Below are 91,723 nucleotides of genomic sequence, written 5' to 3'. Positions count from 1 at the left end.
CGCGGGAGGTTAGGGGTGTGTTTCAACCCAAACACTATCTATAATCCCCTCCAGAAGATCTGGGCTATCAATCCCTTCCGTCTCCTCCGCATCTCGCGGAGGATCCACCTTCCCTTATCTAAGGGAAGGAACCCTTGGTGTCGTCATTGCGAGCGAAGCGCGGCAATCTGCTACTTACAATGAACAATGTTTATATTCAATGTTTAAAAGTTGAAAGTCCTTGTGGAGATTGAGCTTGATCGAAATCGAAGTTGTAAGGTAGTAGTGAGAAGGCAGAACCTTGAATCTAGATCCTAGACTTATTGGCGACAAACAGATTCCCCTCTTGAGAGAGCCTGTCCCGCTTTTTAGCGGGAGGTTAGGGGTGTGTTTCAACCCAAACACTATCTATAATCCCCTCCAGAAGATCTGGGCTATCAATCCCTTCCGTCTCCTCCGCATCTCGCGGAGGATCCACCTTCCATTATCTAAGGGAAGGAACCCTTGGTGTCGTCATTGCGAGCGAAGCGCGGCAATCTGCTACTTACAATGAACAATGTTTATATTCAATGTTTAAAAGTTGAAAGTCCTTGTGGAGATTGAGCTTGATCGAAATCGAAGTTGTAAGGTAGTAGTGAGAAGGCAGAACCTTGAATCTAGATCCTAGACTTATTGGCGACAAACAGATTCCCCTCTTGAGAGAGCCTGTCCCGCTTTTTAGCGGGAGGTTAGGGGTGTGTTTCAACCCAAACACTATCTATAGTCCCCTCCAGAAGACCTGGGCTATCAATCCCTTCCGTCTCCTCCGCATCTCGCGGAGGATCCACCTTGTCCTCCCGTGGAAAACGCGGGACAGGCTTATCTAAGGGAAGGAGCCCTTTGCGGGTTTACCTCCAATAAGGCAGGCTCAGGGTGCAGACATACCATCTTCACAACGCAAGAAGTTCTGTCTAACATTTAACTTCTCGGACAAAATTCAAAAACAATTTTTGGGATTATTACAATTAATTCTTTCCTTGTCCCAACTAACGGAATAATCAACCTCATTTCCAGGTTTGTGTTTGAATATGCCCATGCGTTCCAAAACTATGTGTTAATTTTAAACAATCCAGGAAATAGGTTTGAGGCCTCCTGGCATCCAATCCTATAAATTTGTACCAACAGCATGAAAAAAAGCCAGTGTTTAATCATTTTATTAGGTATACTCTTCCTAGGGAGCTGTGCAGAAAAAGAGAAAAGCAAAGAAACCCAGGACACCTCGAAACCTAACGTGCTGGTGCTTCTAACCGACCAATGGAGGGCTCAGGCTACGGGCTATGCAGGCGATCCCAATGTAGACACTCCTCATCTGGACAGTTTGGCGGCCATAAGTGTCAATTTTAAAAATGCCGTTTCCGGGATGCCCGTATGCTCTCCGTTTAGGGCATCGCTCTTGACTGGGCAACGCCCCTTGACCCATGGGGTATTTATGAATGATGTACAGTTGGATACCAATGCGGTAACCATAGCAAAAGTCTTCAACAAAGAAGGTTATGATACCGGATACATTGGCAAATGGCACTTGGATGGACATGGGAGGCTACAGAATGTGGTTCCTGGCAATAGGAGGCAGGGTTTCCAGTTCTGGAAAGGGAACGAATGTACCCATGATTACAACAAATCCGTCTACTATGACAATGAGGACCCCAAAAGAAAAACATGGGACGGCTATGACACCTTTGAGCAGACCGAGGCTGCCATCGACTATATCAAGGAACGCAAGTCGGTCAAGAATCCGTTTATGATGATCCTTTCCTATGGCACACCACATGCGCCCTATCATACGGCCCCTTTGGAATATAGAAACCGATTTGATCCAGAAAAGATCCAACTTCGTAGAAACGTTCCGGATAGCCTTAAAGAACGGGTAAAAAAGGATTTGGCAGGGTATTATGCCCATATAGCTGCACTGGATGATATGATAGGCAAACTGATAAAAAACCTAAAGGATTCGGGGCAAATGGATAATACGATCATTGTATTCACGGCAGATCATGGGGATCTCCTGGGCTCCCAGGGTGCTTACAAAAAGCAGCAACCCTATGAGGAGTCGGCCAGGGTGCCCATGCTTTATTACCTGCCAGAAAAACTAAATATTGCTGTGGGAGATAGGGATGCTTTAATGAATTCGGAAGATATCATGCCCACCCTCCTAAGTTTGTGTAATATATCCATCCCCAGTACTGTGGAAGGATTGGATTATAGGCCTTATATGGAAGGGAAAGAAAAAATAGGGCATGCTACCTTGTTAACCTGTGTACAGCCCTTTGGGCAATGGAATAAAGTAAAACATGGCGGCAGGGAGTACAGGGCCATTAAGACCCTTCAATATACCTATGCCCGTGATTTGAACGGCCCCTGGTTGCTTTTCGACAATGTAAACGATCCATACCAATTGTTCAATCTGGTAGGTAACGAAGGCTATACTACCTTGCAGGACGAGTTGGAAATACAGCTGTCCCAACGATTGAAAGAAACCGGGGATGAATTTCTTCCTGGAATGGAATATATTAAAAAGTGGGGATATCCCGTAGATGAAACGGGTACGGTTCCTTACACCCATTAAGACGGTAGTGGATCTTTCCCTTGAATATATTAAAAGGAATTGATCACCATTTTTATTTCATGCTTGCCAGGCTCCAACCGAACCGAGCCAAAGGCCGATGCTACTTTTTTTCCGTTGTGCATTAGCTCTTTTCCAGGTGCGGGGGGCATTTCAAATTCGGCAACCATATTCGCAGGAATTTCAATGGTGTACAATTGCAATCTGGGATTGGCGTAGGTATAGCTTGCCTTAATGGTTCCTTTGATGGTAGGGACTTCAATGGTGCTATTCTTTAAATGGCCCATCTGTGGTTTAATGGTGGCAATGCCAAAACCAGGGATTTTGGGTTGGATTCCCCACAGTCCACGCGGAATGGCATTGGCAGGGACCGCCCCCCAAGCATGGTTCCAATCCAGATTATTCTTATACTTTAAATCCCAGGCTTCCAAGGTAATGGTAGAGCCGATGCGGATCATATTGTACCAACTTCTGTCACTGGTATCGGTCAATAGATCCAAGGCATAATCTTCCGCGCCGGCGTTGTAAAGACCATCCATTAAATATTGGGAACCATAAACGCTACAGGCCATTCCCCTCGATTTCACGAACTCCACAACCGATCCTAAATGTTCTTCGGGCACCATATTGAAAGCCAAGGGCATCATATTGGCATGTAAGGAGGCGTGGTCCGTGCCTATCCCATCAATGTAAATCCCCCTTTTGGCATCGAACATTTTTTCATTGAAGGCCTTTTTTGCCTTCAAGGCCCTTAATTTAAAATCCAAAGCCTCTTGTGTTTTGCCCAATACCTGGGCAAATTCGGCCATAATTTTCATGTTCTGATAGTAAAATGCATTCACTACTGTATTGTAATCCTTAAATACATAACCGTCGCGCTCTCCTTTGTTGGTAGGATCCCCGCCCCAGCCTGCTGAGGGCCAATCCACAATATCCCTAAAAGTCTCCTTCATGGTTTTAGGAAATCCAAGATGGGCCATTAACTCCGGGGTCATCTTGGTAGAGGTTATTAGACCATCTTCGTTGGCGAGCTCATAAAGGGTTTTGTATTTTAACTGATCGTAGTATTTCTGTATGAGTTCTGTGTTGCCGGTGTACATATAATCGGCATGGAACATAAGTGCCACATGTTGTTGCCATTCGGTAGGCCATGTGGGATGTTCCATAAAATATTCTATGGTCTGCCTTGCAATCGCATATTCCCGATCGGTGGTATAATGGCTCAATTGATTTAAATAGGCATCGGCCTCGTATGGGATACGCTCCCGGTCCCCATCTACGTATAGCCCGTTAAAAGTAGTGGCCTTAATGGAGTATTTACATAAATCCCAAACCTGATTCAATATATCATTGGAACTGTTGAAGTTACTGGCATTATCCTCCCAATAACTGTGGTGGGCCAATTGCGTGAAATTATCGGCGGTCAAGGGTTCTTGGGCCCCTTCTACTTCCGCATAACGGAATGGCATTAAGACAGGAAAGCCGTCCGGTAACGGTACTGCTTTGCCAGGCAGGGTATTGCGTGTGTCCGGTTTGATTGGAAGTTGATAGTAGGTTTGTTTGGGTGTCACCGCTACCTCAATTTTCTGATACCTAATATGGCTTTTTTTAAAGGGGGTCCTGTTAATGATTTCGCCCTCCAATTGTTCTCCTATGTGGAACGTCAGGGTATGATCGGCTTTGGCGTTGTAGGTAAAATCTATGGTAGCGAAGGCCGCTTTTCCGAAATCGATAAAATAGGTGTCACCTCTTTTCTCAAATTGGGCAGGACTTATTCTATCTATTTGAAAACTGTTAGGTGTCGTTATGCTAGCTTTGGGGCTACCCATGGTAAAAGCCTGGGTTTTGGAATATCTTGAAAGTCGATTGTCCTGGTCCCATATGCGCACTTTCCAATAGTAGGTACTACCACTTTTTAACGGGGTTCCCCCGTGTTCTATTTCCGTTGAGGCATTGGATCTTATTTGTCCACTGTTCCAGACATTCCCTATGTTGTTATTTATATTTTCTTCGGAGGAAGCCACCAATATTTGATAGGCCGATTGCGCTACAGCACCTTCAGGTACTACCCAGCCGTATTCCGGCTTGGGGTCAATAATGCTTACCCCGGCTGTGTTTCTTATCCATTCAATGATCAAATTGGAGGGACCTTGGGAATAATCGTTGGAAAGTTCAAGTATAAGGCTGTTCGTTTTTTTTCGAAACGATTCCAGTGTACTGGCATATTTTGAATCTTTTGCCAGATTGTTGATCTCCTTTGGATCCTCTTTTAAATTATAGAGTTCCTCATAGGATTGATCATTCACGTATCGGAAGTATTTCCAATCTTTGGTCCGTACCCCTTCACTGGGGGGAATGTTTTGAAACTCCCATAGATGTTCTATCAAAATAGTATCCCTCTCAAAATCTGTTTTGGGATTTCTAATGATGGGCATGAGACTTTTGCCCTGCCATCCCTCGGGTTGTTCCAATCCTGCCAAATCTAGAATGGTGGATGGTACATCAATGTTCAAGGCCAGGGCATCGTTGTCTTTTTGTTTTTTTATACGAGGGTCGAACACAATTAGGGGCACCCGTATGGAATTATCATATAGCAGCCATTTACCGGCAAGCTGACGTTCTCCCAGGAAATAACCATTATCGCCCATTAAAATGATTACGGTGTTTTTGTCCAGCCCTTTCTTCCTTAGCTCCTCCCTGATCTTGGCAATCTCACGGTCTATACCCGAAATCATCCTGTAATAGCCTTTTACGCTATGTTGGTATTTTTCGGGAGTATCGTAACGCCATGTCCACCGTAAGCGGTTAAACCCGTCCTGTACAAATTTTGGTTGCGCTTCAAAGTATTTGTTTTCGCCTAGGTCTGGTCCGGGCATATCCATGTTCCGAAGCAATCCATCGGACTCCTGTTGCCAAAAGTATTGGTCCTTGGCAGCGTCATGGGCATGGGGGGCACTGAAACTCAAGGAGAGACAAAATGGGGTGTCGGTATCGGCGTCCGCGATAAAATCTATTGCCTGTTGACCGGTATATCTTGTAAGGTGCACTGTGTCTTTGCCCAAAGTTTTGTAGTAATACCCACGCCTGTCCTTATACTTGTTGTTGCGGTCATAGGACTCATAAGTATCAAACTGCTTGTCAAGATCGTTATACCGTACACCGTACTTGCCATAAAAGCCCGTATTGTAACCATTTTGTTTCAGGATGGTAGGGTAGGAGTCGGCCATATAGGACTCCCGGATGTTTCCTGTCTGAAAATTGAAGTTATGGGTACGTTCATATAGGCCGGTAAGTATACTGGCCCTACTGGCTGCACAGATAGGGGTGGTTACAATGGCATTTTTAAAATAAGTGCCTTCTTGGGCCAATTTATCCATTTCCGGAGTGGAAATAAGTTTGTTTCCGGCATAACCCAGGGCATCAAAACGTTGGTCATCCGTTAAAATAAAGATGATGTTCGGTTTTTCAGCTTGCTGTGCTTGTGTTGTTTTTTGTGCTGATAATGGAAGAGCGCAAACTGAGAGAAGTATTGCAACAATTATTTTTGTTTTCATCAATCCCTGATTTTTGTTACTAAATGATAGCAATAAAGTGCCTATTGTTATTGGATCCACCAATTGTGATTTTACCGTTCCTTCATCTAAAGTGAAAGTAGTTTCCAATGGATAGGAAGTGGTACTCCAGTTTAAAGGTACAAAGTAAAATTGCTTTTGAAACGGACCTTATCAAACATAAGCTTTATATGCCCATAACCTATCCTGTGCTGTCCTGTCCGTAATGAAAATTATTTTTGGTTGGAAGGTGGAGTGGGGCAGAGGAGGTCTTTTGGACGATAAAAAAAAAGGGAAGAAAATTTTAATTTTCTTCCCTTTTCAATTGTTTCATTTTCAAGTTTATAAAAGGATCCAACAATGGTTGGTAAGACCGCGATCTTCTTGAAAAGAAGAAAACTCAAATACTATAAATTCTTCAATCTTATATTTCTATATTCCACCTTCATTGGTGGTCCTACATGCACCTGTACTCCCAAATACCCTGCAGATTTCCTGTTGACTGTATCATCATCGATTACCTCACTCATTAGAATGCCATTGATGTAATGCTGTAGTTTGTTTCCCTTAATGATTAGGTGGGCTTCGTTCCAGTCTTCACTCTTGATTTTTGTTTTTAGTTCGTCGGAATCGCCTAGGGATTCAATAACCTCACGGCTCTGCCAAGCATTATTTGCCACATTGGCACGTAAAGACCCGGGAGCATCGGGGTTTTCTTGTGAAGTGATAATAGCCTTTTCACCACGATAGGCCAAGGTGGCGCGTTTTTTTTCTTCATAGTTCTGCCCGGTATATCTGATCTTCCCATCTATATCGGCCTGGTAGCCCCGTAAGGCATAGGGAATAGTGTCTATTTTTTCACTGCGATAATTGATACCGCTGTTTCCCGCTTCAGCGATACGGAACTCCAATTTTAATTCAAAATCACTGGGCTGACCGTCTTTCCAAATAATAAAGGTATTGTTCTTCAGCAAGGTGGTGGGGGTTACCTCTCCCACAAGATTGCCGTTCTCTACCTTCCAATAGTTGGGGTCCCCTTCCCAGTTATCCAGTGTCTTGCCATCAAAAATCTGTACAAATCCATCTTGATCCGTTGTGGCCACAGCCACCTCCTCTTGCGATTTGTTTTCTTTTTTCTCCTTACAGGACTGTAAGCCAACAATTGCAAACAGCACTAATATATGTGGCTTAAATATTCTTTTCAAATTCATGTTTTATTGTTTTATTGGTTTGTTGTAATAAATGTATAGGCCATCCTTTCCGGCCACAATAATATCTTTCATTCCGTTATTGTCCACATCGGAAACGCTAAAGTAGACTCCGGTCCCCTTTCCTTTGCCATAGGTTCCATAATCAATCAGCTGTTTACTAAAAGTCTCCCCGTTCCACTTGAAATAGTACAGTCCAAGATCATCGTTGGAGCCAGGGTCATGTCCGTTATGGGCACGGTATCGCTTACCGGTTACTAGTTCATTTTCCCCATCTTGGTCAATATCTGCCCATTCCATACTGTGGTACTGCGAATTATAAGGGTCAATGGCATGCTTTATCCATTGGGTTTTTTGTTTCTTGGTCGCGGGTTTTTGTTCGTACCAAAATAGGCCGTAATCATGTCCTTGGCCAACAATAAGGTCCGAAAGGCCATCCTTGTTGACGTCGGTAACTATGATAGGAACACTTGCCTCCACAAAATCAAATTCATGATGCATTTTCCATTCCTCTGCAAAGGTATCCTCGGGTGCTTCCAACCAACCCTTTGCTACTATAATATCGGTGCGTCCGTCGCCGTTTATATCACCAAAACCAAGGCCATGTCCATGTGCACCAAAAATGGGGTGTTTGCTGAATCTTCCTATACCTTTTTTGTTGCCATCCAATTGCAATCTATAAATAACCAAGGAGTCATTGGGAGTATTGGGAATGATTTCCGTGATACCGTCACCATCCAAATCCCAGGAACGGCTACTTTCAATATTACCCGCTTCGCCTATTAAGTGTTCCTGCCAAGCACCCCTACCACCAGGGTTTTGTTTCCAAATCAATTGTTTCCCAAACCAGCCGCCGGTGATGAAGTCCGTAAGGCCATCCCCATTCACATCCAATGGAATAGTGGAAAAATCATCATAATATTCCCCATATCTTTTTGCCGAACCCAAATAATGTTTTGTTCTAAAATCGGGTCCCTTATACCAATAGCCACCTGAAACAATATCGACAAGGTTGTCGTTGTCCACGTCGAACACGCCTACCGTTTCGTAACTTTCTGAAGCAATTTGCTGCTTGATAAATTTTAAGGGTTTTACCTGTGCCATTAGGAAAGCACCCATAAGAAAAAAGACGGCGTTTATGAAAAACGCTGCACCGTTTGTGTTAACCGGAGTTAACATAAACGGTGCAGGTCTTTTTAACCTGAATTGGCCAGTTCCTTTAATTGATAGGGCCATACTTAATTGTTGGCTTCCTTATCCGCATATATGGGATTTTCTGGATTTCCACCAGCAACCAAATAGGCCAATAGGTCCTTAACTTCTTCTTCATTAAGTCTATTGATGGTTCCTGGAGGCATCCAGGAAATGGTAGACAACTTGGTGTCTACCACTTGGTCTTTAGGAATCTCACGGGTTTGATCGGGTGCATAAGGATTTTGCGAGACGATATAATTTTGCTCGGTCTCGTTCATCAATCGTCCAGCAATCGATTTTCCATCCTTCAAGGTGTACACCGTGGTGTTGTATTGGTCCGAAATTACATCGTTCGGTTCAATAATGGCTTTGAGTATGTCCTGAGGTGAAAAACGGGTCCCCAATTGTGTTAGGTCCGGCCCAATATTCTCTCCTTCTCCCTGCATGGAATGACATGTGATGCAGGTGGTAGCTGCAAACATGCTTTTGCCGTACTCGTAATCCCTTCCCTTTAGGCCATCGGCCAATAAGGGTTCTATATCCTCTACTTTCCAATTGTGGCGTGGACCTTTGGGCTGTACGGTTGTAACGGCCAAATCGTTGCCTGAGCTGGATAATAGTTCGGCCCCGGACATTTTATCGTAAAATTCAAACTGGTCCTTAGGTACATGGGTCAGGGCTTTTTTCCTGGCCTTGTCTATAAAACCAATATAGCTTCTACCTGCCTTAAAAGAAAAGGCTTTGTTGAACCATTTGAAATATTTTTCACGAAGTTCTGGAGTCCATCCCTTGTCCACATCCTCGAGTACCAACCCGTAATAGGTGTGTTGGGCAGGAGGCATATTTTTCAGCGTAAGGGCTATATCCATTCCATATTGCGGATTTCTCAAGATCAGATCGGAAGCCTCTGTGGCCGTATTGGCCATGACATCCAAATTTTCCTCTGTTTTGGATTCCAATAACGCCAATGTTTTGCTTGCCACGGTTGGATCGTCCAAGTATGCCAGTGTTTTACTGAGCATTTGGTTCAATACATCCGTTGTTGCCGGATAATGTGGCGAAAGATACTTGATCACCTTGTTCTTAACGGATGATCCCGGAACCCCAAAACGGGATAAAGTTAGTTCAAAAGCACGTAACTGGGCCACCTGTTGTTGAGAGCTTAGCTTGGAGTAATCTACCCCTAAAAGGGCATTGAGCATCTGGTCTTGCTGCGATTTGTTACCGTGTCTGGCCAAGGCGATAATACCTTGCGCCAAGGCAACAGGATCCTTTTCCGAAAGGGCCTTGCCCTGCCATTCCTTAACGGGTTGGTGCTCTACGGCAATACGGGCCGCATATTGTATAAACCGGTCCGCATTGTTTAAATAGGGCCATGCAAAGTCCACCGCGCCACTCTTTGGGCCTGTATGGTATTCTTCCAACTGTCGTCTTATCTTGTTTCCTTCGGTGAGTTCGGATGCCTTGTTGGCAGCTGCTATGTCCTCATTACCGGTATAGTGTACCCTGTAAAGGTCAGAATCCAATCTACGTCCTCCGGTCATGAAATACATGGCACCATCCGGACCTATAACGCCATCGGTCAATGGCAGCGGGATTCCGGATAAAAACTCTTCCCTTTCTCCATCATAGGAAGACCCATTGGCCTTAAGATGAATGGCATAGATAATGCCAAAACTCCAGTCGAAGGCATAAATACTCTTCTGATATTTTTCCGGGAATTTAGCTCCCCTTCCGTAGACCACATTGGTAGGAGATCCCTGCCCAATATTTACAATGGCCGGAAGGTTGTCCGGATATGCCGGGGACCATTTTCCATTCCCCGTTCTCCAACCAAATTCGCTACCGCTGGTAACATGGCAGATACGGGTGGGGCGGTACCAGGGCATGCCCAAATCCCATTCCATATCGGAATCGTAGACAAACATATCCCCTTCATCGTTAAAGTCCAGGTCAAATGGATTCCTGAAACCGGCACTGATCAATTCCCACTGCTTACCTTCCGGGTCAATTTTTGCTATCCAACCCCCTGGGGCACCACGGTCATTGGCATGGCCGCGGGGATCCTTGATCTGGGGAAAGAGATTGTCGTCTTGCCAAACATTGGGCAGGCGATAGTTGTCCATTTCCGGAAGATCGGTATGGTTCCCAGCAATTACGTAAAGGGATTCCCCATCAGGGCTCAGTACTATACTATGAGGACCATGTTCTCCCGCACCGTTCAATGCCTTTAACTGTGTAATCTTGTCATATTGGTCATCGTTGTCCGTATCCTGCAAACGATATAGCCCACTGCTCTTTTCAAATTCGTCATCACCACGATGGTTCACCATGACATATAGACTGTTAAAAGCATAGAGCAATCCTTGGGCATAACCCATTTGGATTATGGAATCGGCCACGGCCTCCCCGGTTTGTATTTTAAGTTTTTCAATCTTTGGTGTTAGTACATCCGATCCAATGGCGGGGAGCTCCAGGCGATATAAGGCACCGTATTGATCGGCAGTGATCAGTCGGTCTTTATTGTCAAAGGCCATGGCCACCCAAGAGCCCTGGTCGTTATCGGCGGGACTGTACAGGTGTTCCGCCTCAAAGCCAGGTTGTAATTTAAGTTTGGCCAATTTTGGGTCGAGCTCTTGGCCACCTGCAGTCTCCATTTTCTTGGTATTTTCACAGGAAACGGTCAAAAGCATTGAAAAAATAAGTGCGGCAAATAGTTTGGTCATTATTGTTGGATTTTAATTTTGTGCCTAATATAATTAGAAATTAGGATTTAACGACGATTCTGAGGCAGGAAGTGCATACCGTTCGGAAATATTTGTGAAGACATTTCCTCTTGGTGCTACCCCTGCAGGATAATAATAATCAACCGGATTGGCCTTTATTTTATTTCCATGGGCGGTTATCACGTCTATGGCGCGACCTGTTCTTACCAAATCGAACCACCTTTTGTTCTCGAAAGCAAGTTCTACCCTGCGTTCATTAAAGATGGCTTCTCCCAAGTCCCCGGAGTAATCCCCTAATCCAGCACGATCACGTACCATTTTTAAATAGGTGTCCGCGCCGGCCTTATTTTGTTCCTCAAGCGATTCGGCCAATAATAGCAATACTTCCGAATAGCGATACACTGGCCAGTTCATACCGTGGTTTCCATTTAAGGCGTGTGGCTCCACATACTTTTTAATGATTGGATAAACACCATTTTCCCAAAAACTTTCGCTGGCGGTAATGTACATGATGGAGGCATCCTTTCTGAAATCCCCATCCTCATAGGCTTCAATGATATCCGGCGTGGGTATATTGTTGCCTTCCCCGTTAAGTGGTTGGGGATTGGAGGTTCCAGTTACCAAACCAACTTCGGCGGCAGTAAGTGGCCTTGGAAGAAAGTTGTATAAAAAACTACCATTCAGTCCGTCCGCACCTTCCCGATATTGGATTTCAAAGACCGACTCCATGTTGTTCTTGTTGTCGCTATTCCCGGAAAAGGCATCTTCATAATTGGGCATAAGCATATATTCTTCACTGTCTACCACTGCTTGTAGCACTGTTTCAGCCTCGCCCCATTGCTTGCGCACCACATAAACATTTCCTAAAAGTGTTTGAGCGGCACCGGAGGTTACCCTACCGGGCTGTTGCTGTGATTTAAGGGGGAGTAGGGGAATGGCCGCTTTGGCATCCTCAATAATCTGTCCATAAAGCTCATCTTCCGAAGCAAGTGGTAAAGCTGCCCCTTCACGGTCTACTACAGGCTCAAGATGCAAAGGTACCCTACCAAACAACTGTGCCAGGTCAAAATAAGAATAGGCCCTCAAAAATAGTGCTTGCCCTTTTACGTTCGCTTTGGCGGCTGCATCAAATTCAGCATCATCTATGGTTGCCAAAATTTGGTTGGCCCGAGCTATAACTTCGTAATAACCAACATAAACATTGTTTACATGGTTGTTGGCAGTAATACCTCCATCGCTTGGTATGGAGTGGTCTGCAATATCCTCTTGGTTATCCGTAGCACCAAAGGCGGTGTTACGTGCAAAATAGGTATTGTCCGAGTGCATTTCGGCCAAATAGGGTTTGGAAGCATTGTTAATGCTACGCAGGGGTACATAGGTTCCATTGATGGCCTGTGTAAAATCCTCTTCCGTCTTAAAGAAAGTAGGTACACTTAACGAATCTTCTGGAAAAATCGTTAATTCCTCGTCACAACTGCTTGCTAGAAAACCTAGCAATACTGCGGTAAAATAGAATATTTTTTTCATTTTTTCATTTTTAAAATTTGTCGAAAGTGAAATATTTTTAGACGTCATAGTTTTCGATTTAGAAGTTTAAATTTAAACCTAAACTAAATATACGTGGAACCGGATATCCTGAAATATCTACCCCTGAGGCAAGGTTTCCACCATCTCCTTCTCCATTGTTCTGCACACTGATCTCAGGGTTGGGCCCACCCCAATACTTGGTAAATATATGCACGTTTTGGATGGAACCATATATGCGGGCAGATTTGAAATACTTGTCCATTTTCGGGATGGTAAACCCTAAGGTAATATTTCGAATATTGAAGTAGGAGGCATCTGCCACAAAGCGGTCATTGATCCAATCCCTTTCTATACCGGTAACATTACCACCGCCTACAGTTGTTCCATAAAAGCCCCTACCGGGATTGTCAACGGATCTAAACCTGTATTTTACGTCTTTTAATAAATTGAATACCCCATCCAAGTTGGTTGTACTGTAGAGATGTCTAACCAACAGTTCATTGCCATAGGATCCAGTACCCACTACGGAAAAATCGAGGTTCCCGTAAGTGATGGTATTGGTAATACCGTAATTGAAATCAGGAAAGGGACTGCCCATAATGGCACGGTCGTCAAAATCCCCTCCATTTGTGATGATTCCATCACCATTAACATCCAATAATTTAATACTACCTACAGTGGAACGTCCAGGTACTTGGGGAGAGTTGTCCAAGTCTTGTTGGTTTAAATATACCCCATCGGATAAATGTCCGTAGAATTGACCAAAAGGTTTTCCTACCTGGGTAATATGCCATCCGCCCGGGCCATAGACCCTGTCAATTCCATCCGCCAAAGCTACTACCTCGTTTCTGTTGAACGATATATTGGCGTTGGTAGTCCATTGAAATTTACCGGTGGTATTAACGGTATTTATGCCAAATTCATGCCCCCAGAACTTTATCTCACCAATGTTATCACTGAAGTTGGTAAAACCGGATTCCCTTGGAACTTGCACATTGTATAGCAAATTGGTGGTGTTCTTGGTATAATAATCATATACGAGGGACACCCTGTCATTAAATAGGCTTAGATCCAATCCAATATCGAACTGTTTGGTGGTTTCCCACCCCAAATTGGAATTGGAGAGCGAGTTTACAGCCGACCCTGGTGCAAAATCATTGCCAAAAACCGCGTTCACAGTGTTGTCTATCAAGGCGTATTGGGTATAGTTACCTATATTGTTGTTCCCGGTAACACCATAACTTGCGCGCAGTTTAAGAAGTGAAATGGATTCCACATTTTCCAGAAAGGCCTCGTCCGAAGCAATCCAACCCGCAGAAACCGATGGAAAGGTACCCCATCTGTTATCGGATCCAAATCTGGACGACCCATCACTACGGATAGAGCCTGTCAATAAATATTTTCCTTTGTAGTTATAGGTAAGCCTGGAAAGAAAGGAGACTAAACTCCATTCCTGTACCTGATCATACGTACCATTTCTATTAATGTTTGCAGCTCCCTGGATATTGGGCAATCTATCATCTGCGAAATCACTGGCCTGGACCCTATTGCGGTCCAATCGATATTTCTGATAGGTAAAACCACCTAGGATGGAGAAAGTATGATCACCTACACTTTTGTTATAATTGACCGTGTTTTCGTTCAACCATGAAAAGGTGGTCTTTTTGTCCCAAACCGCCTCATTGTTGGTAGGAATAGGGCGATTGATGGCATAGGTGGCGTTGGTTGGACTGAAGTATTCATACTGTTCATTGTACAATTCAGCATTTAAACTGGATTTAATACTAAGCCCTTTTATAGGTTCGTATTCAATATAGGCATTGGACAAAAGATTGACCTCCTTGGTTCCGTCCTTAATCCTTTCGGCAGAATTGAGCCAGTTGGCATAGGAAAAGATGTTACCCGTATTTGCCGGAAAGCGATTGAATTCCGTTCTGGTCCCATCCTCATTGTAGATAGGCATAATGGGCCAAGTGTGCAAGGCGTTGAAAAGGAGTCCCGTTCCCCTGCTGCCATCTGTTCTTGGAATATTGTCCAAAATATAATTGGGGGCTATATTTACTCCAATCCGGACCTTATCCGATAGGCTGTAATCCAAATTTGCCCGTAATGAATATCGTTTGTAATCTGAACTTAGGACCACACCTTCCTGATCAAAGAAGCCTAGCACCACAGAGGTTCTCAATTTCTCCTTGTTGGAAGTGATGGTAAGGTTGTAATTGGTCATAGGGGCCGTTCTTAGCATTGCATCGTACCAATCATTGGTCTGGCCCTCATATTGTGAAGGGTTCTGGAAAATATCCGGCACTGGGCTGCCCTGATCTTCATAGTACTCTTTTTTAAATTGGGCGAATTCCACAGCATCCATCATTTCTATCCTTCCCCTATCGGGCACATTTTGCATACCTGTGGAAACATTGAAACTGATACTGGTTTCACCAGGTTTTCCATTTTTGGTAGTAATCAAGACAACACCATTGGCCGCCCTGGACCCATAAAGGGAAGTGGATGCGGCATCCTTTAAAATAGAGATGTCCTGGATTTCATCCGGATTAATATTGTTGATTCCACCAGAAATCGGGAATCCATCAACTACATACAGTGGGTCGCTTCCTCCGGAAACCGATAGTTGCCCACGTATACGAACCGACATGCCCTGCCCGGGTTTACCTGTGCTCTGGTTAATCTGGACCCCAGGAATCCTACCCTGTATTTTTTGGGTAATTTGGGAGACTGGAATATCGGCCAGTTCATCTGCCTGTATGGTAGACACCGAGCCTGTTACCTGTCTTTTAATTTGAGTACCATAGCCCACAACAACTACTTCGTCTAGAGCAGCGGCATCCTCGGCCATGGTTACGTTCAATTGGCTTTTTCCGTTAATAGGAATTTCTTGGGCGGTAAAACCTATGTAAGTGAAGACCAAAGTGCTGTTCGCACTGGGGGCTACAATACTGTAGTTACCATCAAAATCTGTTACGGTCCCTGTGGTGGTACCCTTTACAACCACATTAACTCCAGGCAAGCCCTGTGAATCGTCTGCAGATACTACTGTACCGCTTACCGTTACATTTTGTGCCTGCATTCCGATGCCAAACAGCAGAGTTAATAGGAATAGGAATTTCCGGAAAATCCTGTAAATTCTTTTTTTCATAATCTCGTAGTTTTTAGGTTAGTTAATTGTTAAACCCTCTAAAATTTAACAAAAATTTTGAGGTACTATCAAATTTAAAGGAGCAGTTCAATTTAACTGTCCTGTACTATGCTGCTTTAAGATGATTAATTTTGTAGTCGGCAAATAATATATAAATGTAGGTATATTTTGTACAGAATACATGGTTTTTTCTGACAATGTAGGTGGTATTTATGGGATATGGACTGGTAGAACTGGTGTTGGTGTAGGGGGTTGAAAATCAGTTTCTTCAACTTTTGATCTTGTTACGAAACGGTTACTGTGGGATTGATCCGATCCATAATCCAATTAAAGCTGGTTTGGGAAGGGATCTTAAGGGTGGTATTTTAAGTTGCCGTGGACCCTAAATGGAATTTCTGTCTATAAAATTAAATGGGTTTTTAATCTTTCCCTTTTCCTTGTTCAAAATCATACGGGATGCAGTCTCGCCCATTGCCTTAAAATCTGTGGAAATAACGGTAATGCCGAGCAACTCCTTAAGCGGGGTGTCGTTATAGGAGATTACCCCTATTTCAAGGCCCAAAATAAACTCCTTATCACGGATCTGATTTACCAAACTTACCAGGTCGGTTTCTTCAATGGTAATAAAGAGGTCGCCCTTTTTAAGGACGATGTCATCAAAAATTTCGTTTAGGACTTCGAAATCTATTTTGTGTTCCACGCAAAATTTACGAAAGCCTTGTAAAATTCTTCTGGGATAGGGGTAAACGGCATTTTCTGGATAGACCAGTATCATTTTTCCATATCGCGATATCTTGGCCAACCCCTCCTTTAAGGCATTATAGATGTCATTCTCAAAATCTTGGTATATTTCAATGGTATCCCCTGGAATTTCAAGATTGTTATTGTCCATCAAAATAAGTTTATTCTTGGGGATCCTATTGATGGCCTTAATGGCCTCATCCGTATAATTTATGTGTTTTAGGTCATCCGTCTTAAAATGGGGCATGATGATGTAATAATCATAAGCGTTGATATTTTTCTCTATTAAACTCACAAAAAGGGAGTTGTCGCAATGGTAAATATGTAGGTCGGTATGGGAATTGCCCCCTATGGTATTTATAAACGAATTGTAAATACGCATTTTATAGGCGCTCAACTTATTGATGAGAAAAAGAATGCTGACTTTGGATATGAGTTTAGTCCTAGTGATGTAATATCCTTTTCCCCTAATGGAGGTAATTATCTTACGTTCCTTGAGTATTTGATAGGCTTTTTCAACAGTGTCCCGAGAAAGTATGAACTCTTCGCTCAAGCTATTGATGGAAGGGATTTTGTCGTCGATCTTTAGATTTCCATTGGAAATATTATTGATTATGGAATCTACAATCTGCCTATATTTAGGGATTCTAGAATTGTCATCGATCTTTATGTATTGAAACATATCCATAAAACAGCAAATTTACGGCTAAGATTAACACGTTTAAGGCAAATTTGGTAATTATTGCGCTATAAACTTAATATTATTGGCAAACTTTAGCTCATTTGGTGGGCACAATAATGAAAAACTAAAAAAAAATATCACATGATGCAGTACAGTACAGGATGCAAACAGGAGGACTCTGTAATACTTTAGCGAATATATAATTTATGAAGCTATTAAAAATGAATGATTCCGCAAAGAATTTTAAATATGTTAATTATCTCTGGGAAGAGAGCAAGGTAGAGGCGCTAGGTGATGATCAGGTAGAACTGTTTCTTTACAGGTCGAATATTTTAGGGGCCGATCTTCGAATTACCAATTATGGAGGGGGAAACACCAGTTGTAAGACCATTGAAAAGGATCCATTGACCAATGAAGAGGTAGAAGTAATGTGGATCAAGGGTTCCGGAGGGGATATAGGTACCTTGAACAAGGCAGGTATCGCCGGACTGTATACAGAACGATTGAGAAACCTGAAAAACGTTTATGGAGGGCTTGCGGATGAGGACCGGATGGTAGGGCTGTTTGAACATTGTATCTACGATCTGGAAAGTAAGGCTCCGTCCATAGATACACCTTTGCACGGCCTACTTCCCTTTAAACATATAGATCATTTGCATCCCGATGCTTTAATAGCGGTAGCTGCGGCCAAGGATAGTGAAAAGGTCACCAAAGAGATCTGGGGAGATACCATGGGATGGGTGCCATGGCAAAGGCCAGGATTTGATCTAGGGCTGCAATTGGAAAAATGTTTGAACGACAATCCCGGTATTAGGGGAATTGTTTTGGGCAGTCATGGACTTTTCACCTGGGGGGATACCTCTTATGAATGTTATATGAACAGCTTGGAGGTCATAGAATCGGCCTCTGCGTATATTGCCAAGAAAATAGAAGAGAAGGGCAGCGTTTTTGGAGGACAGAAAGTTAAAAGTCTGCCGCAAAAGGAACGAGCAGAAAAGGCCTCTCAAATAATGCCGCTGCTCCGAGGACTTTGTTCTTCCGAAAATAGGATGATAGGACATTTTACGGACAGTGATGTGGTGTTGGAGTATATCAATAGCAAGGATTTGGCGCGTTTGGCCCCAATGGGCACTTCCTGTCCCGATCACTTTCTAAGAACAAAAATACAGCCCTTGGTATTGGGTCTGGATCCCAAGGAGGATCTGGACGATACCAAAGCTGTATTGAAAAAATTGGAACCGGCCTTTGAGGCCTACAGACAAGAGTATAAAGACTATTATGAAACCTGTAAAAGGGACAATAGTCCGGCAATGCGCGACCCCAACCCAGTGATTATCATCTACCCGGGTATCGGGATGTTCAGTTTTGCAAAGAACAAACAGACCACTAGGGTGGCCAGTGAGTTCTACATCAATGCAATTAACGTAATGAAGGGCGCTGAGGCCATAACGGAGTATACATCTTTGCCCAGACAGGAAGCCTTCGATATTGAATATTGGTTGCTGGAGGAGGCCAAATTACAGCGTATGCCGAAAGAACAGCCATTATCCAGAAAAGTAGCCTTGGTTACCGGAGCAGGTGGTGGTATAGGCAAGGCCATTGCCGATAAATTGGCAATGGAAGGTGCCAATGTGGTATTGACGGACATAGCCGAAGACCGATTGCAAGAGGCCGTAGGCACTTATAGACCGGATACGGCCAGTTATGCCGTTTGCGATGTTACCAAAAGTGAATCTATCCAGGAAGCATATAAGAAAGCATGTTTGGAGTTTGGAGGGGTGGACATAGTGGTACATAGCGCGGGACTTGCCATTTCCAAGCCTTTGGAGGAGACTACCGAAAAGGATTGGGACATTTTACAGAATGTTTTGGTGAAAGGGCAGTTTGAACTTGCCAAACAGGCCGTTGCCATATTGCGCAAACAAGGTTTGGGAGGAGATTTTATTAGTATTGCCAGCAAGAACGGTCTTGTGGCAGGTCCGAACAATGTGGGCTACGGAACCGCCAAGGCGGCACAGCAACATATGGCCCGCTTGTTGGCCGCCGAACTGGCCGCGGATAAGATCCGTGTCAACACCGTGAACCCTGATGGGGTCATCGTGGGCAGTAAGATATGGGAAGGCGATTGGGCCGAAGGAAGGGCCAAGGCCTACGGAATTACAGTGGACGAACTTCCGGCACATTACGCCAAAAGAAATTTATTGAACGAGATTATTTATCCAAAGGATATTGCCAACGGTGTTTTTGCCTGTGTTGCCATTTTGGATAAGACCACGGGCAATATAATAAATGTTGATGGAGGTATGGCCAACGCATTTGTAAGATAATTAGTAAGTTAGTTGAGTTAGTTTTTTAGGGCCTGTCAGGTAATGTACCAATTCCTGACAGGTCTAACTCTAATTGGAAATATTATGGGATTGGATAAAGCAAGAATACAGGAAAGGAACCAAAAGGATTTAAGTGCGCACCGGGAAAAGTTCGATTTTTTGTCGAATGTCCTGGTAAAGGACGGTTGTAATGTACCCGATATCATCAATAAATTGGCCGAATTCCAAGTGGCAATTCCCAGTTGGGCCCTAGGCGCAGGTGGAACCAGATTTGGTAGGTTTTCCTTTCAGGGGGAACCGTCCAGTCTGGAACAAAAAATAGAGGACGTTGGTATTTTGCACGCCCTTACCCGAACGGCCGGTGCCATCTCCCTGCACATTCCCTGGGACATACCACAGGATTATGAAGCCATAAAGCAGTTGGCGGCCTCGCACAATATCGTTTTTGATGCGGTAAACTCCAACACCTTTCAGGATCAAAATAATGCCAAGGAAAGTTATAGGTTCGGTTCGTTGAGCAATAGGGAAAAGGCCATCAGGGACCAGGCGGTCCAGCACAATTTGGAGGTCATCGAAATAGGCAACAGGCTGGGCTCCAATAGTCTTACGGTCTGGTTGGCCGATGGGTCCAATTTTCCGGGACAGAACAATTTTCAGCAGGCATTGCAAAATACCCAGGACAGTCTTAAGCACATCTACGGTGCCTTGCCGGAGGACTGGAAGCTGTTCATTGAATACAAGCCCTATGAGCCAAACTTCTACAGTACGGTAATCCAGGATTGGGGAACTTCGTTTATGTTGGCCAACGAATGTGGGGAAAAGGCGTATACCCTGGTAGATCTGGGGCACCATTTGCCCAATACCAATATTGAACAGATCGTAGCCACCCTGATGATGAAGGGCAAACTGGGCGGATTTCACTTTAATGACAGTAAATACGGGGACGATGATATTACCGTAGGGAGCATAAAACCTTACGCGCTCTTTTTAATTTTTAACGAATTGGTGTACGGGATGGAGAATAACCCCCAAAATCCATACCCGGCATGGATGATCGATGCCAGCCATAACATCAAAGATCCCCTGGAGGATTTGATCCAGTCCCTGGAAGCCATCCAGGAAGCTTATGCCAAGGCGCTTTTAATAGATCAGGCCCAATTGAGGACGGCACAAATGGAGAACGACGTAGTTCGCTGCCAGGAGATCCTTCAGAATGCCTATCGCACGGATGTAAGGCCTTTGTTGCAGGAGGCTAGGCGCAAGGGTGGGGGAGCCCTCTCTCCCTTGGATGCCTATCGTTCGCTTGAGGTCAGGGAAAATTTGATCAGGGTAAGGGGCAGGAACAGCAAAGCTTCGGGATTATAAAACCATCCAATGAAAGAGAAGGTAACGGCAGTATTCGATATAGGCAAGACCAATAAAAAATTCTTTCTATTCGATCAGGATTTTCAGGAAGTGTACAGGGAATATACGCGATTTGAGAATATTTATGATGAGGATGGCTACCCTACAGAAGATCTGGAGCAATTAAAAAAATGGCTGAAGGAGGTGTTTGACAGGATTTTGGAGGCTCAAAAATACGATATAACTTCCATCAACTTTTCAACCTATGGTGCCAGTTTGGTACACTTGGACGAAAATGATGAGGTGCTAACACCACTTTATAATTATACCAAGGAGATTCCTCAGGAAATTATAACCTCATTTTATAATAAATATGGACCCGAACGGGATTTTGCCATAGTTACAGGTTCCCCGGTTTCAGGATTATTGAATTCTGGGATTCAACTGTACTGGCTGAAGTATACAAAACCCGAAATTTTTAAAAGAATAAAATATTCCTTGCACTTGCCCCAATATATAAGTTTTGTCTTTACGGGTATCCCAGTATGTGAATATACCAGCATAGGCTGCCATACGGCATTATGGGATTATACCAAAAAGGATTATCACCATTGGGTCTATAATGAGGGGATAAACAAAATATTGCCACGGATAGTTTCTACCGAGACCAGTATTAATATGAACTATAATGGCAAACGTATTAAGATTGGTGTAGGGATACATGATAGCTCTGCCGCACTACTGCCCTATATCCGCAGTGTAAGAAAAAAGTTCATATTGGTATCCACAGGGACCTGGAGTATAGCCATGAACCCATTTTCGGAAGAAGTGCTGACAGATTCTGATATTGATAAAAAATGCATCAATTATATGAGGATCAACGGTAAGGCGGTCAAGGCTTCAAGCTTGTTCCTTGGCAATGAATATAAGGAACAAGTTAAAAGACTTTCCGAGCATTTTAAGGTTTCCAACGAATACCATAAAACCATTCGGTTCAACCATGACATCTATTTGGAGATTGTCAGGGATTTTGAATATATGTACCGATGGGTTAGTTTTAGTGATGAAAGGATGCCAGAGTCCACTAGAATTCCTTACGACCAGTTTGAACATGCCTATCACCAATTAATGGTGGAGTTGGTGTTGTTACAGGTAGAGAGTATAAAAATGGTGAATGGGAAAGATAACATCGAGAAGTTATATATTGATGGAGGTTTTTCGGATAACGACGTTTATATTCAACTTATATCTCACTATCTAAGAAACATGAAACTAAGTACCACGGATTCCTCCCTGGGATCTGCCCTTGGTGCGGCACTGTGTATATCGGATGTAAGACTGAACTCCAAATTCCTTAAAAAGAATTATGCATTAAAGAAACATGTGCCATTCATTATACAATAATCATGAATACCAAACCATAAAAAAAATGAACGTGCCCAGTTTTAGACCCTAAGCGACCAATAATAATTAAATGTTTAGCTGTACACTATAACCCAAAATAATAACCAACCATTATGAGCCAATTCAACATAGAAGAAGAGATAGAAGATATAGCAGGTGGGGAATTTGAACGTGTACCCGTGCCCACCTCCAAATTAAAAAGCTGGAAGAGTTTTCTTGGGATGTATGCCGGGGAACACGCTGCAGGTACCGAATTTGTAATTGGCCCTTTGTTTTTGACAACGGGGGTAAGTGCCTTTGATCTAATTGTTGGCCTGCTATTAGGGAATTTATTGGCTGTGTTAAGCTGGCGGTTCCTAACGGCGGAAATTGCCGTAAAATATAGATTGACCTTGTATTATCAACTAGAAAAGATCTGCGGAAAAAATTTGGTTACCGGCTATAATTTGGCCAATGGAGTGCTCTTTTGTTTTTTGGCAGGTTCCATGATTACGGTTTCGGCCACGGCGGTGGGGATTCCCTTTAATATGGAAATGCCCAAGCTTACCGATACCATGCCCAACGGCATGACCTGGATTATTATTGTTATTGCCCTTGGAGTAGTAATCTCTTTGATAGCATCCAAAGGCTATGAAACCGTATCCAAAGCGGCGAACTGGATGTCCCCTGTAATAGTGTTGGCCTTTTTGGCCTGTGGCATTGTGGCTCTTAATCAATTGGGGGTAGGCAGTCTATCGGAATTTTGGAATATATGGGGCGAAGGTTCGGAACCTTTTCCCGGACAGATCAAATATACCTTCTGGCATGTTGTTATTTGGTCCTGGTTTGCCAATGCGGCCATGCACGTAGGAATGTCCGATTTATCGGTATTCCGATTTGCCAAAAAGGCAAGTAGTGGATGGACCACGGCAGCGGGAATGTATGTAGGACATTATATGGCCTGGATAGCGGCAGCACTGTTGTATGCCGTTTATTTAAAATCACCGGAAGCCCAAGGACTTCTTTCAAACGGGGAGGCACCCACGGTAGCCCCGGGACCTTTGGCGTACAATGCCATAGGTATCTTTGGAATAATTGCCGTGGTTTTGGCCGGGTGGACCACTGCCAACCCAACAATATATAGGGCAGGATTGGCCTTTCAGGCCATAGTACCCAAATTATCCACTTTTTGGGTTACCATAATTGCCGGGACCTTGGCCACAGTAGCTGGTCTATTTCCGGCCTTTGCCATGAAATTACTTGGCTTTGTAGCCCTATATGGTTTTATTTTGGCGCCTTTCGGTGCTATAATAGTGTTCGAACATTTTTTCCATAAGCAGGCGGGTATCGTTAAGAATTACGCCGAGGTGGCAAATTTAAAATTTAATAAGGCGGTGTTTTTCGCATGGGCCATCAGCTTTGGATTGTTCTATTTCATATCCGTTCAATTCGATGTATTCCTATCCTTTGTTACCTTGCCGGCCTGGCTCCTTTGTGGTGTGCTGTTTTTGGTATTTAGCAAAAGGATTCAAAAGAGTTCAAAATAGGTTATAGGGGAGTCCCAATAACTTGGAGTGTGGTCTTTGTTATAAGGAAACGCATGTAATCCCCCTGATAAAGGGCATTAGCTAGCCATTGGATTTATTGACTATAACAATTTTAAAGGCCAAACTAATCGGTTCCGGGACACTTGGTGTAGGTAGGCCATATACAAAAACACCCTTGGTTAAGTGTGCTATTTGGCACACTTAACCAAGGGTTCTACTATGGTTTCTTAATTATTTCCGAAGCTCCCGATAGTTTTAATTTATTGATAACGGGACTTCCCTTATATCTTAATTTACTGGCACCTGATGCGTCGATATCGATGGTTTCGGTTACCGAAAGATAGGCATCACTTGCTCCGGATAATCGGATGTCCAATGCCTTGGACACTAGGTCGTAATTCTTAAGTGTGCTGGCCCCAGATAGGGAAGCCTCCAATTTGTCAACTTGCCCAAAAATGTCTATATGTGCGGCCCCCCCTGCTTCCAGTTCCAAATGCTCCAAATCCAACTCCCCGGTAAATTCGGAAGCTCCCGTAAGTTCAATGGAGACGTCGGACGCTACCAATTCAGAATCCAGGATTACTTTGGAAGCACCTGATAATTCAAAATCTGTAATCCTTTTGGTAATAATGTATGCATTCAAGGTTGGATTTCCCCTTATACTTGTGTGGTTCTTCACCTTAATGCGCAGGGTGCCTCCAACCATTTCAACTATGATCTTATCATGTAGATTTTCATTGGCCTCAATTTCTATCTTTTCTTCCGTATCTGAAAATTGGACATAGGTGCGAAACGCATCCGAGACATCCAAAGCGGAATACCCCGTTAAATTTACCTCCCTAGTGGTAATATCTCCCCTTACCCTAATAATTTCATGGTCACAGGATGAAATAAGACAGCATAATAAAATAAGACTTATGTAAAAAGATTTTGTTTTCATTTACTCAAGATTTTATGATTGATGTTTTAAAGACAACGGAACTGTCAAAAGGTTGCATTTTTTTAAATATTTATTTCTTCCATCCCAATGGAATTCCGAACTATAGTTATGCTCTAAATAGAAAAATATTGGAACAATTGTTCCAGTGGGCCATTCATTGGTTAAAACTATCCACTTCTTGTTGATGCTGTTCCTTACTTTGGAATCAATTTTACCAATATGGGGAGGTGACCATATAAAAAAAATCAAGGCAATGCGTTAACATTGCCTTGAAAGTAATTTTAAGATAACCGGTCAAAAAACAAATTGTTCTTTGGCAGATGTGCCCATTAAGGCTTGTTGTCCCATGTGGTGCCTTTACTGAACCAATCTGACTGGCCAATTGCTTTCACATTCGGGTTCTTTTCAATTTCATCCAGTGGATAAGGGAATCTTCTTGGAAAGGTTACGGTATTATATACATTTTCAATCATATAGTCAAAGTCAAATTCTGGATACCCGGTCCTGATAAAATCGAAATAGGATTCGTTGGTCCTAAAAACGTTGGAAATGTATTTTTGTTCTATAATTAACTTCTGGGCATCTTCTTCATTGGTTGGCATAGTCAAGGAAGGTTGAGCTAGAAAGGTAGCAATATCTACTTCGCTTACCCCTACATAGGTCATTTCGGCACTGGCGCCATTTTTCATGGCAGTCTCTGCCAAAGCCCATTCCCCTTTTAAGGCATATGCCTCGGCTTTAAGAAATTGTGTCTCCGAATATAGCATGATATAATCTGGATAGGATTTGGACAGATAGGTAAATTTATAATGACTGGGGGTTTTGCCGGTCTCCACTGGGGGTCCTGCCCTATGCCCTACAAAACCAGTGGGGTCCTCCTCGGAGAAAGTGAACATAATCTCTCTTCTTGGGTCGTTATAGAAGTTCATTTTATCTATCAGAAAGTTTCCTGGGGTTAAGCCAAATCCCCCAGAATAGGCCCTGTTCATATAATCATTTATAATATTGGCATTTGCCAGGTCATCCAAATGTTGCCAAGCTACAATATCATCATTTGAAGTCATACCGTTCTCTAGATAGGACAATACCATATCTGCCTGTGCTGTTTTGGTAGTATTGGGTGAATAAGCAAGTCGCATTGCTTGTCGTGCCATTAAGGAATAGGCAAACTTGGACCATTTGGAAATATCGCCCTGTAGCATATAATCGTCAGTGCCTGGTGATTTTTCCCCGGCACTGCCTTGGAATAGACCAATAGCTTCATTCAAAAGGCCATTGGCATGGGCATATAACTCTTCTTGTGACGCCAAGGTTGGTTGAAGTTCCTCCAAGCCCAATAGTGCATCGTCAAGGGGGGCCATGTCATAGACATCTGCAATATAGAACCAATGGGATGCTGCAATAACACCTGCAATTCCCTGATAATGGTTATTGCCATTTTCCTTGGCTTTGTCGTAAAGTTGCATAGCGTGCTTTAGGGAACCTGCGTATGAATTCCACACTTCATTGCCAAAACCTGGGCCAATGTTCATATCGGCCGAAGTAGATCCTTCAATGGCATGCCAAGATAACCATGAGGGAAATCCGCTCCAAGTTTCAAATTTGGCATTCATAGTCGTAAACCATTCGGCCTCAACGCCTATAAGCATGATATCTTCAGTAATTGCGGGCCCATCTGTAATACTGTTCGGGTCAATATCCACATCTATCCAGTTATCACAGCTTGTTGTAAAGAGTGCGGAGACAAATATTAAAATAAGACATTTGTATAAACTTTTCATGTTATGTGTTTTTAGAATTTAGCAGTCAATGTAAGTGAATAGGTTTTAGTGGTTGGAAGACTATACCCCAGATATCCATTGCCATTATTAATGCCATCAGTATTTATTTCAGGATCGGCACCCTCAAAGTCGTCGTTGAATTTTCTCCATAGGTTTCTGCCGGAAAAGGCAACCTCCAGCCCCTGTAAAAAGGTTTTTGAAAGAAATTCATGGGGTATTTTATAGGACAGTTGTACCTCCCTTAATTTAATATAGTCCTTAGGCATTATGTTCTCTTCCATAACCCCTTGGGTCACTGTTTGATAATAGAGGTCATACCTGGTGGGTTGTGCCGTTTCATTGGTTATCACCACCTGTTGGTTTGCAAAATCGTAGTGTCCCATAACCCCGTCAAATGTGGTCATATTATTGGCGGGTCTATTTTCTTGATGCTTGGCCATGCCATAATAGGTAAGGTAATGATCGTTAAGATTAAACAGATAGCCACCCTTGCTTACATCAAGTTGGGCGGTCAATGCAAAATTTTTGTATTTGACGGTATTCCTTAAACTACCCATCCAATCTGGAGATGTTTTACCAAAAACCTTGTTTTGGGTATTGTCGGCCATTGGTCGGCCGAATCCAGTACCAGCAGTATCATCTAGTACCAATCTACCTTGGTCATCACGTAAAAAACCGGTGCCATAAAGAACGGGATAGGGTTGTCCTACAATGGCCGTTCCATAGGAGCCTAGATCAATAGGTTCGTCGTTGGTACCAAGTTTGTCTACCATGGAATCGTCCGTGGACCAGTTTATGCTAATATCCCATGAAAAATTTTCTGTTGAAACAGGCGTTCCATATACTCCTACTTCAAACCCCTTATGGGTGATACCTCCAATGTTCACATCACCATAGGTATATCCTGTAGAAGGAAGAAATTGTTCACTGAGAATCTGATTCTCGCTCCAGTTGTGATAATAGGAGAAATCGAGACCTAATCTGTCCATAAAAAATTTCAGCTCGGCCCCGAGTTCAACCTCACTTTTAAACTCATTGCTTAGTCCCTCATTCGGAATTTTATTGGTTGACAGATAGCTTCTTTGTCCGTTAAATGGCCATGTTACCCCATTTACGGTACCACCTCCACTGCCTGCTTCGGCCAATACCGTATTTCTTGCATACGCAGATGCAGGAGATCCCACTTTGGCATAACTAGCCCTAATTTTACCAAATGAGAGTGTATTATTTTTGGGCAGTAACTCGCTAAAGACAAAACCTAAGCTATGACTGGGGTAAAAGAAGCTGTTGGCCACACTGGAGGCCCAATCATTTCTTCCAGTTACCGTGTAATATAAATATCTTTTAAACCCAATCATCACCTGACCGAACAAAGAATAGGATCTATAAGTGTTTTTAAAATCAAAGGCTTCATAACTACTTACATTGGTGCTGTTATAGATTCCCGGAATGATCAAGCCGTTACCATCATATTCCGCTCCCCTCCATTTGTTTTCAACTATATTATGTCCTACCAGTGCATTTAGGCTGAAATCGCCAAAATTGTCGTCATAGGTAAGGGTTTCTGTGGATTCCAAATCCCTATTAAAATGCTCCCAGGAACTATAGCTACCTTCAACCGACGAATAACCACCTTTGTTCGAGGATGATTCGTTGCGGGCACTTGTTGTACTTATTCCCGTTACGGATCTAAACTTTAATTTTGGAATAATTTCGTATTCGATCGTGATCGTGGATGCAAAGCGATCCCTGATATTGTTCTCGCCAGAATTATCAAGAACCCACAGATACGGATCTCGAGATCCACCCCGATATGAACGCAACTTACCGGTTTCATCATATATTGGATATGGATTCCAAGTATTGGGGCCGGCCAGTACGGTATTCATAAACGATGAATTGTCACTACTCTCCGCCAAGCGATTGGCATTCTGCTTGGAATACATGATATTGGACGATATGGTCAGTTTAGGGGTAAACCTAAAGGAAGTATTGGCATTTAACGTATTTCGCTTAAAATCTAGTGGGTCAAGAATCCCATTATTGCTTAGATTGCCATAACTTACAAAATATGATGCATCCGCGGTTCCTCCCGAAACACTTAAATTGGTCTCATTGGTAATACCGGTTTTGAATACGTCCCATCGGTCATAATATTGGGCTTCTGGGGTTTCCGCTATTTTTGGACCCCAGCTTGTAGAGGTAAATGAAGTTACCCCATCTATGTAGGTCCAATCACCGGCACCTGCGTCCCAATACCCTTGTGACCATTTTTTTTGTAATGGAATCTCATGTATTTCATCAAAACTGGTGGAATTGGAAAGGGTAATTACCGGTTTGGAGTTGAACGATCCCGACTTTAAAGTAATAAGGATAACTCCGTTGGCGGCTTGGCTGCCATAAAGTGCGGAGGCCGCTGCACCTTTAAGTACGCTTAAGTTTTCTATGGCATTGGGGTCGATGTCGGCCAATCCGGAAGATCCGCTTCCATTGGCAGCATCAAAAGGTACGCCATTGACCACAATTAGTGGCTGGTTACTGCCGGTAATGGATGAACCGCCACGTATAACAATTCTGGTACCACTGCCAGGTTGGCTAGAGGTACTGGATATATTTACTCCCGGAACTTTTCCGCTTAAGGAGTTTACAAAGTTGTTGGTGGCTTTTACCGCGGCAATCTCTTCGGCATCAACTTGGGCAGTAGCATAACCTAGGGCCCTTTTGTCACTCTTGATTCCTAAAGCGGTTACTACGACCTCGTCCAACTCCGATACATCTTCCTGTAACACTATGGAGATCTCGGTCTGATTGCCCACTGCTACTTCTTGGGTGGCAAATCCGAGGTAGGAAAATACCAAAACATCCCCAGAAGAAGCCCGCAAGGTAAAGTTTCCATCAAAATCCGCAGAGGTTCCTGTAGTAGTGCCTTTAATGATAATACTGACTCCGGGAATGGGTTGGTCCAAATTGTCGGTTACCGTACCTGTAATCTGCTTGTCCTGGGCAATAACGTTATTAATTACAAAGAGCAGGCCTGCCCAGAAAAGGAGTCTTTGTGTAAATGTCTTTCTTTTCAGTTTTGTATTCATGGTCATTACGGTTTGATTAAATTATTACAGGTGTTTCCTTTTCACCTGTTACCAAGACCAAGTTAATTATAAAGTGAACTATTCCTAAGGGAATTTACTTAACACAGTAAAATATGCAAATAATTTGTTAAAATACAATCATAATTATGTATGTATAGCGGAATTTCATTAAAGAATCTCCATTTTAAAACACTTTAAATGTCGTCATATTCCCAATTAACGATTTTTAATCAAAAAGGAAAGTTAGGATTATATGGAGTCAGGACCTTATAACCATTGACCTATAAGTTGAGTTGATGATTTCTTGGCGATGTAGGAAAAAAGATTTATCAGGGTTGGACCAATTCGTTAAAAATAGTTTGCCAACTGGTGCAGCTGTGAAATTCCAAAGGGTCCATTACATTTTTTTTATGGAATTATGTTAATATACGCTAGATATTGGGTAACATTATTTAGTGCTTTCTATTCAATTTTTTTTACTTTAGGGTAAACTTATTATATATGAAAGTGTTTCCATATCAAATTCTTAGGTCAAAGGATGAGAATATTTTTGTTAAGATAGATAGGGGTGATATTTTTTATGATAAGCTACATCAACACGAGGAAATACAGATTGCCCAGATTGTCAAGGGAGAAGGGCAACTGTTGATGTCGGAGACAGTTAGCTCTTATCGCCCAGGAGATATATTTGTTATAGGCGGGAATAGTCCCCATCTTTTTCAGAGTTTGGAACGGCAGGAGGATTCTTCCCACATGATTTCGGTGTTTTTTACCAAAAAGAGTTTTGGGGATAATTTTTTCAATATTTCCCAACTCCAACAAATTGGGAACTTTTTTGAAAAATCCAAAGCGGGTTTCAAACTAAAAAGGAGGACGCCCACTGTTGACAAAATAATGCAACGAATGCCTGAGGTAGATAAATTTTCGCAGTTTCTACTTTTTCTAAAACTTTTAAAGATATTAAGTAGTTCCGAGTCCGAGTTGCTAACGGATTATGAGTATGGTCAAAATATCTCAACCAATGACAGTAATCGTTTAAAGGTGATAATCGATTATGTTATGGACAATTTTCACAATGATATTACCCTTGAAAAAATCGCTGATCTGGCTTGTATAACCCCTAATGCCTTCTGTCATTTTTTTAAACAGCGGACCGACAAGACATTTTTTCAATTTTTGATCGAAATAAGAATAGAGCATGCCTGTCACTTAATCATTAAGGACCATGATCTGACCATGGCGGATATATCTGCAAGGTCGGGCTTTAAATCAATTTCAAATTTCAACCGTAAATTCAAGGAATTAAAAGGAATGACCCCTTCTCAATACTACCGGAAGAAGAATAGGACCATGGCTGGATCATATTAAAACCTCAATATCCACTGGACTCCCATAGTGGCCACATATGGCTGGGGCAAAGAGCCAATAGTATGTGGGTATTTTGACCTCCCTTCCTTTCCAACATTATTTGAAGTCTGTAGAGAATTTCCATTTAGTTTTATATCCCTTGGAAACAGGGAGATCTAAAAGTAGATTTCGCAACATTTCTATGGGCATTTTGTTTTCGTGCATTACCCGGTCATGGAATTCCTTTTCGGTCCACCCCTTAGCCAGTATTTCGTTCCTAAGGGCGTAAAACTGAAGTCCCCCCATCATATAGGCCAATTGGTATAGGGGTGGATAGGTGGAAGTAAATGATCTGCGTACCTCGGCCTCGGCATTGGCATATTCATGCCCTACCTCGTTGACCAGCATGTCTATACATTGTTGGGGCGTCATTTCCTCCATATGAAATTTTAAGGAAAAAATGATACGGGCACATCGATGTATCCTCCAAAATAGTGTTCCCATTTTTTGTTCCGGGGTCTGGGGGAACTCCTTGTTCCATAGTATAATTTCCCAATATAATGCCCATCCCTCGGACCAAAATGGCGTACCAAAGGCACCTCTATAATTCTTATATCTAGAATTCATGAAGAATTGCAGGTTATGGCCCGGTAGAAGTTCATGTTGTACGGTGGAAAAGGAGAAATTGGGATTGTTGCCGCGCATACTCATCAACTTTTCTTCTTGTGGCATTCCTTGGGTAGGATAGGAAATAATAATATCCCTGCCCCCTAAAAAAAAGGGACTGATCTTTTGTCGCTCTGGGGACATCATTTTCATTCCCCAATTTTCCTTGGCCATTTCAGGAAGGGTAATAAGGTCGCGCTCCTCTATAAACGCGATGGACTTATCATAAAGTTCCATAATGGCTTCCGGTTGTTTTCCAGCTGGCACATAGGTGTTTTTAACATGCTCCAAAGCGGCTTTCCAATCCTTGCCATAGCCCAATTCCTCGGAAGCTTTGATCATTTCGGCCTTGCACCAGTCAAATTGTCTTTGGGCCGTTTTAAGAAGGTCGTCCGGGGTATAGGGGATAAACTCTAATTTGAGGTTCTCTATTAGGGCTTCTTTGCCAATTGGTTGCCCAATAATACCACTGCCATCGTCCTTTATACTATTGTTGGAATAGTTTTGCCTTAAAAATTCCTCATAGGTGTCCAGCTTTTCCTCTAGGCTAGCGTAGGGCACCTTCATCCACCAGGTAAATTCCGGGTCATATTCATTATAAAAGAAATAAGCCTCCTTTAATCCCTCACGGAGCGATGCAATACTCTTCGCAGCTTTTTCGGCCTGTTTCCAATCTATAAAGGGACTTTCTTTTAATGCAGTTATTTTTTTGTCTATATTCTTTTCCGCCTGGTTAAAAACATCCGCCAGTTTATTCGATTCCGGTTGTTTGCCCCGTCTTCTTTCCTTTATAAAAGTATAGAGGTCGTCAGCGAAATGGGTTACATGGGCTATTTCCTTAAACGCATTGTAATCCAATGAAAGTAAGTAGCTTTCCTTGGCTATCAAGTTTTTTAAAAGGACATAATCTATTTTTCCCTGTTGGGAAAGTGCCTTGAAATCAACCTCTTCAATTTTTTTGTCCCAATCTTTGTAAAAGGCAGTGAACCTTGTATAAAACTCCTGGGACTCCTCCATGCCATAGGTTCTTTTTAAAGTATAGGTGTCTGCCCTGAAAGTATTGATTAAATCGATAAGTTCGCTAGCGCTGGCCGAGGCAGCTCCACAAAACAGAAACACTAATAAAATCCACTTTTTTTTCATTTCTTATGGGTTAAATTGAGGGCCACGGCCCGGTTGAAACTCTTTTTCTTCTTTAAAATAAAATCACTTACCAAGTTTTGGTTACTATGCCAATGGATATGTTTATGTTATCCATTTATTTTTTTATGCATTTGATAATTATTTAAACTCTGTTGAAAATTTCCAGTTGGTTTTATAATTTTCGTATACTGGAATTTCCAATAGCAGGTTTCGAAGTAATTCTACAGGTATCCTACCTTCCTGCATTACCCTATCGTGGAATTCTTTTTCGGTCCATCCCTTGGCCAATATTTCATTCCTTAATGCATAAAATTGCAGTCCGCCCATCATATAGGCCAATTGGTACAACGGTGGGTATCTGGTAGTGAACGATCTTCTTACCTCGGCCTCCGCATTTGCATATTCATGTCCTACCTCATTGACCAATAAATCTATACATTCTTGAGGCGTTAATTCTCCCAAGTGGTATTTAAGGGAGAATATGATACGCGCACATCGATGTATTCTCCAAAAAAGGGAGCCTATTTTTTGCTCGGGGGTTTGCGGAAACCCTTTGTTCCAAAGTATAATTTCCCAGTACAAAGCCCAACCCTCTACCCAAAATGGGGTGCTAAAGGCATTGCGGTAGTTCTTCTGCCGGGTGGTCATGAAAAACTGTAGATTATGCCCGGGCAATAGCTCATGCTGTACGGTGGGAAAGGAAAAATTGGGGTTGTTGCCCCTCATACTCATTAACTTGTCATCATGGGACATGCCTTCGGTGGGATAGGAAATACTAATCTCCGTACCTCCGGTAAAAAAGGGATTTACTTTTTGCCGCTCTGGGGTCATCATAATCATGCCCCAGTTTTCCTTGGCCATTTCCGGTAAGGTTATGAGGTTTCTGTCTTCAATAAATTTTATGGATTTATTGTATAATTCCATTATGGCCTCAGGTTGTTTCCCAGGGGGTACATAGGTGTTTTTTACATGTTCCAAAGCAGCTTTCCAATCCTTGCCATATCCCAACTCTTCGGAAGCTTTTATCATTTCGGCCTTACACCATTCGAATTGTTTTTCGGCTGTTTTTATCAGTTGCTCTGGCGTATAGGGAATGAATTCCAGTTTAAGGTTTTCTATCAAGGCATCCTTGCCTATTGGTTGTCCAATGATACCGCTACCGTCATCTTTTACACTGTTTTCCGAGTAATTTTGGCGTAAAAATTCCTCATAACTGATTAATTTTTCTTCGAGCTTGGCATAGGGCATTTTCATCCACCAAGTAAATTCAGGGTCATAGTCATAGTAAAAGCTATACGCTTCTTTTAGTCCTTTTCGTAGTGATGCAATACTCTTGGCAGCCTTTTCTGCCTGCATCCAGCCTTTAAAAGGAATTTTCTTTAAAGTGGACATCTTATTGTCTATCGTTTTTCCAGCCAAGGTAAAAACATCTGCCAGTTCATTGGATATGGGCCGTTTTCCCCTCCTTCTCTCCTTTATAAATTTATAAAGGCCGTCTGCAAAATCCGTTACATGGGCTATTTCCTTAAACGCATTGTAATCCAAAGAAAACAAGTAACTATCCTTCTTTATTAGGTTTTTTATAAGTACGTAATCAATTTTACCCTGTGGGGAAAGGGCTTGGAAGTCGATACCTTCAACTTTCCCTTTCCAGTCTTTGTAGAAGGTGGTAAACCGTGAATAATATTCTTGGGACTCCTCCATGCTGTAGGTCCTTTGCAAAGCTCTGGTATCTGCCTTGTAAGTATTTACCAAATCGATAAGTTCACTGGCCCTGGTTTGGGATATTCCGCCAAATAGCATTATTAGAAAGATAACCTTGATTTTCATTTTAATTAGTTGTTTAGTTAATATTAAGGCCAATCGCGAGCCTTTTGGAAATTATGTGTTTATTATTTAGTATCGAACGACCTAACCGATAGGAATGTTGAAAAGGCAACATTTCCCTGTTCCTTGGTAACTTTTTATAGGCAATTATAGCTAATAATTGTAAATCTCAATTGTCCTTGATGGTAAAATTGACATTTAGCGCCCATAGATCAATTATACTCTTAAAACTTCCCAGTAATCCTGCTGCCTAAAAATACCACCTTCCCATCTTCCCCGATATTTCCAATTTCCCTTTTATAAAGAAGACAATGTTATATTACATTGGTTGGCACTATAAAAATTGATAAACAAGTAGGGAAATAATCTAATTGGAATTTCCTTTTGAATCCTGTCTAAAAGAATCGTTGTGCAAGGTTTTTAAGTTTACAGCAACCAGAATTACAGTACTATGTAGACAAAATTAACTCCGATGGCTTAAAAGTTGTTAGTGGATTTTCATGAATATTGGTACTATTTTACGCTATGTTAAGCAGTTTTGTGTAGAGGAACCATTGAATTTAGTAGTTTTAAAAATAGGAATTTTTTTGGGTATTCTAAATACTGTAGGATTGAATGGTATTTTGTACAATACCATAAACGTGGGTTTGGAGTTAGCCCCCGTTATTACCGGTTAGGTTATTATAGATTGGTTAAGGCCTGATTTTCCGTGGGTAAAATGAACCAAGGGTTATGGTTTGGTAAGGGTTGTCTGCCGTGGCTCGGTCATAACCATAGTTGGAATATATGGACCGGTTGGTATGGTTTAGGGAAAACGAAGGGAAGTGTTATCCAGCTATCTCCCACTTAATAATAATAGGTTGCTGACAACAAATTAACCTTCCGGATTGGAGGACATTGCAAAATATTGAAAAGTGTATAGGAGCCAAACTGCTACTGTATTGGAATCGTTCCAATAAAGAAAGGCAATTGGCTCTATCCATATCCAACAAAAGTGTATTGTGGATATAGCGGCAAAAGTGTTAATTAATTTTTTTTATGGCAGGATCCAAAAAAAGTGAACAAAGATTTTCAACCCGTTGGGGGTTCTTATTAAGTGCCTTGGGAATAGCTATCGGAACGGGCAACATCTGGCGCTTTCCCAGAATAGTGGCCCAGAATGGAAGTGATGAAGGAGGAGGGGCCTTTATCTTGGTCTGGGTGTTATTTCTTTTTCTATGGAGTGTTCCGTTGATTATTGGGGAATACGCCGTAGGCATAAATAGTAGGAAGGGGGTAATTGGATCGGTAATGGTTACCGCGGGCAAGAAATTTGCTTGGATAGGATCTTTTATGACCTTTGTGGCGACGGCCATAACTTTTTTTTATTCGGTAATTGTGGGTTGGTGCGTATTTTATTTTATTCACACCCTCTTTAATGAATTACCAACTTCTACTGAAATTGCCCTTTCCACTTGGGAAAACTATCAAACAGGGGGGTGGCCATTGGTCTCCCATGCCGTGGTAATGTTTTTGGGCGGTCTCGCTATTTGGAAAGGGGTTAAGGGCATTGAAAAAATCAATAAATTGCTGATACCTATATTGTTGGTAATTATCTTGGTAGCCCTCATCCGGGCCCTTACCCTTGAGGGTTCTATGAAAGGCATCAGCTACCTGTTCACTATTGATTGGAAACAGTTAAGTGACCCCAATATTTGGGTGGCAGCACTGACCCAAAATGCTTGGGATACAGGTGCTGGTTGGGGAATGTTCATTACTTATGGTGCTTATATGCAAATGCGTTTCGGAATTGTGAAAAATGCCTTGATTACCGGATTAGGGAATAATGTTATTTCATTGGTATCCGGGATAATGATTTTTGGGACTTGTTTTGCCATTATGGGTTCCCAAATGGGCAGTTCGGACGGTGAAATTTTGGAGGTTATGAAAAATAGTGGTCCAGCATCAACGGGTCTAACATTTATTTGGATACCCCAACTTTTTGAGAAAATTCTTTTTGGAAAACCGCTGACCATTCTATTTTTTTTAGGTCTGTCCTTGGCGGGTTTTTCATCCCTTATTTCCCAGTTGGAACTTACGGTACGTACCTTTATAGATGGAGGGATGAAGAGGTCTACCGCCATATTGTTACTGGTTGCCATTAGTTATCTTTTTGGAATTCCTTCGGCCATGAACCTAAATGTACTCACCAATCAAGATTTTGTCTGGGGGTTGGCATTGCTTTTATCCGGCGGGCTTTTTGCTTTTGTGCTCCTCAGGTTCAAAGCCTCAAGGATTAGAAGTGAAATATTGGATAGGAATCCCTTGGATATCAAGCCAGGGAGACCATGGGACTTTGTTGTTACTTATTTTATACCTGCTGCTTCAATTTTACTTCTTTCCTGGTGGTTGATCAGTGATGGGATGAACGAGAATTGGTATGATCCATTTGGTCAGTCGAGCCTGGCAACTTCACTCTTTCAGTGGGGAATTGTAATAACCGTCCTGGTCGTCATGAATAAATGGATAGCCCGAAAGACGGATGAAAATTCATAACCTTGAGAAAATACCAACGGATGAAAAGACACTTTTACCTCGCTATCAGTTTGCTGCTTTCTTTTGCACCAATAATAGGAAATAGTCAACAACCTGCTTCACCTTTGGAAGCATCGTATGTGCAGCATAGGAAACTTCGGGAAAACAAAACCTTGGGATTGCAATGGGAGCGTCTTGGACCTGTACTTAATTCTGCAAGAGTGGAATCCGTACAGTTAGACCCCACCCATCCAGGAACCATGTATGTGGCATTTGGATCAGGCAACCTTTGGAAGACCACCGATAATGGACTTACTTGGCGGACACTTTTTGATGATCAACCGGTTTTGGGAATAGGGGATATAGCGCTTGCACCTTCCAATCCTGATATTCTCTATGTGGGAACGGGGGAGAGCTTAAAGAAAGCTAGGAATTTTACGATGCCCGGGAACGGTGTTTATAAGTCTGTAGATGGTGGGAATACTTGGAAACATTGCGGTCTGGACGACTCATGGCATATAGGGGAGATAGCTGTGCATCCTACAAATCCCGATATTGTAGTGGTGGCCGTATTGGGACATTTCTGGTCGACTAACGAGAATAGGGGTATTTATAGAACCATGGATGGTGGCGATACTTGGGAGCATGTACTATACGTAGATGGGAAAACGGGAGCAAATGATATAGTTATTTCCTCCTCGGACCCCAATGTAATGTATGCTTCCATGTGGGAGAATAATCCAGGTATTTCAGGCAAAAAGAGCGCCATATATGTGAGTACGAATGGAGGTGGGACCTGGGATAAATCTTCCAATGGCTTTCCGCAAGGACCTCATGTTGGGAGAATAGGGGTTGCGGTATCCTACACCAACCCCTTAAAGGCATATGCTTTGGTGGATAACAAGGGGCAAAAAGAAACGGCTGAAATATATAAAACCTTGGATGGGGGAAAAAATTGGGTGCGGACCCACACGGAAGATTTAATGATCAATTCTGTAGTGGGCTGGTATTTTCAGGATATCTATGTAAACCCAAAGAACGATGAAGAGATTTTTGGTCTTGGTGTGCGAATGGCCCATAGTAGTAATGGAGGCCAGGATTTTAGTTTAATTGGAGGCGATGTGTACCACCTATTTCCAAGTGATGCGGATCGGCTTCATCTGGATCAGTGCGAGCTTTGGATCAACCCAGAATTTCCGGATCACATGGTGGTTGGTAATGATGGTGGTCTCTATGTTACTTACAACAAAGGGAAATCATGGATGCACCACAACAATATTCCTGCAGGGGAATTTTACGATATTGCTGTGGACAACCAAAATCCGTATTTGATCTATGGCGGCACACAGGACGATGCCACGGTATATGGCCCCGCAGCGGAGTGGGATCCAAAATATGCGGATCAGTGGAAATACCTTTGGGTGGATGCCTGGAGTGGAGGCGATGGCTGCATTACCCAAGTAGATCCAGAAGACCCCAATACGGTATATTTCAGTTCGCAGAACGGGGCTGCTAGAAGAAAGGATATGCAGAAGGACCGATCCATATCCATTAAACCCAAATTGCCCAAAGAACATAATGGGACCTTACAATATAATTTTGTGACTCCGTATGTCATTTCCCATTTTGATTCCAAAACACTCTATCATGCAGGAAATTATGTCTTTAAGACTACAAACAGAGGTGATGATTGGCAGCTTGTTAGTAGCGATCTGAGTAAATCTTCCAATCCTGCAAAAGCGTCTTTTTCTGCTGGAGCTTTTGCCGAGTCCCCAATAAAACCGGGAAATTTGTACGTAGGTACGGATAAAGGTGCTTTTTGGGCTACCAATAATGATGGCGCTACATGGAAGGAATTTTCAAAAGGTCTGCCCAATGGGTATATACGAAGTATTGTTCCTTCAAAATACGATGACTCCAGAATCTATATTACTTTGGCAGGGATAAATTATGACGACCATTCCAATCATATTTATGTAACAGAAAACGGAGGTAAAGTGTGGCGTAAATTGCAGGCAAATCTACCGGACGAAACAGCATACGTTATCTATGAAGACCCCCAATTTGAAAATGTAATTTACGCCGGGCTCTTACGTGGGGTGTATATTTCCTCGGATAGGGGCGCCTCTTGGTCCTTATTGGGAGAAAATATGCCGATTGTTGCCATTGCAGATTTGGAGATCGAAGAAAACACAAGGGATCTGGTGGTGGCAACCCATGGCAGGGGTATTTATAAAACAAACCTGAAGCCACTGCATGAGGCATTGGAGTTGGGGCTCCCCTTGAAAAAGAACTATCTATTCGCCACTCCTTCCGTAAAAAGGCCATGGGTAAACGATACCCATAAGGATATTGACTACAATTCCATCAATAAGGTGCCCATTACATTTTGGACAACAAAAAGCCAGGACGCAATCATTAAAATTTACAACCAAGGGGGAGAATTGGTCTGGGAACATACCTTGGACGCAAAGCAGGGCATGAACCAATTTAGGTGGAACCTTATCACCAAGAGCCAAAGTAGCCCTTTGCCATATTTTATCCATTATGATAAATTCATGGAGAAAGGGACTTACAAAATAGTGTTGGAAATTAATGGAGAGAATTTGATAGGAACCTTAAATGTAGAGGAAGGAATAAAACCGCGGAATTAATCAACGGGATTAATTGACAAATATTAAATAAACAAAACCCTATATGATATGTTCGGATTAAATAGAATAAAAAATACCCTAAAGGTAGTCTTGGTTAGTTTGATGATATCAATGACAGCCAGTGCCCAAACCCAATCAACACCAGAATTTAGGGAAAAAGCCTGGCAAGATCACGTTCAGCTAAAAATGAAATCTCCATACACCAATTTGGAATGGAAAACCGTTGGTCCTGAATTTATGGGAGGTAGAATAGAAACGATTGCGGGCCACCCGGATAGGCCCAATACCCTCTATGTGGGCGCTGGGTCTGGAAACCTTTGGAAAACAGAAAATAACGGAACAACCTGGAAACCCATTTTTGATGACTATTCCACAGCGGCAATGGGTTGTATTGCCATAGCTCCTTCGAACCCTGATATTCTGTGGTTGGGGACAGGGGAAGTTTTAATGGCTCGGAGTTCTTTTGCCGGAACAGGTGCATTTAAATCATTGGACGCGGGAAAAACATGGGAACATATGGGTCTTTTGGGTACCAACCACATTGCGCGTATTGTAATAGATCCAGAGGACCCCAATATAGTTTACGCCGCGGCAATAGGGCGGAATTATGGTCCCAATGAGGAACGGGGAGTATATAAAACCGTGGATGGGGGTGCTACATGGGAGAAGGTACTATATATATCAGAAAATGTAGGCGTGGCCGAAATAGTAATGGATCCTTCAGATAATAAGACCCTCTTGGCAGTGGCCTGGGAAAGGGATAGGAAGCCATGGAACAACAAAGTTTCGGGTGCGGGAAGTGGAATTTATAAAACAATTGATGGTGGTAAAAATTGGAAAAAGATTACGGCCGGACTACCTGTTGGCGAGAAGGTAGGACGCTTCGGGCTTTCTTTTTCCACCTCAAATCCTGATATTGTTTATGCCGTACTGGATAACCGCAACCCCAAGCCGGACGATGCCAGTGACACTCGGAAAAATAATCATAGGCCCCAACTAATTCGCGGGGAACTATATAAAAGCCATGATAAGGGGGAAACTTGGATAAAAACGCATGAGGGTAGCATTCCAACGGGTATTGGCGATGATTTCTGTCTCATTCGCGTGGCGCCCGACAATGAAAACGATGTCTATATTTTAGGGCAAAAATTAATGCGCACCGTGGATGGTGGCAAAACCTTTCTGCCTACGGGTGAAACTATTGTCCATTTACTTTCCCATGAAATCAGGGGCATGCATTTGGATATGCACGACATGTGGATCGACCCGATCAATCCTGATAAAATAGTGTTGGGTAATGATGGGGGAGTATATATATCCTATGATAGGGGCGATAGCTGGCTGCACCATAACAATTTTCCAATTGGAGAGTTTTATGCCGTTACCGTAGATAATGCGGTCCCCTATAATATTTACGGGGGCACCCAGGACAATGCTGCCCTTATAGGTCCAGGAACGCATAATGTTGGGGATAGACTTACCAAATTTGGAGTGGAAGATCCATGGAAACATGTGTATTTAGATAGATGGGGCGGGGGAGATAGTTATTTTACGGAAGTGGACCGTTTGGATCCAAATATTATATATTATGAACATCAGTTTGGTGAATTAAAGAAAAAGAATATGACTACTGGGGAGACCTTGAGTATAAAACCTAAGGAATCTTCCGGCGAACCTCCCTTAAGAAGAAATTGGATGACCCCATTTGCAATTTCACACCATAATGCACGTACTATGTACTACGCGGCCCAGAAATTATTTCGATCAAAGGATAATGGGAACAGCTGGGAGACCATGAGTCCTGACCTAACCACAGATCCGGGTCCTGAAAAACAGGGCAATGTTCCCTATGGAACTATTACATCCATTTCAGAATCGGTATTGGATGCAGGGCTTATTTATGCCGGTACCGATGATGGCAATGTTCAGGTGACCAGGGATGGGGGTAAGAGTTGGAAACTGGTGAACAAAGGTTTGCCCAAAAAGTGGGTTTCGCGTGTACGGGCCTCACAACATAGCGAGCAAACCGTTTATGTAACCTTAACGGGGTACAGGGAGGATGATTTTGATAAATATATATACAAGTCTACCAATTATGGCAAGAATTGGCGATCAATTTCAGGTAATTTACCTGCCGAACCCATCAATGTGGTAACTGAAGACCCAAGAAACCCCAATATCCTATATGTAGGTACGGATCTGGGGGCATATGTAACTACAGATGGAGGGGAAAATTGGCATATATTGGCAACAGGATTGCCTACAGTGGCAGTCCATGACCTGGTTGTACAGGAAAGGGAATTGGACTTGGTGGCAGGTACTCATGGGCGCAGTATATTTGTTTTGGATATTGAGGAAATCAAAGGTTTAATTAAAGATTGATAAGGACTATATGAAGGCTTATGGTATAGGAGGTTCAAGTATGGAAGAGGAATTGGCTGCTATGACGCCAAGGGCCCAAATGGCTTTGCCCATACAGATAGAAGAATACAATGCCCGTATATTGAAGGCATGTCAATTAATGGAGCAAAACTGCGTTAAGGTCATGTACTTGCATGCGGGGACCAATTTATTGTATTTTACGGGGATGCGATGGAATTCCAGTGAACGCATGGTTGGGGCCTTGTTGTTTGCAGATGGATCTTTGGAATATATTGCCCCTGAATTTGAAAAAGGGACCCTATTGGATTTTATGATCGTTGATGGTCATATTAATTGTTGGCAGGAACATGAAAACCCTTATAAATTATTTTCATCTGTAATAGCAGAAAAAGGTATCGATGAAGGTCAGGTCTTTTTGGACGAGTCAACTCCTTTTTTTATATCAAATGGGATACAGAAGGCCAATTCAAACCTTGGTTTAATTGATGCAAAACCAATTACAGCCGGTTGTCGGATGATAAAATCCCAAGCGGAATTAGATCTTATACAACAGGCCATGGATATCACTATGGAGGTACAAAGGGCAACTGCTAGGATTTTAAGAATAGGAATTAGTGCCAACGAGGTAACCAATTTTATTAATGAAGCGCATATTCGATACGGTATTCCCTCGGGATCCTATTTCTGCATTGTATTATTTGGAAAGGATTCTTCCTTTCCCCATGGTGTTAAAGCTCCCAAAAATTTAGAGGCGGGGGAAGTGGTTCTGATCGATACGGGTTGCATGTTGCACGATTATATTTCCGATATAACACGGACTTATGTGTTTGGGGAACCAACTAGTTTACAAGGCCGTATTTGGAACATAGAAAAGGAGGCCCAACAAGCGGCTTTTAAAGCGGCGAAGTTAGGGGCCTCATGTGCCTCCGTGGATATGGCGGCCAGAGCGGTCATAGAGGCACATGGTCTGGGGCCGGATTACGGACTTCCGGGGCTTCCCCATAGAACAGGTCATGGCATTGGATTGGATATACATGAATGGCCGTACATCGTAAAAAATGATAACACTCCCTTAAAACCAGGAATGTGCTTTAGTATTGAGCCTATGATTTGTGTTCCTGACAATTTTGGTATTCGCCACGAGGACCATATTTATATGACCGAAGAAGGGCCAAAATGGTTTACGGAACCCATTCATTCCATTTCCGATCCTTTTAAGGTCCTAAAGCAATAAGCACGGGTTTTGTATACCCAAAGTGTATCTTTGATCTTGTGGGAATATTCATAAAATGCCCATTATTTTAGATACATTGAATTGAAATCAACTATTTAAATGTTTTAAAACTATAATTAAATGAAAAATAAAAAGGAAGTCAGGGCATTTTTAAAAGTAATGTTTATAGGCTTGTTCTTCAGCTGTAATGTCATTGCCCAGAACAGAATAACCGAATTGAATACCTATTGGAATGTGGTAAAGGAAAAAGTGGAAGCCGGGGATGTTTTGGGATATGGGACAACATTCCATGAAGATGGGATTTTGGTTTCGGATAGGGGAGAGGTGTGTTATCCTTTAAAGGAGGCATTGCATAAATGGAAGGAGGGACTGGAAAAAACCAAAAAAGGCCTAACCAAGGTGAAATTGGATTTTCGATTTTCAGAACGGACAGGCGACAGTACCACTGCTTTTGAAAGAGGTATATTTAGGCATGAATTATTGGACGAGAATGGCGAACGTGTGGTAAGGTTTATCCATTTCGATGCACTTTTGACCAAAAAGAAAGGAAAATGGCAGTTAATGCTCGAGCACCAAAAATTACCCGCAACTAAGGAAGAATGGCTGGGCATGGGGAAAATGTGACCTTAATCCCAATAATTGGCCCACAATCAAGTTCAGATTCTTTCACCACTCATGTACGTTATAATCCGTGATTCTTTTTAATACTTATATTATAAGTTAGTTGCAATAGGGGTAATATCCACTGTTTGGGTCGTTAGGCGGGTGATTTGTATTAAACTAGCAAACATCTGGTATTTACTATTTAAATTGGATACATTTTTTTAAAAAGTTTTAAGGGAAAACCATTTATGAAAGGTATTTTAATATCTTTGGTTTAGTTAATATCCAAAGAATGAAAAAAGAATATGCAAAAATGGATGCGGCCTCTTTGCATCTTGCCAATAAAAAAGTTGTTTTAAAACTTATTAAGCATAACAGTCAAATTAGTCGCTCTGCCCTGGCCAAAGAGTCTGGGTTGACTCCTCCATCCATAACTCGTATAGTGGATGAATTGATAAATGTAGACGGTTTGGTTGAAAGTCTAGGAGTGGGCAATTCCAGTGGAGGAAGGCCCCCCTTGATCGTAAAATTCAAAAACGACAATAATTATATCATAGGGATAGATTTGGGTGCCACCTATATCAGGGGGTGCATGGTGGATTTAAATGCAAATTTCGTATCCGAGATCCAAGTTCCTACAGAATTGGAAAAGGGTTTTGCGAGTATTGTAGACAAGGTGGTCAAATTGATTCATAAGCTTCAAAGTAGGAAGGAAGCCGAGGCTACTATCTGGGGAGTTGGTATTGGTGTGGCCGGTTTGGTCAATAGTGAAACTGGAATTATTGAATCTTCCCCCGATTTTGGTTGGACGAATATAGATTTAAGGAAAGAGCTGGGCAAACATTTGGATCTTCCATTTTTTTATGATAATTCCACTCGATTGATGGCATTGGGCGAGTTGAAGATGGGAGTAAAGGAAAATCAGAAAAATTTTGCAGTAATAAATATTGGATACGGTATTGCTTCAGGGCTTGTGGTTGAAGGAAATCTTTTAAAAGGGTTTTCTGGATTTGCGGGAGAGTTTGGGCATATTCCTGTAGATACGGATAGTGATGTTCAGTGTAAATGTGGTATGTATGGTTGTCTTGAGGCATTGGCTTCGGGTCATAGGATAGCCTCGTTGGGCAAGCAGGTCTTGGCCGGGAACAGGTCGGAAATGTTGAAGGAACTTTGTATGGGGAATGAAGATCTTATTACGGCCGAGTTAGTGGCTAGGGCAGCTAAAAAAGGAGATCCGGCATCTATGAAGATTTATGAGGATGTGGCCGAGTATCTGTGCAAGGGAATTGGGACTATCGCTAATTTATTAAATCCGGAAACCGTTTACATAGGTGGGGGAATTTCACTAAACGGGGATCTGCTCTTTGACTTGATTGATCAAAAAAGGGACAAGTATTTGTTGGCAGGTAATGCAAGGGTAAATATTCAGCCTTCCACCTTTGGGGATCAAGCAACTTCAATTGGTGCGGTTTCCGTGGTTTTGAATAAAATTTTAAACTTGGAGTTGTCGAGTAATATGATCTAAAACAGGCGTGTATCCAATACATGGAAACAATCTTTCTCCTTATTCTTCCAAAGGAATATAAATAATCAAAAAAATTAAATGGGAAAATTAAAAAATATTCTTTTAGTGCCTGTATTTGTTATGGCACTATTTAGTTGTAAGGAAGCCGTTAAAAGTAAGGTGTCAAAAGTAGACGGACCCAAGAAACCCAATGTTATACTTATAATGACAGATGATCAGGGTTATGGGGATCTGGCAAGTCTTGGAAGTCCCTATGTAAAAACACCCAATTTGAATAAATTCTATAATGAAAGTGTGCGGTTTACCGATTTTCATGTAGACCCTTCCTGTTCCCCTACAAGGTCTGCCTTGCTCACGGGTAATTATTCTGCCAGGGCGGGGGTGTGGCATACTATAGGGGGTAGGTCTTTGTTAAAGGAAGGTATGGTAACCATGGCCGATGTATTCAGTGACAATGGGTATAAGACCGCTGTCTTTGGAAAATGGCACCTAGGTGAGAATTATCCCTTTAGGCCAAATGACCGAGGCTTTCAGGAAGCTGTGGTACATGGAGGGGGCGGAATAGGCCAATCCCCGGATTATTGGGGCAATGACTATTATGACGATACCTATAAGCACAATGGTAAATTTCAAAAATATAAGGGTTATTGTAATACGGTTTGGTTTAATGAGGCCATAGATTACATTGAGAAAAATAAGGATGAGCCATTTTTTTGTTATATCCCTACCAATTTACCGCATGCCCCATTATATGTAGATGAGAAATATGTTGAGCCGTTTAAGGGTAAAGTTCCGGAGCGTTTGGCAAAATACTACGGGATGGTGGAAAAAATAGATGAAGATGTTGCAACCTTATTTCGCAAAGTGAAGGAATTGGCCTTGGAGGAAAATACCATCATCATTTTTATGACGGATAATGGACCGTGTCCGTGGTTTGGAGGTGTTGAAATGGATTTTGAAACCGGTTATGTGGAGGAAGGGTATACTGCCGGTATGCGAGGAGCCAAAATATGGGGTTATGAGAATGCACATAGAGTTCCATTTTTTATTCGATGGCCCAATGGAGGGATACAAGGCGGAAAAGACATAGATGCCCTGTCGGCACACATAGATGTGTTGCCTACACTAATAGAGTTATGTGATTTAAAAGGAGCAGATAGTTTAAAGATGGATGGCAGAAGCCTAATGCCACTTTTAAACGGTAAGTTGAATCAGTGGGATGACGATAGAACGGTAATTGTGCACAACCAACGTGTAGAATATCCTGTAAAAGATAAGGAATATCAGGTGATTACCAAAGATTGGAGGTTGGTAAACAGGGAAGAAAAGGAATTGTACAATATTAAGAATGATGGAGGGCAAAGGGTCAATGTGGTGGAAGAAAACCCCGAGGTGGTTGAAGAGCTTTATAAAAGGTATGAGGACTGGTGGCAGGATGTTTCCGTAGGTTTTGGTGAATATGCAAAAATGTACGTAGGGTCTGAACATGAAAATCCGGTTACCCTTTATTCACATGATGCGCATACAAGGAATGGGGAAAAGATATGGACGGTTAAGGTGGCTCGTGACGGTAGGTATGAGGTAGAGGTGAATAGGTGGCCCAAGGAGTCGGGCAAAAAAATAAAGGAGAACGGCAAGGGTGAAATGGAGGATGCCATAGGGACAGCTTTCTTGAAAGTTGGTAATATTGAGCAAACGGTGCAACTGGATGGAAAAATGACATCTGCCAAGTTCGTGGTGGATCTTAAAGCGGGAGTTACCTGTTTTCAGTCGTCTTTTAGATTCAAGGGCAGTGACAAGGTAGGTGGAGCTGGTTTTGTCTATGTGGATTATATGGGGGCTGGGGACGCCCAAAAGATTAGTGAATATGTGCCCTCTGTTCCAGATGACCTTTTAAGAAAAGGATATGAGCAGAAAGTAGTGCTTTTTGATTAAAATGTTTGTTTAAGTTGATTGGTTTTATTTTAGTAAGATGGGAAAATTTATAACTGTTGTTTCTGTAGTTCTATTATTGGTGCTTGTATCATCCTGTAAAGAGGGGGAACAGAAACAGGCAATAATTGCAAAGAAAAGGCCAAATATTATTTTTATTCTTACCGATGATCAACGGTGGGATGCGCTTGGGTTTGCTGGGAATCCAATAATAAAGACCCCCAATATGGATAATTTGGCCAGTGAGGGACTCTATTTTAAAAATGCCTTTGTAACCACGCCAATATGTGCAGCAAGCAGAGCCACCATTCTTACGGGACTATACGAAAGAACCCATGATTTTAATTTTGGAAAACCCAAATTGAACAATGCCTATATGTTTGATAGTTACCCTTATCTACTTAAAAAAGCGGGTTATAGAACCGGTCTTATAGGTAAGTTTGGTGTAAAGGTCAACGAAGGTATAGAGGATTCTATTTTTGATACTAGTATTAAGACTTTTTGGCCATATCTGAAAATGGTAGATGGGAAGGAGAAGCATCTGGCTGATATCAACGGTGATCACGCAATCGATTTTATTAAAAGTGATAAGGATACTCCTTTTTGTCTTTCCTTGTCCTTTTGGTCGCCACATGCCGATGACGGTGCGGAAGAACAATATTTCTGGCCGAAATATTCCGATAGTTTATATGCAAACAATGAAATTCCTACCCCTGGAACTGCAGACCCTGCTTTTTTTGAGGCCTTACCAGAATTTATGAAACATTCCATGAATCGCAAGAGATGGTATTGGCGCTATGATACCCCTGAGAAGTTTCAGAAAATGGTCAAGGGCTATTACAGGATGATCAGTACGGTAGATAGTGTAATAGGTAGGATAAGGGCCGCGCTGGAAGAGGAAGGTTTGGCCGATAATACTGTTATAGTCTTTATGGGCGATAACGGTTACTATTTGGGTGAACGTGGCTTTGCGGGAAAGTGGTTGATGCACGAACAGTCGCTTCGCGTACCTCTTATGATCTACGACCCAAGGCAGGCAGAATCCGAAAGGGGGAAAACGTTTGAGGAGATGGTCTTGAATTTGGATATCGCTCCAACCCTCTTGGATTTGGCAGGCGTGGAAATCCCAAAAACATATCAGGGAGAAAGTCTTAGGGCTTTTTACGATGGCGATTCTGAAAATTGGCGAACCTCGGCCTTTTTTGAGCATCAAAGGGAAGGGGAGACCTTGTTGCCCAAGACGGAATGTTTTAGAGATGATACCTGGAAGTTTATTAGGTATGAGGCCAACCCTGAATTTATTGAGCTCTATAATCTTAAAGAGGATGTAAATGAGGTGAACAATTTGGCCTATGAGGATAAGTATAAAGACATGGTAAGGCTCTACTCCAAGAAATGTGATTCCGCTGTAGCTAAATTGATGAAACAGCGTAAAGTGGATTAAAGAGCGGATAAAGTCCATTCGATATAATTCCAATATTTTTGTTATTTGGTTCAAAAAATTAAAATTCCGACAATTTAGGTTGTCCGGGATTTTTTTTGGTTACATATGACCCTTGGGTTCTAATGTGGGCAACCTACAGACATTTGATGCCTCTTGCTTGGGTGTCAAAAAGGAAATAAAATGATCAATGTTTATGAAACATCTCCCTAGTGTATAGTTGGAACGCCAATTCCGTTCTACGGGCGGGAAAACCCTCCCTGGTGTTAAAACTTTTTAAAGATTATATAATAATATATTCTTAATTCTGCTTTTAGCGTGAATTTCATCCATATTATTATGTTTTTATAATAGGAACATCTGGTTCAGTTCTTTATTTTTGTGGCTCATAATTGTACTATTTATCTGTTATTTGTATTTTTTAGTTTAAATAGTACATAAATAGGTTAATTTTTAGTTCAATAATGCAAATTTCAACTATTAATTTTGTGAGATGTATTATTTGACATTAGTATTAAAAGTAAGTTTAATAACTTTTTGTGAATATTGATGATTTATATGAGCGTCATTTTTCTACTGGTCCCAGGGAATGTTTAGGAAGGATATTGATTGAAAATTAAATTTGAGGTTTGCTGGATATGAAAAATTTATATGCGTTGGTTTGTTTTGCCTTTTTATCCTTTCTTCAGGGTTTTTCCCAGAAGGGGGAGGTGGCCAATGGAAAATGGACCGAGTCACAAATTGACGCGTTTATAGAAAAGTCGGAATTGATCCCTATTCAAATAACTGGCGATAAGGATAATCGGATTAATATTGTTATAGTAAACCAGTGGACTTCTAGGAATGAGGAACCTTATAATTCACCTGATATGAGGGGTGAATTTGTAAAGGATATAGAGGAGTCTTTGGTTGCTGCACTTACTTATGGGGACGAAAGGGCTCAAACGGCCTATTCCCACTACAAGGATTTTTTTAATGTTTATGGCCTTTGGATGCCCGATACTCCCGAATGGAAAAAGGGAATTGATCTGGAGGCGATGGATGCCATTCGTGACAGGTTGTTCTTGCCATGGGCGAACGAACACAGGGGTTGGGTAACCTTTCTTATAATGCCCAATAGGGAAAATGGTGGGGGCGGTGCAGCCCGAAATCTTGAGAAGAGGGTGGGCAACGCGGTAATAGCAGGAAACGGTATTGGGAAAATGTTGCATGAAATTTCCCATACCTGTATGAGTATAGGGGATGAATATACTACGGCCGCAACAGGTACCAGTGCTTTTCCTACATATTCCGCCGATCTGGAATATGAAAGGGATAAGATCAAATGGAGGAAATGGATTGAGCCTACCACACCGTTACCAACGCCATATGAGGCGGAATATCTTGATAAAATAGGGGCCTTTGAAGGAAATCAGTACCACTTGGTCGATTATTATAGATCTACCGCCCAGGGCTGTATAATGGGAGCCGGGGTGTTTGATAATACGGAAGAAATGTGCCCAGTGTGCAACCAAAGGGTTTCCATGAGGGTTTATGACCTGGTTGATATTATAAAAAGCAGTGCCCCAGAAAATAAATCGATTGAAATAAATGGAAGTAAAAAGATTCGTTTCGCAGTAGATCATATTGTTCCTGAACCCAATACCCAGGTGGTAAGATGGTTTCTAAATGGTAAGATGATCGCAACTGGTGTTGATGAACTTGAAGTTGAATTTGGCGATATTGCAGAATATGAGCTAATCTGTTCCATTACGGATGAAACGCCAAATATTAGGCCCGATCCACCTTTTGCGCAATTCCCTAAGGTTGAGGTAAAATGGAATGTCTCAAATACGGCCCCAACTTCGCAGGCCTCGCCATTACTGGTCAATTCAGGCACTGTGCAGGGAAACAAAAAATCTTGTTTGTTTACCCTTGTGCCTGGGATTTCGGGAGGAATGCCGCCTTATATTTATCAATGGTCTACGGGAAGCACTGCGGACACTTTGAAAGATGTAGGGGTGGGAATTTATGATGTAGTTGTAACCGATAGCCAATACAGGACTCAAAAAACCCGTTTTTCCATTTATGAAAGTGGATTGGGGAATACAAAATCCAGTAAAAAATCCAAGAAAAGCAAAAAAAACAATTCCATAATTGTTGTTGATGCCGATATAAAAGCTGCTGAAGTTGATAGGGATAATGGATCTGTAGTTTTGAGTTTTAGTGGAGGTCAGCCTCCTTATTCCGTACAATGGTTGAATGCGGAATATGAATATGGGAATAATTTAATTTATGAGCCTGGGAATGCCGACATTCAACTTCCTGATTTCGAAATAAAAAAACTTTTTAGTGCGAGTGACAATTCATATCTGGATTGTAAAGGTGGTGAGGGATTTGTTTCATGGGATGTAGAGGTGGCCAATAGTGGTTTTTATCCTATTGACGTAGTCTATGGTGGTATTGATATGAAGGGATCGGATGCCCTGATTTCCATCAATGGGAAAACAGAAGACAAAACCATCCACTTTAACCAGACAAGACCATTGTACACAGGATGGGATGTGGCTACTTTAAAGGTGTACCTCAAGGAAGGCGTAAATAAGGTGGCAATTATTTCCAATGGGCAATCAATTCCCAATATCGATTACTTAAGGGTGCCCTCAAGTGTTAGGTCCAAATCCAAGGTACAGCGGGAAAGAATCAATCTTGCTCCTGGTGAGCATGGCTATGTGGTTACCGATAGCAATGAAAATACTGTTCAGGGGACCGTAACCGTGCCCGAAGTATATCCTTTTGAAATAGGTAAAATAGAATTGGAGAATAAGGACGGGGCCGTGGCAGTAGTGGATCCTCTTTCGGGATATACTTACAAATGGTACTCTAAGGACGCCACCGGTAAAAAAGGTGAAACCTATGAAAGCCCTTTGGCTATAGGTACTTCCTTTGTTCCAAGTGCGGTGGGTAATTATTATGTGGCTGCACAAAATATTCTTTCCCGTGCAGAGAGCCGTAATAGGGTCGGTTTTGCAGTGGGTAATTTGGCCGAGAAAAGACCTATTGCCATTGACCCATCGGAGTTGGGGTACGAAAGTATTAAAATGTGGTTCGATGCCAGCGATATTGATGGCAATGGGAAAGAGGATAATTTTGTTACACCACGTGGCCCCGTTCCAAATTGGAAGGATAGGTCTACTAGAAGAAACTCCAATGAGTTGTTCATGAAATACGAACCAAATCAATTAAGTGGAAAAGGTGTGGCCGCCTTTGATCATGTGTGGGTGTCCTTCATGCAAAAGGAGGTTAAGGATTATCAAACCATTATAATGGTGTATAAGGAAAGTAGTATGTCCTTTCCGGGAACAAGTCTCTTTAGGGGGGCTAATGGTTTGTTGGGAAAAAGCAAGAACCCCGTGAAATCTATTTTTGATAAGGACAATATAGATCCAAAGACCAAAAATGGAAAGGTTTACTTGAACGGTAAGCAGATAGACCCCTTTAATACGCCAAATCCAATGGATTTTTCCATTCTTATTGTGCAATTGGAATCCAAATCGGATTCTGGCCTTTCAAGAACGGAAGGACTTTGGGAGGGCTCCATAGCAGAAATGATTTTTATAGATAGGGAACTGCAGGAATGGGAAAGAAAGGGCGTGGAGGAATACCTGAGAAGGAAATGGTTTTCCACTGTGGATGTGGAATTTTAACAACTTGTCAATAATTACGTAGCAATTTATATAACACTTAAATTTTTTAAATGTCCAACAAAAAAACACCTTTTGCCTTATTTCATATTTGTTTAATTCTTATTGGATTGATTGTGATTGTCGGTCTGTCTTCCTGTAAGGATGAAAAGGTAACCGTAGCGAATAAAAAGCCGAATATTATTTACATTATGACAGATGATCATGGCTATCAGGCCATGAGTGCTTATAACGGAGGATTAAATGAAACTCCCAATATTGATAGGATTGCGAACGAAGGTGTGATGTTCACCAGGAGTTTTGTGACCAATTCCATATGTTCCCCGAGTAGGGCGGTTATGCTTACCGGTAAATTTTCGCATTTAAACGGACAGCAGATCAATAGCCAAAAATTTGATGGAAGTCAGATGACATTTCCCAAGCTGTTGCAAGGGGAGGGTTATCAGACCGCTATGATCGGAAAATGGCATTTGGGAAGTGATCCTACGGGATTCGATTATTGGAATATTTTACCAGGACAGGGGGATTATTATAACCCGGATTTTAATGAAATGGGTAAAAAATCCAGGGTAGAAGGCTATGTAACCAGACTTATTACCAAGTTTAGTCTGGATTGGTTAAAAAATAGGGATCAGGAAAAGCCCTTTGCAATGTTGATGCATCATAAAGCTCCGCATAGATGTTGGATGCCAGATACTACTTATTTGGAGAAATACAACGATGTTAAGTTTCCCCTTCCCGATAATTTTTACGACGATTATGATAATAGGACGGCCGCAGCAAGCCAGAAGATGCACATAAAGGACTTCTGTCCTGTAAACGATCTTAAAATGTATGATAAGGAAGGAGAAATAGACGGACCACTGCGTAAATATTTTGAAGTTCAGATCAATCGTATGAACCCGGAACAGCGTGCGGCCTGGGATAAGGCATATGATAAGGAGATTGAATATTTTAAACAAGCCAACCTCAGTGGAAAGGAATTGATGGAATGGAGGTATCAAAGATATCTTGAAGATTATCTAAGATGTATTGCTTCTGTCGACGACAGTGTTGGTGAGATTTTGGATTATTTGGAAGAAAATGGTTTGGCAGAGAACACCTTGGTAGTTTATACTTCCGATCAAGGGTTTTATTTGGGGGAGCACGGCTGGTTCGACAAAAGATTTATGTACGAGGAGTCTTTTCGCACCCCTTTGTTGATGAAATTGCCATCTAGGTTTAAAAAGGGAACAGTAGATCAATTGGTGCAAAATATAGATTATGCACCTACATTTTTAGAATTGGCAGGAGTGGAAGTGCCAGAGGAAATGCAAGGGGAATCTATGTTGCCAATTTTGGAAGGTAAGGTGGTGCCCAAATGGAGGGAAGCATTGTACTATCACTATTACGAATACCCTGGCCCGCATTCCGTGAAAAGACATTACGGGGTGAGGACAGATAGGTATAAGTTGATTCACTTTTATAATAATATAGATCAATGGGAGCTATATGATCTAAAGGAGGATCCCACCGAGATGCGCAATTTGTACGGAGAAGAAGGGTATGCTGATATAACCAAGGAGCTTCATGCCAAATTGGAGGGGCTACGGGAGCAGTATAAGGACACTGTTGCTTTGGAGACAAATTAATATGATCCTAGAGGGGAAGGCCAATACCTTGATTCCCATAAGTAATTATATAAAAATGAATATAAAAGATTTCCCAATACTAAAGCTGCTGTTTTTCTTTACGGCAATGGGCTGTGTGGGCCAAATAGATACAACAAGGCCAGTAAAGTTATTTATACTCGGCGGCCAGTCCAATATGGACGGGACCGGTAAGTTGGAAGAGCTCCCCGAGGACTATATTGTACACCCGGAAAATAGTGTAACCTGGGATAACAAAAAGAAAATGTGGGTACCTTTGGGTACCGATTCCTTTGCCGAAAGGAGGAAGTTTAAGTTCGGACCCGAAATTGCATTTTCCCATGAACTTGCCAAAAAATATCCGAAACATACCATAGCCGTAGTAAAGACATCGGGAGGTGGTACCAAACTTTGGAAACATTGGCTTCCGGGGCAGCCCATGTACGTTCGATTTCTTCAAAATATGGAAAACGCCCTAGAGGATTTAAAGGGGCGGGGAATTTCTTATGAAATATGTGGCATGCTCTGGATGCAAGGGGAATCCGATGCAGAGTTTTTGGAATGGGCAAATGCTTATGAAGAGAACCTTAAAACCCTTTATAAGGACGTAAGGTTGCAAACGGCTAAAAATGACTTGCCCATTGTTATGGGGCGGATTTCCATAGGTCTCTTAAGAAAGACACCGTGGAATTTTGATTATACCAAAGTGGTCCAAGCAGCTCAAGACAGGGTAGCGGCAGCGGATAGAAATGTGCGTATCATCAATACCGATAAATTGGAAACATTGAAGGACAATACCCATTTTAATTCAGAGTCCAATATTTGGTTGGGTAAAAAAATGGGAAAGCGAATGTTGGCTTTGATTAAGAATAATAGGGGCAAGGCCAATCCATAAACCCCATCCTAAATAAAGGGCAATGGCAATGGAGTTTGCTTTGCGAATTACTTCGGCTTTGGCCAATCCCGCTTAAAAATACATTTATAGTCCATCAAGTATCGTTGGGGTGCTTAAAATTATTGTTCCAGTTGCAAAGTCCATTCCGCGGCACCTGGTTGCTGTAGCATCCATTTGCTGCCATTCCAAGCATAAAAAACAACTTAGGAAATAGTGGTTTCTGTAAATCAAAAAAATCCTTCTTTAATAACTGTTATTCAATAGTTGATGTAATTAGGGAATATATAACTCATTGCCTGTATTTTTTATTTCTTTATAATATATCATTAAAATTAATCTAAAAGAGGTGAAAACTATACGGGTTTAGAGTTTTTTCTTTCATGTATTAATCTTCTTAATCTCATTGTTATCGGTAGTTTTTAAAATAAATTAACTTTAATTTAACTAAACCAGCACAGTACAGGATACACTTCGAATGTGGTTTATATATTTTTGGCCTCATAGCTATAGCTCTATTTGTTCTTTTCTTTTTAAAATTATATTAATAACAACTATAACGTTAATTATGGATAGTAAAGTTCAATGAGTGAATTACCAACATTAACTCTAACAATTATTAAAATGAAAGTAAAACAGAAATTCAAAAGCAAAACTAGATTTTGCAATGCAGTGCTTTTATTCCTTTTAAGTACGATGGGAATAATGGCCCAAACGGTAACTGGAACGGTAACCAGTAGTGATGGACCCTTGCCTGGTGCAAGTGTTATTCAAAAAGGAACCACCAATGGCGCAATTGCCGATTTTGACGGAGTGTATGAAATTACCCTGACAGCTGGGGAAAAAACATTGGTTTTTTCGTATCTGGGTTACCAATCTTTGGAAGTAGCCGTAGGCAATAGAACAGAGGTCGATGGGTTTTTGCAGGAAGATGCACAGGCACTTGATGAGGCCGTTGTAGTGGGTTACGGAGTACAGAAGAAGGAAAATTTAACGGGATCCGTTTCAATTGTAGGGGAAGAAGTGTTTGACAATCGCCCAGTGGCCAATGCACAACAAGCTTTGCAGGGTGCTTCCCCAGGCTTGCAAATTTCTACTTCCAGTGCTACAGGTGAGCCGGGAGCTACAATGAATATGAGCATTAGGGGGTTAACATCCCTGGAAGGAGGGAACGCTCCTTTGGTCTTAGTGGATAATATCCCCATGGGAATCAATGATATCGACCCCAGTGATATCGCATCCATTTCTATATTGAAAGATGTAGCGGCTTCTGCCATCTACGGAGCAAGGGCAGCTTTTGGTGTTATTTTGATAACTACCAAAAGTGGAAAGAAAAACGGTGGCGTCAATATTTCTTATTCCACGAATTATGCGGTTACTTCCCCTATGAACATGCCTCAAAACGCAGATGCATTGTCTTTTGCCCATACCATGAACCAAGCGAGCGAAAATGCTGGAGGAAGCCCATATTATGATGCTACTAGATTGGAATATATTGCACAAAATTTAGCCAGTCCGGGCAGTGCCCCTGAAGTAGTGGAGACGGCCAATGGTTTGGCTTGGGATCTAGGTGTAGACGGATTAAATGCTTCCGCAGCTACCGATTGGGAATCACTGCTCATTAAAAAAACGAGTTCCCGAATAAAACACAACCTTAGTGTTTCGGGAGGAAGTGAGAATACATCCTACTATTTGTCCGGTGGATATTATGATGAAGAAGGTTTATTAAAAGTGGGTAAGGATTATTTTACACGTTATAATATTGATGCAAAGATTAGTACAAAAGCCACTCCTTGGATGGATATCTCCCTTCTGACCAAATACAAATACGAAGAACAGGAATATCCAGCGCACCCTACCTCGGGATCAGGGAGGTCATTCGTTACATTGTTGATGACAAGGCTTAAACCGACCAAGCCTGCATTTTATCCAGGAACGGATGTTTGGACTGGTAGAATAGGGGAGCAGGTCCTGCAAAAGACAATGGAGAAAAATAGGCAGTTGATCATTTCTCCTAGGGTAACCCTTGAACCCATAAAAGGCTGGGTTACCAACATAGAATATTATTACCGTACCAATGACAACAGTGATGAGTCTGCATTTCCAACAGTACCCAGTGCTGTACCGGATGGGTCGGGCGGATCTATAATAACGTCCTCCAACCAGGAAAGTACCCGCTACTATTCCTCTTTGGTGACCAATACTTATTTATCGCCAAATATCTATTCTGCCTATACCAAAAGCTTTGGGAATCATAATTTTCATGTAATGGCAGGGTATCAACAGGAAAAGTATAGTTATTCCAATTTATATGCGCGATCAGCTTATTTGTTAACAGATGCCATTCCTTCCATCAATACCTCAGTAGGAGAAAAGACCATTAGCGATGGCAAGGGACATTGGACTACCCAAGGTGTTTTTGGACGGTTCAATTATAATTATGCAGAAAAGTACTTGTTTGAGATGAATGTGAGAAGAGATGGCTCATCAAGGTTCGATTCAGATAATAGGTGGGGTACCTTCCCTTCTTTCTCAGGTGGTTGGGTGTTTTCCAAGGAGAACTTCTATCCTTTGAAAGATCAAATTGAATTCTTGAAATTTAGGGGGTCCTATGGATCCATTGGAAACCAAAATGTTGCCAATTATTTATACGTTCCATCCTTACCGATCAGTCAATCTTCATGGTTATTTGGAGGAGAACAATTGTGGACCGTAGGGATACCCAATCTTTCCAGTGTTAATTTAACATGGGAGAAAGTGAATACGGTCGATTTTGGGTTGGACTTAAGAACCCTTAATAATAGACTTGGTCTTACTTTTGACTGGTATCAATCCAAGATAGACAATCTTGTAGGGCCAGGGGAATCTGTGCCGGATGTTTTAGGAACTAGTGTGCCAAAAATAAACAGTGGTGAAGTAACCACTACTGGATGGGAACTTGAACTTTCCTGGAGAAATACCTCCAATGATTTTTCCTATGGTGTAAGAGGTGTTTTGTCCGATTATAAAAGTGAAATCACAAAGTATAACAACCCTACGAAAATATTGAATAATTATTACGAAGGGATGCAACTCAATGAGATATGGGGAATGGAAACAGCAGGACTTTTTCAAACTGCCGATGAGGTAGCCAACTGGGAGAACGACCAATCATTTATATACTCTGGAGCCTGGTTTCCCGGTGATGTAAAGTACATGGATCTAAATGGTGATAATGTTATCGATATAGGTGACAATACCAAAGACGACTCTGGTGATAGAAAAGTAATCGGGAACAGTACGCCACGTTTTCAATTTGGTTTAAGTGCCGATGCTTCCTGGAAAGGCTTTGATGCTTCTTTTGTTCTACAGGGTGTAGCTAAGAGGGATTTGGACCTTAGGGGACTCGGAACCTTCAGGGGACCGGCCAATGGACCCCTTCATGCCAATGTTTATACGGAGCATTTGGATTATTTTAGGGCAGAGGACACCACAAACCCGTTGGGACCAAATACGGATGGCTATTTTCCAAACTCCTATAACCAATTCACGGGACAAAACAATAAGAACTACCTTTATCCAACTACAAGGTATTTGCAAAACGGGGCCTACCTGCGCCTAAAGAATGTTCAGGTGGGGTATACAATTCCAAAGGACATAACCAGCAAGGCCAAAATATCCAGTGCCAGAATTTATCTCTCTGGTGAAAACCTTTTGACCTTTACAGATTTAATGATCTATGACCCTGAAGCCTTTGATGGGAGGGACGGACGTATCGGTGACCAATATCCTATAAGTAAGATGGTTTCATTAGGATTAAACATTAACTTCTAAAAATAAAACAATGAAAAGGATAATATATATAATCACAATATTGATTACGGGAATATCTTTAAATTCCTGTGAAAGCGATTTGTTGGAAAAAACACCGCTAGACCAGATTTCCGATGCGGATTTCTGGAAAACCGAAGGAGATTTACAACTTTATCTAAACCAACTTTATTCCAATTTACCAGGTTGGCCCAGTGCAGGTGCATCACCTTCACTTGATGTTGGAACAGACATTATTGCCCAATCCAGTACTTGGTTTGGAGCATCGAACGCTAGCAGATTGGATGGGACAATTTCTGTACCTGCCTCAGGTGGGGGATGGAGTTGGGCGAATGTCCGTAGGGTGAACTATTTTCTTGAAAATGCACCACGTGCGGAAACAGGAAATTTGATAGACCATTATGTTGGTGAGGGACACTTTTTTAGAGCATGGTTTTATTTTGAACTGTTCAAGGACTTTGGAGACCTTCCTATAATAACCGAGGTGTTGGATTTGGAAGACGAAGCTATATTATATGGTGCTCGTAGTCCTAGAACCGAAGTGGCCAATTTTATCCTTGATGAACTTGATTTGGCAATTTCTAAAATGAAATATGCGGATGAAGTGGGACCATCCCGAATAAATAAGGACATTGCCGCCCAATTTAAGGCAAGGGTAGCCTTGTATGAAGGTACCTGGGAGAAATATCATCAGGGGACCGATTTTGCAGGAAGCACAGATGGTTCAGGATTTTTACAAATAGCTGCTGATGCTGCTAAGACCGTAATGGATGCAGATAATTATTCAATCTCTACCGGAGATGTGGATAAAGCCTATTATGATCTATTCGTTCAGACAGATTATAGTGGTAACCCAGAAGTTATGCTATATAAGCATTATGATTATTTAACCTATAATATCCAGAATTCCTTATGGAACCAACCTAATTTGTCAGGTATGACCAGGGAGATGACCAAGTATTACCTTGCTTCTGATGGTGATCCCATTGCTGTGAGCAATGACTTTGTAGGTGATGCTACCTTGGACGTGATCCAGGTAAACCGTGACCCGAGGTTGGCACAATCGGTAATGGCACCAGGGGATTTGGACATTGTAGCATTGAATGGGGATGAGACGCTATTTTCTGTACCTGATATGACCCGTAACCCTACAGGCTATTCCATAGAAAAATGGAGATCCAAGGAAATAGTCCAGAATAATGAAAGAACCCGCGATATTGGCTACATATTGTTCAGATATGCCGAGGCACTTCTAATTTATGCAGAGGCCAAAGCAGAACTGGGAACTATAACCCAATCCGATCTTGATTTAACCATCAATCAATTGAGGGATCGGGTAGGTATGCCACATCTAGTATTAAATGCCATTACCCCGGATCCTGAATGGCCAGATTATGGATATACATTGCCAGATTATATTCAAGAGGTAAGAAGGGAACGTGTGGTTGAGATGTTTGGAGAAGGAAACAGATTGGATGACCTAATGCGTTGGAGGGCACACAATTTATTTGTTGGCACTAGACCTTTAGGGACCACTTATACGGCTGAAATTGAGGCAAAATATCCAAATTTAACGGTGGATGGTGACGGGTTCCTGGATCCTTATGTCAATTTCTTAAATGGAGGGGCTTATGGTTTCGATCCCAATCGGGATTACTTATTGCCTTTGCCTATTGATGAACTAACATTGAATGAGAGTTTGACCCAGAATCCTAACTGGTAAAACGCGTGATATTGGATTAGTGTTTAAAAAGCTGGCTACATCACTGTGCCAGCTTTTTTTTAAGGATAAGTTGTATGGCCGATCCGTATTTATTGTTCAATAAACAGGACCGAAAAAGTAATTTTCTGAAATAAGGCATATATTAATTCTTTTAAACTTGAAAATATGACAAAGATGGGATTGTTGTTACTCACCTTAAGTTTTATAGTTGGGCCTATGGTATCCATGGCACAAGAACGGCCAAATATCATTATTATTTATGCCGATGATATGGGATATGGAGACCTTCATGTCCAAAATCCCGATTCAAAAATACCAACCCCAAACTTAGATCAATTGGCCTCTGAAGGCATGCGCTTCACAGATGCCCATAGCTCTTCCGGGATATGTTCCCCCAGTAGGTTCGCACTTCTTACAGGTACCTATCATTGGAGAAGGCAATTCGGAATTGTAGGTGCTTTTGGGAAGCCTTTTTTTGATGAAAGTGATGTAACCTTGCCACAGATTCTTAAAAATAATGGGTATAAAACCGCCTGTATTGGAAAATGGCATTTGGGATGGAATTGGAAATTTAAAAATGAACCCTCTGGTGAAGTGATGCAATGGGGAAGAATGCGAAAATTTTATCGACCCGCGGATGTGGACTGGAACCAACCTATTAGCGGAGGGCCTTTGGACAGGGGATTTGATTATTATTTTGGTGATGGGACCATAAATTTTCCTCCATATGCCTGGATGGAAAATGACCGCTTTATACAATTACCCGAAAGCGTTATGGATGTACACAATGTGGGCTTTGATATAGAGGAGGGGGAATGGGAATTTAGACCTGGCCCCAAGGTGGAAGGTTGGAACCCTTATGAGGTTTTGCCCACGCTTACCAAAAAGACGGTGGAATGGATAGGAAAACAGGATGGCAAGGAACCTTTCTTTTTATATTTCGCCCTTCCTGCTCCACATGCCCCAATAATTCCAAATGACGAATTTAAGGGTAAGTCTGCAGCGGGACCTTATGGGGATTTTGTTTATCAAACGGATTGGGTGGCCGGGCAGGTCTTAAAAGCATTGAAAGAAAAAGGATTGGAAGAGAATACCATAGTTATTTTTAGTGCTGATAACGGACCGGAACATTACGCCTTTGACAGGGCCGAAAAATATGGACATTTCAGTATGGGCGAATTTCGAGGTCTAAAACGGGATGTCTGGGAAGGGGGCCACCATGTTCCCTTTATTGTTAAATGGCCAAACCGCATTAAAGAAGGGTCTATTTCCAAGGAAGTAATATCCCAAGTAGATATCATGGCAACATTGGCATACATTACCAACTCCAGTTTACCAACTAATGCAGCACCGGACAGTTATAATTTAACGGCATTATTAAAAGGCAACTCATATAGTTCCCCCATACGGGAAGCTACCGTACATAATACCAACGAGAAAATTTGGGCACTGAGACAGGGAAAATGGCTTTATATGGATGGTTCCTCTGGAGAGCATTCCAAAATGCCGGATAGTTTTAAGGAACTTAGAGGGTATAAGGATTTCGAATCGGCCGGATTACTATTTGATATGGAAATTGATCCAGAACAGAAAAATAACCTCTATAATCAATATCCGGATATTATCAAGGGCATGCAGGACATTTTGAAAAGGTATCAACAGCAAGGGTATTCCATTAAGCGTCCAACTAAATAGGTAATAGGTATTTGGAAGCCTGTTTTTTATAAAAGTGACGTCAAATAATGTACCGAAGTTTTGATGAAAAACTAGACGATAAGATGACTCTTGTAATAAGACATTAATAAATTTTTTTAAACATAGAAATATGACCAAGATTAAAATACTATTATTAGCCTTAAGTTGTATGGTTGGCACTGTTAGGACAATGGCTCAAGAACTACCTAACATTATCATTATTTATGCCGATGATCTTGGGTACGGGGACCTTTCCTGTTACAATGCCGAATCGGCTTATAAGACCCCGCGTTTGGATAAAATGGCCAAGGAAGGGATAATGTTTACGGATGCCCATAGTCCGTCCACCATCTGTTCACCCTCACGTTACGGACTTTTGTCCGGGCAACAGATCTATCGTTCCACAGGAGGCGGAGGGCCAGCTTTTGAAGGTCCAGGCGGTCCCAGTTTCTTAAGACCCGGGACCCTTACTATTGCACAAATGCTTCAAAAAAAAGGATACCGGACCGGAGTGTTCGGGAAATGGCATGTAGGCTTGAGTTGGTTCGATAAAGATAATAAGCGACTTGGTGGTGGGTTTGAAAATTCATTGCTTATCGATTATGAAAAAAGTACTCCCCTTATTGATGGTCCCAATGCAAGGGGATTTGATGAGTCGTTCATTACTCCCAATTGCCCTACTACGGATCCTTTGTACGTATATATAGAGAACGGTATGGTACCCGTAGCTGCCAGTGAAAGACATAAAAGTGACAACCTACCAAACCTTGGGGGTAAATGGCGCTGGGACAACGATGAGGGTTGGATGGCACCGGGCTACAATTTCATGGAGGCAGATCTCCTGTTCTATGAAAAGACACAAAATTTTATCAAGGAACATCGAAAAAAGACTCCGGACGTCCCATTTTTTACCATCCTATCTACCCAAATTGCCCATGCGCCGGTACTTCCGGCTCCGGAGTTTAATGGTCTTACCAATGCCGGACCCCGTGGCGATTTTGTCTATGAACTGGATGTTATAGTTGGTCGTGTGTTGGATTTGGTGGAAGAGTTGGGAATAGATGACAATACCCTGATAATGTTTAGCTCGGACAATGGTGCGGAGATCGTACATGTAGATTGGATGCGTGAGGATTACGGACATGATGCCTCCGGTGGTTGGAGAGGAATGAAGCGCGATGCCTGGGAAGGCGGTCACCGCGTTCCCTTCATCGCACGCTGGCCTGGCAAGATTCCCAAAGGATTGGTAAGTGAACAAATGACCAATATCACCGACGTTTTTGCTACGGTCGCTTCCGTTGTTGGGTACCAACTCAATGAGGAAGATGCCACCGACAGTTTTGATATGTTACCTGCCATGTTGGGGATGCAGAAGGATGGTGAGCCGATCAGGCCCCATTTGTTGACCCAGAGTTTCCGAGGGGAATTTCAAATCCGTCAAGGAAACTGGAAATACCTGGACCACAGGGGATCAGGGGGTAACCAATATGAAAAGGGATTTATGAAAAAATATGCCCTACCAGAAACGGCAGGGGATGCACCAGGGCAATTGTACAACCTGTCCGAGGATCCGGGAGAGACTACAAATCTATATTATGCCAACGAAGAGAAACGAAAGGAACTTCAGGAACTGCTAAAACATTTAAAACTTAGTGGACGAAGTGCCCCTAAAAATAGACAACCTATAGGTATTGAGAAGCTAAAGGGACTTGGTGGACAAACAAAAAAATAGCATAGCAGTATTTCAATCCATTAAATTACTTAAAGCATAAATGAATAGAATAATGAAAAAGAACAGGACTAATGGCAACTATATCAAAAGACAGATTTTAAATGGGTTGGTCTTGTTAATTTTTGGCGCCAACTATTTTTATGCCCAAGTAGTACAGGTTTCGGGGGAGGCCGAGAAAATTTCCATGAACGGCTATCTTATGGTAGGGATCAACAAGGTTCCGGAGACCTATAATGCGGGTTTCTCCACCTATGTAGCGGCATGGCCCTTGTTGAAGGACTATCCAGGAAATAGTTTTCAAACTGGGCTTTTTGGAACATGGATGCATCCGAGTTATGACATACCAAAACCGGATAGGAAGTTGTACAATGACATAGAAGGTGGATTGGGGTGGTGGCGAGACACGCGCTTTGCCACCGAAACCCCCAAGTTTATTATGGGCGGGGTCGCGTTGAATTTCAGTGAATGGGCCAATGGCCCAGGTGCAGGAAAAGGAAGGGACTGGGAGCAACCAAAGGGCAAGTACGGAATAGCTCAACTAAGTCCGTGGGTATTGTGGCCTCCGGACGGACTAAATCTGGAACAAGGTACCTGCGGGGAATTATTCGGCTACGGTTATCTGACGCTACCACTTATCAATGCAAAACCTTCCACTGCGGGAAAAAGTGTTCCCACCGGGGACAACTCATGGACCTTGTTTTTAAATACGGGGAACTTTAAGGGTCCTGTGGCCTTTTTTACACCTTATTTTTTCGCTAAACCTATTGTAGAGGAACCGGAATTGGCCGGAATGTTTTTGGATACTCGGCCCGCAAAGCCAAATAAACCTGTGCAAATGGAAACCCAACATATTCCTAGCGTACAGTACACGGATAGCAATGGGGAGGTCTACGCCAGGTCGGCACCGACCTCTTTTCCCAGTGGGCCAATTGGCGAATCGGTGCTTATTCATCAAATGACAGCATACAAAAAGAGCGCACTTTGGGACGGAGTAAAATCATGGTTGGAAAACAACGGTCCAGCAGTAAGTGGTGCCATTGATCCACAAGGGGCCATAGTACATACGTTTAAGGGAAAGGCAGGTTCTAGTTGGAAATTGTATTCCAAAGAGGTGCCAAAAGATCAGAGATGGCCCATCGATTGGAACTCTATGGCCACCCCAGTGGCCTTTGATTCAATTACCTTTGGATATAGTTGGAACGATCAATTGGTAAAGAAGACCAGCACTAAGGATGGGCAGTTGATGACGCTTCCGGAATACTATCAGCTTAAGAAAAAGGAGGGAGATACGCCACATTGGGAGGCAGTGCAAGCCGAAGATGTTCCTTCCGAATCCGGACTTCATAAGGTTAGTTTTGTTTCTACGGATAAACCCATGAAACCTTATATAACCCCTGTAGATGAGGAAAGCAGTTGGAAAAAACCAGGATCGGTTGCCGGACCTTTTAAAACCAAAATTGGGGATGGCAGTACAGTAACCTATTATTGGTACAAATTTGTTGATCAGCCTGCATTGCTGAACGCCGATTTATCGGTTGCCGAACGGGAGGAGCTACAGCGGCGAGTTGAGAAATTGCATAGGAATTGGACAAAGGAACAAGAATATCTCCCAGCGCCCAGGATAGGAAAGCTGGCCAATATTGACGCGGCCCTGATAGTAACCCCTCCAGCTGGGTTGGAGGTGGGCTATGTACCCATTGTCACAAAACAAGGATGGGAAGAATGATAGATCAACAGTGTGGATCATTGTGGAGAACCTTTTGGGGGTTGTTGTCAAAATAAAATCGGGGCAGGAAAGACAATACCTATAAAATGGGTGGATGGTGCACTAAGGTTTAATATGTGCCTTAGATTTCTTGAAATAATTGGATTGCAATAACCCAGAGGTAGTCCAAGGAAGTTAAAATTGTATATATCCCTAAAATAAGGAATTTGGAAAATTGATATTTATGGAAACATCGCTTATGAATAATAAAGGTAGAATAGTAATATGTTTGATAATTTGCATTGGTGTCCTATCATCCTGCAAAAATAAGAACCCTAAAGAAACGGTTTCCACCAAGGGCAAGAAACCAAATATAGTCTTCGTGCTCGCCGATCAATGGAGGGCCCAGGCCACAGGTTATAACGGAGACCCCAACCTTATAGGCAAGACGCCCAATCTGGACCAATTGGCGGCCAAGGGCGTAAACTTTAAAAATGCCATTTCGGTTACACCGGTCTGTACCCCTTTTAGGGCAGCGTTTTTAACTGGACAGTATCCTACTACTACTGGAATGATCTTTAATGACCTTCACCTACCGGAGGAGTCGGTAACGCTAGCGGAACTTTTTAAAGACTCAGGTTATAATACGGGCTATATAGGTAAATGGCATCTAGATGGCATGGGAAGATTTGACTATACTCCCCCTGAAAGAAGACAAGGTTTTGATTATTGGAAGGCCTTGGAATGTTCCCATGACTACAATAACCTTATATACTATGAAGGCAACGATAGTATAAAGAAAAAATGGGAAGGTTATGGACCATACGCCGAGACTCGGGATGCTATCTCATATATCCAGGAAAATGCAGGGAAGGACAACCCTTTTCTTATGGTTCTCGCTTGGGGGGCTCCACATTTTCCACATGGAAGTGCTCCCAAAGAATTTCAAGAGCAGTTCAATGAAGGGGATATAATCCTCAGGGATAATGTTGCAGAAGATATGAGGGAAACAGCCAAAAAGGAAGCAGTGGGATATTATGCCCATATCCTGGCCTTGGACAAGTGCATTGGCGATTTGGAAAAAGCGATTGAGGAGGCGGGAATTTCCGAAAACACCATCATTGTCTTTACCTCCGACCATGGCGAAATGCTAGGTTCGCATGGTGTTCGACCCAAACAAAAGCAAGTGCCATGGGCAGAATCGGTTAGGATACCTTTTCTTCTAAAATATCCGGCCCGTTTTGGTAATAAGAAGATTGAAGTAGAGGCCCCTATCAACGTTCCTGACATTCTTCCAACACTTTTGTCGCTAGCAGACTTGCCAGTGCCAGGATTTGTTGATGGTGAGAATATGGCCGATGCCATCGAGAACCCCGAGCTTAAAAAGGATAAGGCAACTCTTGTTATGAACGTTTCCCCCTTTGCGGGAAAGTCGGATGAGTACAGGGGTGTTTATACGAGCAGATATGCCTATGTTAAAACCCTTGAAGGGCCATTGTTCCTGTTCGATAATAAAAAGGATACGCTCCAATTGGACAACCTTGTTCATAACCCGGAATATAAACAACTACAAGAGGAAATGGAAGTGGTTCTTCAAAATGAATTAAGTAAAATAGGGGACGAATTCAGGCCAAGGCAGTATTATATTGATAAGTGGAATTATAAATTAAATTCTGCAGGATATATCGATTATGGCAAAGATGCGAAACCCCAAGGACCAAAATTGAACAAATAGAGGAGCCCTTGGAGGCATTATTGCGAACCTGCCCAGCCGATAGGCGGGTGTGGCGCGGCAATCTGCTTCTTAAAGTGTACAATCAATAATTAACAATAAATAGTTTAAAGTTAAAAGTTTATTGTTCAAGTTTGCCGAGCCAGTTATTTCGAACGATAGAGAGAAACCGTAGGTTTACGAATACCATTAAAATAATGATGCTATGAGCTAAATCATACAGGTAGCTGCAGCCTTGTATTTGTGAATTCTCTCGCAATAGTTAACGGGGGTTTCAAAATAGGACTCAGTCGAAGAGACTGCCATAGTCGGTAGACCCAGTCGAGAGGTTTTAGATTATTAAATTCAAGTGAAGAACTCTCGGGTCCGCCATTTAATCAGCATTATCTAATTTATTTTGGTCATTACCACATAAAAGGGTTTAATATATCCACCATTTTTGCCCGTTATTATAGGTACAAGTTTGGTTGCACCTTTTTGAAGCGCTATATTTTTTATGTCTATAATACCATCTACCAACTCGTTGGAGTTTCGTTTTATTTCCAACTCCCCAACAGTTAACGTTAAAGCGATCTGGGAAAATCGATTGTGGCCCAGATTTATTTGTATATCGTAATTTCCGGCCTCTGTGGCTTCTATTTCCCATCCGGCTATATCTTGGCCCACTGTTTCGTTTTTCTCAAACACAGCATCGTTTAAATTCAACACAGAAGGGTTTTCATGTACTGTGCCTACAATTGCGGGCTGGGCTTTTATGAAGTTGGGGGAATTGGTCATCTCATCAAACCAAGTGTCCATTTCATTTTTTAATTCTTGGGCTTTTAAAGTGTTGGTGCCAACTATGTTGTTCCGTTCATAAGGGTCATCCTGAATGTTGAAAAGTTCAAACTGCTCTATTCCTTCTGTTTCTCCAGTATTTCCAACTAGTTTGTAATGATCTTTTCTAATGGAGATGTTATCATATCGTTCCGGTCCGCCCCTTACCCAACTTCGTACCAGGGTACGATTATCCAAACTGGAATTTTCATTGGACAATAACGGCACAAGACTTTTTCCGTCTATAACGCTATCTGTAGGGAGTTGGGTATTGCATAGATCTGCCAGGGTAGGAAAAATATCATAATGGGCCGCAGGGGTTTTAATATCCCTATTGCCTTTAAACTTGGAAGGAAGTCTCCAGAAACAGGGGACCCTTACCCCGCCTTCATATACAAATGATTTTCGCCCTCTCATTCCCGCAGCATAACGATCGTGTTGATGACCATTGTCCGTCATAAATATGACCAAGGTATTGTCTTCCAATTTTAATTCTTTCAATTGCTGAAATAGTTTTTTTAGGTTATCGTCAATATTGGAAACCATGGCATATACCTTTCTGGCGTTTTCTTTCATGCGTTCATCCATTTCCGGAAAAGGTCTTGCGTCATTTTCAAAACCTGATGAGGGATCAAGGTCCTTATATCTGTCATAGTACTCCTGGGGTACTTGTAAAGGGGCATGTGGGGCGTTATAGGATAGGTATAGGAAAAATGGTTGTTCCTTATTGACCTCTACAAAGTCTATGGCCGCGTCCGTAAAAACATCGGAACAATAACCTTTACTTTGGAACATTTCTCCATTTTTCCATAGAATGGGATCAAAATAGCTACGGTTTCCTTTGGGGGTATTGGGCCAATCGCCTGGCTGACCAATTCCTCCCGATAAATGTCGTAGGGTGTAATCAAAGCCTTGATCTTGCGGTCTGGAAGGATAGTTGTCGCCCAAATGCCATTTGCCTACCATACCAGTGGTATAACCTGCTTCCTTAAGCATTTCTGCCAAGGTTGTTTCCTCTGTGGCCATTATGGCTCCTCCTCTATAGGTGTCCCGAACCCCTGTCCTTAGCGAGTATCTGCCTGTCATTAAAGAGGCACGTGTAGGCGCACAAACCGGGGATACTATAAACTGGTCAAAGCGAACACTTTCTTTTGCAAAACTATCCAGTGTAGGGGTTTGGACATGTGGATTGCCATAATATCCCAAATCGCCAAAACCTTGGTCGTCCGTTACCACAATGATAACATTAGGCCTTTTTGTCTTTTTTGATTCCTCTGAACATCCTATAAAAACAACAATACATAGAAGAACAAATAGGATTTTCTTTATTACAATCATATAAGTCATAATCAATAGGTTTACGGGAAGGGTTAAATCTGGCTACTTCACCTCCCAATCATCGGTTCTAAAGGAAGAGGCTGGCAAGCCTGCATTGTTATAGAGTTCCCCTACCACAAAGTCGTCAAAAGCATATCTAACAGCCACAGGGTTGGGCACAAAGGCCGAAAACAGGGTAATGCCCTGCCAATTAATGGTAGCGTGGGCAGGGTAGAAGCGCTTATCTTTTCCGGCTATCTTAAAATGGGTCAATTTTTTGCCAAAGGTAGTTAGGCCATTAATGGCATGGTCAAAACTCAGTTTAACCATGGGGCCGTCTATTTTCATTTCTTTTAAAACGGGACCGGAATAAGCTATTCCCTTTATGTTATAAGTCTTGGCCAAGGCCAAATAAGCAAAACGTTCCCCTCCAATTTGTTTATTGGCAGGGTGAATGTACTTCTCTTCCCCTATATCCATTAAACTGATCATTCCTGTGTTCTCTACAGCAGTGGAAGCTTTTAGTTGGGCCTCTCTTAGCAAGGCGGAATTTAGTCCTGGTATATTGTAATTATAAGGTGCAATTTGGGCATAGTAAAAGGGAAAATCACCAATGTCCCATTCAGCGCGCCAATTGTTTATTAAACCAGGCAGTAGTTTTTCGTATTCCTTGTATTCCGCCTTATTGGATTCTCCCTGATACCAGATGACGCCCTTAATGCCATAACCGGCCAATGGGTTTATCATTCCATTGAACAGGGAGGTTGGTATTCTATGTGTTACCTTGCCTTTTTTATCCACTGCTGGTTCCGGAACCCACTCAAATTCCTCCAACCCATCCTTACTTATCCATGGCTCAATCCGTGTTCCTCCCCAACTAGAACATATGAGGCCTACGGGAACTTGTAGTATTTCCTGTAGCATTTTACCAAAATGATAGGCGGTAGCGCTAAAATTAGAAACGTTTTCAGGATTGCTCTTTAGCCATTCCCCGGATAAATCCTCCAATTTTAAAAGGCTGGCCTTTCTTTTGACCGTAAAAAGACGAATGGAATTATTGGAGGATAGGGCAACTGTTTTGTTTGCATCCAATACCGGCTGGTTTAGGAATCCTTTAAAGGTCATGGCCATGTTGGATTGACCAGAACACACCCATACTTCCCCAATAAGGACATCTGAGAGCTTCAAGGGAGTGCCATCGGTTATGGTAATATCATAGGGGCCTCCTGCAATGGGGGTATGGACCTTTAACCTCCATTTTCCTGTACTGTCGGTTTTGGTGGAATAGGTTCTGTTATTCCAAGAGGTGCTAACCTCTACCGTCTTATTGGCCAAAGCTGTTCCCCAAATAGCGGCATCCGTTTGTTGTTGCAGTACCATATTGTCACCAAAAATTGCTGGTAGTTTTACTTCTGCTTTGGCGAGTTGGGGCAGCCCCAGAAGACAAAGGATCAGTGTATGGTATAAAGCTGTTTTTAAGAACATAGGTAGGGGGCTACTTTTTATTAAGGGTGAGTTTTATTTTTTTCCAAGGATGTGGGTAGGCAGTGATGTACAATTCCGGATCAAAATCCAGGTTGTCCATATCATATCCCATTACAAAAACTTCTATTTCCTTTCCTTCCATACTTTTGTCCAAGGGGATAAAATAGGTATAGTTCTTGTCTCGACGGGAGGTCATAAATTCCCAATTATTGGCAGGGTAGGATGAAGCCCTATCAGGAGATCCTATATATTTATTGCCCATTTTCGCCGCGGCATAGGCTCCTTCAATGCCATGTTTTCCATTTAGGGCTACGGAGAGATAACTACCCTCGGCTATTTGGTGCAGTACTATTTTGGACTTCCATACTTTTTTCGCTTTTTTCATACTTGAATGTGCAAAGAGATTGGAGGCCCTCCATAAACTTCTATCCAATTTTTGTCCGTTGGCCACACCTTCAATCTCTACAATTTGTTGAGGGAAATTTTTAAACCTTAGATAACGCACTTTCTTTCCTATGCTTATTTCCGATTGCTTTCCAGCCAAGTAAGTGAGCTCTTCCCAGTGTACCAAATCCGTAGAGATTTCAACAAAATTGCCTTCTCCAACAAGTATAGGCTGTAGGGCAAATTCGTTGGGAACAGTGATTATAAGTTTGTCCAAATGGGTGATTTTTCCAAGATCCAAGCGTAAAGTGCCTCCCTCAATACGGGTGTCCAATCGATATTTTTTTTGTGGCCAAAATCCGGTTTCCAAATTGCCATCGAATAAATTCTTGTCCCAAATACCTCTATTAACAAAGGCTTCTTGATTAAAAAATGCATCACGGGCCGCTTTTACTGCCGGGAAGTTGGTTTCTCCAGACCGTTGCAAGGACCTTACTTCCAGTGCATTGTTGTCCGCAGCAAAAACCGTGGCTTCGTATAGGGATTCAATATCTTCAGGAATAGGAACCTCTTCAAACGGATTTAGTGGGCGGTGAAAGTTTTGTTTTAATTCTTCCCCGGGAAAATGGAGTTTCAGTTTTTTACCTTTCAGTATGCGATCTGCATTTTTACCGTTAATTTCAACGGAAGAATATTGGTCCTGGTTTAATAGCCCAATGCTGGTGGTGGTTCCTGGCATTCCCAATACTTCCATTTCAATAGGCGCATCGGATATATTTCTTATCGTTGTAAAGTGGGCCCCGGTAATAATGGGGTCCTGGTATTCTTCTGTGGTTGCCAAGATCAAGGCCGATCTAAAAGGGACTACTTCAACAGGAATGGTTTCGCCTTTGGAAAAGGTGCCGATCAATTTTTCGGTAGGATGTAATTGAAGAAGGGTTATATCCCCTTCGGCCTTAAGACCTATCTCTTCATTTAGGGTCATGGAATAGGTTGCCGGTTCCCAATTTAAATTTCTAAGGCTTACTATTTGGGTTTTACCATCCCCCCTAGCAACGGCATTGGGCCCATAGGAATCACCAAGTATTTTTCCATCAACAAGAATGTCCCTGTATTTCTTATGAAGGTTGTAGATTTGGGCCAATTTAGAGAACTCATCGTCATTCAAAAGCCATGGGTTTCCATAAATTTCTGGTGAAAGAATTAGACTTCTATTGAAGGATTGTAGTATTAAATCATCCTCCCAATAATCCAAACAGGATGATATACAAACACCATGGTCTTCCGTTAGTCGCTGTAAATTGGGAACAAGCCCTCTGGACATAGCTTGTGCTCTATGGTGTGGAGCAGTCATGGTATTCGCCATATGAACGTCTATGTAGGTTTCATTGCCTCCCCATAGAAAGGTAGTGGCGTAAGGTTTGGCCTTATCCAAGCCTAGACGGTGGTTTAATAGGATTAAGTCTGGGCTGTGTTCGCGAGCCTGTTGCATTAACTTAATAAAGGCATCTTCTTTTTCAGGGCGTAGGGGACCACAGACTGCATCGAACTTAAAAAGAGCAAAATCATAATCCTTGCACAATTTTACCATTTGGTCTATTCGTGCCTTTTCTTCCTCTGGCGTATCTCCAAACCCATCTGGTCCGCCCCAGACCCCTAAGCGTATATCCAAGGATTTAGCTTGTTCGTAAATAGGGTCAAAGCCATTGGGAAATTGCCTCTTAAATCGATCTGAATAAATACTGCCATAAAAATTCTTGCCATCTATGGCCCCGGCATCCAAGGCGTAAATATCCAATTGCATCCCATAATCTTCTTTAAGCCAACCAAAAAATTCCAGATTGATCTTGGTATGTTCCGCTGTGGCACCTTCATTGGTATTATTGATCCAACTAAAATATTGTGCTCTGGAAGGGGTGCGCTCATCTGCCCCCGCAGAAATATTGTTTTGGGCCATCATGGTCCAAAATGGCAAGAGTAATAAACAGTTTACAATTTGCTTTTTAATTGCAGTAGTGTACAATTTCATGTGGATTATAGGTGTTTTGTCTGTCAATTTAATACGGGCCAAGGTGCTTTGACCTAAACATTAAAGCGATAGCACATTATGGTTATTATTTTTGTGATACAACAATGGAGTAAACACCTGCTTCTAGTTCAAATTCTCCTGTTTCCAGATTTTTTATGCTGCTGTTTTTAAGCGATACCCCATTTTTGGTAATCCTTATTTTTTTGGATGAAACCTCTTTTAAATGAACCATACCAATGCTGTTTTGGGGAATGGTCATATCATAACGGTAGCTATCCAGCGATTCCTTTTTCCAATTGGATACTATGGTGCCAAAGGGTGACTCATATTGGGTATTCACATATTCCAGGCCATCAGGGGTGGTGGGAGATAGGATGAATTTTTTGAATCCCGGATTTGCAGGGTCAGGTTGTATGCCCCCAAGCCACCGATAAAACCATTCGGTAATAGATCCGAACATAGGGTGGTTGTTGGAGAAGACACCATCACTCTCCTTCCAGGTCTCCCAAATGGTAGTGGCTCCGTTATCTATCATAAAGCCCCAACCAGGAAATTCCGTACTGTTCACCACCTTGAAGACTTCTTCTGGTGAAATATATTTGGAAATGGTCTCAAGGGCGTATTTAGTGCCAAAAATCCCAGTATTAAGATGACCATTGGGGCCATTGTACAAAGCTTTTTGTAAGGAGTCCTTGGCAGCACCAAGTTCTTTTTCAGGTACAATGTTGTGATATAACAAAGTGGAAAAAAGGGTCTGACGGTTTATCTTCCTATTTACAGGTTTGTCCCAGAATTCGGACTTTATAAGGCCACGAAGTTTTTTTGCCAGACTGTGGTATCGGTCTTCATTGTATTTGTTGCCCATCACCTTGGAAAATGTTTCCATTATTTCGGCACATTGGAGATAATGCGAAGTTCCAGTTAATTGCACAGGGACAGGTGCTAGGGATTCATGGTCGCTAAGGCCATTGTTCACCATTCCCTCTGGATGGATTTTGGCTACTTTTTCCATCCATTGTACATTCTTGTCATATAATTCCTTTACAAATTCGGTGTCATTATAATAAAGGTATAGGTAATACTGTGTAGTAAGATAGGCAGACTCCCAGCTAATACCGCAATATTCTACGCCTGCAAAAGGGGCCGTGTCCACAAAAGTTGAATCTTTCATGGCGTCTACCCAGTCGTAGACCGTTTTGCGGTAAATACCTTGCATATCATAATTGTTGATATAGGATTCACTGGTGGCGTTTAAATCGCCACCGTAACCAAATTTCTCCCGTGCAGCACAATCTGATTGTACACTGACCAAATTGGACAAGAAGGTTCTTTCTGTAATCTCTTGAATATTATTGAATAGTTCGGAAGAACTGGTAAAGTCCCCGGCGTCTTCAACATTGGTATGTATTGCCAGCCCTTGAACGTCCGCAATTTGAGGAGCTTTATGGAGCCCCTTAATTTCCATATATCTATAAACATGGTAGGTGAATGCCGGTTCAAACCAGGCTGAGCCATCCTTCCCAATAACATAGGTGTCCGTTTGCCAAGCAATTTCCGGAGCTCCCGGTCCACCAACACCTTTCCTTTTTATTTGACCGATTACCGTAGTCATTGGGTTTAGGCTGCCATCATCATAAATGCGCTCTCCAAACCTAAAAGTGATGGTATCGCCTACTTTTCCAGATAGTTTAATCTTATAGGTGCCTGTGAAATTTACGCCCATGTCCACTAGGTAAACTCCATTTTCAGGGGAAGTAACAGCGACGGGGGTTATGGTCCTGGTCACTTGGACAGGGGGAAAAAAAGCTTTTTGTAGGTCCCCACCTGGGCTATTGCCTACAATGGCAGGTTTCCAAGAGGAGTCTTTAAAGCCAGGGAGTTGCCAACCTTTTATTTCCTGTCTGGCGTCATACACAGTTCCCAAATAAACACTGTTCCTGATAATAGGCCCATAGGAAAATTTCCATGAGCTGTCGGTGATAATACTTTGGCTATCACCGTTCTGATACTGCAATACAAGATTGGCGATAAAAGTTGGTTTGCCCACACTAAGGTCTTTCCTTAAATTTCTTCTACCCCATTTTCTTAAAGGAAGAGGATTGTAGAAACCATTGCCCAAACTGACACCAAGACTATTGTTTCCTTTTTTGATCTGGGAAGTGATATCATATTCTGTGTAATACGTTCTTTTGCTATAGTCCGTCCAAGCAGGATCCAACACGTTTTTACCAATGGGTTCGCCATTTATACTTCCTTTATAGTAACCTGCAGAAGTTATATAAAGGGTAGCTTTTTTAATTTTGCCTTGGGCTTTAAACTCCTTTCTAAAAATGGGAGCGGGGTGATCCAGATAGAAAAGCGAATCCTTTTTTGGCAGACTGCGGTTATCCGTAATCCATAAGGCATTATCAAAATCCTTGGAACTCAAGGGTAAAGATGCCTTCTCATACAGTTGGGGATTGTTTTCGAAATCACTGAAATACGTTGTAGCCAGTTCCCCAGTGTAATTGTTGTTTTGGTCCGTGGTGTTGTGAAGGCCAAACAATGCTATCTGACAACCGGCTAGGATGGCAATCATTAGGATCAGATTGTAACGATGGTCCTTGATTTTCGATTTTAGGATGTTATTGGTCATAATATATTTTTTACGATAGTTTTGGTTTTTAATTTCCTCGTTGAAAGGTATAGTAACAAGATATGAATGTTTTTAAATGTTTAATGGGATAATACTTTTGCATCGCCCCAATTGCCAAATACTTTTTTTCCAGAGAAATCCAGGAGAATAAAGTCAAGGCCACTTACGTCTATGTCGATTTGGACTTTTCCTTTTTTGATATTTCCGCTATCAAAAATGATGCGGCCACCAAACTTTTCTTCCACCATAATTTGAAACCTGCCAGTGGCCCCTTTTGGGGAATTTTTGTCTAGGGAGACTATCGCCTGAAAACGATCGGCTTTGCCATTAAGTCGGTACATAACCTCCGAATTGCTTTTCATACCCAGTCCTTTTTTGTATTTCCTTCCGCTTATCTTGATCGGTTTACCGTGGTAGGTTCTGTCCTCTCTAGGTGTATTTCCTTTTTTAAGCATATAGTAAATATCACTGAGGTAGGTGGTTCCCTTTTGGGTAACAGTGTATTTTTCTTCCGGTACGGGCGTTGGGCCGGGAACAGGGGCGCTTCCAATACGCCCTATTTTAAGTAAAAGATGTTCGTGTTTTCCAAGGTTTTTTGCGGTAAAGGAACCATCAAATGTGCCAAGATCCTTTTCTAGCCAAAGATCCCTCACATTCTGTGGGCCGCTTAGTCCTATTTGATTCCATTGTAGGGTGATGTCCGATTTTTTTTCACCTTTATTGAGCATTAATACGGCAGTAGTTCCATCGGATAAAGGCTTGTTGTATATTTCAAGGCTGTCCTTGTCATACACTTTGAACCCTTGATGAGCCCTGGAATCTTGGTTGATGGCGATTACTTCAGGTGCCATAAGGATGTTTTTAACCTCGTCGGACATGGATCGTAAATCATTTCCGGCCATTATGGGGGCAGCCAAAATACACCACAGACTAAAATGGGCCTTATCTTCTATAGTGCTTTTTAAATTGCCTACCTGAAGCATATCCGGGTCGTTCCAGCTATCCGGTCCAGCGAATTGCCATAATCCTTTAAATGCTGGGTGAATGGCTCCGTTACCTCCAGAGGTTTCCGCACAACGGTAGACGGATTGTATTCTTGGATAGATGTCCATGGAGGTGCGCCAAAGTTGACCATAATTTTTACCACCCCAGGCCCAGGCACCACTTCCAAAATCGGAAATACTCAAAACCATTGGCCTTCCTGTTTTAAGGATCGCCTTGTGGTAAACGTCCAAATCTTCCGTAGATAACCTTCCATTTTTTCTAGCGAAACAGGCATCCAATTTAATGTAATCCACGCCCCAAGCCGCAAAGGAATCCATATCCGTTTGTTCGTGTTGAAAGCTGCCAGGTAGGTTTTGACAGGTTAGATCGCCCCTACATTCGTAAATACCGAACTTAAGACCTTTGCTGTGTATGTAGTCTCCAATGGCCTTCATGCCTCCAGGAAACTTTATGGAATCGGCAACCAATTGTCCCTTTTCGTTTCTTTCAGAGGCCATCCAGGCATCGTCCAGAACTAAATATTTATAACCTGCATCGCGCATTCCGGAACTTACCATGATGTCGGCTATTTCCTTTATTTTTTGTTCATCGATATCCTTTTCAAAGGCATTCCAACTATTCCAGCCCATGGGAGGGATCGGAGTTAGATATTTGCTATCATAGCTGGCAACATTTCTAGTATCCTGAAGTATGTTGTTGGCTGTTTGTTTTTTCTTTAGATCCAACATGGCCTTTCCCAACCCTTCTCCTATAAGAAGGTAAGATTTTGCATTTCTATTCCAGTGATAAAATTGTTTTGATGGGGAATCTTCGATATCTATATAAAAATCCCTAGTATCAACAACAGATACATTATCCTTAAATTCAGGATAATTGGTCATGGCCAATTGTGCATTCAAAAGGGAAATTGCCCTAGGATCTTTGTCGGCCCATCCTTTCATGCCTGTGGTGGCAATTACAAATGGAAGCGTAGGAGTTCCCAAATCTTTCCGTATATCCTTTATGAAATGGACTAAATTCTCTTCGTAATATTTGTTTGCAGTCTTGGTAACCCGATCGTTCCAACCCTGATGCCAGCCAAAACCGGCAAGTTCATAACCTTCTCCTTGATAATCGGGGACATATTGATGTAAATTGTCAAGTACATTGTGGATGGTAGATAGCATTTGAACATAATAGTACCCGGTATCCTTGGGTTGGGAGGGAATACGCTTGTATCCCGATTCGCCCACCGCAGAGGGAGGTCGAAAATCAACGGCAAGGCTCTTACCTCCCCAAGACGTTTTTATGAGGAGAACCTTATTTTTGTAATGGTCTCCCACAACATGGCCAAAGCCAAGTTCTGGCCCTATAGTTGTATTAAAGGCACCGTATCCAGCACTTAATTTCCCACTTTTAACTATATCGAATTTATCCCAGGTATGTATAAACACATCATCCCGTTCCGACCATTTTCCATTTTCGTCCACCAGGCGTTGGTAATCGCCCTTTTTGTCGTTTTCAATTACCCATTTTAAGTTCCCTTTTTCCCCTTTTTCCATCTCTCCGTGGCCCTGCATATTCGATTGTCCGGCCAGTATAAAGATCTTAACAGGTTGTTGGGCGGCAGATTTTAGGTTTAGGCACAGTGTCAGTATTAGGAGAAAGGGAAGTATATTGTAATAGTTGTTTTTGGATTGCTTGGTCATCGGGTAGGCTTAATTATTAGTGTTTTATTTGTTGATATAGAAATAACGTATCCTACAAGTGTTGCCAATTCGTTTAGGGTCTTCCTTTTCCGCTACTTTAATCTGTAAAGTATGTTTCTTATTTTCCAGCCCACTGGCCAAAGTAAAGAACCAGGGCAAGTGAAGGCTTCGACTCCAATTGGTCAATAAATCCAATTTTCGCCACTGTCCTTTATCAATCCTGTAATCGATGACTCCAGCATCTGGTCCAGCAGCCACGGCAATCCCAACGGTGTTTCCAACAAATGTAAGGCTTGCTTTTCCCTCGTTGGTCCGCACGCCTATCAGCATAGGCACATTGGTGTAATTGTTTCGGGTTCCCTTCCCATCTTGAGGCTCCCAGTTGGGTACCAATTTCCAATCTCCACTGATTTTGGCGTTCGAAATATCAATTAGAACCCCATTGTCATAGCTTAACTCGTCTAAAGGCGCCGGTAAAATGTGGCTTTTTATTTTATCGTCTTCAGCAGCAGGTCCTAGCCAGGAATTCTCCAACATGGCTATCATGGAGCGTGCGTATACCCCCTGGCCAAAAGGGGATGGGTGTAAGTTTTTAAAATCATCTTTCCAGGTAAATTCCCCTGCATCTATTCTGTCGGTCACTTCCTTGGCAAGATTAATGGAAGGAATGCCGTAATGTTCTGCGACCTTTTCATGATTTAGAATAACTTTTGGTGTTTGTCCCTCACGGTATAATTTCATTTTACCAGGGTCAACAAAATGCATGAAGACAATATCCGTCGCGGGATTTAGGTTACGGGCATGGCGTACTATACCTTCCATGGCCCTTATTTGCTCTTCATCCGTTCTGCCATTGGTGGCATCGTTTACGGCAGCTTCCTCAAATAATAGGTCTACCGGCCCATTGCTAAAAAGATCTCGCTCCATTCGGAATGCACCTGGAGTGGAACCTGTAGAAGGGATACCTGCAGCAATAAACTCGAACTGGGTTTCCGGAAATCTATCCTTTAAATAATTCGTGATACTATCGCGCCAGCCACCGTTATAGGTAATGGAGCCACCTAAAAAGGCTACCCTGCCCTTTTTTTCATGTTCAAATTTAATCTGACTGTTTTTAAGGCCTTCCCTTACATTGTGGTAAGCTGAAGGGTCGAGCGGTTTAGCTTGCGGTTTACTGTAATACTTAATAAAATCTGCACCCAGTCTTGGTGTTTCAATGGGAAAGTGATGCCCGTGAAGGGTTTGTTTTCCCTCGGTACAGGTTACTACAGTGGCGATGCCCCCAAGTTCTAAATATTTGTTTATCAAGGGAAAGGTGTTCTCCTTGGGGGGGACCACGGAATCCGTAAGACTTATCATGTGTAATACCGGCACTTTGGCTTTTGCCAAATTTTCAAGGTTATCTATGGGATTATCAACATACTTTTTGGCTTCGGCATCCGATTTAAATCCATATTCCTCCTTTAAAGTTTTCCAGGCTTTTTCCGAACCTATACCAGTTCCAAATCCACCAGGCCAACTTTTAAAATCGCATACTGGGGCTTCGGTATAGATACAGCTAACCAGGTCTGGATGCATTTTTGCCCAGTTATAGACAAATAAACCTCCTCTGCTAACCCCTTCCAGAGCTACTTTTTTATCAAAATCATGAGATCTGATCAGGTACTTGTAAAATCGATCCCAAGATTTCATGGCTTTTGGACTGCCAAATTGGTCGTTGGTGTTTAGGTAGGCAAGGTGAAAACCTTCGGAAAGTAAGATGCTGTCCATTTCTGAATGCCATCCTGGGAAGCGAGCCCTCCATACCCATGGTTTTCCCGGTGTGGTTTTGCTGGGTTCTATAACAAACGCTTTTTTGCCGTTAAATTCAAAATCATATCGCGCGAATCCTTTCCAGTCGGATTTTTTGCCAGGAAAATTCTGAGATACCAAAACGGCCTTTTTACCGCTAAGGTTTTCGAAGATGATTTTTGCAATTTCTCCAGCTCCTTCACCATTGGGGTGTATGGCGTCTGGGAATAAGTGGCCTTTTCCGAGCATGGGCGTATAGAGGTCAATAAGTTTTAGACCTTGCTTTTTGGCAATTTCCCTTATTTTGGGGTTCACCTCATTGGTTACGATCTCGGCACTGATCTTTCTACCTTTTTCGTAAACTGGGACGGCCAAGCATGGATAAATGGTCGGCTTGGATGTTAAATTTTGAAAAGACTCAAGGAGCTGTAGATAATCTGTTTCAAACCCATCTTTGTAGATCCAATTAAAATCCTTGCTGTCATTGGTGCCCAATTTTATGATAACGATGTCCGGATTATAGGCCAGGGCGTCTTTATAGGCCTGGGTTTCTATGTAGGGTGCGTTGCCTTTGGATAATAGAGTGCGACCGCTAATGCCAAAGTTTTTTACTTCATACCCATCGCCCAACATTCGAGACAGTTGTTCTGGATAAGCGTCCTTTATTCGGTCCTTAATTCCATAGCCAAAGGTAATGCTGTTTCCAATACAGGCCACTCTGATTTTTTTGTTTTCTTGCGCATTGGTAGTGACAAGGGGAAGAAAGAATAAGAATAAAATTATAAGTTTTATTTGCTTCATTTGAGCTTGAATTTTTCTAAGGTATAATTGATTTAATTCTTCGGTGCTTTTATTGTAAATTCCTTTGGAAATTTGGCATCTACCTCATCCCACCATTTATATAATTTCTTGTATAAATGATCCCTTAGTTCCGGTAATTCCGAAGCCAGATCGTTCCTTTCCCCTATATCATGTTTAATGTTGTATAGTTCCATCCTATAATCATTGAGAAATACGATCAATTTGTAATCCCCATCCCTAATGGCGCTACTTGGACTACCTTTTTGGTTGGATATATGTGGATAGTGGAAATAAGTGGATTCATGGATATCCTTGGACTCTCCCTTTAATAACGGGACAATACTTTTTCCATCCATGTGCAATTCAGGTCTTAAAGCTTGCCCGGTCATTTCCAAGATGGTAGGGTAGAAATCGCTACTGGTTATGACGGCATCCGAAACGGTTCCAGGCTCTATAATTCCAGGCCATTTAATGATGGCCGGGTCGCGTATGCCCCCTTCGTATAGCCAACCTTTTCCAGCCCTTAAAGGAGTGTTGGCCGTTGGAGTGCCTTCCGAAGTGGAAAGACCACCGTTATCCGCAAAGAAAACTACCACGGTATTGTCCGCTATACCTTGATCCTTTATTTTGTCCAGTATTTTTCCCACGGCCATGTCCATGGATTCTACCATGGCAGCATAAGTGGGATGGTCTTGGGTCTTTCTGTAAGTAAATGTTAGGTTTCCTTGGGTTTCTTCTGCAAATCTGTCCGCATCGGTGAGGCCCAATTTTTCTTTCTTTTTGTTGTATTTCTCAACCCTATCCGCAGGGGCATCAAAGGGAGCGTGTACAGAATACAGGGAAAAGTACAGCAAAAATGGGTCGTTTGCATTTTGGTCGATGAAATCCACTGCTTCTTTCGCCAATCTATCGGTCATATATTCCCCTTCGGGACCATTTTCCAAATTGGGAATGTTCCAAGGGGAAAAATATTTGTTCTTGATATATAGGCCTCCCCTAAAATGTCCAGCTACATTAACATCAAATCCCTGTTTATCCGGCCAAAAGGTTCCTTCGCCTTCAACATTGTTAAGATGCCATTTTCCCATAAAGGCAGTTTTGTAGCCGGCTTCCTGGAGCAGCTCCGGAAACAGTACTTCCTCTAATGGCAGGTTTCTTTTATAGTCAGGATTTCCTGGACCTCCTATCCATTGGGTCAGGTCTATTCGCGCTGGGTTCTTTCCCGTTAGAATGGAAGCCCTGGTAGGGGAACAGATAGGGGATGCGGCATAGGCCTGTGTAAATCGAATTCCTTCCTTTGCCAATTGGTCTATATTAGGGGTTTCGTAAAAGGTACTGCCGTTGGCGGAGATATCCATCCATCCCAAGTCATCGACCAGGATAAACACAATGTTGGGCTTTTTGTTTTGGGCATATAGGTTTAAAGAAAGGAAAATCGCAAATAACAATAAAGATTTTCTTTTTAACAGGTGTGATATCATACTTAAAACTGTTGTGTTTTTAAAGGTAAAGTGCACTTCTTTCATATGATTGACGAATTTGGAATGGCCTTACCCTATGTTTATTATCAGGAAAGTTAAATTTAATGTGAATAAGGTATCCTTCATTTTAAAGTATTGATGTTTTTTGATCTTTCCATGGGGCAGGCCTTAATATTCACTTAAGCGTGGTTTAAGTAAATGGCCCTAAACTTTCGGCAAGGGGAAACAGTATTTTCCATATCGGACATATGCTTAAGGATCAAGTGGTATTTAAGTAATTTTTATTTAAATTGATTTTGTAATTGTTCTGTTAGAAATGCTACTTCCTCCTTTAGGTGATCCTCATCCGCAATATTGATGTTTTCCTGGGGGTCGGCAAAATGGTCGAATAGTTCATGGTCCAAAAATTCACCCTTCATATTTAATTTTTTGTCCCAATTATACCATCTTATGTATCTATACTGATCTGTCCTTATGGAATAGCCCATGCGCTCTTGGTCCCTAGTTTCCATGGGCCCAAATCTTCCGAGTAGAAATTGGCTATAGGCCGCTTTACTCCATGCTGTTGCAGGTTCGTTCAATAATGGGGTTAAGCTCTTGCCTTGTAAATGCGATGGAACCGGCAATCCGGCCAATTCACAGAGTGTTGGGTAAATATCCACCAGTTCGGTAAGTGCCTTGCTTTTTTGACCTTTAGCTTTTATTGTAGCCCCGCCTATTATCATAGGTACATGGGCGTCTATATCATAATTGGACATTTTGCCCCAACCATTGTGTTCTCCTAGTTTCCAACCGTGATCGCCCCATAGAACAACAATTGTATTTTTTAAAAGGTCCAACCTCTTTAATTCGTCCATAATTCTGCCAATTTGTGCATCGGTATATGAAACACTGGCGTAGTATCCATGTTTTACTTCCCGTTGCCTATCCAAATCCCATGGCCGCTCTGTTGGAGCGGGCAGATTGTGGTTGTCGTCATAATATCTTAATTCCTGGTCGCCATGAACGGTATAGGCAGGACTACCTTGGGGCGTGTATTGGTTATCGGCCAAGGGTATGGAATCCCTTTGGTATAGGTCCCAATATTTTTTTGGGGCATTAAAAGGCAAATGAGGTTTGTAGTAACCTACGGAGAGAAAAAATGGTTTTTTCTCAATGGCCAGTTCCTGTAATCTATGAATGGCATAGGTGGTTTGTGCACCGTCGTAATAGGCATCGTCTTCTACATCGGCACTCTCTGTAGAATTCGCTTTAAGGTACCAATGGCCTAAGGGATCCAATCTATTTTTTCCTTGAGCGATCAACTTTTGTTTTTTCGCTTCCTGTATGTCCAAGTTTAATTTGGAGGCATATACTGCATCCGGATCAAAAGGGAAACCTTTTAGATGAGGTCTTTCCGTCCAGGATATGGAATCCGGTATATCGTTATGGAAGGTTTTTCCCAAGCCAATAGTGGTATAGCCATTTTGTTTAAAATATTGGGGAAGGGTAACCACGTTAGGTAAAACATCCCGGAATTTTGTAGATAGATCCCATACTTTTATGGAGTCTGGACGTAGACCCGTTAACAAACTTGCCCTGGAAGGATTGCAGACCGCCTGTTGGCAATACGTCCTGGTAAAGACCACGCCCTCTTCAGCCAGCTTATCAATATTGGGGGTTTTGATATATGGGTTGCCATAACACCCCAGTTCCGGCCTCAGGTCGTCCACAGGTATAAAAAGAATATTGGGCGCTATGACCTCCGTTGCCCCGCTTTTCTCTGCGCATGAGTAAATAGTAGAGCAGAGTGCGGTTAAAACTATTATTGTTAATTGATTAATATGTTTCATTGCTATCGGTTTGGTATTGAATATTTTTTTTCGATGATGTTGAAATTTGTAAAAAAGCTTAAACGATTCACTTCTTTTTTAGGTTAGATATAAAATAGGGTTTTTGACTATTCTAAGTACTAAATCATAGGGTTGGCAAACTTTATAAAATATGTTTTAAAAGTAGGTTAATATGATGATTTGACAAATTTTAAATCGATTTTTGTGTAGAGTTTTATAGAGGATCTTTAAATAATATTAAATGAATTGTATTTTAATTTTCTGGTTATCAGTTATATATGTATATTTTGTAATTTAACTTAAATTTAAAGTTTATCGTTATGTAGATATTTTTCTATCTTTATGAAATTAATCCAGCGCATTTCGGTTGTCTGTATTTTGATAATATTAATTTAGCATTAATAAGTGAATTAAATGAAGATTTCGGAATTTGGGCCTATTAATTTTGCGGCCTGTTAGGTAATTTTAAGGGGGGGAAGCTGATTTTATGAATGATTAATCGATCTTATAAAAAAACATATGGATTTAAAAAACTCCATTTATTTATTTACTGCAATGTTGATCATTGCGGGTTGTTCGGAAGCGAAAAAAGAAAAGGGCGTTGTAAGTGCCAAACCTAATGTTATCCTTATATATGCCGATGATCTGGGAAGGGGATTACTTTCGGTGGAGGGGCAGCGCATTATCAAGACACCTAATATAGATGGTTTGGCCAGTGAGGGCATGCGTTTTGAAAGTGCCTATGGCGCCATGTTCTGCGCCCCGGCAAGGGCCAGTTTAATTACGGGCTATCACGATGCCCAAAAGGATAAGTGGAAAATAACGGCAGGGGGTATGTACCTCAATATTTCCAGGGGTACGATGGATCAAGCTGAAATAGAACAAAAGCTGAACGATCAGTTGGGGGAAATTCCGGAAAGTGAAGTGTTTTTGGCAGAAGTGTTTAAGTCCTCCGGATATGTTACAGGAGAAGTTGGGAAACTGGAATATGGTTTTTCAACCACGGACAAGCAGATGAAGAGGCATGGTTGGGATTACTATTACGGATATTTGGACCATGTGCGTTGTCATGGGTTTTATCCGCCTTTCTTGTTTGAGAATGGAAATCTGATCAATATTGAAGGCAACACTTTGGCAAACTGTGGCAAGACCACGGAGCGGGAAACGGAAAAAGCCTATGAAGAGCGATGGAATATGGAAGGAAAGGCAACCTATTCCCAAGACCTATTTCTAGAAAAAATATTAACTTTTATAAGGGGCAATAAGGATAAGCCTTTTTTCCTTTACCACCCAACCCAATTGCCGCACGGTCCCGTAGCAATTCCCAAGGTGCATGAAGACTTTGTCAATGATGATAGGCTTACGCAAATTGAAAAGGAGTATGCCTCTATGGTAAAAATGTTGGATGAACATGTGGGTATCATTATGGATGAGTTAAAGACACTTGGGATAGATGATAATACCATGGTGGTCTTCACTTCTGATAATGGTCATGAAATATATTACTCCAAGGAAGGCAGAATATTAAAACCGGTAAGGAACATGAAAACCGGGGAGTTTTTTGACGATGTAAATACCAAGTATTACAGTGAGTTGGCGGGAGATGTGTTTGATGGTAATGATGGTATGGCGGGAATTAAAAGAAGTAATTGGGAAGGTGGGGTTAGAGTACCCTTAATAGCCAGATGGCCGGGTAAGATAAAGCCAGGAACAACATCGGAAGCCTTGGTGTCCAACTATGACTTTATGGCTACAATGGCAGATTTGGTGGATTTTGACATGCCTGAGAGCAAGGACGGGGTTTCCTACCTACCAGAGTTATTGGGAGAAAAAGGACAAGAACATGATTATGTGGTGTATTCTTCATTTTTGGGCCCGGCCATTGTATCCAAAGAAGGTTGGAAACTGCGGTATTTTGCCGCTGATGATATTTTTCAATTATACTATCTGCCAGATGATTATAGGGAGGAAAAAAATCTTTATGAGGGTAATGAGGAGAAAGCTGAAAAGTTGAAAAAAATATTGATAGAGGAATGTGACGGTGATTTGAACAATGGTTGGTTCAAAGTTAGAAGTAGTATTTTACCTTATATAAGGTCTTGATCGTGGCGGTAACGTTGATAGGTAATCCAATGTAATTGCCATAGGTTTTGAGTTAAATGTATATGGGATAAAGAAATAATTTTTTGTAATGAGATTTAAGGAACACACCCCCGACGAATTCTTAATATCTGAATTAAAAAATAACAAAGAGGAGGCTTTTGATTGTATTTTTCGAAGGTACTACAAAGGGCTTTGTGCCTATGCCACCAATTATGTTTATGATCTTGATAAGGCTCAAAGTCTTGTTCAGGATTGCTTCATAAAACTATGGGCCAACCGTGATAGAGCGGATAGTATTGAAAACTTACCGGCATATCTGTCGCAAATGGTAAGGAACAGATGTATAGATCATATTAGACAACTTAAGTCCATTGAAAAGCTCCATGAAAAATTGGAATTGGAGGAGTTCGTGATCAATGCAGAGAATTCTTTGTTGTCCCGTGAATTCGAGGAGATTCTTATCAATGCAATCTCCACCCTGCCCAAAAAGAGTAAAATGGCATTTGAGTACAGTAGGTTCGAGAATCTTACTTATAAGGAAATTGGGGTTAAAATGAACATTTCAAGTAAAGCTGTGGAAGCCCTTCTCAGCCGGGCCCTAAAGTTGCTGCGTAAAGATTTGCAGCCTTATTTTGTTACGCTTATACTGGCCCTTATGTTTTGGTTTTCCAAATGGTAGACCAAATCGACTTATTGGGCCAAAAGGTTATGTAAAAGTATTGATAGTGCATCGATATATTTGCTAGTAAATAACGAGGAGGGCTTATTTTCTTCTTTCTGTAGCACCATCTCCCATTCTTATGGGAATCTTACCCTTGTTTCTTCCTAGGGTTATTTTTTAAGCTTATACTTAAAAGCAGAGTTTGAACAGTGGCAATTTGAAATTATTTTAAAAATTTCTTTAAATATTTCACTTTTAATTTCGATCACAAAATCTTTTTGGAATTTTAGCTGTAAGCATTGTGTTTCTTGGGAAAAAATGACATAGGTATCATGCTTTTTTTGATGTATGGCCTTGTTTGCAAACATTAATTTAACTTTTTTTTTACATAAACGTAGGGTAGGATGCGTTAAGGCTCGTCATCCAATTGAACCGCATTTTTATAGCAATTGGAAAAAAGACAAAATAAAATTGAACGTATCATAGCCAAATCCTTTAAAGGTAAGCTGGATTCCAAGGAACAGGTTTTATTGGACGAATGGCTTTCCCTTTCCCAAGAGAATAAAAGGAAATTTGAGATTTACGAAAAATTGTGGAAAAGATCGGGGGAATTGATAGTGTCCAATACGATAGATGTGGAAGCGTCCCTCCTAAAAACGAAAAAGCGGATACCGGATTTTAGATTTAAAAGAAGATCCGTTTTAGGTAAGCTTCGGGTAGCAGCAGTGGTGATCCTCACCATGGGTCTTGGATTCCTGTTCAATTACCTTCTAGGGGCAAACGATCTAATTAACGGTACACCTGAAACAGTGTACCAAGAGGTTAGGGCATCCTATGGTACCAGGACCAAATTGCTTCTTGCGGATGGTAGTACGGTTTGGCTTAATTCAGGAAGTACACTTCGGTTCCCGATTGATTTTGATAAGGCGGAAGAAAGGGTTGTAGAGTTAAATGGCGAGGGCTATTTTGATGTAGCCAAAAATGAGTCAAAGCCATTTATCGTAAATACCCCAGGATTGGATGTTAAAGTGTACGGAACTTCTTTTAATGTTTCCGCATATGACGAATATGACTCCATGGAAGTTGCCTTGGTGGAAGGGAAAGTAAGTTTGGTGCAAGGTGAAAAAGGAAATAGAAAAGAGTATATGGTCCTGGATCCCAATGATGTGGTAGAGTGTAATATCAGCGAGAAAAGACTATCCCGCGTAAGCGATTCCAAGATGAGCAAGTACACCGCGTGGAAAGATGGGCAAATAGTTTTTTATGGGGATCCAATAGAGAAGGTTGTTAATAGACTGGAAAAATGGTACAATGTGGATATTGAAATAAGTGATAAGGCCCTTGAAAATTATAGGTTCACGGCAACTTTTAATGATGAAACCTTGGAGCAGGTCCTTAAACTGTTGAGTCTGTCTTCGCCTATGGAGTATAAAATTGTTACATCCAAAAAAATGAACGACAATAGTTTCAGTAGGAGGCTGGTAGTATTGTCGATCAAAAAATAATAGCATTCACAAAAACTCTAACAAAAACAACTTAAACTTTTATGCCTATGATTAGATGAATCAAAAAAAAAACAGGAAAGTGTTGACGCACTTCCCTGTCTAAAATTTCCCTGAACTGAGAATTCAGGTAGTAAAACAGTATCAATTTAATACCAATCCAAAATTATGAAAAAAAAGTTAATGGTAGGGAAAGCCTTTAAGGTGTTTCCGCCTTCCAAAATGTTCCTAATTATGAAATTATTTGTTCTAATTATTTGTTTGTCGTCATTCGCGGCTGTTCCTGTTTCTTCTTATTCACAGGATACAAAGCTTTCACTTAGTGTAGCGAATACTTCTATAAAACAGGTGCTGACGGAAATAGAAGAAAACAGTGAGTTTTACTTCGTGTACAATAATAACTTGGTTAATGTTGAGAGAAAAGTAAGTATTGACGTAAACAAATGGAAAATTTCCAAAATCCTCGATGCGATTTTTGAGAATGATGAAGTTGTTTTTTCCCTTTTGGACAGGCAGATAATAATTTCACCAAAGAGCATGGCGGGTGTAAAGAAAGCTTTACAGAACACTGTTGTTGGTGTTGTTGTAGATGAATTTGATGGTCCATTACCTGGAGTTTCCGTTATGGTCAAAGGAACTTCTAAAGGTACTGTTACCGATTTTGATGGAAAATATACTATTGCTGCCTCCTCAGATGATACTTTGGTGTTTTCGTATTTAGGAATGAAAACCCAAGAAGTCACTGTTGGTGGAAGTATTACTATAAATGTCAATATGGAGCCGGATGCCTTGGGTCTTGAAGAATTTGTGGTAGTTGGTTATGGCGTATCCAAAAAGAGCGATTTAACAGGAGCTGTGGTAAGTGCCGATATTGAAAGATTATCTGAAATACCCAATGTTTCTGTATTACAGGCCTTACAGGGTACGGTTGCTGGATTAAATGTGGGTGCCGTTGACGCGGCCGGTGAGGATCCTACTATCTCCATTAGGGGGCAGAATTCGCTTTCCAGCGGTGCTGCGGCAAATCAGCCATTAATTGTGGTTGACGGAATAATCTATCGTGGCAATTTAGTGGATTTGAACAAGTCGGATATAGAATCGGTAGACATCTTAAAAGATGCCAGCTCTGCGGCCATTTACGGATCCCAGGCAGCCAATGGAGTGATGTTGATTACTACTAAAAAAGGGAAGGTTATTGGTAAGCCTACTATAAACTACACAGCAAGTTATACGGTACAAACTCCTACCGGAAATGCTCTGGAGCCTATGGAGTCTGATGAATTAAAAGATTTTTTGGTTGATGCCTATCCAGGACAAGATGTACAATCATTATTGAATACCCAGGAAATGAGAGATGGGTATGCCAATGATTTTAACAATGGTATGTGGGATATTATAACAGGAGATGGTTATATAAACAATCATAATATTAGTGTAAGGGGTAGATCTGAGGATTTTGGTTATTTTTTCTCGGGGGGTTTTACCGATGTTAAAGGGTTTGTTATAAACGATACCTATAAGAAAATTAACTATCGTATGAACTTGGACGCCAAAATTAATGATTGGTTAAGTGTGGGTACCGAGGCTTTTGTAACCACTAGTGATTACTCCGGTGCCTCGCCAAGGTCCGATCTATCCTTGTTGGTAATGCCATGGACACCTTTGTACGAGGCAGACGGTTCCCCAAGACAAATATTGCAAAATACTTGGACCAATCCACTTTTGGATTTGGAAACACAGGATAATGACAAAAGATTGAACTTGTTCGCCAATATTCATGCGGATGTGAAGTTACCTATCGATGGATTGAATTATAGGGTTAATTTCTCCCAAAACTATAGAACTACCAACCATGATAGTTTTGATCCCAACGGGGCAAATTTCACAGGTTTTGGGTATAAAAACTCTTCAATTAATTACAATTGGACCCTTGATAATATTTTGACCTACTCCAAGACTTTTAACAATATCCATAACATTAATGCAACCTTTGTATATGGTGTAGAAGAAATTACAACATCTTTTACAAATGCAAATGCACAGAATTTCACCAATGATATTTTGGGCTATAATGCTTTGGAATCTGGAGATCCAACCTTAAATGTTATCAATACAGGGAAAGAAGGAGAGCAGAGTTTGTACACTATGGGACGTTTGCAGTATGGTTATGACAATAAATACCTATTAACAGGTACGATTAGAAGGGATGGTTTCTCCGGTTTTGGGACAAACGAAAAAATTGGTGTTTTTCCGTCCATTGCTGCTGGTTGGGTTGTTTCCGAGGAAAACTTTATGGATAGTACCGATAACTGGTTAAACTATTTAAAGTTTAGGGGTTCCTATGGTTCAACAGGAAGAAGGGCTGTGGGGAGGTATGATACCCAAGCTACTGTAACATCTACGGTTGCCGGGAATTATGGTTATGTATTTGGTGACGGATTAACCCCAACGCAGACCCAAAATATAGAGTCATTGGCCAATAACGATTTAGGATGGGAAACTACCACGGGATTAAATGTGGGTGTTGATTTTGCTTTTTTAAATTCAAGG

47 protein-coding genes (1 of these 47 running past the window's edge) are annotated in these 91,723 nt (G+C 41.8%); 27 read left to right on the top strand and 20 right to left on the bottom strand.

The genetic code is table 11. From position 1 onward, the window contains the following. Positions 1–1,144 precede the first annotated feature (1,144 nt). Positions 1,145–2,584, top strand: a complete 1,440-nt coding sequence (locus C7972_RS16710) for a sulfatase (RefSeq protein WP_110357314.1) — start codon at positions 1,145–1,147, stop codon at positions 2,582–2,584. Positions 2,585–2,613: 29 nt separating this feature from the next. Here C7972_RS16710 and C7972_RS16705 read toward each other — a convergent pair whose 3' ends face one another. The 7 genes from C7972_RS16705 to C7972_RS16675 all read right to left on the bottom strand — a co-directional run bounded on the left by C7972_RS16705 (position 2,614) and on the right by C7972_RS16675 (position 17,364). After that, on the bottom strand, positions 2,614–6,135 hold the full coding sequence (locus C7972_RS16705; RefSeq protein ID WP_110357364.1) for a sulfatase-like hydrolase/transferase: 3,522 nt from the start codon (positions 6,133–6,135) through the stop codon (positions 2,614–2,616). 404 nt (positions 6,136–6,539) lie between these two features. Beyond that, entirely contained in the window at positions 6,540–7,343 is an 804-nt protein-coding gene (locus tag C7972_RS16700) for a DUF1080 domain-containing protein (protein ID WP_110357313.1), read from the bottom strand. A gap of 3 nt (positions 7,344–7,346) precedes the next feature. Continuing rightward, entirely contained in the window at positions 7,347–8,519 is a 1,173-nt protein-coding gene (locus C7972_RS16695) for a VCBS repeat-containing protein (protein WP_220020924.1), read from the bottom strand. A gap of 59 nt (positions 8,520–8,578) precedes the next feature. Then, on the bottom strand, positions 8,579–11,260 hold the full coding sequence (locus C7972_RS16690) for a c-type cytochrome (protein WP_110357312.1): 2,682 nt from the start codon (positions 11,258–11,260) through the stop codon (positions 8,579–8,581). Positions 11,261–11,293: 33 nt separating this feature from the next. Further along, on the bottom strand, positions 11,294–12,787 hold the full coding sequence (locus tag C7972_RS16685; RefSeq protein WP_110357362.1) for a RagB/SusD family nutrient uptake outer membrane protein: 1,494 nt from the start codon (positions 12,785–12,787) through the stop codon (positions 11,294–11,296). 58 nt (positions 12,788–12,845) lie between these two features. After that, entirely contained in the window at positions 12,846–15,941 is a 3,096-nt protein-coding gene (locus C7972_RS16680; RefSeq protein WP_110357311.1) for a TonB-dependent receptor, read from the bottom strand. 382 nt (positions 15,942–16,323) lie between these two features. Further along, entirely contained in the window at positions 16,324–17,364 is a 1,041-nt protein-coding gene (locus C7972_RS16675) for a GntR family transcriptional regulator (RefSeq protein WP_110357361.1), read from the bottom strand. A gap of 206 nt (positions 17,365–17,570) precedes the next feature. Here C7972_RS16675 and C7972_RS16670 point away from each other — a divergent pair, with 206 nt between their 5' ends. From C7972_RS16670 to C7972_RS16655, 4 genes are all read left to right on the top strand, one after another. Further along, positions 17,571–19,691 (top strand): bifunctional aldolase/short-chain dehydrogenase, encoded by a 2,121-nt coding sequence (locus C7972_RS16670; RefSeq protein WP_375334790.1) that lies wholly within the window; start codon positions 17,571–17,573, stop codon positions 19,689–19,691. A gap of 84 nt (positions 19,692–19,775) precedes the next feature. Then, a complete protein-coding gene (locus C7972_RS16665; RefSeq protein ID WP_110357309.1) occupies positions 19,776–21,056 on the top strand; it encodes a TIM barrel protein in 1,281 nt (426 codons plus the stop codon). Between the two features lie 9 nt (positions 21,057–21,065). After that, positions 21,066–22,439 (top strand): FGGY-family carbohydrate kinase, encoded by a 1,374-nt coding sequence (locus tag C7972_RS16660; RefSeq protein WP_110357308.1) that lies wholly within the window; start codon positions 21,066–21,068, stop codon positions 22,437–22,439. 113 nt (positions 22,440–22,552) lie between these two features. Then, a complete protein-coding gene (locus C7972_RS16655; protein ID WP_110357307.1) occupies positions 22,553–23,965 on the top strand; it encodes a cytosine permease in 1,413 nt (470 codons plus the stop codon). A gap of 217 nt (positions 23,966–24,182) precedes the next feature. Here C7972_RS16655 and C7972_RS16650 read toward each other — a convergent pair whose 3' ends face one another. The 3 genes from C7972_RS16650 to C7972_RS16635 form a co-directional block, all read right to left on the bottom strand. Next, positions 24,183–24,905 (bottom strand): head GIN domain-containing protein, encoded by a 723-nt coding sequence (locus tag C7972_RS16650; protein ID WP_110357306.1) that lies wholly within the window; start codon positions 24,903–24,905, stop codon positions 24,183–24,185. Between the two features lie 329 nt (positions 24,906–25,234). After that, positions 25,235–26,686 carry a SusD/RagB family nutrient-binding outer membrane lipoprotein gene (locus C7972_RS16640; protein ID WP_110357304.1) on the bottom strand — a complete coding sequence of 484 codons (1,452 nt, stop codon included), beginning with the start codon at positions 26,684–26,686 and terminating at the stop codon, positions 25,235–25,237. Positions 26,687–26,697: 11 nt separating this feature from the next. Continuing rightward, positions 26,698–29,775, bottom strand: coding sequence for a SusC/RagA family TonB-linked outer membrane protein (locus C7972_RS16635; protein ID WP_181422921.1), 3,078 nt, complete (start codon positions 29,773–29,775; stop codon positions 26,698–26,700). 501 nt (positions 29,776–30,276) lie between these two features. Between C7972_RS16635 and C7972_RS16630 the strand changes: the two genes are divergently transcribed. Continuing rightward, on the top strand, positions 30,277–31,143 hold the full coding sequence (locus C7972_RS16630; protein ID WP_110357302.1) for an AraC family transcriptional regulator: 867 nt from the start codon (positions 30,277–30,279) through the stop codon (positions 31,141–31,143). A 96-nt stretch (positions 31,144–31,239) separates the two neighbouring features. Here the strand turns inward: C7972_RS16630 and C7972_RS16625 are convergent, their stop codons facing one another. Then, the gene (locus C7972_RS16625; protein ID WP_110357301.1) at positions 31,240–32,931 is read right to left on the bottom strand and encodes a DUF885 family protein; all 1,692 of its coding nucleotides are present in this window, start codon (positions 32,929–32,931) and stop codon (positions 31,240–31,242) included. Positions 32,932–33,069: 138 nt separating this feature from the next. Beyond that, complete coding sequence (locus C7972_RS16620; RefSeq protein WP_110357300.1) at positions 33,070–34,761, bottom strand: DUF885 family protein; 1,692 nt, start codon at positions 34,759–34,761, stop codon at positions 33,070–33,072. A 1,035-nt stretch (positions 34,762–35,796) separates the two neighbouring features. Between C7972_RS16620 and C7972_RS16615 the strand changes: the two genes are divergently transcribed. From C7972_RS16615 to C7972_RS16535, 17 genes are all read left to right on the top strand, one after another. Further along, complete coding sequence (locus tag C7972_RS16615; protein WP_110357299.1) at positions 35,797–37,293, top strand: sodium-dependent transporter; 1,497 nt, start codon at positions 35,797–35,799, stop codon at positions 37,291–37,293. A gap of 20 nt (positions 37,294–37,313) precedes the next feature. Continuing rightward, positions 37,314–39,926, top strand: coding sequence for a hypothetical protein (locus tag C7972_RS16610; protein WP_110357298.1), 2,613 nt, complete (start codon positions 37,314–37,316; stop codon positions 39,924–39,926). A 48-nt stretch (positions 39,927–39,974) separates the two neighbouring features. After that, complete coding sequence (locus C7972_RS16605) at positions 39,975–42,308, top strand: hypothetical protein (protein ID WP_110357297.1); 2,334 nt, start codon at positions 39,975–39,977, stop codon at positions 42,306–42,308. Positions 42,309–42,318: 10 nt separating this feature from the next. Next, positions 42,319–43,542 (top strand): Xaa-Pro peptidase family protein, encoded by a 1,224-nt coding sequence (locus C7972_RS16600; protein ID WP_110357296.1) that lies wholly within the window; start codon positions 42,319–42,321, stop codon positions 43,540–43,542. Positions 43,543–43,662: 120 nt separating this feature from the next. Further along, the gene (locus tag C7972_RS16595; protein WP_110357295.1) at positions 43,663–44,166 is read left to right on the top strand and encodes a hypothetical protein; all 504 of its coding nucleotides are present in this window, start codon (positions 43,663–43,665) and stop codon (positions 44,164–44,166) included. A 271-nt stretch (positions 44,167–44,437) separates the two neighbouring features. Continuing rightward, the gene (locus C7972_RS16590; RefSeq protein ID WP_110357294.1) at positions 44,438–45,670 is read left to right on the top strand and encodes an ROK family transcriptional regulator; all 1,233 of its coding nucleotides are present in this window, start codon (positions 44,438–44,440) and stop codon (positions 45,668–45,670) included. A gap of 78 nt (positions 45,671–45,748) precedes the next feature. Next, the gene (locus tag C7972_RS16585) at positions 45,749–47,605 is read left to right on the top strand and encodes an arylsulfatase (RefSeq protein ID WP_110357293.1); all 1,857 of its coding nucleotides are present in this window, start codon (positions 45,749–45,751) and stop codon (positions 47,603–47,605) included. Positions 47,606–47,642: 37 nt separating this feature from the next. Next, positions 47,643–49,046: a sulfatase gene (locus tag C7972_RS16580; protein ID WP_110357292.1), complete on the top strand. Its 1,404-nt coding sequence runs from the start codon at positions 47,643–47,645 to the stop codon at positions 49,044–49,046. Positions 49,047–49,681: 635 nt separating this feature from the next. Continuing rightward, the gene (locus tag C7972_RS16575; protein ID WP_110357291.1) at positions 49,682–52,729 is read left to right on the top strand and encodes a M64 family metallopeptidase; all 3,048 of its coding nucleotides are present in this window, start codon (positions 49,682–49,684) and stop codon (positions 52,727–52,729) included. Positions 52,730–52,779: 50 nt separating this feature from the next. Continuing rightward, positions 52,780–54,357, top strand: coding sequence for a sulfatase (locus tag C7972_RS16570; RefSeq protein WP_110357290.1), 1,578 nt, complete (start codon positions 52,780–52,782; stop codon positions 54,355–54,357). Further along, entirely contained in the window at positions 54,296–55,249 is a 954-nt protein-coding gene (locus tag C7972_RS16565; protein ID WP_110357289.1) for a sialate O-acetylesterase, read from the top strand. The genes C7972_RS16570 and C7972_RS16565 overlap by 62 nt, the downstream gene beginning before the upstream one ends. A 621-nt stretch (positions 55,250–55,870) precedes the next feature. Continuing rightward, complete coding sequence (locus C7972_RS16560; protein ID WP_181422919.1) at positions 55,871–59,059, top strand: TonB-dependent receptor; 3,189 nt, start codon at positions 55,871–55,873, stop codon at positions 59,057–59,059. Between the two features lie 10 nt (positions 59,060–59,069). Continuing rightward, positions 59,070–60,779: a RagB/SusD family nutrient uptake outer membrane protein gene (locus C7972_RS16555; protein WP_110357287.1), complete on the top strand. Its 1,710-nt coding sequence runs from the start codon at positions 59,070–59,072 to the stop codon at positions 60,777–60,779. Between the two features lie 165 nt (positions 60,780–60,944). Then, a complete protein-coding gene (locus tag C7972_RS16550; RefSeq protein WP_110357286.1) occupies positions 60,945–62,474 on the top strand; it encodes an arylsulfatase in 1,530 nt (509 codons plus the stop codon). A gap of 130 nt (positions 62,475–62,604) precedes the next feature. Then, complete coding sequence (locus C7972_RS16545) at positions 62,605–64,206, top strand: arylsulfatase (RefSeq protein ID WP_110357285.1); 1,602 nt, start codon at positions 62,605–62,607, stop codon at positions 64,204–64,206. A gap of 40 nt (positions 64,207–64,246) precedes the next feature. Next, positions 64,247–65,932: a hypothetical protein gene (locus tag C7972_RS16540; protein ID WP_220020923.1), complete on the top strand. Its 1,686-nt coding sequence runs from the start codon at positions 64,247–64,249 to the stop codon at positions 65,930–65,932. 223 nt (positions 65,933–66,155) lie between these two features. Continuing rightward, positions 66,156–67,646: a sulfatase gene (locus C7972_RS16535; protein ID WP_110357284.1), complete on the top strand. Its 1,491-nt coding sequence runs from the start codon at positions 66,156–66,158 to the stop codon at positions 67,644–67,646. Between the two features lie 384 nt (positions 67,647–68,030). On the opposite strand, the gene C7972_RS16530 is transcribed toward C7972_RS16535, so the two are convergent. The 8 genes from C7972_RS16530 to C7972_RS16495 form a co-directional block, all read right to left on the bottom strand. Beyond that, entirely contained in the window at positions 68,031–69,806 is a 1,776-nt protein-coding gene (locus tag C7972_RS16530; RefSeq protein ID WP_110357283.1) for an arylsulfatase, read from the bottom strand. A gap of 33 nt (positions 69,807–69,839) precedes the next feature. Then, positions 69,840–71,261, bottom strand: coding sequence for a sialate O-acetylesterase (locus C7972_RS16525; RefSeq protein WP_110357282.1), 1,422 nt, complete (start codon positions 71,259–71,261; stop codon positions 69,840–69,842). Between the two features lie 10 nt (positions 71,262–71,271). Beyond that, on the bottom strand, positions 71,272–73,674 hold the full coding sequence (locus C7972_RS16520; protein WP_110357281.1) for a hypothetical protein: 2,403 nt from the start codon (positions 73,672–73,674) through the stop codon (positions 71,272–71,274). Between the two features lie 85 nt (positions 73,675–73,759). Then, entirely contained in the window at positions 73,760–76,309 is a 2,550-nt protein-coding gene (locus tag C7972_RS16515) for a family 78 glycoside hydrolase catalytic domain (protein WP_220020922.1), read from the bottom strand. 80 nt (positions 76,310–76,389) lie between these two features. Further along, positions 76,390–79,002: a sialate O-acetylesterase gene (locus C7972_RS16510; protein ID WP_110357280.1), complete on the bottom strand. Its 2,613-nt coding sequence runs from the start codon at positions 79,000–79,002 to the stop codon at positions 76,390–76,392. Between the two features lie 24 nt (positions 79,003–79,026). Then, positions 79,027–81,594, bottom strand: a complete 2,568-nt coding sequence (locus tag C7972_RS16505) for a GDSL-type esterase/lipase family protein (protein ID WP_110357279.1) — start codon at positions 81,592–81,594, stop codon at positions 79,027–79,029. Positions 81,595–81,626: 32 nt separating this feature from the next. Further along, on the bottom strand, positions 81,627–83,120 hold the full coding sequence (locus C7972_RS16500) for a sulfatase (protein ID WP_220020921.1): 1,494 nt from the start codon (positions 83,118–83,120) through the stop codon (positions 81,627–81,629). Between the two features lie 236 nt (positions 83,121–83,356). Next, entirely contained in the window at positions 83,357–84,907 is a 1,551-nt protein-coding gene (locus tag C7972_RS16495) for a sulfatase (protein WP_110357278.1), read from the bottom strand. A 519-nt stretch (positions 84,908–85,426) separates the two neighbouring features. Between C7972_RS16495 and C7972_RS16490 the strand changes: the two genes are divergently transcribed. The 4 genes from C7972_RS16490 to C7972_RS16470 form a co-directional block, all read left to right on the top strand. Beyond that, positions 85,427–87,010, top strand: coding sequence for an arylsulfatase (locus C7972_RS16490; protein ID WP_110357277.1), 1,584 nt, complete (start codon positions 85,427–85,429; stop codon positions 87,008–87,010). Positions 87,011–87,098: 88 nt separating this feature from the next. After that, positions 87,099–87,689, top strand: a complete 591-nt coding sequence (locus C7972_RS16485) for an RNA polymerase sigma-70 factor (RefSeq protein WP_110357276.1) — start codon at positions 87,099–87,101, stop codon at positions 87,687–87,689. 431 nt (positions 87,690–88,120) lie between these two features. Beyond that, positions 88,121–89,176 (top strand): FecR family protein, encoded by a 1,056-nt coding sequence (locus C7972_RS16475; protein WP_110357274.1) that lies wholly within the window; start codon positions 88,121–88,123, stop codon positions 89,174–89,176. A 165-nt stretch (positions 89,177–89,341) separates the two neighbouring features. Continuing rightward, positions 89,342–91,723 carry the 5' portion of a TonB-dependent receptor gene (locus C7972_RS16470; RefSeq protein ID WP_110357273.1) on the top strand. 945 nt of this gene lie beyond the right edge of the window, so only the first 2,382 of its 3,327 coding nucleotides appear in the window; the start codon lies at positions 89,342–89,344; its stop codon lies off the right edge, out of view.

This window comes from Arenibacter sp. ARW7G5Y1 (assembly GCF_003201775.1).
Classification (GTDB): Bacteria; Bacteroidota; Bacteroidia; order Flavobacteriales; family Flavobacteriaceae; genus Arenibacter.
Note: the sequence above shows the minus strand (reverse complement) of the source record. Positions and strands in the feature narration are given on the sequence as shown.

What these genes read in the sequence shown, in the direction of transcription:
- C7972_RS16710 (WP_110357314.1), top strand. Translation starts at nt 1,145, where the DNA reads ATGAAAAAAAGCCAGTGTTTAATCATTTTATTAGGTATACTCTTCCTA.
- C7972_RS16705 (WP_110357364.1), bottom strand. Translation starts at nt 6,135, where the DNA reads ATGAAAACAAAAATAATTGTTGCAATACTTCTCTCAGTTTGCGCTCTT.
- C7972_RS16700 (WP_110357313.1), bottom strand. Translation starts at nt 7,343, where the DNA reads ATGAATTTGAAAAGAATATTTAAGCCACATATATTAGTGCTGTTTGCA.
- C7972_RS16695 (WP_220020924.1), bottom strand. Translation starts at nt 8,519, where the DNA reads ATGTTAACTCCGGTTAACACAAACGGTGCAGCGTTTTTCATAAACGCC.
- C7972_RS16690 (WP_110357312.1), bottom strand. Translation starts at nt 11,260, where the DNA reads ATGACCAAACTATTTGCCGCACTTATTTTTTCAATGCTTTTGACCGTT.
- C7972_RS16685 (WP_110357362.1), bottom strand. Translation starts at nt 12,787, where the DNA reads ATGAAAAAAATATTCTATTTTACCGCAGTATTGCTAGGTTTTCTAGCA.
- C7972_RS16680 (WP_110357311.1), bottom strand. Translation starts at nt 15,941, where the DNA reads ATGAAAAAAAGAATTTACAGGATTTTCCGGAAATTCCTATTCCTATTA.
- C7972_RS16675 (WP_110357361.1), bottom strand. Translation starts at nt 17,364, where the DNA reads ATGTTTCAATACATAAAGATCGATGACAATTCTAGAATCCCTAAATAT.
- C7972_RS16670 (WP_375334790.1), top strand. Translation starts at nt 17,571, where the DNA reads ATGAAGCTATTAAAAATGAATGATTCCGCAAAGAATTTTAAATATGTT.
- C7972_RS16665 (WP_110357309.1), top strand. Translation starts at nt 19,776, where the DNA reads ATGGGATTGGATAAAGCAAGAATACAGGAAAGGAACCAAAAGGATTTA.
- C7972_RS16660 (WP_110357308.1), top strand. Translation starts at nt 21,066, where the DNA reads ATGAAAGAGAAGGTAACGGCAGTATTCGATATAGGCAAGACCAATAAA.
- C7972_RS16655 (WP_110357307.1), top strand. Translation starts at nt 22,553, where the DNA reads ATGAGCCAATTCAACATAGAAGAAGAGATAGAAGATATAGCAGGTGGG.
- C7972_RS16650 (WP_110357306.1), bottom strand. Translation starts at nt 24,905, where the DNA reads ATGAAAACAAAATCTTTTTACATAAGTCTTATTTTATTATGCTGTCTT.
- C7972_RS16640 (WP_110357304.1), bottom strand. Translation starts at nt 26,686, where the DNA reads ATGAAAAGTTTATACAAATGTCTTATTTTAATATTTGTCTCCGCACTC.
- C7972_RS16635 (WP_181422921.1), bottom strand. Translation starts at nt 29,775, where the DNA reads ATGAATACAAAACTGAAAAGAAAGACATTTACACAAAGACTCCTTTTC.
- C7972_RS16630 (WP_110357302.1), top strand. Translation starts at nt 30,277, where the DNA reads ATGAAAGTGTTTCCATATCAAATTCTTAGGTCAAAGGATGAGAATATT.
- C7972_RS16625 (WP_110357301.1), bottom strand. Translation starts at nt 32,931, where the DNA reads ATGAAAAAAAAGTGGATTTTATTAGTGTTTCTGTTTTGTGGAGCTGCC.
- C7972_RS16620 (WP_110357300.1), bottom strand. Translation starts at nt 34,761, where the DNA reads ATGAAAATCAAGGTTATCTTTCTAATAATGCTATTTGGCGGAATATCC.
- C7972_RS16615 (WP_110357299.1), top strand. Translation starts at nt 35,797, where the DNA reads ATGGCAGGATCCAAAAAAAGTGAACAAAGATTTTCAACCCGTTGGGGG.
- C7972_RS16610 (WP_110357298.1), top strand. Translation starts at nt 37,314, where the DNA reads ATGAAAAGACACTTTTACCTCGCTATCAGTTTGCTGCTTTCTTTTGCA.
- C7972_RS16605 (WP_110357297.1), top strand. Translation starts at nt 39,975, where the DNA reads ATGTTCGGATTAAATAGAATAAAAAATACCCTAAAGGTAGTCTTGGTT.
- C7972_RS16600 (WP_110357296.1), top strand. Translation starts at nt 42,319, where the DNA reads ATGAAGGCTTATGGTATAGGAGGTTCAAGTATGGAAGAGGAATTGGCT.
- C7972_RS16595 (WP_110357295.1), top strand. Translation starts at nt 43,663, where the DNA reads ATGAAAAATAAAAAGGAAGTCAGGGCATTTTTAAAAGTAATGTTTATA.
- C7972_RS16590 (WP_110357294.1), top strand. Translation starts at nt 44,438, where the DNA reads ATGAAAAAAGAATATGCAAAAATGGATGCGGCCTCTTTGCATCTTGCC.
- C7972_RS16585 (WP_110357293.1), top strand. Translation starts at nt 45,749, where the DNA reads ATGGGAAAATTAAAAAATATTCTTTTAGTGCCTGTATTTGTTATGGCA.
- C7972_RS16580 (WP_110357292.1), top strand. Translation starts at nt 47,643, where the DNA reads ATGGGAAAATTTATAACTGTTGTTTCTGTAGTTCTATTATTGGTGCTT.
- C7972_RS16575 (WP_110357291.1), top strand. Translation starts at nt 49,682, where the DNA reads ATGAAAAATTTATATGCGTTGGTTTGTTTTGCCTTTTTATCCTTTCTT.
- C7972_RS16570 (WP_110357290.1), top strand. Translation starts at nt 52,780, where the DNA reads ATGTCCAACAAAAAAACACCTTTTGCCTTATTTCATATTTGTTTAATT.
- C7972_RS16565 (WP_110357289.1), top strand. Translation starts at nt 54,296, where the DNA reads ATGCCAAATTGGAGGGGCTACGGGAGCAGTATAAGGACACTGTTGCTT.
- C7972_RS16560 (WP_181422919.1), top strand. Translation starts at nt 55,871, where the DNA reads ATGAAAGTAAAACAGAAATTCAAAAGCAAAACTAGATTTTGCAATGCA.
- C7972_RS16555 (WP_110357287.1), top strand. Translation starts at nt 59,070, where the DNA reads ATGAAAAGGATAATATATATAATCACAATATTGATTACGGGAATATCT.
- C7972_RS16550 (WP_110357286.1), top strand. Translation starts at nt 60,945, where the DNA reads ATGACAAAGATGGGATTGTTGTTACTCACCTTAAGTTTTATAGTTGGG.
- C7972_RS16545 (WP_110357285.1), top strand. Translation starts at nt 62,605, where the DNA reads ATGACCAAGATTAAAATACTATTATTAGCCTTAAGTTGTATGGTTGGC.
- C7972_RS16540 (WP_220020923.1), top strand. Translation starts at nt 64,247, where the DNA reads ATGAATAGAATAATGAAAAAGAACAGGACTAATGGCAACTATATCAAA.
- C7972_RS16535 (WP_110357284.1), top strand. Translation starts at nt 66,156, where the DNA reads ATGGAAACATCGCTTATGAATAATAAAGGTAGAATAGTAATATGTTTG.
- C7972_RS16530 (WP_110357283.1), bottom strand. Translation starts at nt 69,806, where the DNA reads ATGACTTATATGATTGTAATAAAGAAAATCCTATTTGTTCTTCTATGT.
- C7972_RS16525 (WP_110357282.1), bottom strand. Translation starts at nt 71,261, where the DNA reads ATGTTCTTAAAAACAGCTTTATACCATACACTGATCCTTTGTCTTCTG.
- C7972_RS16520 (WP_110357281.1), bottom strand. Translation starts at nt 73,674, where the DNA reads ATGAAATTGTACACTACTGCAATTAAAAAGCAAATTGTAAACTGTTTA.
- C7972_RS16515 (WP_220020922.1), bottom strand. Translation starts at nt 76,309, where the DNA reads ATGACCAATAACATCCTAAAATCGAAAATCAAGGACCATCGTTACAAT.
- C7972_RS16510 (WP_110357280.1), bottom strand. Translation starts at nt 79,002, where the DNA reads ATGACCAAGCAATCCAAAAACAACTATTACAATATACTTCCCTTTCTC.
- C7972_RS16505 (WP_110357279.1), bottom strand. Translation starts at nt 81,594, where the DNA reads ATGAAGCAAATAAAACTTATAATTTTATTCTTATTCTTTCTTCCCCTT.
- C7972_RS16500 (WP_220020921.1), bottom strand. Translation starts at nt 83,120, where the DNA reads ATGAAAGAAGTGCACTTTACCTTTAAAAACACAACAGTTTTAAGTATG.
- C7972_RS16495 (WP_110357278.1), bottom strand. Translation starts at nt 84,907, where the DNA reads ATGAAACATATTAATCAATTAACAATAATAGTTTTAACCGCACTCTGC.
- C7972_RS16490 (WP_110357277.1), top strand. Translation starts at nt 85,427, where the DNA reads ATGGATTTAAAAAACTCCATTTATTTATTTACTGCAATGTTGATCATT.
- C7972_RS16485 (WP_110357276.1), top strand. Translation starts at nt 87,099, where the DNA reads ATGAGATTTAAGGAACACACCCCCGACGAATTCTTAATATCTGAATTA.